General features: G+C 43.8%; 84 protein-coding genes (2 of these 84 cut by a window edge). 40 read left to right on the plus strand and 44 right to left on the minus strand.

Annotated features, from left to right (window positions below):
• A protein-coding gene (locus DXC10_RS06875) for an SUMF1/EgtB/PvdO family nonheme iron enzyme (protein WP_117737565.1) crosses the window boundary here: on the plus strand, window positions 1-3,021 show its 3' portion. It extends 408 nt beyond the left edge of the window; the window shows 3,021 of its 3,429 coding nt (coding positions 409-3,429); the start codon falls outside the window, past its left edge; the stop codon is at window positions 3,019-3,021.
• 111 nt (window positions 3,022-3,132) lie between these two features.
• Here DXC10_RS06875 and DXC10_RS06880 read toward each other — a convergent pair whose 3' ends face one another.
• Window positions 3,133-3,480 carry a translation initiation factor gene (locus tag DXC10_RS06880; protein ID WP_117737671.1) on the minus strand — a complete coding sequence of 116 codons (348 nt, stop codon included), beginning with the start codon at window positions 3,478-3,480 and terminating at the stop codon, window positions 3,133-3,135.
• 141 nt (window positions 3,481-3,621) lie between these two features.
• Between DXC10_RS06880 and DXC10_RS06885 the strand changes: the two genes are divergently transcribed.
• Genes DXC10_RS06885 through DXC10_RS06900 form a run of 4 tightly spaced genes read left to right on the plus strand, consistent with a single transcriptional unit; the run spans window position 3,622 to window position 6,473 of the window.
• Window positions 3,622-4,284, plus strand: coding sequence for a redox-sensing transcriptional repressor Rex (locus tag DXC10_RS06885; protein WP_180949206.1), 663 nt, complete (start codon window positions 3,622-3,624; stop codon window positions 4,282-4,284).
• Window positions 4,284-4,901 (plus strand): fumarylacetoacetate hydrolase family protein, encoded by a 618-nt coding sequence (locus DXC10_RS06890; protein ID WP_101543573.1) that lies wholly within the window; start codon window positions 4,284-4,286, stop codon window positions 4,899-4,901. Before DXC10_RS06885 ends, DXC10_RS06890 begins: the two co-directional genes overlap by 1 nt.
• A 42-nt stretch (window positions 4,902-4,943) precedes the next feature.
• Window positions 4,944-5,423, plus strand: a complete 480-nt coding sequence (gene ispF, locus DXC10_RS06895) for a 2-C-methyl-D-erythritol 2,4-cyclodiphosphate synthase (protein WP_101543575.1) — start codon at window positions 4,944-4,946, stop codon at window positions 5,421-5,423.
• 33 nt (window positions 5,424-5,456) lie between these two features.
• Window positions 5,457-6,473 (plus strand): metallophosphoesterase family protein, encoded by a 1,017-nt coding sequence (locus tag DXC10_RS06900; RefSeq protein ID WP_101543577.1) that lies wholly within the window; start codon window positions 5,457-5,459, stop codon window positions 6,471-6,473.
• Window positions 6,474-6,576: 103 nt separating this feature from the next.
• Here the strand turns inward: DXC10_RS06900 and DXC10_RS06905 are convergent, their stop codons facing one another.
• Both DXC10_RS06905 and DXC10_RS06910 read right to left on the minus strand, forming a co-directional pair.
• Complete coding sequence (locus tag DXC10_RS06905) at window positions 6,577-7,431, minus strand: hypothetical protein (protein ID WP_117737566.1); 855 nt, start codon at window positions 7,429-7,431, stop codon at window positions 6,577-6,579.
• Between the two features lie 149 nt (window positions 7,432-7,580).
• Window positions 7,581-8,636, minus strand: a complete 1,056-nt coding sequence (locus DXC10_RS06910; RefSeq protein WP_117737567.1) for a porin — start codon at window positions 8,634-8,636, stop codon at window positions 7,581-7,583.
• 324 nt (window positions 8,637-8,960) lie between these two features.
• Between DXC10_RS06910 and DXC10_RS06915 the strand changes: the two genes are divergently transcribed.
• The 5 genes from DXC10_RS06915 to DXC10_RS06935 all read left to right on the plus strand — a co-directional run bounded on the left by DXC10_RS06915 (window position 8,961) and on the right by DXC10_RS06935 (window position 21,721).
• Window positions 8,961-9,863, plus strand: coding sequence for a metallophosphoesterase (locus tag DXC10_RS06915; RefSeq protein WP_101543583.1), 903 nt, complete (start codon window positions 8,961-8,963; stop codon window positions 9,861-9,863).
• Between the two features lie 11 nt (window positions 9,864-9,874).
• Window positions 9,875-13,222 (plus strand): glycoside hydrolase family 2 TIM barrel-domain containing protein, encoded by a 3,348-nt coding sequence (locus DXC10_RS06920; protein ID WP_187120672.1) that lies wholly within the window; start codon window positions 9,875-9,877, stop codon window positions 13,220-13,222.
• Between the two features lie 500 nt (window positions 13,223-13,722).
• Window positions 13,723-18,276 carry a translocation/assembly module TamB domain-containing protein gene (locus tag DXC10_RS06925; protein WP_101543587.1) on the plus strand — a complete coding sequence of 1,518 codons (4,554 nt, stop codon included), beginning with the start codon at window positions 13,723-13,725 and terminating at the stop codon, window positions 18,274-18,276.
• A gap of 33 nt (window positions 18,277-18,309) precedes the next feature.
• Window positions 18,310-20,664 carry a BamA/TamA family outer membrane protein gene (locus DXC10_RS06930; protein WP_101543589.1) on the plus strand — a complete coding sequence of 785 codons (2,355 nt, stop codon included), beginning with the start codon at window positions 18,310-18,312 and terminating at the stop codon, window positions 20,662-20,664.
• A gap of 145 nt (window positions 20,665-20,809) precedes the next feature.
• Window positions 20,810-21,721, plus strand: coding sequence for a nucleotidyltransferase (locus DXC10_RS06935; protein WP_101543591.1), 912 nt, complete (start codon window positions 20,810-20,812; stop codon window positions 21,719-21,721).
• A 287-nt stretch (window positions 21,722-22,008) separates the two neighbouring features.
• Here the strand turns inward: DXC10_RS06935 and DXC10_RS06940 are convergent, their stop codons facing one another.
• Complete coding sequence (locus DXC10_RS06940; RefSeq protein ID WP_101543594.1) at window positions 22,009-22,905, minus strand: AraC family transcriptional regulator; 897 nt, start codon at window positions 22,903-22,905, stop codon at window positions 22,009-22,011.
• Between the two features lie 172 nt (window positions 22,906-23,077).
• Between DXC10_RS06940 and DXC10_RS06945 the strand changes: the two genes are divergently transcribed.
• The 3 genes from DXC10_RS06945 to DXC10_RS06955 all read left to right on the plus strand — a co-directional run bounded on the left by DXC10_RS06945 (window position 23,078) and on the right by DXC10_RS06955 (window position 27,112).
• Window positions 23,078-24,397 carry a TolC family protein gene (locus tag DXC10_RS06945; protein ID WP_117737569.1) on the plus strand — a complete coding sequence of 440 codons (1,320 nt, stop codon included), beginning with the start codon at window positions 23,078-23,080 and terminating at the stop codon, window positions 24,395-24,397.
• A 104-nt stretch (window positions 24,398-24,501) separates the two neighbouring features.
• Window positions 24,502-25,536 carry an HlyD family secretion protein gene (locus DXC10_RS06950; RefSeq protein WP_101543600.1) on the plus strand — a complete coding sequence of 345 codons (1,035 nt, stop codon included), beginning with the start codon at window positions 24,502-24,504 and terminating at the stop codon, window positions 25,534-25,536.
• A 4-nt stretch (window positions 25,537-25,540) separates the two neighbouring features.
• Window positions 25,541-27,112, plus strand: a complete 1,572-nt coding sequence (locus tag DXC10_RS06955) for a hypothetical protein (RefSeq protein WP_117737570.1) — start codon at window positions 25,541-25,543, stop codon at window positions 27,110-27,112.
• On the opposite strand, the gene DXC10_RS06960 is transcribed toward DXC10_RS06955, so the two are convergent.
• Both DXC10_RS06960 and DXC10_RS06965 read right to left on the minus strand, forming a co-directional pair.
• Window positions 27,102-27,641, minus strand: coding sequence for a glutathione peroxidase (locus DXC10_RS06960; RefSeq protein WP_117737571.1), 540 nt, complete (start codon window positions 27,639-27,641; stop codon window positions 27,102-27,104). The two genes, DXC10_RS06955 and DXC10_RS06960, sit on opposite strands and share 11 nt — an antisense overlap.
• A 71-nt stretch (window positions 27,642-27,712) precedes the next feature.
• On the minus strand, window positions 27,713-28,270 hold the full coding sequence (locus DXC10_RS06965; protein ID WP_117737572.1) for an AraC family transcriptional regulator: 558 nt from the start codon (window positions 28,268-28,270) through the stop codon (window positions 27,713-27,715).
• A gap of 80 nt (window positions 28,271-28,350) precedes the next feature.
• Between DXC10_RS06965 and DXC10_RS06970 the strand changes: the two genes are divergently transcribed.
• Window positions 28,351-28,803 carry a HAMP domain-containing sensor histidine kinase gene (locus DXC10_RS06970; RefSeq protein WP_117737573.1) on the plus strand — a complete coding sequence of 151 codons (453 nt, stop codon included), beginning with the start codon at window positions 28,351-28,353 and terminating at the stop codon, window positions 28,801-28,803.
• Between the two features lie 53 nt (window positions 28,804-28,856).
• Here the strand turns inward: DXC10_RS06970 and DXC10_RS06975 are convergent, their stop codons facing one another.
• Together DXC10_RS06975 and DXC10_RS06980 are read right to left on the minus strand one after the other, a co-directional pair.
• Window positions 28,857-30,893: a M13 family metallopeptidase gene (locus DXC10_RS06975; RefSeq protein ID WP_117737574.1), complete on the minus strand. Its 2,037-nt coding sequence runs from the start codon at window positions 30,891-30,893 to the stop codon at window positions 28,857-28,859.
• A gap of 84 nt (window positions 30,894-30,977) precedes the next feature.
• Window positions 30,978-32,954 (minus strand): ABC-F family ATP-binding cassette domain-containing protein, encoded by a 1,977-nt coding sequence (locus DXC10_RS06980; RefSeq protein ID WP_117737575.1) that lies wholly within the window; start codon window positions 32,952-32,954, stop codon window positions 30,978-30,980.
• Between the two features lie 454 nt (window positions 32,955-33,408).
• Between DXC10_RS06980 and mnmA the strand changes: the two genes are divergently transcribed.
• From mnmA to DXC10_RS07015, 7 genes are all read left to right on the plus strand, one after another.
• Entirely contained in the window at window positions 33,409-34,491 is a 1,083-nt protein-coding gene (gene mnmA / locus DXC10_RS06985) for a tRNA 2-thiouridine(34) synthase MnmA (RefSeq protein WP_117737576.1), read from the plus strand.
• A 35-nt stretch (window positions 34,492-34,526) separates the two neighbouring features.
• The gene (locus DXC10_RS06990) at window positions 34,527-35,885 is read left to right on the plus strand and encodes a S8 family serine peptidase (RefSeq protein ID WP_117737672.1); all 1,359 of its coding nucleotides are present in this window, start codon (window positions 34,527-34,529) and stop codon (window positions 35,883-35,885) included.
• Window positions 35,882-37,123 (plus strand): exodeoxyribonuclease VII large subunit, encoded by a 1,242-nt coding sequence (xseA, locus tag DXC10_RS06995; RefSeq protein ID WP_117737577.1) that lies wholly within the window; start codon window positions 35,882-35,884, stop codon window positions 37,121-37,123. The genes DXC10_RS06990 and xseA overlap by 4 nt, the downstream gene beginning before the upstream one ends.
• 8 nt (window positions 37,124-37,131) lie before the next feature.
• Entirely contained in the window at window positions 37,132-37,347 is a 216-nt protein-coding gene (gene xseB / locus DXC10_RS07000; protein WP_101543619.1) for an exodeoxyribonuclease VII small subunit, read from the plus strand.
• 52 nt (window positions 37,348-37,399) lie between these two features.
• Complete coding sequence (locus DXC10_RS07005; RefSeq protein WP_101543621.1) at window positions 37,400-38,419, plus strand: branched-chain amino acid aminotransferase; 1,020 nt, start codon at window positions 37,400-37,402, stop codon at window positions 38,417-38,419.
• Between the two features lie 117 nt (window positions 38,420-38,536).
• Window positions 38,537-39,295, plus strand: a complete 759-nt coding sequence (gene trmB, locus DXC10_RS07010; RefSeq protein ID WP_101543623.1) for a tRNA (guanosine(46)-N7)-methyltransferase TrmB — start codon at window positions 38,537-38,539, stop codon at window positions 39,293-39,295.
• Window positions 39,296-39,337: 42 nt separating this feature from the next.
• The gene (locus DXC10_RS07015; RefSeq protein WP_101543625.1) at window positions 39,338-40,438 is read left to right on the plus strand and encodes an Mrp/NBP35 family ATP-binding protein; all 1,101 of its coding nucleotides are present in this window, start codon (window positions 39,338-39,340) and stop codon (window positions 40,436-40,438) included.
• A gap of 100 nt (window positions 40,439-40,538) precedes the next feature.
• Here DXC10_RS07015 and DXC10_RS07020 read toward each other — a convergent pair whose 3' ends face one another.
• Both DXC10_RS07020 and DXC10_RS07025 read right to left on the minus strand, forming a co-directional pair.
• Window positions 40,539-42,308, minus strand: coding sequence for a M56 family metallopeptidase (locus tag DXC10_RS07020; protein ID WP_117737578.1), 1,770 nt, complete (start codon window positions 42,306-42,308; stop codon window positions 40,539-40,541).
• A gap of 13 nt (window positions 42,309-42,321) precedes the next feature.
• The gene (locus DXC10_RS07025; protein WP_101543631.1) at window positions 42,322-42,684 is read right to left on the minus strand and encodes a BlaI/MecI/CopY family transcriptional regulator; all 363 of its coding nucleotides are present in this window, start codon (window positions 42,682-42,684) and stop codon (window positions 42,322-42,324) included.
• 341 nt (window positions 42,685-43,025) lie between these two features.
• On the opposite strand from DXC10_RS07025, the gene DXC10_RS07030 reads away from it, so the two are divergent.
• The 4 genes from DXC10_RS07030 to DXC10_RS07045 all read left to right on the plus strand — a co-directional run bounded on the left by DXC10_RS07030 (window position 43,026) and on the right by DXC10_RS07045 (window position 49,423).
• On the plus strand, window positions 43,026-44,471 hold the full coding sequence (locus DXC10_RS07030) for an alpha-L-fucosidase (protein WP_101543634.1): 1,446 nt from the start codon (window positions 43,026-43,028) through the stop codon (window positions 44,469-44,471).
• 109 nt (window positions 44,472-44,580) lie between these two features.
• The gene (locus DXC10_RS07035; protein ID WP_117737579.1) at window positions 44,581-45,690 is read left to right on the plus strand and encodes a glycoside hydrolase family 105 protein; all 1,110 of its coding nucleotides are present in this window, start codon (window positions 44,581-44,583) and stop codon (window positions 45,688-45,690) included.
• Window positions 45,691-45,697: 7 nt separating this feature from the next.
• Window positions 45,698-47,809: a glycoside hydrolase family 2 protein gene (locus tag DXC10_RS07040; protein ID WP_117737580.1), complete on the plus strand. Its 2,112-nt coding sequence runs from the start codon at window positions 45,698-45,700 to the stop codon at window positions 47,807-47,809.
• Window positions 47,810-47,872: 63 nt separating this feature from the next.
• The gene (locus tag DXC10_RS07045; RefSeq protein WP_101543642.1) at window positions 47,873-49,423 is read left to right on the plus strand and encodes a Gfo/Idh/MocA family protein; all 1,551 of its coding nucleotides are present in this window, start codon (window positions 47,873-47,875) and stop codon (window positions 49,421-49,423) included.
• A gap of 102 nt (window positions 49,424-49,525) precedes the next feature.
• On the opposite strand, the gene DXC10_RS07050 is transcribed toward DXC10_RS07045, so the two are convergent.
• The 7 genes from DXC10_RS07050 to DXC10_RS07080 form a co-directional block, all read right to left on the minus strand.
• Window positions 49,526-50,746 carry a TlpA family protein disulfide reductase gene (locus DXC10_RS07050; protein WP_370448206.1) on the minus strand — a complete coding sequence of 407 codons (1,221 nt, stop codon included), beginning with the start codon at window positions 50,744-50,746 and terminating at the stop codon, window positions 49,526-49,528.
• A gap of 5 nt (window positions 50,747-50,751) precedes the next feature.
• Entirely contained in the window at window positions 50,752-52,650 is a 1,899-nt protein-coding gene (locus tag DXC10_RS07055) for a TlpA disulfide reductase family protein (RefSeq protein WP_101544210.1), read from the minus strand.
• Between the two features lie 86 nt (window positions 52,651-52,736).
• On the minus strand, window positions 52,737-53,987 hold the full coding sequence (locus DXC10_RS07060; protein ID WP_101543645.1) for an ABC transporter permease: 1,251 nt from the start codon (window positions 53,985-53,987) through the stop codon (window positions 52,737-52,739).
• Window positions 53,987-55,165, minus strand: coding sequence for an ABC transporter permease (locus DXC10_RS07065; protein WP_101543647.1), 1,179 nt, complete (start codon window positions 55,163-55,165; stop codon window positions 53,987-53,989). The genes DXC10_RS07060 and DXC10_RS07065 overlap by 1 nt, the downstream gene beginning before the upstream one ends.
• A gap of 26 nt (window positions 55,166-55,191) precedes the next feature.
• Complete coding sequence (locus DXC10_RS07070) at window positions 55,192-56,181, minus strand: HlyD family secretion protein (protein WP_180949208.1); 990 nt, start codon at window positions 56,179-56,181, stop codon at window positions 55,192-55,194.
• Between the two features lie 133 nt (window positions 56,182-56,314).
• Window positions 56,315-57,817: a TolC family protein gene (locus DXC10_RS07075; protein WP_101543650.1), complete on the minus strand. Its 1,503-nt coding sequence runs from the start codon at window positions 57,815-57,817 to the stop codon at window positions 56,315-56,317.
• A gap of 119 nt (window positions 57,818-57,936) precedes the next feature.
• Window positions 57,937-58,815, minus strand: coding sequence for a hypothetical protein (locus tag DXC10_RS07080; protein ID WP_117737582.1), 879 nt, complete (start codon window positions 58,813-58,815; stop codon window positions 57,937-57,939).
• 225 nt (window positions 58,816-59,040) lie between these two features.
• Between DXC10_RS07080 and mdh the strand changes: the two genes are divergently transcribed.
• The gene (gene mdh / locus DXC10_RS07085) at window positions 59,041-59,982 is read left to right on the plus strand and encodes a malate dehydrogenase (protein ID WP_101543655.1); all 942 of its coding nucleotides are present in this window, start codon (window positions 59,041-59,043) and stop codon (window positions 59,980-59,982) included.
• Between the two features lie 107 nt (window positions 59,983-60,089).
• Entirely contained in the window at window positions 60,090-63,362 is a 3,273-nt protein-coding gene (locus tag DXC10_RS07090) for a S41 family peptidase (protein ID WP_101543658.1), read from the plus strand.
• Between the two features lie 201 nt (window positions 63,363-63,563).
• On the opposite strand, the gene DXC10_RS07095 is transcribed toward DXC10_RS07090, so the two are convergent.
• Window positions 63,564-63,764, minus strand: coding sequence for a glycoside hydrolase family 20 zincin-like fold domain-containing protein (locus DXC10_RS07095; protein WP_101543662.1), 201 nt, complete (start codon window positions 63,762-63,764; stop codon window positions 63,564-63,566).
• A 141-nt stretch (window positions 63,765-63,905) separates the two neighbouring features.
• Window positions 63,906-64,775, minus strand: coding sequence for an NAD kinase (locus DXC10_RS07100; RefSeq protein WP_101543664.1), 870 nt, complete (start codon window positions 64,773-64,775; stop codon window positions 63,906-63,908).
• A gap of 104 nt (window positions 64,776-64,879) precedes the next feature.
• Between DXC10_RS07100 and DXC10_RS07105 the strand changes: the two genes are divergently transcribed.
• From DXC10_RS07105 to folE, 13 genes are all read left to right on the plus strand, one after another.
• On the plus strand, window positions 64,880-65,593 hold the full coding sequence (locus DXC10_RS07105) for a pyridoxine 5'-phosphate synthase (RefSeq protein WP_101543667.1): 714 nt from the start codon (window positions 64,880-64,882) through the stop codon (window positions 65,591-65,593).
• Complete coding sequence (locus DXC10_RS07110) at window positions 65,593-66,306, plus strand: MotA/TolQ/ExbB proton channel family protein (protein WP_101543670.1); 714 nt, start codon at window positions 65,593-65,595, stop codon at window positions 66,304-66,306. Before DXC10_RS07105 ends, DXC10_RS07110 begins: the two co-directional genes overlap by 1 nt.
• Window positions 66,300-66,713 carry a biopolymer transporter ExbD gene (locus DXC10_RS07115; RefSeq protein WP_101543672.1) on the plus strand — a complete coding sequence of 138 codons (414 nt, stop codon included), beginning with the start codon at window positions 66,300-66,302 and terminating at the stop codon, window positions 66,711-66,713. Before DXC10_RS07110 ends, DXC10_RS07115 begins: the two co-directional genes overlap by 7 nt.
• The gene (locus DXC10_RS07120; protein WP_101543674.1) at window positions 66,713-67,525 is read left to right on the plus strand and encodes a cell envelope integrity protein TolA; all 813 of its coding nucleotides are present in this window, start codon (window positions 66,713-66,715) and stop codon (window positions 67,523-67,525) included. The genes DXC10_RS07115 and DXC10_RS07120 overlap by 1 nt, the downstream gene beginning before the upstream one ends.
• A 14-nt stretch (window positions 67,526-67,539) precedes the next feature.
• Entirely contained in the window at window positions 67,540-68,085 is a 546-nt protein-coding gene (locus DXC10_RS07125) for a DJ-1 family glyoxalase III (RefSeq protein WP_117737583.1), read from the plus strand.
• A gap of 1 nt (window position 68,086) precedes the next feature.
• Window positions 68,087-68,758 carry a 2-C-methyl-D-erythritol 4-phosphate cytidylyltransferase gene (locus DXC10_RS07130; RefSeq protein WP_101543679.1) on the plus strand — a complete coding sequence of 224 codons (672 nt, stop codon included), beginning with the start codon at window positions 68,087-68,089 and terminating at the stop codon, window positions 68,756-68,758.
• Window positions 68,746-70,842 carry an ATP-dependent DNA helicase RecG gene (gene recG / locus DXC10_RS07135; protein ID WP_117737584.1) on the plus strand — a complete coding sequence of 699 codons (2,097 nt, stop codon included), beginning with the start codon at window positions 68,746-68,748 and terminating at the stop codon, window positions 70,840-70,842. The genes DXC10_RS07130 and recG overlap by 13 nt, the downstream gene beginning before the upstream one ends.
• 233 nt (window positions 70,843-71,075) lie before the next feature.
• A complete protein-coding gene (locus tag DXC10_RS07140) occupies window positions 71,076-71,945 on the plus strand; it encodes a M23 family metallopeptidase (RefSeq protein WP_101544214.1) in 870 nt (289 codons plus the stop codon).
• A 118-nt stretch (window positions 71,946-72,063) separates the two neighbouring features.
• A complete protein-coding gene (locus DXC10_RS07145) occupies window positions 72,064-72,606 on the plus strand; it encodes a DUF1599 domain-containing protein (protein ID WP_101543683.1) in 543 nt (180 codons plus the stop codon).
• Entirely contained in the window at window positions 72,596-73,903 is a 1,308-nt protein-coding gene (locus DXC10_RS07150) for a BT_3928 family protein (protein ID WP_101544216.1), read from the plus strand. The genes DXC10_RS07145 and DXC10_RS07150 overlap by 11 nt, the downstream gene beginning before the upstream one ends.
• 30 nt (window positions 73,904-73,933) lie before the next feature.
• Window positions 73,934-74,689 (plus strand): triose-phosphate isomerase, encoded by a 756-nt coding sequence (gene tpiA, locus DXC10_RS07155; protein ID WP_101543685.1) that lies wholly within the window; start codon window positions 73,934-73,936, stop codon window positions 74,687-74,689.
• A gap of 103 nt (window positions 74,690-74,792) precedes the next feature.
• Window positions 74,793-75,251 (plus strand): SPOR domain-containing protein, encoded by a 459-nt coding sequence (locus DXC10_RS07160; protein ID WP_101543688.1) that lies wholly within the window; start codon window positions 74,793-74,795, stop codon window positions 75,249-75,251.
• 40 nt (window positions 75,252-75,291) lie between these two features.
• Complete coding sequence (gene folE, locus DXC10_RS07165) at window positions 75,292-75,879, plus strand: GTP cyclohydrolase I FolE (protein WP_101543691.1); 588 nt, start codon at window positions 75,292-75,294, stop codon at window positions 75,877-75,879.
• Between the two features lie 30 nt (window positions 75,880-75,909).
• Here folE and DXC10_RS07170 read toward each other — a convergent pair whose 3' ends face one another.
• The 25 genes from DXC10_RS07170 to recJ form a co-directional block, all read right to left on the minus strand.
• A complete protein-coding gene (locus tag DXC10_RS07170) occupies window positions 75,910-76,989 on the minus strand; it encodes a linear amide C-N hydrolase (RefSeq protein WP_101543693.1) in 1,080 nt (359 codons plus the stop codon).
• A gap of 188 nt (window positions 76,990-77,177) precedes the next feature.
• The gene (gene hepB / locus DXC10_RS07175) at window positions 77,178-79,496 is read right to left on the minus strand and encodes a heparin/heparin-sulfate lyase HepB (protein WP_101544218.1); all 2,319 of its coding nucleotides are present in this window, start codon (window positions 79,494-79,496) and stop codon (window positions 77,178-77,180) included.
• 43 nt (window positions 79,497-79,539) lie between these two features.
• Window positions 79,540-82,458 carry a chondroitinase family polysaccharide lyase gene (locus tag DXC10_RS07180; protein WP_117737585.1) on the minus strand — a complete coding sequence of 973 codons (2,919 nt, stop codon included), beginning with the start codon at window positions 82,456-82,458 and terminating at the stop codon, window positions 79,540-79,542.
• Window positions 82,459-82,616: 158 nt separating this feature from the next.
• On the minus strand, window positions 82,617-84,710 hold the full coding sequence (gene dnaG / locus DXC10_RS07185) for a DNA primase (protein ID WP_117737586.1): 2,094 nt from the start codon (window positions 84,708-84,710) through the stop codon (window positions 82,617-82,619).
• 82 nt (window positions 84,711-84,792) lie between these two features.
• Window positions 84,793-86,376 carry a hypothetical protein gene (locus DXC10_RS07190; RefSeq protein WP_147331297.1) on the minus strand — a complete coding sequence of 528 codons (1,584 nt, stop codon included), beginning with the start codon at window positions 86,374-86,376 and terminating at the stop codon, window positions 84,793-84,795.
• Window positions 86,361-87,329, minus strand: a complete 969-nt coding sequence (locus tag DXC10_RS07195; RefSeq protein ID WP_117737588.1) for a hypothetical protein — start codon at window positions 87,327-87,329, stop codon at window positions 86,361-86,363. The genes DXC10_RS07190 and DXC10_RS07195 overlap by 16 nt, the downstream gene beginning before the upstream one ends.
• 49 nt (window positions 87,330-87,378) lie before the next feature.
• On the minus strand, window positions 87,379-89,523 hold the full coding sequence (locus DXC10_RS07200) for a DUF4906 domain-containing protein (protein ID WP_117737589.1): 2,145 nt from the start codon (window positions 89,521-89,523) through the stop codon (window positions 87,379-87,381).
• Between the two features lie 54 nt (window positions 89,524-89,577).
• On the minus strand, window positions 89,578-91,704 hold the full coding sequence (locus DXC10_RS07205; protein WP_117737590.1) for a FimB/Mfa2 family fimbrial subunit: 2,127 nt from the start codon (window positions 91,702-91,704) through the stop codon (window positions 89,578-89,580).
• A 103-nt stretch (window positions 91,705-91,807) separates the two neighbouring features.
• Window positions 91,808-92,962: a FimB/Mfa2 family fimbrial subunit gene (locus DXC10_RS07210; RefSeq protein ID WP_117737591.1), complete on the minus strand. Its 1,155-nt coding sequence runs from the start codon at window positions 92,960-92,962 to the stop codon at window positions 91,808-91,810.
• A 15-nt stretch (window positions 92,963-92,977) separates the two neighbouring features.
• Window positions 92,978-97,282, minus strand: coding sequence for a hypothetical protein (locus tag DXC10_RS07215; protein ID WP_147331298.1), 4,305 nt, complete (start codon window positions 97,280-97,282; stop codon window positions 92,978-92,980).
• Between the two features lie 130 nt (window positions 97,283-97,412).
• On the minus strand, window positions 97,413-98,699 hold the full coding sequence (locus DXC10_RS07220; RefSeq protein ID WP_117737593.1) for a hypothetical protein: 1,287 nt from the start codon (window positions 98,697-98,699) through the stop codon (window positions 97,413-97,415).
• A 35-nt stretch (window positions 98,700-98,734) separates the two neighbouring features.
• Window positions 98,735-99,628 (minus strand): FimB/Mfa2 family fimbrial subunit, encoded by an 894-nt coding sequence (locus tag DXC10_RS07225; RefSeq protein WP_233519888.1) that lies wholly within the window; start codon window positions 99,626-99,628, stop codon window positions 98,735-98,737.
• Window positions 99,629-99,633: 5 nt separating this feature from the next.
• A complete protein-coding gene (locus tag DXC10_RS07230) occupies window positions 99,634-101,415 on the minus strand; it encodes a tetratricopeptide repeat protein (RefSeq protein WP_117737594.1) in 1,782 nt (593 codons plus the stop codon).
• A gap of 12 nt (window positions 101,416-101,427) precedes the next feature.
• Complete coding sequence (locus DXC10_RS07235; RefSeq protein ID WP_187120673.1) at window positions 101,428-101,967, minus strand: DUF3575 domain-containing protein; 540 nt, start codon at window positions 101,965-101,967, stop codon at window positions 101,428-101,430.
• Between the two features lie 275 nt (window positions 101,968-102,242).
• A complete protein-coding gene (locus DXC10_RS07240) occupies window positions 102,243-103,091 on the minus strand; it encodes a helix-turn-helix transcriptional regulator (RefSeq protein WP_117737596.1) in 849 nt (282 codons plus the stop codon).
• 265 nt (window positions 103,092-103,356) lie between these two features.
• On the minus strand, window positions 103,357-104,130 hold the full coding sequence (locus DXC10_RS07245; protein WP_117737597.1) for a prephenate dehydrogenase/arogenate dehydrogenase family protein: 774 nt from the start codon (window positions 104,128-104,130) through the stop codon (window positions 103,357-103,359).
• 79 nt (window positions 104,131-104,209) lie between these two features.
• Window positions 104,210-105,277, minus strand: coding sequence for a bifunctional 3-deoxy-7-phosphoheptulonate synthase/chorismate mutase type II (locus DXC10_RS07250; protein WP_101543702.1), 1,068 nt, complete (start codon window positions 105,275-105,277; stop codon window positions 104,210-104,212).
• A gap of 206 nt (window positions 105,278-105,483) precedes the next feature.
• Window positions 105,484-106,659 (minus strand): pyridoxal phosphate-dependent aminotransferase, encoded by a 1,176-nt coding sequence (locus DXC10_RS07255; protein WP_117737598.1) that lies wholly within the window; start codon window positions 106,657-106,659, stop codon window positions 105,484-105,486.
• Entirely contained in the window at window positions 106,640-107,488 is an 849-nt protein-coding gene (locus tag DXC10_RS07260) for a prephenate dehydratase (protein ID WP_101543707.1), read from the minus strand. Before DXC10_RS07260 ends, DXC10_RS07255 begins: the two co-directional genes overlap by 20 nt.
• A gap of 316 nt (window positions 107,489-107,804) precedes the next feature.
• The gene (locus DXC10_RS07265) at window positions 107,805-109,388 is read right to left on the minus strand and encodes an arylsulfatase (protein ID WP_117737599.1); all 1,584 of its coding nucleotides are present in this window, start codon (window positions 109,386-109,388) and stop codon (window positions 107,805-107,807) included.
• A 68-nt stretch (window positions 109,389-109,456) separates the two neighbouring features.
• Window positions 109,457-110,932 carry a sulfatase-like hydrolase/transferase gene (locus tag DXC10_RS07270; protein ID WP_117737600.1) on the minus strand — a complete coding sequence of 492 codons (1,476 nt, stop codon included), beginning with the start codon at window positions 110,930-110,932 and terminating at the stop codon, window positions 109,457-109,459.
• Between the two features lie 107 nt (window positions 110,933-111,039).
• Window positions 111,040-111,786, minus strand: coding sequence for an endonuclease/exonuclease/phosphatase family protein (locus DXC10_RS07275; protein ID WP_117737601.1), 747 nt, complete (start codon window positions 111,784-111,786; stop codon window positions 111,040-111,042).
• Between the two features lie 20 nt (window positions 111,787-111,806).
• Window positions 111,807-112,766 (minus strand): tetratricopeptide repeat protein, encoded by a 960-nt coding sequence (locus DXC10_RS07280; protein WP_117737602.1) that lies wholly within the window; start codon window positions 112,764-112,766, stop codon window positions 111,807-111,809.
• Between the two features lie 75 nt (window positions 112,767-112,841).
• The gene (locus DXC10_RS07285) at window positions 112,842-114,746 is read right to left on the minus strand and encodes an ATP-dependent DNA helicase RecQ (protein WP_117737603.1); all 1,905 of its coding nucleotides are present in this window, start codon (window positions 114,744-114,746) and stop codon (window positions 112,842-112,844) included.
• Window positions 114,747-114,831: 85 nt separating this feature from the next.
• A protein-coding gene (gene recJ / locus DXC10_RS07290) for a single-stranded-DNA-specific exonuclease RecJ (protein ID WP_117737604.1) crosses the window boundary here: on the minus strand, window positions 114,832-115,343 show its 3' end. 1,204 nt of this gene lie beyond the right edge of the window; only the last 512 of its 1,716 coding nucleotides appear in the window; its start codon lies beyond the right edge, outside the window — the gene reads right to left on this strand; the stop codon is at window positions 114,832-114,834.

Below are 115,343 nucleotides of genomic sequence, written 5' to 3' on the forward strand. Positions count from 1 at the left end.
CAGGGTGAAGCACAAGCTTTGGCAGATGCGGTTAAGGCATTGGAATTGAAACGTCAAATTTTGTTGGGTAATCCGTTGTTGGATGCAGATAAGATTGTGGCTGCTCGTTATATTTTAGGGAAGAGTGCACGTAATGCGATGGCTCCTAAGTTGGGTACCCAGAACAATAACTGGTCTAATCAGGGGTCGGCGGGGCGTAGTGGTTTCAATGCTTCGATTGTAGAACTGTCGAATTTGCGGGGAGAGGTGAATGTGCGTGAGGTTTATAAGCCAAAGCTCGATTCGCCTATTTCTGACCTGCGTCTGCATTGGGATGGTAACCGGATGATGTTTACGCAGCTCTGTAACGATCGACGTTGGAATATCTTTGAAGTTCAATTGGATGGAACAGGTTTTCATCCATTGATTGAGAATGAAGAGCCGGACTTGGAATTTTATGATGGGACTTATTTGCCTGATGGACGAATTATCGCTACCTCCAATATAGGTTATCAACGTGTACCTTGTCTGAGCGGAAGCAATCCGGTAGGAAACATGGTGATTTACGATCCTAAAGATCATAATTTACGTCGTCTGACCTTTGACCAGGATGGAAATTGGAATCCGGTGATCATGAACAATGGACGGGTAATGTATACACGGTGGGAATATACGGACTTGACACATTATTATTCTCGAATTGTGATGCACATGAATCCTGATGGAACAGAAAATAAGGCTCTTTACGGTAGTGGTTCTATGTTTCCTAATAGTACGTTCGATGTACAGCCTATACCGGGTACCGGTTCGGCTTTCGTCGGTATCATTTCGGGGCATCATGGGATAGCTCGTTCGGGTAGAATGATTGTTTTTGATCCGACTAAAGGGCGTAAGAACGTGGCGGGGATGGTGCAGGAGATACCTTATCGTAATCGTCCTATCAAGGAGGAAATCAAAGACCGTTTGGTAGATGGTGTATGGCCGCAGTTTATCAAGCCTACTGTGTTGAGTGATAAATATTTCTTGGTGGCTGCTAAATTGTCGCCGGAAGCGCTGTGGGGTATTTATTTGGTAGATATATTTGATAATGTGACTTGTGTTTTTGAAGCAGAAGGAGAAGGTTTCATTAGTCCGGCATTAGTACATAAAGTAACGGTGCCGCCTATTATTCCCGACCGAGTGAAGATGGATCAGAAAGAAGCAACCTTTTTCATTCAAGATATCTACGAAGGTGAGGGTTTGAAAGATATTCCTCGCGGTACAGTAAAGGAACTTCGTTTGCATGCTTATGAATATGCGTATGTATCGGCTAAGTCGGATCATAATTGGCATGGTATCCAGTCTGGATGGGATATCAAACGTTTATTGGGTACTGTCCCTGTTGAGAAGGATGGTTCGGCCATTTTTAAGGTACCGGCAAATACACCGTTGTCTATACAGCCTATAGATAAGGACGGTGTAGCTATTCAATGGATGCGTAGCTGGGTAACTGCTCAGCCGGGAGAGGTGGTTTCTTGTATTGGTTGTCATGAAGACCAGAACCAGATTGCTATTCCCAAGCGAGTGATTGCTTCTCAGAAAGACCCCGATGTTATTACTCCCCCTGAAGGAGGAGTTCGTTCGTTCACTTTCGATCTGGAAATTCAACCTATTCTTGATCGGGCTTGTATTGCTTGTCATAATGGTGAAAAAGCCTTTGACTTACGAGGGGGAAAGAAAGATAAATTCGGATATGGTACATCCTATTTGAATTTCCATCCTTATATTCACCGTCAGGGTGGAGAAGGAGATATGGTTGTATTGCAACCTTATGAATATCACCCGAATACCAGTGAATTGGTTCGTATGTTGAAACGAGGACACCATAATGTGGAATTGACAGACAAGGAATGGCGCACTTTGTATAATTGGATTGACTATAATGCTCCTGATAAAGGGTACTTTGACGTGAAGTCTTTGAATAAAACTCCTTACAAAGGTTTTGATGAGTATAAGCGCCGGATAGAACTTGCAGATAAATATGCGAATGGAAGTAGTGTAGACTGGAAGAAAGAATTGGCGGATTATGCATCTTACTTGAAGAGTAAGGGAGAAGTTCAGCCTGTCGTGCCTATTGAAGAACAAGAAAGAAAAGTAAAAGAACTGAAAGTTAAAGGATGGCCTTTCGACGCGGTTACTGCACAAGGTAAGCAGATTGCTGAGGGAGAACAACGTAAGGTTGTGGAAATTGCTCCTGGAATCAGTATGACGTTTGTACGCATTCCAGCCGGACAATTTGTAATGGGAAGTTATGACGGACCATCAGATACATATCCGACAGCAAAAGTGAATATTGAGAAGTCTTTCTGGATGGCTGAATTAGAAACAACCAATGAGCAATACAAGGTTTTTTATCCTGAACATGATAGCCGTTTCATTGATCAGCAATGGAAAGACCATGTAGTACAGGGATATCCGGCTAATAAACCGGAACAACCGGTTATTCGGGTCAGCTATCAGGATGCTATGAATTTTTGTAAGAAATTGAGTGAAAAGATAGGACTGCATGTGACACTTCCTACTGAAGCTCAATGGGAATGGGCATGTAGGGCTGGAAGCAATACGGATTTTTGGTATGGAGATATGCATACGGATTTTGGTAAGAAAGAGAATTTGGCAGATAAGACTACGTTATTGTTTGCTGTAGCGGGTGTGGATCCCAAGCCGATGTCGCCTACCCATGCGATGTACAAACATTATACTTTCCTTCCGAAGGAAGAAGGTGTAGATGATGGAAATCTGGTACAGGTTGGGGGTAAGCAGTATGAAGCTAATCCGTTTGGGTTGTATAATATGCATGGTAATGTAGGAGAATGGACGCGTTCTAATTATGTGCCCTATCCTTATAATGTGAAGAATGAGGAGAAAAATGCAGAATATAAAGTTGTGAGAGGAGGTTCGTTTATAGAAAGACCCAAATTCTCGACTTCTTATTCGCGTAAAGGTTTCTTGCCTTATCAGCGTATATTTAATGTAGGTTTCCGCGTGATTATTGAAGATTAGGACTACTTATTGAGAAGATAAATATGTGTTGGAACTATGACAGGAGATTATAGTTCCAACACATATTTGTTGTTATTTTAGCCGAAACAAGAAATGTATTTGTAGATATATCTATCCCACCGGTTTGGTTTGTGTAAAACCTTCTTTTTTCAGTAGTTCCAGTACTTTCTGTTTGAAGTCTCCCTGTACAATGATTTCTCCATTTTTGGCGCTTCCGCCTACACCGCATTTGTTTTTCAACAATTTGCCCAACTCTTTTAAATCATCTTCTGTCCCTACAAATCCTGTTACGAGAGTTACGACTTTACCTCCACGGTTCTTACGATCTAATTGTACTCGCAGACGTTGTTGTGAAGGTTGGAGGGTTGTCTGTTCATCGTCATCGTCCATCTCATAATTATAGTTCGGGTTGGTAGAATAAACTACATTTAACCGTTCTTTCCAATCGTTATTTTTCATATTCATTTAATTTATCGAAATCAAAAGTAACATTTTAGACTAACACTTTTGTGGAAATTATGTTAACTTTCTTATGTCTCATCCTTTTTTATAAGAAAAAAACGTATTTTTGTCAGTCCGTAACCTAAATAGATGAAGAAAATGACAGCGAACCAAGCAATTCAACATAAGGAAAGCATGAAAGTGCCGGAGCCTACTTTGCGCAGGTTGCCATGGTATTTGTCTAATGTTAAGTTGCTGAAACAAAAGGGTGAACGTTTCGTTTCCTCTACCCAGATTTCTAAAGAGATCAATATAGATGCTTCTCAGATAGCCAAAGATTTGTCGTATGTCAATATCTCAGGCCGTACACGTGTGGGGTATGAAGTGGATACATTGATTGCTGTATTGGAGGATTTTCTCGGGTTTACCAACATACACAAAGCTTTTCTCTTCGGAGTAGGAAGCTTGGGAGGGGCATTGTTGCGTGACTCCGGGTTGAGCCATTTCGGTTTGGAGATTGTGGCGGCGTTCGATGTAAATCCCGATTTAGTAGGTACTACATTGAACGGTATACCTATCTTCCATTCCAATGAATTTGAGAAGAAGATGCGTGAATACGACGTCAATATCGGTGTTTTGACAGTACCTATCGAGATTGCACAGAAAATTACGGACACAATGGTGGCCGGTGGTATTAAAGCTGTCTGGAACTTTACTCCATTCCGTATCCGTGTGCCGGAAAATATTGTAGTACAGAATACTTCTCTATACGCTCATTTGGCGGTAATGTTTAATCGTTTGAACTTTAACGAAATCAAGTAATGAAGATTATTGCTGTAGGGATGAATTATGCCCAACATAATAAAGAATTGGGGCATACTCAAGTAAATAAAGAGCCTGTTATTTTTATGAAGCCCGATTCGGCTATCCTAAAAGATGGTAAGCCTTTTTTTATTCCCGATTTTTCCAATGAGGTTCATTATGAGACAGAGGTAGTAGTACGCATCTGTCGTTTGGGTAAGAATATCGCTCCTCGTTTTGCGTATCGATACTATGATGCCGTTACGGTAGGTATTGATTTTACGGCAAGGGATTTACAGCGTCAGTTCCGAGAATCTGGGAACCCATGGGAACTTTGTAAAAGTTTTGATAATTCAGCGGCTCTTGGTAAGTTTATTCCATTGGAACAAGTTGGTGGAGACTTGCAGCGGTTGGATTTTCATTTGGATATTGATGGGAAAAAGGTTCAATATGGAAATACTGCAGACATGCTTTTCAAGGTGGATGATATCATCGCTTACGTCAGCCGTTTTATGACATTGAAAATAGGGGATTTATTATTTACCGGAACTCCAGTAGGAGTAGGGCCTGTCAGTGTAGGCCAACATTTGCAGGGATATATCGGAGAAGAAAAATTGCTCGATTTTTATATCCGCTGAGATTTTATGGGGTGATTAACTATTTACATCTATTTAGAAGATATGAAAATACGTGTAGGCTTTGGTTTTGATGTGCATCGGCTGGTGGAAGACCGGGAATTGTGGTTGGGTGGTATTCATCTGGAACATGATAAGGGATTGTTGGGACATTCAGATGCCGATGTATTGATACATGCTATTTGTGATGCTCTGCTTGGTGCGGCTAATATGCGTGATATAGGTTATCATTTTCCCGATACTGCAGGTGAGTTTAAGAATATCGACAGCAAAATTCTACTGAAAAAGACCGTGAAGTTAATTCAAACAAAAGGTTATTCTGTCGGTAATGTTGACGCTACCATCTGTGTCGAACGTCCTAAGTTAAAAGCCCATATTCCCGATATGCAGCATACATTGTCTGTTGTTATGGGAATTGATGCGGATGATATCTCTATTAAAGCGACTACTACGGAAAAGTTGGGCTTTACGGGAAGGGAAGAAGGTATTTCTGCGTATGCCACTGTACTGATTCAAAAAGAATAATAAATCGATCAATAATCAATCTTTAAAACCGAAATGAAAAAAATCTCTTTAACCCTTTGTCTGATATTCCTTTCTGTCTTGTTCTGTCGGGCACAAGTTCTCCCTTTAAAGTTTAATAAGAACGGGGAATTTAAAATCGTTCAGTTTACGGATGTACACTTCAAATATGGTAATCCGGCCTCGGATATTGCCTTGAAACGTATCAATGAAGTACTTGATGCCGAACATCCCGATTTGGTCGTTTTTACCGGCGATGTGATTTATGCCGCACCTGCCGATAAGGGAATGCGTTCGGTGCTTACCTGTGTTTCCGATCGTAAGATACCTTTTGTGGTAACTTTTGGTAATCATGATGACGAGCAGGGTATGACGCGTGCCGAACTTTATGATATCATTCGTTCCATACCGTTTAATATTCAGCCTGATCGTGGAACAACAATATCTCCTGACTATCTGTTTGCCGTGAGGTCATCCGACGGTACAAAAGACGCTGCTTTGCTTTATTGTCTGGACTCTCACTCTTATTCCAAACAACCTGATGTGAAGGGATATGATTGGCTGACCTTCGACCAGATAAACTGGTATCGTAATCATAGTGCTGCTTATACGGCAAAGAACGGTGGAAAACCTCTGCCTGCTTTGGCATTTTTCCATATCCCCTTACCCGAATATAATCGGGCCGCTTCCGACGAAAACGCTACTCTGATAGGTACACGTATGGAGAAAGCCTGTGCTCCGGCATTGAACACCGGTATGTTTACTGCCATGAAAGAATCCGGTGATGTTATGGCTACTTTTGTCGGGCATGATCATGATAATGATTATTCTGTCATGTGGCATGGTATACTTCTTGCATACGGACGTTATACAGGTGGTAATACAGTGTATAATCATCTGTCCAATGGTGCCCGTGTTATCCTGATGAAAGAAGGTGCCCGCACCTTTCAGACATGGATTCGTTTGAAAGGTGGCGAGATTAAAGATAAAACTGTATATCCGGATACTTACATAAAAGACGATTGGCGTAAACGTCCTTTGGTTACCGAATAAAACTTTTTACTTCTGTCTCAAGAAAGAAGGCTACATCAATGTACAAATATGGTTTCTTGTCATAAAGCCTTATTTGTACATTGATACTGTTGGTCTCTTAATGTTACTGCGGTTGGAACTTAACATAATTCAAGCGAGTGTACTTGATGTTTCCTACTACATACGTGCGTGCAATTCGCGCAGAAGTTATATGTATCGTATCTCCCGCTTGATAGGCATGCTCGACGGCAGGTAGCTGGCACGACTTTTGACTGGCTGTATGTGCATTTATCCGTAAAGTGACGATATTCCCGGAAACATCTTTCAATTTCAATATTTGTCGTACGTAAAAATAGGGAATTGTTCCCTTGACTTGTGTTTTATATGGATCGTCCTCTAGCCGTACGCTAAGAACAGTCAGGGTCAAATTTTCCACTTTTTCTCCCTCCTTGCCCAGGAAACGACTGGAAACAGGTTTTTGGGTTTGCCGTTGTAGAATGTCGAGATACACTGAATAATATATTTTAGCGATTTCTGCAAAACGTTCCTGTTTGGGAATTCGTGGAGTAAACTTGAAGGCTATCCATGATAGGTAGGACGGGTCAATCTGCATAATCTCATGGAGGTAGTGTCCATGATATTTCCCAAAAGAGATTATATCATCTCCTTTGTTTTGCATTCGTTTGGCATTATACTCTACTAACAATAGTGGACGTGAAGAATAGTAACACAGACTGCTTGCCATTCGCAATGTTTCGTGTATATCTACACTGAGGTCGAAGATATAGAATATGGATTGCCGTCCGTGTAAAGGAAAATAAATCCAAAGTGAGTATTTGGACCGTTCAGGTCGGGGTAATACCACAAGATAGGCACCCGCCTCTTTGAAAGAGGCCTTTTTAAGGTTGTATTCATTTAACTTTTGATACAACAACTCTTGCTCGACAATGGATATACCTGGAAGAATCGGATTTGCCATACCTCGGTTTATATATACCAAATATAGGAAATCTGTTCCAATCCACCAAGTTTACGTGGCACTTTCTGCTGCCTGTTTTTATTTGGGGGTATTTTCCCTGTATGTACAAATGCCAATATGATTTTGACAGATTGAATATATTTAAAAAATCAAAATCTCATCATCAACTCTACCACCACTTTGTCTCTTTCAGACTCCTTGGCAATGCTGTTTTTAGCATAAAAATATTTCTCATAATTCAATCGTAAGTCAGTACGGAATGCTTTACTGAGACTGAATGTAATTCCGCCTGTCAACCGTTGACGTTTATAATCTGTGACGATTAATGCGCCGGTTTCTTTATCGGTGGTTTTTGCATCACTTTGATCTGTCATCATATCATAACGAAGCAAGAAAGACATTTTATTGAACACCTTCTTCAACGGCAAATCGTAATTGATAAAAGTATTTACTGCCTGTACATCTCTGAATGCATTATCGGAATATTGTTTATAAAGATACTCGCTTTCAACGTGGAAATGACCGAACTCATAGTAAGCTCCGATGTCGTAGGATTGTACACGTACCTCTTGCGGTTGAATACTCTGTACACTCATGGTAAGGTTCAACCCTTTAACGGGAAAAAATTGCGCTTTGGCGGAATAGTTCACTTCCTTATGCCATTCCTTTTGATTGGTTAGTCCCGAACCGTTATAAAGTCCACCTTCTACGGTGATAGGTATATCGGTAGGAAAAGTATATCCTAAAGTAACTCCCACATCGCGTACATTACCCACTTGCTTGGCAATAAACGAACGGTTGGCAAAATATTGTTGATGCGGGGAGCGATGAGCATCGATAGTAAAAGGTACGCGCATCTGTCCAGCGGTAACTGTCATACCTTTGACAGGGAATAATCTTGTGTATGCATCCAGCATTTTGATATTCCCTTCGTCCGAAAGGTCAATCTCGGCTTTGTAGGCTACAATCGGCAGTACATTTCCTGTTACGCTGATACGGGCGTTGCGCACTTCGAAGCGTCCGGCCTTCATGGTAGTTTGGTATTCGTACTTGGAACGGATTGTTCCGTGTATTTCCGGCCAGTAATCTTTATTTTCCAATTTCCCTTTTTCGATTTTCTTTCCATCCTCGTTGTTGTAGGAACTTTGGGCTTCCGCAGCGAGTGGCAGCAGAGCGATGAGCAGTATCCATGTGCTTTTTCTCATAATTTGTTGTTGTCGGTAAATTTAGGACGCAAAGGTCGGAAGCAGGTATTAGAATTTTATGTCATATATGTTTCATTTTTGTTACACATGTTGTAGAATTCCTTTCAAGACTTATAATAAACATTTCTTTTATATTAAAACGATATTCTTTTTTCGTATTTTTGCATCTGTATAAAAAAGAATGCTGATGAAACATAAAATACTCTTTTTATTTCTTCTCCTGTTCTCTATGTTTCTGGCAAATGCCGGAAATTTCCGTAATTTGAGTCTGTAACACGGGGTTATTGTAACTTTTCTTGAATATATATTAAGTAATAAAGTATCATGAGGAATATTTTTGGATTGTTTATATGTATAAGTTTACTGTGGAGTTGTACATCGGTACGAGATGACACGCCGATCTTAAAATTCGGCATATTTGCCGATACGCAATATGCGGATTGTCCTTCAGAGAATATGCGGTTTTATAGAGAGGCGTTACAGAAGCTTGATACTTGTATAAATTGTTTCAATAAAGAAAATGTACAGTTCACTATCAATTTGGGCGATATAATTGATAGAAAGAATAATGATTTGAATATAATAAAATCTTATCTTTGTCGCTTGAATAATGAGGTTTATCACATTACGGGGAATCACGACTATAAAGAAGTAACTGATAATTCCGTGCTTTATCGGCAATTGGACATGCCTTCTGAATATTATTGGTTTAAGAAAGGAAACTGGGTTTTCATTATGCTGAATACCAATGAAGTTGCTGCTTACGCTAATGTGAATGGAACAGAGAAAGAACAAGAGTTGACCGAAATGCTGGATAAGATAAAACAGACAGGAGGAAAACAAGGTTATAGGTGGAACGGAGGTGCCAGCCGTAAACAGATGGAATGGCTGGATCACCTGCTGGCAGAGTGTGAAGGGAATAAGAATAACGTGCTGCTGTTTTCACATCATCCTTTTTATCCGTTCAGTGAATTTACGGCTTTGAACAATGTGGAAATACTGGAAACCATATCCCGTTATTCATGCGTAAAGGCCGTTATCTCGGGACATCATCATGCCGGAGCATTTGGTTACTATAAGGGTATTCCTATGATTACGCAGGAAGGAATGGTTGAAACGGAGAATCAGAATGCCTATTCCATTGTAGAGATAACCCGGGATTCTATTCTGGTGAGAGGTTACGGAAGAGTTCCATCCCGTTCGTTTAAATATTCTAATAACCAATAGTATAGATTTTTATGAGAAACAGATTTTTGGACATTCCCGCAAGCTTAGTGAGTTGCCTGCTCTGTGTGGCAACTACGATGGGTATCTCTCAGAAGGTATCGGCGGAAAACAGTGAATTGCCCTACTGGAAGGACATTCAGACCACTTCAGTAAATACTGAATATCCTCGTACTTCTTTTATGACCTATGCAGACCGTTCTCAGGCAATGACTGGGCGGTTTGAGAACAGCCCGTACTACCAATTATTGAACGGAACCTGGAAATTCTATTTTGTAGATGGTTACAAAGACCTTCCTGCGAACATTACCGATCCTTCGGTAAGTACTTCTGGCTGGCACGACATTAAAGTACCGGGAAACTGGGAAGTACAAGGGTTTGGAACTGCCATTTATACCAACCATGGCTATGAGTTTATGCCTTATAAGCCACAACCTCCTTTATTGCCGGAACAAACTCCGGTAGGTGTTTACCGCAGAAACTTTACTGTGCCTGCTGATTGGGACGGACGTGATGTTTATTTGCATATTGCCGGAGCTAAATCCGGTTGCTACGTATATGTCAATGGGAAAGAGGTAGGCTATAACGAGGATTCCAAAAATCCGGCAGAGTACTTAATCAACCCATATCTGCAACCGGGTGAGAACGTGCTTACTCTGAAGATTTTCCGCTGGAGTACCGGTTCCTATCTGGAGTGCCAGGACTTCTGGCGCATGAGTGGTATTGAGCGTGATGTATTCCTTTATTCTCAACCCAAAGCATCTATAAACGACTTTCGGGTAACTTCTACTTTGGATGACAGCTACAAGAATGGTATTTTCCGTTTGGCTATTGACCTGAAGAACCACAAGAATAGTAATGCGGAGCTGACTGTTGGCTATGAGCTGATTGACCGTTCGGGTAAAGTTGTTGCTACGGCAGAAAAGAATGTTGCCGTTCAATCGGGTAAAAAGGAAACGGTGAACTTTGACCAGCAGTTGCCGGATGTACAGACCTGGACTTCAGAAGCTCCCAATCTCTACAAACTGGTGATGACTGTCAGAGAAGATGGAAAAGTCAATGAAGTAGTGCCTTATAATGTAGGTTTCCGTCGGATAGAGATTAAGGAAATAGACCAAAAATCGGCAAATGGAAAGAACTATGTTGTCCTTTTGATTAACGGGCAACCGTTGAAGCTGAAAGGGGTTAATATCCATGAGCACAATCCGGAAACGGGACATTATATGACCGAAGACTTGATGCGTAAAGACTTTGAATTGATGAAACGTGCCAATATCAATACGGTCCGTTTGTGTCACTATCCGCAAGACCGTCGTTTTTACGAGCTTTGCGATGAGTACGGTTTGTATGTTTATGATGAGGCTAATATTGAAAGTCATGGTATGTACTATGATTTGCGTAAGGGTGGTTCGTTGGGCAACAATCCCGAATGGCTGAAACCCCATATATATCGCACCACTAATATGTTTGAACGTAATAAGAACTATCCTTCCGTTACTTTTTGGTCGTTGGGCAATGAAGCCGGAAACGGTTATAACTTCTACCAGACTTATTTATGGGTGAAAAATGCGGATAAGGACATTATGAACCGTCCGGTAAATTACGAGCGTGCGCAATGGGAGTGGAACTCCGATATGTATGTTCCGCAATATCCGTCGGCCGGCTGGTTGGAAAGCATTGGTAAGAAGGGTAGCGACCGTCCGGTGGTTCCGTCTGAATATGCACATGCTATGGGTAATTCCACCGGTAGCCTTTGGGATCAGTGGAAAGCAATTTACAAATATCCCAACCTGCAAGGCGGATATATCTGGGATTGGGTAGATCAGGGTATTGCAGTGAAAGATGAAAACGGTCGTCCTTATTGGGCTTATGGAGGGGACTTCGGAAAAAATATGCCGAGCGACGGTAACTTCCTTTGCAATGGGGTTGTTGGTCCCGACCGTACCCCGCATCCAGGTTACAACGAAGTGAAATATGCGCATCAGAACATTGCTTTTGAAGCTGACGATCTGATGAATGGTAAGTTTACCGTTAAGAACCGTTTCTATTTTACGAACCTGAAGAAATATCAGATACATTACGAGGTGAAAGAGAATGCCAAAACTATCCGTGGCGGTAAAATCTCTTTGGATATCGAGCCACAGGGAAGTAAAACACTGAATGTAAATGTCAGTGGATTGAAGCCCAAAGTTGGGACCGAGTATTTTGTTGAATTCAGGGTGACGACTACCGAGCCGGAAGCGCTTATACCTGTAGGCTATGAGATTGCGAAAGAGCAGTTCCGTCTGCCCATAGAACCTTTGGCACGTACCTACAAAGTTGAGGGTGCCGCTTTGAATTGCAGCGATAAAGATAATCTTTTGGAAGTTAACTCCTCCAAAGTACAATTTGTGTTTAATAAGGCTACCGGGATGGTTACTTCTTATAAAGTGAACGGCACGGAGTACTTCAAGGATGGTTTTGGTCTTCAGCCTAATTTTTGGCGTGCACCGACTGATAACGATTATGGTAATCAGGCACCCAAGCGCTTGCAAATCTGGAAAGAGTCGAGTAAAGACTTCAAGGTGGCGGAAGCTGATGTCAGAAAGGATGATAAAGATGCCGTGCTGACAGTTAAGTACGCTTTGCCTGCCGGCAATCACTACATCGTGACTTATCGCATCCATCCTTCCGGAGTAGTGAAAGCTGATTATACGTTTACTCCTACCGGTCTTGAAGCTGCTAAAACAGAAGCTTCGGAAGCAGCGGTAACCGCTACTTACACTCCGGGCAATGAAGACATGCATAAGACATCTTCTGACTTGGTTGTCCCCCGTATCGGTATCCGTTTCCGCCTGCCGGCAGAAATGAACCAGGTTACTTACTTCGGACGTGGTCCTGAGGAGAATTATATTGACCGCAATTCCGGTGTCACTGTAGATCTTTACAAGAATACGGCAGATCAGATGTATTTCCCGTATGTACGTCCGCAGGAAAACGGCCATCATACCGATACCCGCTGGTTGTCTGTAGGTAAGAAGAGCGGTAAGGGGCTTACTATTTATGCCGATAACACGGTAGGGTTCAATGCCTTGCGCAATTCTGTTGAAGACTTCGACAGTGAGAATGCCGTAAACAGAGATTACCAGTGGAACAACCGCAATGCGGAAGAACTGAAACATGATATCTCGACCGCTAAAAACATCAAGCCACGCCAAACGCATATCAATGATATCACTCCCAGGGATTTCGTCGAAGTCTGTGTTGATATGAAGCAGATGGGGCTCGGTGGATATGACAGTTGGGGGGCAAAACCCGATCCTCAATATTTGATTCCTGCCAACCGGGAATATAAATGGGGATTTACGATAGTGCCGATGTAATCAGCCGGCTGGTTTAGATACGCAGAAGGCGTGTCGAAATAGAATAATAAAAGTATTTCTATTTCGGCACGCTTTCTTTTTTATCCGATGTCTAATGGCGGTAGTCCCTTGCATTTCTTTTGTTGACCCTGTTGATTTCTTTGGTTAACTCTTTAGGTTCGTTGTGTTAATGTCCTATATTTATGATCGATCCACAATAGTGGACCGATCTGTTCACTATTGTGGATCGATCTGTCTACAGATGTGAACATATCGATTCACGGTCGTGGTCCCTTTATAAATATAGAACATTAACACAACAAACATAAGGGAATAAACAGAGAGAACTGCGAGGTTAATGTGAAGAAACAATGGTGTTGTATTTAAGAAATACGTATGTTCCGCCGCCGGATGTAGTATCGTCCATCCGATATCACAGTATTTTTATTCTTTAGGAACTTTATGTCGAAATAAATTGTTTACTTTGTACAACTTTTAATAGATGACAGTTTAACGTTCCAATGAGAAGAAAATGGTTAAAGGGAGCACTTTGGGTGTTGCTCACTCCTATTATCCTGTTTGTAATATTGATGATATTGCTTTACGTGCCTCCCGTACAGAATTTTATACGGAAACAGGCCACGGCAATAGCATCCGATGCTACGGGTATGAATATTTCCGTAGAGCGTATAGATCTTCGTTTCCCTTTGAACTTGCTTGTAAGAGGCGTACAGGTGGTACAGCGGGCAGACAGTGCGGTGGATGTGCAACATCCCGATACGTTACTGAGTCTGGAAAGACTGAATGTACGTGTACAAGCATGGCCTTTATTGAAAGGAAGGGTAGAGATCGATGACGTTACTCTGCAACAAGTTGCCGTTAATTCTTCCACCCTGTTGGAAGGTATGCATATTAAAGGTACACTTGGACGTTTCTTCCTTGAGAGCCATGGTGTCGATTTGAAAAACGAAGATGCTGTATTGAATAGTGTGGAACTAAGTGATACCCACATGCAAGTGATGCTTGCCGATACTACCGAAACTCCGAAGGATACCACTGAAACCGCCATGAACTGGCGGATAGCCCTGCATAACTTAAAGTTGAAGAATGTTTCAGTAGATTTACAGATGCCGCTTGACTCCATGGCTTTGGCGGCTCATATTGGAAATGCGAATATTGAAGATGCGAATGCCGACCTCAAACGTCAATTCTATGGGTGGAGAAAGTTTACGCTTTCAGGTTCTACTGTCAATTACGATTCGGGCACGGCTGTTCCTGCCGAAGGCTTTGATGCCTCGCACATTGCATTGCGGGATATCCGTATCGGTATAGACTCTGTGATGACTTACGGACGTAACATGAATGCTGTCATTCGGGAATTTTCCATGTACGACCGTTCCGGGTTGACCGTAACCTCATTGACCGGACGTCTATTTGCCGATTCAACCATTATACGTGTTCCTTATCTGCAACTCAAAACTCCTCACAGTGACATGGACTTGACTGCGCAGACCTATTGGAAATTGGTGGATATACCCACAACCGGACGTTTGACTGCACGTTTCAATGCCAATATTGGCAAACAGGACGTAATGCTCTTTGCCGGTGGACTACCCGAAACTTTTAAAGATGCCTATCCTTTCCGTCCGTTGGTAATTCGTGCCGGTACGGAAGGAAACCTGAAGCAGATGCAGATATCCCGTATTTCGGCCGATCTACCCGGCGCTTTCTCATTGAAAGGTGGTGGCGAGTTTTGGAACCTGACGGATAGTCTGACACGTAGTGGCTCACTGGACTTGGAAATGCAGACGCAAGATCTGAATTTCCTTACCGGACTGACGGGGCTGACTCCTGACGGTTCTATCGTGGTGCCGGACAGTATGAGGCTGGTGGCACGTTTGGGAGTGGAAGGCTCGCAATGCAAAGCTCTTTTGAAGATAAAGGAGGGTGAAGGCTCTCTGGATTTGGATGCCGCCTACCATTTGTCTACCGAAGCTTATCATGCCAATCTCAATATCAATTCCTTGCAACTTCATAATTTCCTGCCCAAAGATTCTATTTATACACTTTCGGCAAATATCGCTGCCAAAGGGCAGGGGGTAGATATAACTTCCCGCCGGACGTTTGCAGACCTGAAAGCCAAGCTTGATGAACTGCAATATGCCCGTTGGAACGTATCGGGCGTAGATTTGACTGCCGGATTAAAGGCTTCTGTGGCAACGATACATTTAACGAGTGATAATGTCCTGTTGAAAATGCAGACGGATGCAGATATGCGTCTTGACAGAAAGTACATGGATGGTAAGCTGGACATGAATGTAGAAAACCTGAATTTGCATAAACTGGGCATAGCACCGAAACCTTTGGAACATCCGTTCGGTTTTCGTCTGGGGGCGGAGGCACGTCATGATTCCATTAAGTTGAAGATGGATGCAGGTGATATGGATTTTCAATTCCGTGCTCGTAGTACTCTGAAGAAGTTACTGGAACAATCGGATGAGTTTGTAACCATACTGATGAAACAGTGGGACGAGAAACGGCTTGATCATGCCGCCTTGCGTCGTGTGCTTCCATCGGCAGGTATGCAGTTGACGGCAAAGCAGCAAAATCCGGTGAGTTATTTTTTGAAGACTAAAGACATTTCATTCAATGATTTCACGCTCCGCTTTGGATCTACCCCGACGAGAGGTATCAATGGACGGACTGCTATTCACGGTTTGCGTATGGACTCGCTGCAACTTGATACTGTTTTCTTGGCTATCAAGCAAGACACCACTCGTATGGCTTTGCAAGGGGGGGTGATTAATGGACCGAAAAATCCGCAATTTGTATTTCGCAGTACGCTCACAGGAGAAATCCGCAGTGAAGATGCCGAGTTGACCGTGAATTATGTAGACGGACAGGGGGAGACCGGTGTACTTTTCGGAGTCAATGCCCGCCCATTGACCGAAGGGAATGGACAGGGCAACGGTGTGTTGCTCAGCTTGACGCCTGCCGAACCTATTATCGCTTTCCGTAAGTTCCATTTTGTAGACAACAGCAACTGGATATATCTACATAAGAATATGCGGGTTTATGCCAATGTGGATATGGATAGCGACAACGGATTGTGTTTCCGGATGCAGTCCGATAAGAACGATAGCATCTCTTTGCAGAATATGAATGTGGAGCTGAGCCGCTTGCAACTGGGAGAGTTGAGTGATGTATTGCCCTATATGCCTCGCTTGACAGGATTGTTTACGGTGGAAGCCCAATATATACAGACGGCTACTTCCTTGCAGGTATCTACCGAAGCCAATGTAGAGAAACTGACGTATGAGCGCCAGCCTATCGGGGACATCGGATTGGGTGCTACCTGGTTGCCCGGTGATAAGGGAGCGCATTATCTGAATACTTATTTTAGCTTTGATAACCAGGAAGTGATGACCGCCGATGGTATACTGACACAAACCAATGGTAAGGATACACTGGAAGTTACCACTAACTTTGAACACTTCCCGATGCGAATAGCCAATGCCTTTATTCCCGACCAGATGGTTTCGCTTTCGGGAGATATCGATGGCGGGATGTACATCTACGGACCGTTGGAAAAACCGGTGGTGAACGGTGATATAACATTCGATAGCGTATCTGTGTATGCCCGTCAGGCAGGAGCCCGCTATTTATTCGACAACCGTCCGGTTCGTGTCAAGGATAATCAACTGGTATTTGATAAGTTTGCTATTTATACTACCAGTAAAAATCCGTTCACGATTGACGGTAAGATCGATTTCCGTAATATGGAACGCCCCACGGCGAACTTGAAACTACTGGCGGAAAACTATACTTTGCTTGATGCACCGCGTACGCGTGAAAGTCTGATTTACGGTAAGGTCTTTGTAGACTTGAACGCTGCGATACGTGGTCCGCTGGATGCCCTGAATATGCGTGGAAACATGAACTTACTGGGTAATACGGATGTGACATATGTCTTGACGGACTCTCCGTTGACAGTGGAAGACCGTTTAAGCGGACTGGTAACTTTTACTTCTTTCACGGATACTACATCGGTACATGCTGATGATACTCCTGCCATGTCCTTGGGAGGTATGGATATGATTATGTCCGTACATATAGACAATGCCGTACGTTTGCGTGCCGACCTTAGTCCCGACCGGAGCAAGTTTGTGGAACTGGAGGGTGGCGGTGACCTGAATATGCAATATACTCCACAGGGAGACTTGAGCCTTACCGGGCGCTATACGCTTTCGGGAGGTGTCATGAAGTATTCATTGCCTATCATCCCTTTGAAGGAGTTCCAGATTAATAGTGGCAGTTATGTAGATTGGCGGGGTAATCCGATGAATCCTACGATTAACCTGAAAGCGACGGAACGCATGCGTTCTTCTGTGTCTGATGGAGACGGAGGATCGCGCATGGTGAACTTTGATGTGTCCATTGCCATCAAAAATCGTCTGGAAGCGCCTGAACTGGTATTCGATATCGCTGCTCCGGACGATGCTACCATTGAAAATGAGTTGCAGGCGATGGGAGCCGAAGAGCGTAGTAAGCAGGCTATTGCTATGCTGGCTACGGGAATTTATCTGAACAGTGGCGTGAAAGGTGGTGGCCTGAGTATGGGTAGTGCGCTGAATAGTGTACTGCAAAGCCAGATTAACTCTTTGGCAGGGTCTGCTCTGGAGAGTGTGAATGCCAACTTCACGATGGGGGTGGAAGACCGTACTTCTGCCGAAACGGGCGACAAACAGACCGATTATAGTTTCCGCTATTCGCAACGCCTGTTCAATGATCGTGTACAAATAGTTATCGGTGGTAAAGTGTCTACGGGTGCCAATGCCACGAACGATGCCGAATCGTTCATTGATAATATTTCATTGGAATACAGGCTGGATGCTTCAGGTACTCGCTATGTACGTGTGTTCCACAACAAGAATTACGAAAGTGTGCTCGACGGGGAAATTACCGAGACGGGTGTGGGTATTGTGCTACGCCGTAAGACGGATCGTTTGGGAGAACTTTTCATCTTCAGGAAAAAGAAGAGTAATAAGGTGACGGTGGCGGAAGATGAAAAGTGATAAGGTGACAGAGTGATAAAGCGAAAAAACGATATGAAACGACTGATACTATATATTATAGGATTGATATTTCTGGCAGGTTGTTCCACTACCAAGCATCTGCCGGAAGGAGAAATACTTTATATCGGGCAGAAACCGATGATAGTGGAAAACCGCAGTGAGACGCCGGTAGGTGAAACGGCTATGGAGGAAGTGGAAGCTGCGTTGGCTACAGCACCGAACAACGCTTTACTGGGTAGTTCGACCATACGTTATCCATTCCCTCTCGGATTGTGGGTGTATAACGGTTTTGTGAAATACAAGAAAGGTTTCGGTAAATGGATATTCAACCGTTTTGCTGCCAAGCCGGTACTCATGTCGACAGTGAACCCCGATATCCGTGAGAAGGCGGCTACAAACTTGTTGCGTGATTACGGTTACTTTAATGGAACCGTGAGTTATAAGACCTTTATCGATCCAAAGGATTCATTGAAAGCGAAGCTGCAATATACGGTAGATATGCGAAACCCTTATTTTATTGATACCGTCTATTATCGCGGTTTTACAGAGCGTACCCTGCGTATCATGGAGATGAGCCGGCGCCGTTCGCTTATCAGTCCGGGGGAACAGTTTAACGTGACGGATTTGGATGGTGAACGTACTCGTATCAGTACATTGTTGCGTAACGTAGGTTGTTATTATTTCCGTCCCGATTACCTGACTTATCAGGCTGATACCACTATGGTGCCGGGCGGTCATGTCACTATGCGGATGGTACCCGTTGCTGGTATGCCTGCTGTGGCGGAAAAACCGTTTTATGTAGGTAACAGGGCTTTTTATCTTTATGGAAAGCAGGGACAAGAACCTAATGACAGTTTGGATTATAAGGGACTGCGCATTTACTATCATGATAAGTTGCGTGTCCGTCCCAATATGCTCTACCGTTGGCTGGATTATCAGGCTTATCGGTCGAAACGCCAGGTACAGGATAGTACAGGTATGTCTCGCCGCCGTTCCATGGAACATTTATATAGTCTGTATCGCCAGACCCGTGTACAGGAACGTTTAGCCAATGTAGGTATCTTCCGTTATCTTGAAATGCAATATACACCGCGCGACACGACTTTCGCTTCCGATACGCTCGATTTGAATATCCGTGCTGCACTGGATAAGCCATACGATGCCGAACTGGACTTCAACGTGACGATGAAAAGTAATAATCAGACTGGACCGGGAGCTTCGTTTACTGTAACCAAGAACAATGTCTTTGGAGGTGGTGAGTCGTGGAATGTAAAACTGGACGGTTCGTATGAGTGGCAGACGGGTAAAGACCGTTCTTCTTTGATGAACAGCTATGAGTTGGGACTTTCTACCTCATTGATGTTCCCTCGTGTCGTCTTTCCCCGTTTTGGAGATAAGGAGTATGACTTCCCGGCTACTACGACCTTCAAGTTGTATGTCGACCAGTTGAACCGTGCAAAGTATTATAAATTACTGGCGTTCGGTGGAAATGCTACATACGATTTTCAGCCGAAGCCTACGAGTAAACATAGCTTTACACCCTTTAAGCTGACTTTCAATGTACTACGTAATCCAACCGAGGCTTTTAAGGAGTTACAGGATGATAATCCTGCGCTCTATGTAAGTTTGCGTAATCAGTTTATTCCTGCCATGGAGTATACTTATACATATGACAATGCCTCTTTGCGTAAAGTGCGTAATCCTATCTGGTGGCAGACTACGCTTGCTTCGGCAGGTAATCTGACTTCATGTATTTATCGTATATTCGGTAAACCTTTCAGCGAGAGAGATAAAAAATTGATGGGGGTACCTTTTGCGCAATTCCTGAAGTTGAACAGTGAGTTCCGTTATCATTATAAGATTGACAAGAACCAAATGATAGCTTCCCGTATTGCGGGTGGGGTGATATGGTCGTATGGAAATGCGTTGGCTGCCCCTTATACCGAGCAGTTCTATATCGGAGGTGCCAATAGTATTCGTGCGTTCTCGGCGCGTAGTGTAGGTCCCGGTGGATATGTGCCGGATAAAGAGAGTAAGTATTCCTTTATTAACCATGTGGGTGATATCCGCATGGAGGCCAATATAGAATATCGTTTCCGTATTCTCGGTGACCTGCATGGAGCGGTATTCCTGGATGCGGGCAATGTCTGGCTGATGCGTAAGGATGAAGCGCGGCCCGGTGGTGAACTGACTCTAAAGAATTTCCCGAAACAGATAGCTCTGGGCACGGGTACGGGATTACGATATGATTTGGATTTTCTCGTTTTCCGTCTGGATTTAGGTATCGGTCTGCATGATCCGTATGATACCGGTAAGTCGGGATATTACAATATTCCAAAGTTCAAGGATAGCTTGGCGCTACACTTCGCTATCGGTTATCCGTTCTGATGGGTTAAAAGTGGAAGTGATAATATCTATTTTTGTACGATTGTAGCAAAGAATGAACTAAAATTCCCTTCTTCTGATTTTAATTTTTGTACATTTGCCAACGTAATCAACTATGATGAACTAACCTTTTTAAATAATAACTAATATGAAACCAACTTTATTCTTATTGGCTGCCGGTATGGGTAGCCGTTATGGTGGCTTGAAACAGTTGGACGGTCTGGGTCCTAACGGTGAAACTATTATGGATTATTCCATTTACGATGCGATCAATGCCGGATTCGGTAAGCTCGTTTTTGTGATCCGTAAAGATTTTGAACAAGATTTCCGTGATAAGATTATTTCTAAATACGAAGGTCATATTCCGTGTGAAATGGTGTTCCAAGGGTTGGATGCTCTCCCTGAAGGTTTTACTTGTCCGGCAGACCGTACCAAACCTTGGGGAACCAACCATGCTGTAATGATGGGGGCTGATGTAATTAAAGAACCGTTTGCCGTTATCAACTGCGATGATTTCTATGGCCGTGATTCTTTTCAGGTAATGGGTAAATTCCTTTCCGCACTTCCCGAAGGTTCAAAGAATGTATATTCTATGGTAGGTTTCCGTATTGGAAATACATTGAGTGAGAGCGGTACTGTATCTCGTGGCCTTTGTGGAACAGATGCCAATAATCTCTTGACCTCTGTTGTAGAACGTACCAAAATTCAACGTATGGATGGAGAGGTGAAGTATATTGATGATAACGGTGAGTGGACATCTACTCCTGACACTACTCCGGTCAGCATGAACTTCTGGGGCTTTACTCCCGACTATTTCGCTTACAGTCAGGAATTTTTTAAGACATTCCTCAGTGACCCGAAGAATATGGAAAATCTCAAGAGTGAATTCTTTATTCCATTGATGGTTGATAAGTTGATTAACGATGGTACTGCCACAGTGGAAGTTCTTGATACGAACAGTAAGTGGTTCGGTGTAACTTATCCTGAAGATCGTCAAAGTGTGGTCGATAAAATCCAGGCGTTGGTGGATGCCGGAGAATATCCTGCTAAACTTTTCTAAAGCTGTATAATCGTTTCACATGCTCCTGCTACGGTGGTGTGTGGTGAAGATAAATATTTTGCCTGCGCAGTTTCTGCGCAGGTTTTTTATTAACAGTCGTTCTGCATCAAGATTAAAGGGGGGGGAAGTTGCGTCCAGTAGTAATATATGAACAGTTTATTATGCCAGATTATAATCAATAGCATGTAGTTCCGCTACTCCTTTCGGTGCTGGAACCGAATTCCCATTGCAACTGAAGTTAACTTACATGACGATGGTGAGCTACGGACTGTTTGTCATGTCATGGTTTATGCCGGTCCGGCGTTCCGGTAATCTATCGGTGACATTCCCGCCCGGCGTTTGAAGAACTTACCAAAAGAGGACTGGTCGGCAAAGTTCAGGGCACTGGCTATTTCCTGCACGGACAGTTTGGAGCAGGTAAGCAGGTTGCGCGCTTCGCTGAAGAGCATTTCAAAGATAAAGTCACTGGCACTCTGTCCTGTGACGCGTTTCACTATTAACGTAAGGTAGTGGGGTGAGAGGTTGAGGCGTGACGCGTAGAAATCTACTTTATGTTCCCTGTGATAGTGCTGTACCAATAGTTCGATAAAAGAGCGGATAATTCCCTCTTGGCGGGTCAGGTTGACGTCGTCGTTTTGGATAACCTGCCGATCAATGATGTCGCTCAAGTCGAGATAGAAGGCGAATAGCGTATTTAGTATCACCTCCTTGTAGTGTCGGTGAGTGGTGTTGCCGATTGCCCGGTTGATGGTGGATAATCGTGTAGACAGAAGAGAGAAATCCGGATTGCTCATCATGAGTATGGGGTCGTTGTATAGCTTTACGCCATATCTGATTCGTTTGTAAATCATATCGGTAGAGTCCATTTCCTCCATAAAATCCTTGCTGACCATGAGGCAAAGACAGCTGAAATCGGGACTCCAGTTCTCGAAGTTGAACAGGTGCGAGGCTGAAAGGACAAGTATTGTATGGGTGGCAACCGGATGAGGCTTGTGGTTGATATTTGCACGGGATGTTCCAGATAAAACCAATATGCAGACGGATGCTTTGAAGAATACCGGAGAAGACAGATGTTGCCGGATACCGTTGGCGTCCAATTCAAAGCAGTTGATTTTCCTGCGCATGATTTCTGTATATCCCTGCACAAAGTCGTTAATACTTTTGATATGAACGGTACGCTTCATGATTCAATCCTTCCTTTTTATTCTTGTTTATTTCCGTGCAAAGGTACTCAAAAACTGCGAATTGGTACAAATAAAACCAATTTTGTGTAATTTGGAATTTCAAGGAATAAGGCCTTTTGTCGAACTTTGTCGCCGGTTTTCGTTACAATAAGAACATTATATAGGTATTGGTATGACTAAAACATTCAAAGTCCTATTCCTTTTTTTAGGAATGGGCAGTGACATTTGTATTTCGGCTCAAACCCCTTCGAACTGTGTTTTGAGTATAGAGAGGATGTTCGAACTGGCTGATAGGAACAGCCGTAGTATCCGGACTTTTGATTTGGCAGAACAGGAAGCCGCCCAAGCGATAAAGGTGGCGAAGAATGCCCTGCTCCCTTCGATTGACGTGTCACTTTCCGCCAGTTATCTGGGCGATGCCTGCATCATCGACCGTGACTTTTCCGGCGGCGTAAATGCCCCTATGCCGCACTTCGGGAATAACTTCGCTATCGAAGCCTCGCAAGTGCTGTATGCCGGCGGAGCTATCACGAGCAACATCACATTGGCAAAACTCCGCCAACAAGTAGCGCAGTTGGATAAGGACAAGAACCGGCAGGACATCCGCTTCCTCCTGGTGGGTAACTATCTGGAGCTGTACAAGCTGCGCAACCAGGCGGAAGTCTATCAGCAGAATATCGAACAGACCAGGCGCCTGCTGGCCGATATCACGGCAAAGGAACGGGAAGGTCTTGCCTTGAAGAACGATATCACCCGCTATGAATTGCAACTGAAGTCCCTGGAACTGGCGCTGACGCAGATTGAGAACAGCCGGATTATCATCAACAACCAGCTTGTCACCATTGTGGGGCTGCCGCAGGAGACGGTCATCGGCATTGACACCTGCCTCCTTGATAAACTTCCTCCCGTCTTCCCCGAAACGGAATGGCAGAATATGGCTGCCGACTGGCTCCCTGCCTTGAAGCAAGCGGAACTGGGCATCCGACAATCCCGGCAGGGCGAGAAACTGGCGAAGTCCGAACGTCTGCCGTCCGTCGCCTTGTTTGCCGCAAACCTGCTTGATGGTCCGATTACCATTGAAGTACCGCCCATCAACAAGAACTTGAATTATTGGTACCTCGGGGTAGGGGTGAAGTTCAATATCGCCTCCATCTATCAGTCCGGCAAGAACATCCGTAAGACGAAGATTGCCACACAGCGTGCCGTGGAGAGCAAAAATCTGCTGCAAGAGAACGTGCAGACCGATATCAAGGCTGCATATATCCGCTTCGGTGAAGCCTTCACCATTTACGACACACAGATAAAGAGCCTCGAACTGGCCAACCAGAATTATGATATCATCCGCAATCGCTATCTGCACGAACTGGCGCTGATTACGGATATGCTCGATGCCAGCAACTCCAAACTGAGCGCGGAGTTGCAGGTGGCGAACGCACGGATTAATATTCTGTTTAATTACTTCAAGTTGAAGAAGGCGGTGGGAAGTTTATGACCCCTCGGATCCCCTGAAGGGGGATACTCCAATAACAAAATATATTAAGTAACACTATCCCCCTTCCCCTTTAGGGGGTCTGGGGGGATGAAAAATAAATAGCAATGAAGCACAAGACTAAAAAGTTAATCTACAACATCGTAGTAATCCTCCTTATCCTGGCAGGTATCTGTTGGGTAAGTTCCCGTTTCATCCACCTGGGCAATGTGGAGTTCACCGACAACGCACAAGTGAAGCAACTCATCGTCCCCGTGAACTCCCGCGTACAGGGCTTTATCAAGGAAATCCGCTTTGCAGAGAACCAGACGGTGCGCAAGGGCGATACCCTGGCTCTGATAGAAGATACCGAATACCGCTTCCGTCTGGCGCAGGCAGAGGCGGACTATCAGAACGCCTTGTCCGGCAAGTCGGCGATGACGACCACGATAAACACTACGCAGAACAATATCTCCGTATCGGATGCCACCATCCAGGAAGCCCGTATCCGCATGGAGAATGCCGAGCGCGAGTACAACCGCTACAAGAACCTTTTTGAGCAGGAAGCCGTCACCCGACAGCAATACGACGGGGTGAAGACGAACTATGATGCGCTGAAAGCACGCTATGAAGTGCTGCTGCGCCAGAAGCAATCCACCACGCTCGTGAAGCAGGAGCAGACGCAGCGCCTCGACCAGACCGTAGCCGGCATACAACTTGCCGAGGCAGCCCTTGCCTTGGCGAAGCTGAACCTGTCCTATACCGTCATCCTCGCCCCTTGCGACGGAACCACCGGACGCAAGAACATCCAGGAAGGGCAGTTGATACAGCCCGGACAAACCATTGTCGATGTGGTCGATGCCAACGACCGTTGGATTATCGCCAACTACAAGGAGACGCAGACCGCGAATATCAAGGAAGGGAATCCGGTCGAGATAGAAGTCGATGCCATTCCCGGCGTAACCTTCCGTGGAGTGGTGAAGTCACTGTCGCGTGCCACGGGTGCCAGTTTCTCCCTGCTTCCGCAGGACAACTCCGCCGGAAACTTCGTGAAGATAGAACAGCGCATCCCCGTCCGCATCGAGTTTGCGCCGGACAATCGCCCCGAAGACATGAGCCGCCTCTGCGCCGGTATGAACGTAGAATGTGAAGTAAACTATTAATCCCATGCACGAAACAGGACCTTTTTCCATCCCCGCTATCCGCAGCTTCGTGCCGGAACGGTGGAAGCCGTGGATCATCATCTTCATGGTCATCATCTTCCAACTGTCCGGCGGCGTCTATATGGCGGCGGCGGGCGAGATGGTGGGCTCGCTGGCATTGATGCAGGAGGATATCATGATGGCGGGCTACGCCTCAATGGCTGGTATGGCGCTGACGTTTGCCGTCATGTTCCGGCTCAAGTTCCAGTTCACCTCGAAGGTAGCGTTTCTCACCTGCTGTACGGCGCTCATTGTCTGTAACCTGGTTTGCGTCCATACGGACTGCGTGCCCCTGCTCGTGGGAGTCAGCTTCATTTCGGGCTTCTTCCGCATGTGGGCCACCTTTGAATGCAACTCCACGATACAGCTCTGGCTCACCCCGAAGCGCGACCTTTCCATCTTCTTCTGCTTCATCTACCTGCTGGTGAACAGTTGCATACAGCTTTCGGGGCTTGCCACGATTTACGTCTCCTACTTCTCGAAGTGGGAGTATATGCATTGGTTCATCATCGGGCTGCTGGGCTTCGTGATGCTGCTTGTCATGCTGCTTTTCCGTAATATCCGCGTGCTGCGCCGCTTGCCGCTCTACGGTATCGACTGGCTGGGCGCGTTGCTGTGGGGACTGACGTTGCTATGTATCGTCTTTGTCTGTCTTTACGGCAACCATTACGACTGGTTCGAGTCCGACTGCATCCGCATGGCCACGCTTGCGGGACTGGCGATGCTGCTGCTCAACATCTGGCGGGCATCCTTCATCCGCCATCCGTTCATTGCGCTCCGGACATTCGGCTACCGCATGGTGTGGCTGCCCTTCCTTCTTTATATACTGATAGATTTCCTGCTGTCCCCCTCGCACCTGTTGGAACACATCTATCTGGAGGGTGTCTTGGGGTACGATTCGCTGAACACGGTTTCACTGAATTGGGCGGTACTGCTCGGTATCGTGACGGGGGCGCTGTTCACCTGGCGGACGTTCGCCTTGCGCAAGTGGAGCTATAAAGTGATGACGGTCATTGCTTTTTCCGCTATCGTGGGCTATCTGGCGATATTCTATTTCACTATCGACTACAATCTGCCCAAGTCGGCACTGGTGCTGCCCATCTTCCTGCGCGGCTTCGGCTATGTCATTATTGCGATTTGTTTCCTTACCGCCCTGTCCCGTGTGCCGTTCGAGCACTTCTTCCAGGCAGTAGGCGTGCAGGCGTTTGTCAGCGCAACCTTCGGTGGGGTACTGGGTGCGGCTGTGCTGACCGAACTGCTGAAGTTCACGCTGAAACGCAATGCCATGCTCCTCGGTGCAAACCTCGACCACGTCAATCCCCTTGCCTCGCGTCTTCCCTTCGGTCAACTGTACGGTACCGTGCAGCAACAGGCTCTCATGGTGTCGATGAAAGAGATATTCGGGTGGCTCACGCTGTTAGGATTATTCTGCCTGCTCCTGTTCCTGGTGAACGAAAGCAAGGTGCGTCCGCAGAATGCCATCCACCCCACCTATAAGGCGATACGCCGGCTGATGAAGCGCGAGGCTATTTCGTAATCCAACCGACGATTTCCTCGGACATCGGGTCGGTGGTAGAGCCGTAGGAAGCCACCCATTTCCCGTTTTCGTCAATCAGGAACTTATGGAAGTTCCATCCCACTTTGGCGTCCTCTACTCCATTCTCACTTTTCTGCGTGAGCCATTGGTACAAGGGCGCCACGTCTTTTCCCTTTACTGAAATCTTTGCCATCATGGGGAAGGTGACGCCATAGTTCGTGGTGCAGAATGCCTTGATTTCTTCATTGCTGCCCGGTTCCTGGTGCAGGAAGTTGTTGGCGGGGAAGCCGATGACTACGAAATTGTCTTTTCCGTAGGTTTTGTAAAGTTCTTCGAGCTTGGCATACTGTGGGGTGAAACCGCATTTGGAGGCAACGTTCACCACCAGAACCTTCTTTCCCTTGAACGTGGAGAGCGGCAGGTCTTTGCCGTCGATGGTTTTCACTGTGAAGTCATAGAAACTCTTTTGCTGGGCTTGGGCTGTTGTTACCATAATTGTAAGGATTAGGGTTATAAAAAAAGTTTTCATACCGATATTTGTTAGGTTTAGGATAGTAACAACGGGAGAGGGGGGAAAGTTGATGCGGGATGCGTTTCTTCTTATTCCTTCCACTTTCGGAACATCTGCGGCGTCATCCCCACATGCTTCTTGAAGAACTTGTTGAAGAACGCCGCATTATTGAACCCCAGGCTTAGCGCGATGTCCTTTACCGGAGCGTCGCAGGTGTACAGTTGCGTCTTGGCATCCATGATGAGGGCATTGTTGATAATCTCCATCGCCGTCTGTTCTGACTCTTTCTTCACCAGCCGGCACAGGGCGGCGGACTTGATATTCATCTCCCCGGCATAGAACGCCACTTGGTGCTGCTGCGGATAGAAGGCGTGCACCAACCGGATGAAGCGCCGGTATTGCTGGAAATGCCTGCTGCCGGGAACCTCCTTGATGGCGGCTTGTTCCGGACAGAGCTCGCAGGTTCCCTGTACAATCAGAGTGAGCAATGTCTGCAAGATGGGTTGGCTCAACAGATGCCCGGCTTGCCGGTAGAGATGTGCCAGAAGTGCGAACATTTCCTCATAGAGCGGAAAGGTAATCTTGGACAGCGGGAGCACATAGTACTTGCCGAGGAGGTGGAACTTGTCAATCATCTCCTTGCCCATCCTGGTTTCCTGGATGAGCTTCTGGGAGAAAACCACAATCTGTAGTTGCAGGTCTTCCGAGGCGGATAGGTACTGGATGAATGTTTAGGGAGGATTCGCTTTGTGCCGTCCTGTCCGAGATAGCCAAGGCGCAGGAAATGAATATGCGGGAAGGAGTGAAGATGCTTCTGGAACTGCCGGAGCGGGACATCTCGATATATACGGACCCGGCACGCCTGGGGCAAGTGGTTAATAACTTGATAAACACTGCTGTGAAGTTCACCCAGAAAGGCTCTATCTCCTTGGGATGCAACCTGCTGGATGATGGAAAGGTGGAAATCTACGTGAGGGACACAGGAACGGGCATGTCCGGAGAAGTACTCTCCCATATTTTTGAACGCTTCTTTAAAGGAGATGCTTTTGTACAGGGCACAGGCTTGGGGCTTGCCATTTGCCGCACCATCGTCGAACGTTTCCACAGAAAGATAAACGCGGTTTCCAAGGAAGGCGAGGGGAGTTGCTTCACCATAACTTTGCCGTTACAGACTGTTTGAGATGAGAATAGGTTATATCCGGAAAGGGATTTTCCGGATATAACCTCATTCGTTTACCAGATAGAAACACGTTTTTCTACCGGTACAAACATCGGATCACTCTCTGTAATATTGAAAGCTTCGTACCATGCACCGATTTGTGGCAAAGCACCATCTACGCGCCACTTACCCAATGAATGCACATCACTCTTGGTACGGTTCAATACTTCTTCAGGGCGGATATTGTTGCCCCATACACCTGCATAAGCCAGGAAGAAGCGTTGCTCAGGAGTGAAACCGTCCATTACGGGAAGCGGATTGGCTGCTGTAGCTTTCTTGAATGCCTGGAAAGAAACCTGCAAGCCACCATGGTCGGCGATATTCTCACCCAAAGTCATGCGTCCATTACCATATACATCCGGAGCTACTTCAATGCTGTCGAATACATTCACCATGACCTGTGCACGTTCGTCGAAACGTTTGGAGTCTTCGGCAGTCCACCAATCTTTCAGGTTACCGTCCTTGTCGTATTGGCGACCTTGATCGTCGAAACCGTGAGTCATCTCATGGCCGATTACCACGCCGATAGCACCATAGTTGAAAGCATCATCCGCATTCATATCGAAGAACGGATATTGCAGGATGCCGGCAGGGAAACAGATTTCATTAGTGGTCGGGTTGTAATAAGCGTTTACGGTTTGCGGAGTCATCAACCATTCGTCTTTATCCACCGGTTTACCGGCTTTAGCTATCATTTCGGCATGATTCCACTCGTTGGCACGTTCCATGTTTGCCCAGTAAGAATCATCCTTGATTTCCAAAGTAGAATAATCTTTCCACTTGTCGGGATACCCGATTTTTACATGGAAAGTGGCCAACTTTTCTAAAGCTTTTACCTTTGTAGAGTCACCCATCCATTCAAGGTTTTGGATACGTTCTCCCAAACTTTCCTGCAAGTTCTTTACTAAAGTCACCATACGCTCTTTGGCAGCAGCGGGGAAGTATTTTTCTACATACATCTGACCTACCGCTTCACCCAGGGCAGAGCTTACGGTACTTACCGCTCTCTTCCAACGAGGTTGCATTTCCTGTGTACCACTCATGGTACGGCTGTAAAAGTCAAAGTTTTGCTCAGCCATGGCGTCGTTCAATGCACTTGCGGCAGAATCAATCAACTTCCATTGCAGATAGAGACTTTGTTGCTCGATGGGCAGGGTATCCAGAATTTCGGCAGCGGCTTTCAGGGAGGCAGGCTGGCCTATGATGATTTCTTCCACATCCTTCAAGCCCAAAGCAGACAGATAAGCGTCCCAATCGAAAGTCGGATAATTCTTCTTCAATTCTTCGAAGGTCATCTTATTGTAGTTGGCATGCGGGTTACGCAATTCCGTTCGAGAACGGAAAGCTTTGGCAAGACGGGTTTCCACATCCATCACTATCTCCATACCTTTCTTGGCGGTCGCTTCATCAAAGCCTGCCAGTTGGTACATCTTTTGTACATGGTTACGGAAAGCATCACGGATTTTAGCGGTCGTTTCATCGTTTTCCAGGTAATATTCACGCTCGCCCATGCTCAAGCCTGTCTGATAGGACTGTACAGCATTCATGCTACTATTCATCTCATCGGCACCTACATATATCACATTGTAGGCAACGATACCCTTTTTCTGCATTTCGCCCAGCAATGCATAAAGTTCTTTTTTGTCTTTCAAGGCAGCCAACTGGTCGAGTTCCGGTTGGATAGGAGTCACACCGTCCTTGTTCAGTTTCACGCTATCCATCACAATTTTGTACAGGTCACCTATTTTCTGTGCCACACTACCGCTTTCGTGCTGAGTGGCAGCTAATTCTTCGATAAGTCCCTGAATTTGCTTACGGTTATTTTCCGCAAGGATGGTGAATGAACCATACTGTGAGTACTCGGCAGGTATCGGATTATTCTTCATCCAACCGCCACAAGCGTACTGGTAGAAGTCTGTTCCCGGCAGAGCCGTTGTGTCAAGATTGGCAAGTTGGATACCGGCTGTAAGTTCGGCTTGCTTCTTGCCTGTGTTGCAAGCTCCTGCCATCAGGCAGAATGCTGCGATAGGTAAAAAATGAAATGCTCTCATACTTATAAAATTTACCCCTTCGTTCCTCTAAGGGCACGAAGAATAGTTAGTAATTCGTTTTATGGGAATACTCCTCTTGCTTCTCTAAGAGAGTCGAGGGGTATTCTCTAATTCACTGGAAGCTGCGTCCCATTCCTCCATTACACGGTCCAGTTGGTCTTTCAGCTTCTGGTGTTGTTCATAAAGCGTTCTATCCGAAGCACCTTCCGGTGTAGCCATTTTCGTTTCAAGGATGGCGATGGCCGCTTCGGTCTGTTCTATCTCCGCTTCACAGTCCGCCACACGGCGTTCCAGTTTCTTAAGTTTTTTGTTGAGTTCCTTTTGTTCCTCATAAGAGAGTTTTGCAGCAGATGGTTGCGTTGTTTCCGTTTCGGAACTATTGCCCGATGCCGCTTTCCCACCGGAAGGTGAAGTGGACAGTGAAGGAGATTTCTGTAACTCATTCAAGTTCTCTATCTGCTTCTTTTGCAGGAAATCATAGATACCACCGAGATGCTCTTTTACTAATCCTCCACCAAATTCATACACTTTAGTCGCAAGACCGTCCAGAAAATCACGGTCGTGGCTGACAATTATCACCGTACCGTCAAAATCACGGATGGCTTCCTTCAACACATCTTTGGAACGCATATCCAAATGATTGGTCGGTTCGTCGAGAATAAGGAAGTTCACCGGTTCCAGCAACAACTTTATCATGGCAAGACGGGTACGCTCTCCACCGGAGAGCACTTTTACCTTCTTGTCCGAAACTTCACCGCCAAACATGAAAGCACCGAGGATATCACGGATTTTGAGGCGGATATCCCCTACCGCCACACGGTCAATCGTATCGAATACGGTCAGATTTTCATCCAGTAGTTGCGCCTGATTTTGGGCGAAATATCCGATCTGTACATTATGTCCCAATGTGAGTTTTCCGGTATAGTCCGTAACTTCGTCCATGATACACTTCACGAGTGTGGACTTTCCCTCACCGTTCTTTCCGACAAAGGCAATCTTTTCGCCCCGGTTAATTGTGAGGTTGACATCGTGGAAGATGACATGTTCCCCGTATGCCTTGCCCACATCCTCGCAGATAACGGGATAATTGCCACTGCGGCTACTGCAAACAAATTTCAATCGTAAAGAAGAGTTATCTTCCTCGTCCACTTCGATACGTTCTATTTTTTCGAGTTGTTTGATGCGGCTCTGTACCTGTACCGCCTTGGTGGCTTTGTAACGGAAACGTTCAATGAAATCTTCGGTATCCTGTATCTGTTTCTGCTGATTTTCGTAAGCGCGGAGCTGCTGTTCGCGGCGTTCTTTACGGAGCTTTACAAACTCGTCGTACTTTACCTTATAATCATAGATACGTCCACAGGTAATCTCAATGGTACGAGTGGTGACGTTGTTCAGGAAAGCACGGTCATGGCTGACGAGTACCACTGCGTTGGCACGGGTAGAAAGGAAATTCTCCAACCACTGGATGCTTTCTATGTCGAGGTGGTTTGTAGGCTCATCGAGTAATAATACATCCGGGCGACGGAGCAACAATTTGGCAAGCTCGATACGCATGCGCCATCCACCGGAAAATTCGCTTGTGGCACGGTTAAAGTCTTCCCGACTGAAACCCAGTCCTTGGAGAGTACGTTCTATCTCTGCATGATAGTTTGTACCGCCCATCATCAAGAAACGTTCATTCTCGTGGGTGAAGCGGTCGATCAGTTTCTGATAATCTTCGCTGTCATAGTCGGTACGTTCGGCGAGTTGTTGATTCATACGCTCTATGTCGGCTTGCATCTCAAAAATATGCTCAAAGGCAAGTTCTGCCTCCTGCATCACAGTACGCTCGTCGCTGAGTATCATCACCTGGGGTAAATATCCGATGGTACATTCGCGGGGAACGGCAACAACGCCGGAAGTGGGCTGTTGGATGCCTGCCAATATCTTGAGCATGGTAGACTTGCCGGCACCATTCTTGCCGACGAGAGCTATACGGTCTTTCTTATTTATAACGTATGAAACGTCTTCGAATAGAGGGGTGGCATTAAATTCTACTTTCAGTCCTTCTACAGATATCATGGTGTCAATGAATTTAGCGTTCAGGATTGCAAAGGTAGTGATTTTCGGCGTTATACAACACTTGATGTTTACATAATTACATCAAATATAAGATACAATCGCTTGTTACCTTGTTTCTCCAGTGAGTTATTTCCGTTCCCTTTAAAGGAAACCGTCGTTCCCATATAGAGAAACTGTCGTTCCCATATAGAGAAACGGCAATTTCTATTAAGGGAAACTACCGTTTCTATAGGAGGAAACGATCGTTCCCTACCTATGGAAACTTTACGACGTTGATAATTAAATGGTTGCCACTCTATATCGATACTTGTATTTACTGTTTTGAATAGTGTTGTGATACTACATTCAATCCCAGTATTTATGTTCTACGTTGCGAAGGCATATAAAAAAGGTAACCTTTTTTGTTTCTTCTCCTTGAAATCGTGTACTTTTGCAGTTGAGTAATGAACATTTAATGAATATCCGAGGAATGAACAGACCCGAAAAGCGAGTATTGGTTGGCATGAGTGGCGGTATAGACAGTACTGCTACTTGCTTGATGCTGAAAGAACAAGGCTATGAGATAGTAGGACTCACCATGTGGGTATGGGGAGACGAGCCGGTGGAGGCGCGTCAACTTGCCGGAAATATGGGGATTGAACACTACGTGGCTGATGAAAGGGAAGAATTCCGGAAAGTGATTGTTCAGAATTTTATTGATGAATATAGGCAGGGGAGAACACCGAACCCTTGTGTGATGTGCAATCCTTTGTTTAAATTCCGTATCCTGACGGAATGGGCGGATAAGCTGGACTGCAGATATATCGCTACCGGACATTATACCCGTCTGGAAATACGGAATGGCAAGATTTATATTCTTGCCGGAGACGATGATAAAAAGGATCAGTCTTATTTCCTGTGGAGATTGGAACAGGATGTATTGAAACGTTGTATATTTCCGCTGGGGGCTTACACAAAATTGCAGGTACGTGAGTATCTCCGCGAGAAGGGTTATGTACTGAAAGCGGAAGAAGGCGAGAGTATGGAAGTTTGCTTTATTAAAGGAGATTATCGTGATTTTCTGAAGATGTATTCTCCTGAAATGGATAAGGAAGTGGGTCCGGGATGGTTTGTTAATGCCGAAGGGGTGAAATTGGGCGAACATAAGGGCTTCCCTTATTATACTGTCGGACAACGGAAGGGGCTGGAGATTGCGCTTGGTAAACCGGCATACGTATTGAAGATTAATCCGCAGAAGAATACCGTTATGTTAGGGGATGCAGAGCAGTTGAAGACGGAGTATATGTTGGCGGAACAGGAAAAGCTGACAGATGAAGCGGAAGTATTTGAGAGCCGGGATTTGACGGTGAGAATACGTTATCGCAGCAAACCTATTCCGTGCACAGTGAAACGCCTGGAAGATGGACGGTTGTTGGTGCATTTTCTAGAGGAAGCGTCTGCTATTGCTCCGGGGCAGTCTGCTGTGTTTTATATAGGCAGAAGGGTAGTGGGAGGTTCGTTTATTGCTTCCCAAAGGGGTATTGGAATGTATCTTTAAAATATAATTTAAACATAAAGATAACGAAACAGATGATGAAGAATTTAATTGCTGTTGCGATCTTTGCTTTACTTGCGACAGGCGCATCGGCACAACAAGACTCTTTGAAATATCGTATCAGCTTGAAAGATAAAGCTGTCACTACCTATTCGCTGGAACATCCGGAGGCATTTCTTTCGGAAAAGGCGATAACCCGTCGTCAGAAACAACATTTGGCGATAGATTCTACCGATCTTCCGGTGTGTCGCCAATATATTGATGAAATACGTCGGCAGGGAGTGAATATTGTGGTTACGGGAAAATGGGAGAACTTTGTAACGGTATCCTGCAATGACTCTACATTGATAGACCGTATTGCCGCATTACCTTTTGTCCTCACTACTGAAAAGGTATGGACAGCTCCGAAAGCCGGTCTTCCGACCATGGCAACTATGCGTGACTCGGTAATAAATATACCGAAAATACATCCCGATAGTATATATGGTCCGGCTATCGAACAGATAAAATTGAGTAATGGTGACAAGTTACATGCAGCCGGATTTAAGGGCCAAGGCATGACGATTGCTGTTATTGATGCCGGTTTTCACAATACGGATAAGATAACGGCTATGCAGAATATCTGTATATTGGGTGTGAAAGACTTTGTTAATCCTCAAGCAGATATTTTTGCGGAAAGTAGTCACGGCATGATGGTGCTTTCCTGTATCGGAATGAACCAACCGGATGTGATGACAGGTACGGCTCCGGAAGCATCTTTCTGGTTGCTTCGTAGTGAAGACGAATATACGGAACATCTGGTGGAGCAGGATTATTGGGCGGCGGCTGTGGAATTTGCAGACAGTGTGGGAGCTGATGTACTGAATACTTCTTTGGGATATTATACTTTTGATGACAAGTCGAAAGATTATAAATACCGCGATTTGGATGGGCGCCATGCATTGATGTCTCGTCAGGCTTCCCGTATTGCAGATAAAGGGATGATACTGGTGTGCAGTGCGGGTAATTCGGGCATGGGGTCTTGGAAGAAGATTACCCCTCCGGGGGATGCCGATAATGTGTTGACGGTAGGTGCTGTTAATAAGAATGCGCTTCTTGCTCCCTTCTCATCTATCGGTAATACAGCGGATAACCGGATAAAACCCGATGTGGTGGCCGTTGGTGAAGGTTCCGACGTGATGCGTACGGATGGAACTCAAGGAAAGGCGAACGGGACTTCATTTTCTTCACCTATTATGTGCGGAATGGTGACTTGTCTGTGGCAAGCACGTCCTGAACTTACGGCCAAAGAGGTGATTGAACTGGTACGCCGGTCGGGCGACCGGGCTGATTTTCCGGATAATATTTATGGATACGGGATACCGGATATGTGGAAGGCATATAATAGTAATAAATGACAGAAGCAATCTCTTTATATGATTTGAATGCCTTAGTGCGCCGCAGCATAGAGCAGTGCCTGCCCGACGAATTCTGGGTACAGGCAGAGTTAAGTGATGTGCGTACTAACAGTACGGGGCATTGTTATTTGGAATTCATTCAGAAAGATCCTCGTAGTAACAACCTGATAGCAAAAGCGCGCGGTACGATCTGGGCGAATGTGTATCGTCTGCTGAAGCCCTATTTTGAAGAGGCTACGGGACAAGCCTTTGTCTCGGGTATCAAAGTATTGGTACAAGTGACGGTTAGTTTCCATGAACTTTACGGATATAGTCTTACGGTACAGGATATTGACCCTACTTATACATTGGGTGATATGGCAAAGCGTCGCAGGGAGATATTGAAACAGTTGGAGGAAGAAGGGGTGCTGACGCTGAATAAGGAGTTGGATATGCCTCGTTTACCCCAACGTATCGCTATCATCTCTTCACCTACTGCAGCTGGGTATGGCGACTTTTGTCATCAATTGCAAAACAATTCACGGAGATTTTATTTCTATACAGAGTTGTTTCCTGCTTTGATGCAGGGTGACCGGGTAGAAGACTCCGTATTGGCAGCTCTCGACAAAGTGAATGTCCGTTTGCCGGAATTTGATGTAGTGGTTATCATCCGGGGAGGGGGAGCCACATCCGACCTTTCGGGTTTTGATACTTATCTGCTTGCTGCTGCCTGTGCACAATTTCCTCTACCTATCATTACCGGTATAGGGCATGAACGGGATGACACTGTACTTGATTCTGTGGCGCATACTCGTGTTAAAACTCCTACCGCTGCCGCCGAGTATTTGATCGACTGCATGAACGCCGCTGCCGACGGACTGGAGTTACTTGCAGGCCGTTTGCAGGAAAGTGTCCGGAACTTGCTGTCGCAGGAACATCGTAAACTTGTAAATTATAAGAACCGTATACCCTCTGTTGCCTATCGGCAGATATCCGGTGCGAAACTCACCTTGCTCACGACGAAGAAAGATATTTCACAAGCCGTGTTCTCCTCTTTATCCCGTCATCGTCATCGTTTGGAGTTGCTACATCAGCGGATTGCCGATGCTGCACCGGAGAAGCAGCTGGCTCGCGGTTACAGTATCACTTTGAAAGATGGGAAAATAGTGAAAGATGCTTCTTGGTTGAACGAAGGGGATGAGATAACCACCCGTCTTTATCAAGGTGAACTAACTTCAATCGTAAATCGTAAATTATAAATATTCCTATGCCGGTTACAAAGAAAAAAGAGACTTATTCCCAAGCCATGGAGCGTTTGGAGAAGATTGTCAATCAAATAGACAACAATGAGTTGGAGATTGACATACTTGCGGAAAAGATAAAAGAAGCGAATGAGATTATTGCGTTTTGCAGTGATAAATTGACTAAAGCCGACCGTGAAATTGAAAAATTACTGTCGGAGAAGCAAGAATGTGAAGAATAAAAGCTATTTTTGTTGCAAATTGTACGTAATGAAGTAACTAATACTTTGAGATATGAAAGAACTTGATTGGGCTAATCTGCCATTCGGATATATGAAGACAGATTACAATGTGAGAATTTATAATCGTAATGGACAGTGGGGGGAATTGGAAGTTTGCAGTGAGGAAACTATTCCGATGCACATGGCAGCCACTTGTTTGCATTATGGTCAAGAGGCATTTGAAGGTTTGAAGGCTTTCCGTGGAAAAGACGGTAAGGTGCGTATCTTCCGTCTGGAAGAGAATGCGGCACGTTTGCAGTCTACTTGTCGCGGTATCCTGATGGCTGAACTTCCTACCGAACGTTTCAGAGAGGCTATTTTGAAGGTGGTTAAGTTGAACGAACGTTTTATTCCGCCATACGAATCTGGTGCATCCTTATATATCCGTCCATTACTGGTGGGTACCGGTGCTCAAGTAGGTGTACATCCTGCCAGTGAGTATCTGTTTGTAGTATTTGTGACTCCGGTGGGTCCTTACTTTAAAGGTGGCTTTTCAACTAATCCGTATGTTATCATCCGCGAATATGATCGTGCGGCACCATTGGGTACAGGTATTTATAAGGTAGGTGGTAACTATGCTGCCAGTCTGCGTGCCAACAAGAAAGCACATGATTTGGGTTATGCTTGTGAGTTTTATCTGGATGCTAAGGAAAAGAAATATATTGATGAATGTGGTGCAGCCAATTTCTTCGGTATCAAGGATAATACCTATATTACTCCAAAATCTACTTCTATCTTACCGTCTATCACCAATAAGAGTTTGATGCAGTTGGCAGAAGATATGGGTATGAAAGTTGAACGTCGTCCGGTTCCAGAAGAGGAGTTGTTGACATTTGAAGAAGCCGGTGCTTGTGGTACGGCAGCTGTAATCAGCCCGATTGAACGTATTGATGATGTGGAAAATGGTAAGTCTTACGTTATTGCTAAGGATGGTAAGCCGGGACCTGTCTGCACGAAACTATATAACAAATTGCGTGCTATTCAGTACGGTGATGAGCCTGATACACACGGTTGGGTGACTATCGTAGAATAATAATCAGCAGTTTATACTTTAGTTAGGCACGGATTGTGCGGAAAACACGGATTATATTCTGTGAAATCCGTGTAATCCGTGCCTAAATGTAGTTGCTTTATATTTCAACGTATATAGATGGGAAAAAATAAATTAGAGAAGTTTGCCGATATGGCAGGTTATCCGCACGTTTTTGAATATCCGTATTCTGTAGTGGATGATGTGCCGTTTGAGATGAAGGGAAACTGGAATAAGCAGTTCTTCAAAAATGACAATCCGATTGTATTGGAGCTTGGTTGCGGTCGTGGAGAATATACTGTAGGTTTGGGGCGTATGTTCCCGGATAAGAATTTTATCGGTGTAGATATTAAAGGTGCCCGTATGTGGACAGGAGCCACGGAGTCTTTGGAAGCGGGTATGAAGAATGTCGCTTTCTTGCGTACGAATATTGAAATCATTGATCGCTTTTTTGCATCCGGTGAGGTCAGCGAAATATGGCTTACTTTTTCTGATCCGCAAATGAAGAAGGCTACCAAGCGGCTCACTTCGACTTATTTTATGGAGCGATACCGTAGATTTCTGAAAGATAACGGTTTGGTTCATCTGAAAACAGATAGTAATTTTATGTTTACTTATACCAGGCACATGATTGAAAAAAATCAGTTACCGTTGGAGTTCATTACCGATGATCTTTATCATTCTGATTTGGTGGACGATATTCTTGGTATCCGCACTTATTACGAACAACAATGGTTGGATCGTGGTTTGAATATTAAGTATATCAAGTTCATGCTGCCACAATCAGGAAATTTGCAGGAACCTGATGTGGAAATAGAATTAGATGAGTATCGCAGTTATAACCGTAGTAAACGTAGCGGGTTGAAAACCAGCAAATAGAACTAATTTAAATCGTAAATTATTAAATTGTAAATAAATATCATGACATTATATCCGAAATTAATTCTTGATGCACTGGCAACGGTGCGTTATCCCGGTAACGGAAGAAATCTCGTTGAAGCGGAGATGGTTGCTGATAATATGCGTATTGATGGAATGAAAGTCAGTTTCTCACTGACATTCGAGAAGCCGACTGATCCGTTTATGAAGTCTATGATAAAGGCTGCTGAGACGGCTATACATACTTATGTCTCTCCAGAAGTAGAAGTAGAAATTACTACGGAAAGCCGTCAGGCTGCACGCCCTGAGGTGGGTAAGTTATTGCCGCAGGTGAAGAATGTAATTGCTGTGTCTTCTGGTAAAGGTGGAGTGGGAAAATCTACTGTGGCTGCCAACCTGGCTGTGTCGTTGGCAAAGTTGGGTTATAAAGTGGGATTGCTTGATGCCGATATTTTTGGCCCTTCCGTACCGAAAATGTTTCAGGTGGAAGATGCCAAACCATATGCTGAAAATGTTGGCGGTCGTGATCTTATTGTCCCAATTGAGAAATATGGTATTAAATTGCTGTCCATCGGCTTTTTTGTAAATCCGGAACAAGCTACCCTGTGGCGTGGCGGCATGGCGAGTAATGCTCTGAAGCAGTTGGTTGGTGATGCGGATTGGGGAGAACTGGATTACTTTATTTTGGATACGCCTCCGGGTACCAGTGATATTCATCTTACTTTATTGCAAACTCTTGCCATAACCGGGGCTGTCATTGTGAGTACTCCACAACAAGTTGCTTTGGCAGATGCACGTAAGGGTGTGGATATGTATACCAATGATAAAGTGAATGTTCCTATACTTGGTTTAGTAGAAAATATGGCTTGGTTTACACCGGCTGAATTGCCTGAAAATAAATATTATCTTTTTGGAAAGGAAGGATGTAAACAATTGGCGGAAAATTTGAATGTGCCTTTATTAGGACAGATACCTATTGTTCAAAGTATTTGTGAAGGAGGAGATAAAGGTACTCCTGTTGCACTTGATGAGAATACTGTGACAGGACGTGCTTTCTTGCAATTGGCTGCTGCAGTGGTTCGTCAAGTAGATCGCCGTAATATAGAAATGGCTCCTACACGGATTGTAGAAGTGCATAAATAATAGGATGATATGGATAAAGTGATAGGATGGTAGTATCCTCTTTGGTATGATTAAATAGATATCATACGGTTGGCTACCATCCTGTCACTTTATTTTTCTTCTATTGTAACTTGAACACCAATGGGATTGTATATTGTACATTCACTTTTTCCCCTTTGTCGGTTCCGGGTTTCCATTGAGGCATGTCACTGATTATTCTGATAGCTTCGGCATCCAATAACGGAGTTATTCCTTTTATAATCTTAGGATCAGTGATATTCCCTTCTTTGTCTACAATCATTGATACTATGACTTTCCCTTGTATTCCGGCTTTCTGAGCGGCTGCCGGATATTTCAAGTTACTGGAAATATATTGCATTAATCCTTGTACGCCACCTGGAAACTCTGGCATATTTTCTACCTTTTCATATACCTTTCCTTCAGTTCTGGAGATAGGGGTAGTAGCTTTAGCTACGGCAACTACTTCTTCCAGATTTCCGTCTTTAGCTGTTCCGACTACTGCTTGATATGGTTCTGCGTTCTTTGGTCCCTGCAGTCTGAACATAACGGGTACCGTATATTTTACTCGTACAGCCTTGCCACGTTGCATGCCCGGTTTCCATTTAGGCATGGAACTGATTACGCGAATAGCTTCTTTGTCCAGAAGAGGGTCTACACTGCGGGTCAAGCCGACATTACTAATACTTCCGTCTTTATTGACAATAAAGTGAACGACTACTCTACCTTCTATATTGTTGGCATGGGCCTCTATCGGATACTTGACGTTTTTACCCAAGTACTTCATAAGTCCCGGCATGCCTCCGTTGGGAAATTCCGGCATCACCTCCACTACTTCAAAGACTACATCTTCGGGGGTTGGGATAATAGTATCTTTAGGATTGGTAATCGTGAGGGAAAGTTCCGCTGACTGAATGTCCAGTGTTTCTGTTGCTACAGTGGACTTTGCGATTGGGGTATCTACTGCTTCTATGACTTCCAGGGCGATTTCTTTAGTGGTACGTGCCACAGCTTCGATGTTACTGATAATCATAAGTAAAGCTGCTAAAGGAAGAAACATTAGATACTTGGTTCTTCCTATTTCTCTGGTTCTTTTCTTATTCATCATTTTAATGCGCTTTTTTAATGGTAAAACATTGAAATTATTATAGATAGTTGCTGCAGCCTTATGATGTGAGAGGCCTAACAGATGATACTGGTAGGCTTTGGAATCGTAACCGTTTGCCAATACACTGGCATCTGCCATATATTCCAGATTAGTACGGATTTCCCGTTTCATGAGCCAGGCAAACGGGTTGAACCAACATAAAATACAAGCTATTTCGCTGACAATGATATCCAAGGAATGCCATTGCGAAGCATGTGTAAATTCATGGGTTAATATCTCGTCCAATTCTTGTTCGTTATGTATACTGGGATTAATAAAAATCCATTGGAAGAAAGAGAATGGTCCTTGTGCGTTGGGTAACAAATGTACATTTATATTTCCTATTTTCAAAGTACGGCATTGACATGACAGACGGATAATACCTATCAACTGCGAGAGAAAATGTATAAACAGAATTCCTACCCCTCCCCAATAGAGAATACTGATACTGTTCAGCATTGTACTTGTCCAGTTGATACCTATTTCGGGAGCGATTGTAAATTCCGGTAAGACTGTATTGGCGTAAAGATCAGCTATGGCTACCATAGGCTCCTGAGCAACAATCCATGTTTGTATATTCAGTAAAGGTACAGCAGCTGAGAGTACAAAGAAACATAGTAATGCCATTCTACGCCATCCAAAGAATGTATCTTTATAGAAGAACAGCCGATAAAACGCATAGAATAACGCTATCGCTACATTGACTTTTAGAAAATAGGCTAACATAGTATATCAATCTTTATTCTTTTCCTTTTTCAATCATATCTATAATATCTTTCAGGTCGTTGGTTGAAACCTTTTGCTCTTTGGCGAAAAAAGAAACCATCTCTTTATAAGAGTTTTCAAAGTAGTTACGCACGAATCCACTCATGAAAGTTCGTTTATATTCACTTTCACGAATAGCAGGTGTATATTGATATGTATTTCCTACACGTGTGGAACTGACATATTGTTTTCGTTCCAAGTTTTTCACAATAGATGCTACGGTGGTGTAGGGCGGGGTCGGCTTGGGATATTTGGCAACAATGTCTTTAACGAAGCAACTGCCCAGTTCCCAAATGTAAATCATTGCCTCTTCTTCTTGTAATGTTAACTTTTCCATGGAATAAAGTATTTAATTAAATCCAATACAAAGTTACGAAATGTTCGTAATTAAACATTGTGCAGTGAGTTAATTAATATAAAATGGTTTAAATAAGAATATCCTTCTTTATATATTTCAAATCTTTAGTGATTTGTACCTCTACAGATTTGTATTTTATAGTTATTTTAAGTGTGAATTCTATGCAAATTTCTTGATTTTACTATTAGAAAATGATTTATGAGTAAAGTTCGGATGATTTGTGTAGGTAATAACGGATAAAAGTACCCACTAAATATTTTTATAGGTAACTATCTTTGCATCATCAAAAAAGTAGCTATGGATTAATTTTTATATTGAACATGAAAAACAAATTCTTGAGTATTTTCTTTTTTTTGACTCTTTGTGCAACAGGGGTTGTTGCTCAGAAACAGTCTCAGGTATTACCTGCTGATCTGGAAATTCCTTTGAGGTATGGAGCTGAACGTCTTGGGAAACGTCAGGATGCAGCTATGCGGAAATTCCGTGATAACCGTTTCGGAGCATTTATCCATTGGGGGCTCTATGCCATTCCCGGTGGAGAGTGGAATGGAAAGATATATTCCGGAGCTGCCGAATGGTTGAAGGCATGGGCGAAAGTTCCGGCAGATGAATGGTTGAAACTGATGGATCAGTGGAACCCGACAAAATTTAATGCCAAAGAGTGGGCTAAGATGGCAAAGAAAATGGGAGTGAAGTATGTGAAAATTACAACGAAACATCACGAAGGATTTTGCCTATGGCCAAGTAAATATAGTCAATACACAGTGGCACAGACTCCATATAAGAAAGATATATTAGGTGAACTGGTAAAGGCTTATAATGATGAAGGGATAGATGTACATTTCTATTTCTCGGTAATGGACTGGAGTAATCCTGATTATCGTTATGATATAAGGTCTGAGGAGGACAGTGTAGCTTTCAATCGTTTCCTCACATTTACCGATAACCAGTTGAAAGAACTTGCTATCCGTTATCCGACAGTAAAGGACTTTTGGTTCGATGGTACTTGGGATACCAGTATCAAGAAAAATGGTTGGTGGACGGCCCATGTGGAACGAATGTTGAAGGAAATGCTTCCTGGTGTTACTATTAATAGCCGTTTGCGTGCCGATGATTATGGTCAACGTCACTTTGATAGTAATGGACACCTGATGGGAGATTACGAGTCGGCCTACGAACGTCGTTTACCTGATCCGGTGAAAGATTTGAAAGTGACTCGCTGGGACTGGGAAGCTTGTATGACGATTCCCGAAAATCAGTGGGGATATCATAAAGATTGGTCCATAAGTTATGTCAAGACTCCTTTGGAAGTACTGGAACGTATTGTGCATGCAGTATCTATGGGAGGAAACATGGTTGTGAACTTCGGGCCACAAGCTGATGGTGATTTCCGCCCGGAAGAGAAAGAATTGGCAGAAACTGTCGGTAGCTGGATGAAGAAATATGGTGAAAGTATCTATGGTTGCGGTTATTCCGGTCTACCCAAACAAGATTGGGGGTACTATACCCGTAAAGGTGATGAAATCTATATGATTGTATTCAATGTTCCTTATTCAGGCAAACTGGTTGTGCGAACTACGAAGGGACTACAGCTTCTGAATGCTATCATGATGGATGGTGGCAGGGAGTTGGAAGTCGCAGAGACTACCAATAACGAGTACAATGTTTCCCTGCCCTCACAGAAACCCGGAGAGCCGTTTGTTGTCAAACTCAAAGTAACGGAAAAGGCAGATAAGGGGAATAAATACAAAGATGCCCTGACTTAATTCTAAAAAAATATATAAAAAAGATTGATTAGATGAGGGTAATTCCTTAATTTGGGGTTCTTTATTCAGAGATGAAACTATTACTAACCTTAAAGTAATTATAATAATAATGAAGAAAAATTTTTTACTGATTCTTTTCCTTTTGGTTACAGCTTGGACTTTTGCACAACAAAACTTTAGCAAACCTGAGGTAAAAGCAATAATGAAACGCGTTGCCGACTGGCAAATCGCAAATCCTAACAAAGGTGCAGAACACGACGATTTGGATTGGACACATGCCGCTCTGTATATGGGCATGGTAGATTGGGCTGAGCTCACCGAGAAGGAAGATAATGATAATTCGTATTACAAGTGGTTGCTCAAGATAGGGCAACGTAACCATTTTCAAGTAGGAAAGTGGATGTATCATGCTGATTTTATTGCCGTTGGACAGCCTTTTATAGACCTTTATATTAAATATGGCAATAAGAAGATGGTAGCCCCTGTGATGGCTCGCGCCAACTGGGTAGTAGAAAATCCCGCTGAAACAACTTTGGAACTGGACTATAGTAAATTGGAAACTTTGGATCGCTGGTCTTGGTGTGATGCATTGTTTATGGCTCCCCCTGTGTATGCTAAACTGTATGCGTTGACCAAAAATAAAAAGTATCTGGATTTCTTGAACAAAGAATATAAAGCTACTTACGAGTATTTATACGATAAAGAAGAACAATTGTTCTATCGCGACCGCCGCTATTTTGGTAAGAAGGAAGCAAATGGTAAGAAGGTATTCTGGGGACGTGGTAACGGCTGGGTACTTGGTGGATTGTCGGAGATTTTGCAAGTACTTCCTGAAAATGAACCTTCCCGTGAGTTTTATAAAAATCTGTTTGTCTCTTTGGCTACCCGTGTTGCAGGTTTGCAAAGTCCGGATGGATATTGGCATGCCAGTTTGCTTGATCCTGTATCTTATCCTTCTCCGGAAACCAGTGCGACAGGTTTTATTGTCTATGCACTTGCGTACGGAGTGAATGAGGGATTATTGGATAAAGCAACATTCCTTCCCGTCATTCAGAAAGGATGGAATGCATTGGTCGATGCGGTAGAACCGGATGGCAAACTGGGATATGTACAGCCTATTGGCGCAGATCCACGTAAAGTGACGCGTGATATGACGGAAGTTTATGGAGTGGGTGCATTCTTGCTGGCAGGCTGCCAGATTTATAAAATGGTAAACTGACAATACTATGAGAGTTATTTATTGGATTTGTCTGATTGTTTGTTTGTTATCAGGTAGTACAAACATTTCTGCACGTGAAGTGACAACTTTTAATAACGGTTGGGAGTTCAAGAAAGGACCGTTTAGTAAAGAAACTATGCAAGCTGCCCGTCAATGGGAAAGTAAATGGGAGAAGGTACAAATTCCCCATACCTGGAATGCTAAAGATATGCAGATACGAACAAATGCCTTCTATGCAGGTGAAGCCTACTATCGTAAAAAGTATCTGTTTCCCGAGGACATGAAGGGGAAACGTGTTTTCTTGCGTTTTGAAGGTGTAGGCTCTTGTTCAGAAGTTTATGTCAATGGTTATCTGGTAGGTACACATAAGGGTGGCTATTCGGCTTTTGTATGCGAAATTGGGGGGCAGGTGAAGTTTGGCCAAGAGAATGAAATCATTGTAAAAGCCGATAACACTGCACGTCCCGATGTGATCCCGGTCAATCATAGTCTGTTCGGTGTTTATGGTGGTATTTATCGTCCTGTGTGGCTGATAGTGACTGAACCTTGTAATATTGCGGTTACTGATTATGCTTCCAGCGGTGTATATATAACCCAGAAGAATGTTTCAAGGAAATCTGCTGAGGTGACGGTGAAGGTTAAGTTGGACAATGCTGCATTGGTTCCTGTTCCGTTAATATTGGAAAATACTATTTATGATGCCAAAGGAAAGCTGGTGAAAACACATAAACAAGCTTTTGAATTGACTCCGCAAGGTATGCAGGCCTATTTCTCTACATTTAAAATGAGTAATCCGCATTTGTGGCAGGGGCGTGAAGATCCTTATCTGTATAAGGTGGTATCGCGTTTGTTGCAGAATGACCGGGTGATCGATGAAGTGGTACAGCCGTTGGGGTTACGTAACTATGAGATAGTAGCTGGAAAAGGTTTCTTCCTAAATGGTAAAAAATATCCGATGTATGGCGTCACTCGCCATCAGGATTGGTGGGGGCTTGGTAGCGCTTTGAAGAATGAGAACCACGATTTTGATTTGGCAACTATTATGGATGTAGGTGCCACTACTGTACGTTTTGCTCATTATCAACAGTCAGAGTATCTTTACTCACGTTGTGATACGTTGGGCTTGATTATTTGGGCGGAAATTCCTTTTGTAAATCGTGTGTCGGGACAAGAATGGGAGAATGCCCATCAGCAAATGCGTGAATTGGTGAGACAAAGTTTTAACCATCCTTCTATTTATATTTGGGGTACTCATAACGAGGTATATCATCCTCATGGCTATACTGCCGCTTTGACGCAGTCTCTCCATGACCTTTGCAAAACGGAAGATCCTGACCGTTATACGGTATCGGTTAATGGATATGGACATGCTGACCATCCGGTTAATCAAAATACCGATGTACAGGGGATGAATCGATATTTTGGTTGGTATGAGAAGAAAATTCAGGACATCAAGCCTTGGGTGGAAAAAATGGAGAAAGACTATCCGTGGCAAAAACTGATGCTGACGGAATATGGTGCAGATGCAAACATTGAGCATCAAACAGAATATCTGGGTGATGCGCTGAACTGGGGAAAACCGTTCTATCCGGAAACTTTCCAGACTAAAACGCACGAATATCAATGGAGTATTATAGCCCAACATCCCTATATTATTGCCTCATATTTGTGGAATACGTTCGATTTTGCAGTTCCAATGTGGGAAAGAGGGGGAGTTCCTGCACGAAATTTAAAAGGATTAGTTACCTTTGACCGCAAAATAAAGAAAGACTCTTATTTTTGGTACAAAGCGAACTGGAGTAAAGACCCTGTACTTTATCTAACACAGCGTCGTAATGTAAATCGTGAGAAGAAGGAAACCTCTGTAACAGTGTATTCCAATATTGGTACACCTACGGTTTATCTCAATGGAAAAGAATTGACTGGCGTGCGTAAAGGTTATACGGATGTGCATTATATATTTGATAAAGTAATTTTGAACCAGGGGAAGAATATTCTGAAAACAACCGTTTCTTATCAAGGTAAGGAGTATACGGATGAAATAGAGTGGGTATACAATGAGGAACACAAACGGGAGACGGATTCCTTTGAAAACAAAAAGGAACACGCCGGTTGGTAATACTCTTTTGAATATGAATAGTTTTATTATTAATTTTATTTCTAACTTTAAATTTAAAAAAGCATGAAAAGTATTAAGTCATTGCTGTTAGGTATGTGCGTCATTACTCTGTGCGCATGTTCTGCTCAGACCTCTACTGTACAAACAAACGACAAGGGTACTCAGTGGACTTGGGACAAAGGAACAATTGTAGTCCAGACTCCTGAACGTCCTGCTGATCAAAAAAGTGTAATCGGAATGGCTCTTCCGAAAATGGAAGTTGTCCGTGTGGGATTTGTTGGTCTTGGTATGCGTGGCCCTGGAGCAGTGGAACGTTTCACTCATATCCCCGGAACTCAGATTGTTGCTCTTTGTGACTATGAACAAGCTCGTGCTGAAAGATGCCAGAAATTTTTGGAAAAGGCATCTCTTCCTAAGGCTGCTGTTTATTCAGGCGAAAAAGGATATGAAGAGTTGTGTAAGCGTGACGATATAGATTTAGTTTATATTGCTACAGATTGGTTACATCACTTCCCGGTAGCTATGTGTGCTATGGAAAATGGTAAGAATGTGGCTATTGAAGTTCCTTCTGCCATGAACCTCAAAGAGTGTTGGGATTTGGTTAACATGAGCGAAAAGACCCGTAAACACTGTATGATCCTTGAAAACTGTTGTTATGACTGGTTCGAAATGAATACTTTGAACATGGCACAACAAGGTGTATTCGGTGAAGTTATCCGTGCGCAAGGAGCTTATATTCATAATCTGAGTCCGTTTTGGGATCATTATTGGAAGAATGGTGAGAATGATAAATTAGGCTGGCGTCTGGACTTCAATATGAGACATCGTGGAGATGTATATGCTACTCACGGTCTTGGTCCTGTGGCACAAGCTTTGGATATTCACCGTGGCGACCGTATGCAGACTTTGGTAGCAATGGATACTAAATCTGTAGTAGGTAAGGCTTTGGTAGAAGAAAGAGCAGATACTGCTTGTAATAATTTCCGTAATGGTGATCATACTACTACTTTGATCCGTACTGCTAATGGTAAGGTTATTGAAATTCAACATAATGTAATGACTCCTCAACCTTATAATCGTTTGTATCAGTTGACTGGTAGCAAGGGGTTTGCTAACAAGTATCCTATTCAAGGATATGCTTTGGACGCTGATCAGATGTCAGCTTCGGGAGTAGAACCTAAGGTGGATGATTTGAATTCACATAGCTTTATGTCTAAGGCTGATATGGAAGCTTTGGTAGCGAAATATCAACATCCTATTTTAAAGAAATATGGTGAAATGGCTAAAGAAGTAGGAGGTCATGGTGGTATGGACTTCATCATGGATAGCCGTTTGGTGTATTGTTTGCAAAACGGTTTGCCTTTGGATATGGATGTATACGATTTGGCTGAATGGTGTTGCTTGGCCGAACTTGGTGAACTTTCTATGGATAATAATTGTGCTGCTGTTGCATTCCCTGATTTTACTCGTGGTGAATGGAATGTAGTGAAAGGCTATAAGCATGCATATGCAAGTCCTGAAGATGAAGCAGCTTCCATGGAGAAGGCAAAAGCATTTACTGCTAAATTGAAGGAACAAGGTGCTAAGGAATGGGCACAGGAAGCAAAGAAGTAATAAACGGATGCTTGAGAAGTAACAAGCAGTCGAGACTTAAATAAATAGAAAAAGGCTGAACCCAAAAGACTTTTTGGAGCTCAGCCTTTTTTTTCTTGTTTTTTATTTTGTCTCAAGCAATGTAGCGATAGTGCTTATGATTTCTTTATTAGTCCGGTCTCCTCCATAGCCTTTGATTGTTTTCCGGATGATCCGTTGTTTATCCAGTATAAAAAATTGGGGAGCGCTACCACCGGTTTGATAATCTTGAATAATTTGATCAGTGGCAGTCAGTATGGTATAATTTAATTGCTTTCTTTCAGCATAAGCCTTGACGGCACTTTCTCGACGGCTCCAGCTCTCAATAGCCACAATATCTACTTTCTCATCATAATAATGAGTCTTTATTTCTTTCAAGAAAGGAACTGCCGCTTGACAAGGTCCACAACCTATGCCTGTAAAACAAATGATAAGAACTTCACTTTTAAAATCGTCCAGTGATACGGGTTGGCAGTCCGGATTGTTCAATGTCCATGTCGGTGCAGGTTTTCCCGTTAAATCACCTTGCTTTATTTTTTCCTTACTTTGATTCTTATTCTCTTCAACTGTTCTTATTTCGTAATCTTTGGGTATATACTTCATTACGTCAAAATCTTTCAAAGAAAATGTGTTGAATTCTGCTTCTATACATTCTTTGACTGAAATGTCATGCGACATGTATCGCCGGAGTTTATAGGGTAGGTTATTACTTTTACTTATCCAAAGTTCATAAATAGAAAGCGGGTCAACATAGAAAGGGGGGGTAGGAATATGATAAGCCTTTCCAAAAAACTCTACTTGTTCTTCTTCATCAATCGTCAACTTGAAATAGTAGTAATCTTTTTTTTCTTTCAGTTCATATCGGATATGATCTGTAGTATTAAATGTATATATTAGTATATTTTTACAGAAATTGAAAAAGGGAGGGTTCACAAGCCGGAAGGGTAGAGGTCTGAATGTAAAATCGTCTACGATTACCCCTTTATTCTCGTGGAAGAAATCAAACTTTTGATTACCGTCGTATGCAAACTCTATCTGTCCAGATTGTACCGGATTGCCATATGTATATACACAACCTACTGTTGTGTCTTCTGGGTTGTCGATCTCCTGACAAAGTATTTGATAGACAGAGAGTGGAAGTGTATCTCCCGGTTGCCAATTTTCGGATTGGCAGAGATAAATTGCCGATTTTATCTTATTTAAATTGGCAAGTACTTCTTTCAGATATTCTTTGGAACCTTCTTGTGCATTCCCCGTTAATGGAAGAATGCATAAGAAAGCGTAGAATATGAGTTGTTTATTAATTCCAATCATTTGACTATTTTCAGTAATTCTTTTTTCATTGTTTCAACTCCTGGAAAACCTGTTTGCTTGTATTTGATGTTTCCTTCACGGTCAACAATCAGGTAAGTGGGCACACCTCTTACCTCAAAACTCTTGCTCAGATAGTCCCATTGGGTTTGTGTCAGGCGGTAGTGTTCGCCGTGGATGTCAGTAATCATATTGTTCCATGTTCCTAATGGGGAAGTTTCGCCGGTGATATACAGGTAAACAATATCCTTGTCTTTCAATTCCTCTTTCATGGGAATCATCGCTTTATTTGCCATACGGCATGGACCGCACCAGGTGGCCCAGAAATCTACCAGAAGAACTTTACCTCTGAACTTGCTGATGATAGAAGCAAACAAATCTTCATTACTCACTTCACCTGCTTCGTTTATGGTAAATCCGGTCTTTTTCTTGTTGGCTTCGATTTTGGCGAGCAGTTTGTCATTGGCTACAGTCAACATTTCCTGATAAGTTTGTGGCAAAGCGGAAATACTTATTTTATCTTCTTCTGTGAGAGGGTTATACTCTTTGATTTTACGGTAGAGGGGAGTTACTTGGGCTACATCGAAGAAAATGCCTTTGTCTGTTCCGCATTCTTTGGCGATTTTTTCAATATCGCGAGAATAGATTATAACCAGATAGTAATACATATCCGCCAAAATAGATTGCGGTTCATTCAAATAGTTTATGTCGATGTTTGCAAGATAGTCTGCCGGATATTTCTTCATAAGTTCCTGAAAAAAAATTTCTGCTTCTTCGCGTTTAATGTTTCCGGAGGCTATGGCAGCAGAAGTCATTGTACTTGCAGCACCTCGTAGTGCAGCTACTATAGACATTTTATTGTTGATACTCAGTAACTCGTGAGTGGCTTTACTTACAGGTAAATTGTCTGTTTTCCGCTGAATGCTATCCACTTGTTGTAGAGTGTATGCTTTAAAATCGGTGAAACTCATACCGTTTATAGCCTTTAAATTACGGAAATTCAGTTCCCGTAGGTCAGGAGTATATACCTTTTCACTCATTTCTTGTGCTGTGGCAGCCAATGGACCGTTAATATAAAATAGCTTATCACGGTTTTTCTCCAGTTTGTGGAATTTGGACTGTTGGCGCGAAAGTTCACGTAGGTTGATGTATACTTCGGTTTCCTTGCCGGGTTCCATAAAGAATACGAGCTTATTATTACTACCGGGCAGATACATATTACATTGAGTGGTTGCTGCTAAAATAATCTCCTGATTAAAGTTGCCTTCAGCATCTATAGTCAATGGTACTTGGGATACATCTCCTTTGACGCTTTCAAACAACATTATGTTTATAGGACGTGAGAACATTCCGGTATGATACTCCAGCAACTTACCTTTTAAAGTTCCTTTCCCATATTGGATGACAGGTTCGGGTAGTCCGAGATTTTTGTCGATTTTGTGTACTACCGCATTCTTGGGTAATACCAATGTTGGTAACTTCTTACCTTTAAGTTGTATACCCCAAATACTGTATCCGTTGTCTACCTTTTCGCCTTCCGTGAAATCAATGCTGGTAATTGTATCAGGTAAGGGAGGAAATACCAACTGAAATTCAGCTTCGCCCGATTCTGGCATCCAGAATTCTTTGTCCGGTGTGATACCTATCCCTGAACGCAAGAGATAAGTTTCTCCATTATTGTCTTTCAAATAACTGCTCGAAGCTATTTTTATCCAGTATTTAGGCCGATAATTGGCATAAATATGAAGAATAGTAGCGGTGTCGCTCAATACAATCTTACTAACTTCGATAGAAGTGTTGTTTCTTACGCAGAACGGGGGTTGCTCTATAACCCTGTTTTTGGCTTGGAGAGTACAGCATAACAACAAGCCGATGATAATTGAAAGTGTTTGTCTCATACTATTTTGATTTTTTCTCAAAAGTACGAAAGTTTCGTATGAACATGCTTCTTTCAACGTTAATTGATGCAAAATCAAAAAGGAACTTACAGTGAAACGGCTTTTTCTTCGCTTTTGTATTTTTTATACTCTTCAATCACGTGTTTTCTGCTTCGGAGTATCTGCCATCGATAAACCAGACAGGTTGTAATGAAATAGAAACCTGTTTGTAGCCACAAGGCTTGATATTCGAAAGCTACTTCATTGAGTGTAGTCCCCATACTGTTAATGCGTACATATCCGTTGATTCCGAATGTCGAAGGGAAGATATATGAAAAATATCTCCAGAATGCGGGCATGGCTGTCTCTGGCCATGAAATACCGGAAAGGAAAAGCAAAGGTACGGATGTAAATACAAATAACAACATACACGTTTCCCGGTTACGGATGGCGATGGAGGCCGTCATTGCAAAGAAGATACAAGCACCCAAATAGGGTAAGGTAAATAAAGTCAGCACTCCGGGGATAGGTATTTGGTTGAGGCTGAATAGGCGAGGTACTACACATAAGATGTATACTGCCACAAGTGAATATACCATGAAGTAGCTCAGGCCTTTTCCCATTACAATTCGTAGAGTACCGTTGTAATGTCGGTTGATAGGTACTAAATCTTTGAAACGGTTATGTTCACGGGCGGTTCCTACAGACAATCCGATACCCAACAGTAAAGTTTGCTGGATAATCAATACCAGTACGGCAGGTATCAGGAAAGCGGCAAAGCCATTGGTAGGATTGAATAGCGTGACATCCTCATATTCTATCGGATAGGCAGTTATCTCATCCTGGCGGTCGGTAGTGTTTCCGGCACGTTCAATCTTGATATCCGCATTCATCTCTAAAGATACGTTTGTATTAGTGTTCAGTAAAGCTTTATAGTAAAGCAATCCGCTCATATCACAGAAAAGACTGACCTGAGTCTGCTTACCACGCGCTATATCGTCACTAAAATGAGTCGGAATATAGATGATGCCATACGCCTTCCGATCTTTCAGCATCAGTCTGGCTTCCTCCATGTCGGCGCAATAAGTCACGATATTCACTTCGGGACTGGCATCCACTTTTCGCAGGTATTCGCGGCTTAATGCACTACGTGAGTTGTCCACTACCACAGCAGGTACTTCACGGATGGTTTCGTTGGTATAGATAAATGCGTATATCAACGGATACACTATAGGGACAAGTACAAAGAAGATAAGCACACCCTGGTCACGAAAGGTCGTACGAAATTCCTGTTTCCAGATATAGAACATATCATAGATACCTTGAACAACTTTCTGTTTGAACGTCAGATGCTTCATTACGGTACGTATTTATAGTAAATTAATGCTTCTTTCAGCCGATGAGCTATAAGGAATGGAAGCATCATGAATATAAGTAAAGCTACATAGTTCACCCATGAGTAAATCATCGGGTAACCATTGAGTGCTTGGTCTACATAGATGAGGAAATAATGACGCAACGGGAACAGATTTGCCAATCCTTGCAGTACGGGGTGCATCGCCATGGCAGGGAATGACAGTCCGCACATCGAAAAAGAAAGTACTCCCCAGAGTGAGGCAAAACTAAGTCCCAATCTCAAGGTAGGCAAAGTACCAATCATCAATACGCCCATGCCTTGCGATGCCAATACCAGGCAAAGCGTAGCAAGTAACATCGGAAGGATGCCACTGTTGCAGGGGAAATGCAGATATCCATATAAATATACATTATATAATATACCCATTAAAAAGAATATCGCTGTATGCGGTAACAACTTTCCGGCAAGGGAAATCCAGATGGAATTGTTACCCATGCGCAGCCACTCGCGGGCGCTACGATGCTTAATCTCTACACCGATGGAGTAAACTGTAATCATAAAAATAAGTAACATTAACACACCGGGGGCAAAGGTGTTGCACAGATATACAGAATAATTCAACCACGGGTTGTTGAGTGGGTGTGTATCTATGACGATGGGTTGGAGAAATGCCATAGCTTGATCTTCGGTGGCGCCTTTGGCGTACAAAGCGGTGCGTGCAGCTGCTCCTGATGCCAACTCGCTCATCATCTTCATATCCTTAAACAAGAGTGAACCGGCAATAAGCAAGGTGTTGTTGGTATAAAAAGAAACCTTAGGTTGGCGTTGTGCCTGTACTTGGGCGGTAGTACCTTGGGGGATATAGAAAAAACCGTAGATTTCTCCTCGTTGCATGGCGGTACGTGCATCGTTGACATTAGGATAATGAGCTATGACGGCTGTCTGCTCAAAAGCGTCCAGGTTGCGCACCAGTTGGCGGGTGGTAGATGTCATATCCTGATCTACCACACCTACAGGCATATCGGTAGGTAGACCGGAGTCCATAAGTGTAGTGAAGAATATATAACAGAACAATGGTGCAATAACCATACAGAACAGGTAGAGTGGGCGGGAGACGAGACGGCGGCATTCACGTTTCGCCACGTTCCATAAGGCTATATGTTTTTTATCTCTTTCCATTACCACTTTACCACTTTGCTACTTTATCACTTTTTCAAAATCACACTCATTCCCGGTCTTAATCCCTCTATTTTTTCCAGCGGGGAAGCTTTTACCTCAAATGTTTTTAGGTCGAACTGCCCGGTCGTTTTAGTTGCTTTCCAGGCAGCGTATGTGCCGAGGTCTTTCATATAATATACCTTCAAGCGTATGCTCTTGTCGAGGGCGGGGATGAATGCTTCAAATTCAGTATCCATGCCTAGTCCTTGCAACAAATCTTCGCGTACATTGAAAGTTACCCATATATCATCCAATGTAGCAATATTCATGATGGGGGCGCCTGTCCCAACCAATTCACCTACTTTGGGGAATATCTCGGATACCTCTCCGGCGGTTTGTGCTATCAAGTAAGTTTCCTTGATATACGATGCTACTTCAGCAACAACTCCTTTAGCACGTTCCACCAATGCGGCAGCGGCGGCTTTGTCTTCACGTTCGGCACCGTTCTTGGCCATGTTATATTGTGCTTTAGCTGCTTTTTCGGTAGCTATGGCTGCATCACGTTGGGCAGTAACTTCATCCAGTTTTTGTGCAGACATCACTCCTTGATCGTGCAAATTTCTTATCCGTTTATAAGATTTTTCTGCAATGACAAGTCCTGCCTGTGCTTTCTGCCACATTTCGTAGGCAGCCTGTATCTGTTCCCGACGGACACCTTTCAGAGCTTTTTCATTCTGTGCCTGTGCGGCAGCTTCGGCGGCACGTGCCTGTTCAAGCTTGGCTTGCACATCGGGTGCCTCCAGAATGGCAAGGGTATCTCCAGCTTGCACATTCTGCCCTTCTTTCACTCGAAATTCCAGAATACGTCCCGGTACTTTGCTTGATACGCGATACTCCGTTACTTCTGCTTGTCCCTGTACAATCTCCGGCCCTTTGCGGAGCATGAAGAAGCCCACAAGAGCAACTATGGCAATCACTCCCGTCAGTGTGAGAAATGCCAGTAGCATGTTACTGTTTTGTGATTTTGTATCCAACATTTTATTTACGATTTTACAATTTACAATTTCGCTTCGTTCAAAAATCACTTCATTCTTTATGAATATATAGCTCCGATTGAAACTACGTTGATTTACTATTTACAATTTCCAACTCACGATTAACTGACGTTTATTAATCGCCTGATCGTAAATTGTCGAATTGTAAATTCCCTGTAGCCTTCTTCAGATAGATTTCCGTCAACTTCACATCAATCTGTGCATCTATCTTTTCCGATTGAGCAGAAAGCCAGGCAGTATGCGCTTCAAGCACATTGCTTGCCGGTATTACCCCCTCTTCAAATCCAAGGGTAGCATAGCGTAGGTTCTCATTGGCTTTCTCCAGATTTTTTTCGGCCATGATGAGCGTTTTGGCAGCTTCGTTCACTTTGAAAGCAGATTGGTTAACTTGTAATTCTATCTTTTCTTTGGCATTGTCCAATTGGTATTGCGTGATACGCGCTTCCGATTTAGCGGCTTTTACTTTATAAATACCTTCACCCCAATGCCAGATAGGAAGGGAAACCATGACGCCTACATTCCACATTCCTTTGAATTTCTTTTCAAAGCTGTTGAAGACGGAGGGATTGGTTACCATATAGTTGCCTATCAAAGCAACGGACGGAAGAAATTCCGCACGGGTAACGTTGACTTTCTGCTTGTAAATTTGAGTAGCAAGTTTCAGACTGCGTACTTCCGGGCGGGTAGCATAAACATTATTGATATCAATATTTTTTTCTACTACCGGAACAATGCCCAAGTCGTTTTTCTTTTCATCAGCCAGCGTAATGGAAGAACTAAGATCAAGTCCGCACAGTTGGCAAAGCAACATTTTGGCAAGGCTCAAACCATCGTTAACTTTAGTCAAAGTCATTTCAGCCTCATTCACCTTTACCTTGACAGATAAGCCGTCGGCTTTGGTGGCTACTCCCTCAACAATCATCTTGTCGATATCACTTTCCAACTTTTGTAATAATTCGAGGTAACCTTCCGCCAACTTTTTTTTGCTGGCGAGGGATACCACTTGCCAGTATGCCTGGTCTGTACTCAAAATGACTTCCTGTATACCGGTGTTATGCTGTTGCTGTGCCAGTTCCTCTGCATATTTGGTGATTTTGTTGTAAGCCCGTATTTTACCACCCATATACAAAGGTTGTGTCAGGGTCAATGCTCCAGTATATATATTGCGCGTGTCTGTACGAAAAGCATCAACGAGAGATTGCCCCAAACCATTGAGCGGCGTAGCGATATCTGTACTTCCTAATGACTGGAGGATTGCCATGAGTTGAGGATTTTGTATCAATTCAGGATGTTGGGTCAACATTTCTTGGATACCATTTTGTAAAGCACCACCGACCTGTGTCCCCACAGAACCGAGTGCACTTTTTTGTGCATCGCTCAGTAAAGAAAATTCTTTCTGATTACGCATATATCCGCCCGATGCAGAAATATTGGGCAGATAATTGGTGAATGCCGCTTTTTTCTGATAGTGTGCCGCATTGATTTTTTCCTGGCTAATCAACAATTCTTTGTTGTTGGCAATTGCCAATGCACGGCAACTATCCAAACTCAAAACCTCCTGTGCGACCATGGGAAGCGTCAGGCAAGTCAACCAGATGAAACAGAAGAACTTTTTCATTGGGTCTATACATTATAATAAGGTGATAAAATTGTTATTGGTATAGCAACAATAATTGCATAAACAACGATGCAAATGTATAGGCTTTCAATGATATTGCAAAATAATTTAGACCTTTTTTAATCTAAATTGAATGATTGTGATCCGATAAGCGTTCCATCGGCAAAAATATCTGCACGGTAGACACCTGCATATAGATATTCTTCTACATCCCAATAGACTGTAACATCTTGTTCTTCACCGTTATATTCAATGTATTTCTTAATGGAATATACCAAATGCCGGTTTTCGTATTGGAAAGTGTTGGAAGCGCTTTTGGTCAATACATCGTTATCGGGCTTCGTGATACGGATATAAAGCGTGCGTTCACCGGTTTCTGCAGTAATATTCTTTACGATGGTAAAGTTGATTTTGAATTTCACGATATCTTTCACCTTCTTGGCAATCTTGCCCCGCTTGTTGGTAGCTTGAATATTGATATTCGTTGCATCTAATTGGGCGGCAAGAGTTACCTTCTTATTTAAGGTGTTTTTCTCTTCGGAAAGATTGTTGATTTGCCGGGAAGCGTCATTATACTTCCGCGTAACGTCTGCGATAACTTCTTTTTGGTGAGTGGTCAGGCGGCTCAGAGAGTCTATCTGGTTGATATAACCAATCATAACCTTACGTAACGTTGCCAATTCTTTTTTTAGGCGGCGTATTTCGGTTGCATTACTGCTTTTTACTGTACGCAACTCTTCCAGCAAGCGTTGTGTCTTCAACTGTTCTTGTTCCAGTAGTGCGGAAAGAGAGTCATTGGAAACGGTTAGTTTCAATTCATCATATTGTTTTGCAAAGTCTGTATATTGATTTTCCAAGTCTTCCTTTTCTAACTCGAATTCCTGAACGAGTTCATTCTTGGACTGTTTCTCGAAAACAAATAGTACAGTTACTACTATCAATAATAGTATCAAAAGACTCCCGACAACAATTTGGAGCGTATTTTTATTAGTCGCCATCTTTTTTAATGATTAATGTTTAATAATTAATGATGGGAGATAATTGGTCACCATCCTAATCGTTGGCAAAATTAATCATTAATCATTAATCATTAATCACTAATCAGTAACTAAATGTGCATTTAACTAAAATTATTACGGAAAAATTTCTTTAATTAGGAATGTCGTTGTACTTTTGTAGCATCTTTAAAAGAACACTTATTAAACAAAAAAACTTTAGAAATTATGTCAAAAGTAACCGTAGTAGGTGCAGGTAACGTAGGTGCTACATGCGCTAATGTGTTGGCCTTTAATGAAGTGGCTGACGAAGTGGTAATGCTGGATGTGAAAGAAGGCGTTTCGGAAGGTAAAGCAATGGATATGATGCAGACTGCTCAACTGTTGGGCTTCGACACCACTATTGTAGGTTGTACCAACGATTATGAAAAGACTGCTAACTCCGATGTTGTTGTTATTACTTCAGGTATTCCCCGTAAGCCGGGTATGACTCGTGAAGAATTAATTGGTGTAAATGCAGGTATCGTTAAATCGGTTGCGCAGAACATTTTGAAATATTCTCCCAATGCTATTCTTGTAGTTATTTCTAACCCGATGGATACTATGACTTATTTGTCACTGAAATCTTTGGGTGTTCCTAAGAATCGCATCATCGGTATGGGTGGTGCTTTGGATAGCTCCCGTTTCAAATATTTCTTGTCTCAGGCTTTGGGCTGCAACGCCAACGAAGTGGAAGGTATAGTTATTGGTGGTCATGGTGATACTACTATGATTCCGTTGGCTCGTTTAGCTACTTACAAAGGTCAACCAGTAAGCACATTGTTAGGTGAAGAGAAACTGAACGAAGTAGTAGCTTCTACTATGGTGGGAGGGGCTACTCTGACTAAGTTGTTGGGTACATCTGCTTGGTATGCTCCGGGTGCTGCTGGTGCATATGTAGTAGAATCTATCATTCACAACCAAAGGAAGATGATTCCTTGCTCTGTATATTTGGAAGGGGAATACGGTGAATCAGATATCTGTATCGGTGTACCTGTAATTCTTGGTAAGAATGGTATCGAGAAAATTGTTGAATTGGAACTGACCGCTGATGAAAAAGCTAAATTTGCTGCCAGCGCCGCTGCCGTTCATAAGACAAATGCTGCATTGAAAGAAGTAGGTGCTCTCTAATTGAGGGTAACTTGGAAAAATAAGTAGACCTCACGAACCTTTCTTTATAGAAAGTCGTGAGGTTTTTTCATTATCTTGTTATAAAAGAAAACCGAAATCAAATTAATATGAGGAAAATACAATTATCTATTGCTGCTCTTTTTTTTACTGTTACTACTTATGCGCAAGAATCTCCACTTTGGCTGCGTAATTGTGCCATTGCTCCTGATGGAACTACTATTGCTTTCACTTATAAAGGTGATATTTATACCGTCCCTACCACAGGCGGACGAGCGCTGCAAATTACTACCAATCCGGCATACGATACAGCACCGGTATGGAGTCCTGATAGTAAGCAGATTGCTTTTGCATCCGATCGTATGGGAAGTCTGGATGTTTTTCTTGTTTCCAAGGACGGGGGAGAACCCTGTCGGTTGACGACCCATTCCGGAAGTGAAACACCTGTTGCTTTCAGCGATACCGGTCACGTTTTGTTTTCTGCAGACATCATGCCTGCTGCCGAGAGCATTACTTTCCCTTCCAACGGACAGTTCAAACAAATATATCAGGTCTCGACGAAAGGAGGGCGTCCTGTCCTGTTTTCGTCCATACCGATGGAGCACATTTCTGTCAACAAAGATGGTGTGATACTCTATCAGGATAAAAAAGGTTATGAAGATTATTGGCGTAAACACCAAAAATCACCTATTGCGCGTGACGTATGGATGTACACTCCGGGTAAGAAGCCGCTCTATCAGCGGCAAACCACTTTTGAGGGCGAAGACCGCGAGCCCGTATGGGCTGCCGACGGCAAGTCATTTTATTATTTGAGTGAAGAGAACGGAACGTTCAATGTTTATCAACGTGTTTCCGGTACTTCGTCAGCTATACAAGTCACTTATCACACCAAGCAACCGGTTCGTTTCCTCAGTATGGCAAACGACGGTAGGCTTTGCTATGGTTATGATGGAGAAATCTATACGATGACAGTTGGTAGAAAACCGCAGAAAGTGAATGTGAATATTGTTTCCGATAAAACCGATAAAGATCTTATCCGCCAGATTAGAAATTATGGAGCTACGGAAATGGCGGTTTCTCCAGGTGGAAAAGAAGTTGCTTTCATTTTGCGTGGTGATGTCTATGTAACTTCTGTAGATTATAAAACTACTAAGCAGATTACAAATACTCCTTGCCAAGAACGGGATATCGACTTTGCTCCCGATGGTCGTTCTCTGGTTTATGCTTCTGAACGAAACGGGCTTTGGCAACTCTATACCTCTACCATTGTGCGTAAAGAGGAGAAACTTTTTGCATATGCCACGGATTTGAAGGAAGAAAGATTGACTAATTCAAAACTGACTTCTTTCCAACCACAATATAGTCCGGATGGAAAGGAAGTCGCTTTTTTGGAAAACCGTACCGCTATCCGTATTATTAATCTGAAGAGTAAAGCGGTGCGTACCGTGATGGATGCCAAATATCAGTATTCCTATTCTGACGGTGACCAATGGTATCAATGGAGTCCGGACGGCAAATGGATTCTTGCGGACTTCATCGGTGTTGGGGGATGGAACAATAAGGATGTCGTTCTTCTGCATGCCGATGGAAAAGGCGAAATGGTAAACCTCACCGAGAGCGGATATACCGACGGTCGTGCCAAGTGGGTATTGGGTGGAAAGGCCATGATATGGAGAAGTGACCGTGCCGGATACCGTAGCCATGGTAGTTGGGGAGCGGAGTTCGATACTTACATCATGTTCTTCGATGCTGATGCCTACGACCGTTTCCTTATGAATAAGGAAGATTTGGCATTGTTGGAAGAAGCCGAGAAAGTTAAGAAGGAAGAAAAGGATAAAAAAGACAAAAAGGAAACCAAGAAAAAAGGAGATAAACAAGAGTCCGGAAAAAAAGATGATACCGAAAAGGACAAGAAAGCAGAACCGTTGAAACTCGATTTGGAGAACCGTTTTGACCGTATAGTACGTCTCACTGTCAATTCTTCACATATGGGTGATGCCCTGCTTACTCCAAAAGGTGACGCCCTTTACTATCTGGCTGCTTTCGAAGGAGGTTTTGACCTTTGGAAACATGACTTGAAAGAAAATACTACGAGTATATTCCTGAAGGGTGTAGGCGGTGGCGCCTTACAGCCTGACAAAGAAGGAAAAAACATCTATCTTTGCAGTGGTGGGGGAATGAAAAAAATAGAAATCGGTGGTGGAAAAACTACCCAGATAGGATTTGAGGCATTCTTTGAGTATCGTCCGTATGATGAACGTGAGTATATTTTTGATCATGTATGGCGGCAGGTGGATGACAAGTTCTATGTGGAAAGCCTGCATGGTACCGATTGGAACGGATTTAAAGAAAGCTATAAGCGTTTTTTGCCATATATCAATAATAACTATGACTTTGCTGAGATGTTGAGTGAAATGTTGGGTGAGCTGAACGCTTCCCATACGGGGGCACGCTATTCCGCTTGGGGAGACGCATTGCCCACAGCCGCTTTGGGAGTATTCTATGATGACGCTTATAGCGGTGAGGGATTGAAAATTAAAGAGATTATAGCCCAAAGTCCTTTGACGAGGAAAAAAACAGATGTTGTTCCAGGTTGTATCATTGAGAAAATAGATGGTGTTGCTATAAAAGCAGGTGCTGATTATTTCCCGTTATTGGAAGGAAAGGTCAATCGTAAAGTCATTCTTTCTGTTTATAATCCCGATACAAAGAAACGCTTTGAAGAAACTATCAAACCTATTTCCTATGGTGCACAGAATGAACTCCTTTATAAACGTTGGGTAGAAACTTGCCGTAAGAAGGTGGAAGAACTTTCCGGTGGACGCGTCGGTTATGTTCATATCAAAGGTATGGACAGTCCGAGCTTCAGGAAAATCTATTCCGAACTTTTGGGACGTTACCGCAATAAAGAAGCGGTTGTGGTAGACGTACGTCATAATGGTGGCGGATGGCTCCATGACGATGTCGTTACTTTACTTAGCGGAAAAGAGTATCAGCGTTTTGTACCGCGCGGGCAGTATATCGGCAGTGATCCGTTCAATAAATGGTTAAAACCTTCCTGTATGCTGGTTTGTGAAGATAATTATAGTAATGCACACGGCACTCCTTTTGTGTACAAGGCATTGGAAATCGGCAAGTTGGTAGGTACTCCTGTTGCTGGAACCATGACTGCCGTTTGGTGGGAGCGCCAGATTGACTCTAGCATCGTATTCGGTATTCCTCAAGTAGGTTGTATGGATATGCAAGGAAATTATCTGGAAAATCACACTTTGCAACCTGATATACTGGTATATAATACACCAGAAGATGCCATAACGGGAAATGATACCCAACTGAAAACAGCGGTAGATTGTTTACTGCAACAGTTGCCGAAGAAAAAATAAAAGGGATTTTCAGGTGATCCGTATATATAGATGACTGAAAAACTGTTTATGGGGCTGTCCGATAAAGGACAGCCCCATTGTTGTTATAGAATTAAGTGTTGCCAATAAGGTGGCACAACCGTGCCAATGTTGTGGCAAAGTTGTGCCACCTTATTGGCACGGTTGTGCCACTTTATCGGCAAAGTGTTCTTTCCCGTCAAATTATTCATTGAGTATCAGCCTGATTTTTCCGCTCTCCCCGGTTGGTAGTTCGATACTGAACCATTGGTTGCAGATATATTGCAATTCGTTGGCTGCAAATATCAGTTCGTCGGAATTGATAACAATCTGTTCGTTTGCCGATATGGAGAAAGTGCCTTCCCGTTGTTCGATGTGGTTGGGGTAAGGTAATAATGCAGACAAATTGTCTTATGCAAAAATATTCAGCGCAAGTGTCAAACTCCAAAAGTAGAGTATACTTCGGAGATTTCCAGTGAAGAAGTTCTTTTTCATAAAGTAGTATTTAAAGGTTAACGAATCTTGGAGCGATAGTCCGGGCTGGGGTTATCTCACATCTGCACCCCACATCATTTTATTACGAAGCGTATCGAAGAATATATGGTTGAAACGTTTAATAACCTTTATACTGTAATCTGCCCGTGAAATATTCAGACGGGTGGTTTCCTTACATGTTTCACTACGACCGTCGATGGCTACCAGGAAGTTATGGCTGCGGCTCTCCACGTCAAGAGTGATTTCCCAATCATCACAGATGACGATGGGACGCACATTCAGACTATGAGGCGCAACGGGAGTGATGGCAATGGTCTTACTGTGTGGTACAATAACAGGACCGCCTACGCTAAGCGAATAAGCGGTGGAACCAGTAGGAGTGGCAATTACCAGACCGTCGGCCTGGTAGGTTGTGAGATGTGCGCCGTTGATGGCGGTATGGATACTAATCATGGATGAACTGTCACGTTTCAAAACGGCAATTTCATTGAGTGCGTATGGCGACTTCATCAGGTTTTCATCATCGCATTTCAGTTGCAGCACGCTGCGTTCTTCTACCTTATAGTGGTTGTTATAAATTTCGTCAAAAGTCTCTTCCATTTCTTCGGGAGAGATATCAGCCAGAAACCCCAGACGACCTGTATTGATACCGAGAATGGGAATGTTTTTCTTACCTACACGACTGGCTGCTTTCAAAAAAGTACCGTCTCCGCCTATACTGATAACCATGTCGGCACAGAAGTCATCACCATCAAACAATTCGGCAGGGGGAATGTTGAGGTGTAAATCCGAAGTCAGGAATTGATAGAATTCACGGCACACGCAGAGCTGTGCCTTGTGTTGTTCCAACAAGCGGAACAAGTTTTCGGCATGGGATGATTTTTTGGCTTGATAAGTATTTCCAAATATGGCAAATTTCATAGTGAATTCTGTTATTGTGATGCGCAAAGATGCTATTTTTTTCTCAGAATGCTGCCAACATATCGCTATTATTTGTACTTTTGCCCCAAACTATAGACCGAATTATGACTAGATTAAGTGTAAATATTAATAAGGTAGCAACGTTGAGGAATGCACGTGGGGGCGATGTCCCGAATGTGGTTAAGGTAGCGTTGGATTGTGAAAGTTTTGGTGCTGATGGTATAACGGTACATCCGCGCCCTGATGAACGGCACATTCGTAAAAGCGATGTTTATGATTTGCGTCCGTTGCTACGTACGGAGTTTAACATAGAGGGGTATCCCGCACCGGAATTTATCGACTTGGTTCTGAAAGTAAAACCGCATCAAGTTACGTTGGTTCCGGATACTCCTGCACAATTGACTTCAAATGCCGGATGGGATACAAAAACCAATCAAAGTTTCTTGGCAGAGGTTCTGGATGAATTTAATAATGCGGGTATCCGTACTTCTGTTTTCGTATCAACCGATGCGGAAATGATAGAGTATGCCGCGAAGGCTGGTGCCGATCGTGTGGAACTCTATACCGAACCATACGCTACTGCTTACCTCCAAGGCAAAGAAGCTGCGGTAGCTCCTTTTGTGGAAGCTGCGAAGGTTGCCCGTAGTTTAGGCTTGGGTTTGAATGCAGGTCATGACCTGAGTTTGGTAAATTTGAACTATTTCTATCAGAACATTCCATGGTTGGATGAAGTTTCTATCGGTCATGCGTTGATCAGTGATGCTCTGTATTTGGGATTGGAACGTACTATTCAAGAATATAAAAATTGTCTTCGCTGATGATGAATATGGTGTTATTGTTTCAAGCGGCTTCGGCTTTGACCGATTCGATTGCCGGTGGCAATCCGGTGCTTACTCCTGTTGGGACTCCCGACGAAATGAATTTGTGGAGTATGGCCATTAAAGGTGGATGGATTATGATTGTTCTCGGGCTGTTGTCCGTTGTCTGTTTCTACATCCTGTTTGAACGAAATTATGTAATTCGTAAGGCAGGTAAGGAAGATCCGATGTTTATGGATAAAATTAAGGATTATATCTTGGGTGGAGAAATAAAGGCGGCTATTGCTTATTGCCGTAGTGTTAATACACCTTCGGCCCGTATGATTGAAAAAGGTATCAGTCGTTTGGGGCGTCCGGTAAATGATGTGCAGGCTGCCATTGAAAATGTAGGTAACATTGAGGTGGCAAAACTGGAGAAGGGGCTGACGATTATGGCTACCATTTCGGGAGGTGCTCCGATGATTGGATTTCTCGGAACTGTGACGGGTATGGTGCGCGCTTTCTACGAAATGGCGAATGCCGGTAATAATATTGATATCACTTTGCTTTCCGGTGGTATTTATGAAGCCATGATTACTACGGTAGGTGGTTTGATAGTGGGGATCATCGCTATGTTTGCCTACAATTACTTGGTAACTTTGGTGGATGGCGTAGTGAATAAAATGGAAGCTAAGACAATGGTATTCATGGATTTATTGAACGAACCATGTTAAAACGGAGAGCTAAAATATCGCCTAATTTCAGTATGGCATCCATGACGGATGTTATTTTCCTGCTATTGATTTTCTTTATGATTACGTCTACGGTTGTATCACCCAATGCTATAAAGGTATTGCTTCCGCAGGGTAAACAGCAAACCTCTGCCAAGCCGCTGACTAGAGTTATTATTGATAAAGATCTGAATTTCTATGCTGCATTCGGTAATGACAAGGAACAGTCGTTGACGCTGGATGAATTGACTCCTTTCTTGCAGTCGTGTGCGGAGAAAGAACCGGAAATGTATGTGGCGCTGTATGCTGATGAGGCGGTGCCTTATAGAGAAATCGTTAAAGTATTGAATATAGCCAATGAAAATCATTTCAAAATGGTGTTGGCTACCCGTCCGCCGGAGGGAAAATAATGGATCAGAAGAAGAAAGGAAAATATATAGGAATGGTGGGTGCGCTATTGGTGCATGTCGCTTTTATTGCCCTTTTGATTTTGGTTGGATTTACGTTGCCCGAACAATCTGAAGAGGGTGGCGTTCCTGTGATGTTGGGAGAGGTGCCTGATGCGTTGGGCAGTGCTGACCCTTCTTTAGTAAAAGTTGATGTGATGCCTGAAGAAGTTGCCCCTGAGGTGCAGGAGACGATGGAACAAAATATGATTACGCAGGAAGATGAAGAAACCGTTGCCATAAAACCGAAAGCTGAGGAGAAGAAAAAAGAGGTGAAGAAACCAGAAAAAACGGCTGCTGAGGAAGCCAAGGAGACTCGGAGACTTGCCGAAGAAAAGGCCGAACAAGAACGGAAAGCGGCTGAAGAGGCTACCCGTAAACGTGTTGCAGGCGCTTTTGGAAAAGGTGCGCAGATGGGTAGTAAAGGTAATACGGAAGGAACCGGTATACAGGGTAGCCCTACAGGTAACTCAGATAGTGGTTCTACTTCAGGAGTCGGAGGTTATGGAACATTTAATCTGGGTGGACGTTCTATAGGTGAAGGCGGTTTACCACGACCGGTGTATAATGTGCAGGATGAAGGCAGGGTTGTGGTTACTATCACCGTAAATCCTGCGGGACAGGTAATTGCAACAAGTATAAACCGGCAAACCAATACTGTAAATCCCGCTTTGAGGAAAGCTGCGGAAGATGCTGCAAAAAAAGCGCGTTTTAATGTAGTGAGTGGTTTGAACAATCAGACGGGAACGATAACATATTATTTTAATTTAAAATAAGAGGAGGAATAATTATGGGTACAGTCTATGTATTTTTTGCAGATGGATTTGAGGAAATTGAAGCTTTCACTTCTGTTGATGTCATGAGACGTGCAGGCTTGAATGTGGAAATGGTGACAGTAACCCCTGATGAAATAGTGACAGGAGCTCATGATGTACCGGTGCTTTGTGATAGGAACGTGGTGAATTGCGATTTCTTTGATGCGGAGCTGGTATTGCTTCCGGGTGGTATGCCGGGGGCTGCTACTTTAGAAAAATGTGATGAACTGCGTAGACTTGTTTTGCGTTTTGCCGAAGAAAAGAAACCGATTGCTGCGATTTGTGCCGCCCCCATGGTACTTGGCAAGTTGGGATTGTTGAAGGGTAAGAAGGCAACTTGTTATCCGGGATTTGAACAATATCTGGAAGGTGCGGAATGTACCGGAGCACTTGTGGAAAGAGATGGTAATATCATTACCGGTAAAGGGCCGGGGGCTGCTATGGAACTTGCTCTAGCCGTGGTGGAGTTGTTGCAAGGTAAAGAAAAAGTGCAGGAGTTGAAAGAAGCAATGTGTGTATAAAATGGAGTATGCTCTGATAGTTGCCGGTGGAAAAGGTTTGCGCATGGGAGGAGAGCTCCCCAAACAGTTCCTCCCGATAGGAGGAAAACCTGTATTAATGCGTACGATAGAAGCTTTTTATACCTGTAATCCGGAGATACAAATTATACTGGTGCTTCCGTGCAGTCAGCAGGCGTATTGGTCTGAATTGTGCCGGAAGCATCATTTTTTATTGCCCCATAGCATTGCAGATGGGGGGAGGACACGCTTCCATTCGGTAAAAAGCGGGTTGAAACTGGTAAAGACACCCGGTTTGGTTGGTGTGCATGATGGGGTACGACCGTTCGTTGCCCGGGAGGTGATTACCCGTTGTTATGCATTGGCAATAGAAAAGCAAGCGGTGATTCCTGTGACAGATATAGTAGAAACTGTACGTCATCTGGATGCCGATAAAAGTCGAACCGTCAGTCGTGATGAGTATAAATTAGTGCAGACACCCCAGGTTTTTGATGCAGAGCTGTTGAAGCGTGCATACGAACAACCCTATTCTCCTCGCTTCACGGATGATGCCTCGGTCGTGGAAGCTTTGGGAGTTCCTGTTTTCCTGACTGCCGGTAATCGTGAGAATATTAAAATAACCACTCCTTTCGATTTAAAAATAGCTGCTGCTCTCTTGGATTCATGTTTGATTTAGCTACGCGTGACATAAAATATTTGTCGGGTGTCGGACCGCAGCGTGCTTCGGTACTCAATAAGGAATTGAATATCTGTTCTTTCCATGATTTATTGTATTATTTTCCTTATAAATATGTAGACCGCAGCCGTATTTATTATATTCTGGAGATTGACGGTACAATGCCCTATATACAACTGAAAGGGGAAATTCTAGGTTTTGAAACGGCAGGCGAAGGACGCCAGCGGCGTTTGATTGCCCATTTCTCGGATGGAACTGGAGTGGTAGACTTGATATGGTTTCAGGGAATAAAATATCTGATAGGAAAATATAAGGTACATCAGGAGTATATAGTATTTGGCAAGCCTTCTGTCTTTAACGGGAGAATTAATATTGCGCATCCTGATATTGATCCCGCTTCGGAACTGAAACTGTCGTCTATGGGGTTGCAACCTTATTATAATACAACGGAGAAAATGAAACGGAGTTCTCTCAATTCCCATGCGATTGAGAAGATGATGAAGAATATTGTGCAGCAGTTGCAAGAACCGTTGCCTGAAACCCTTTCTCCTGCTATTCTGACAGAACATCATTTAATTTCACTCACAGATGCTCTGATAAATATTCATTTTCCTACTAATCCTGATATGTTGCGTAAAGCGCAATATAGATTGAAGTTTGAAGAACTTTTTTATGTTCAATTGAATATTCTCCGTTATGCTAAAGACCGGCAACGAAAATATAGTGGTTTTATCTTTGAAAAAGTGGGAGAGGTTTTCAATACATTTTATTCTCGCAATCTTCCTTTTGAGCTGACTAGTGCCCAAAAACGTGTTTTGAAAGAAATACGTTGGGATTTGGGGTCGGGTAAACAGATGAACCGTTTGTTGCAGGGAGACGTAGGTAGTGGAAAAACATTAGTTGCATTGATGAGTATGCTGATTGCTCTTGATAACGGATATCAGGCATGTATGATGGCTCCTACTGAGATATTGGCGAATCAACATTACGAAACCATTCGCGAACTACTTTATGGAATGGATATTCGAGTAGAGTTGTTGACTGGTTCTATTAAAGGAAAACATAGGGAGGCGATTCTTTCCGGATTGTTGACTGGAGACGTTCGAATTCTGATAGGTACACATGCCGTAATAGAAGATACCGTAAATTTTGCTTCATTGGGTTTAGTGGTGATTGATGAACAGCACCGTTTTGGTGTGGCTCAACGTGCTCGCCTGTGGACTAAGAATGTGCAACCGCCTCATGTATTGGTAATGACGGCTACTCCCATTCCTCGGACATTGGCTATGACGCTGTACGGCGATTTGGATGTATCAGTCATTGATGAATTGCCGCCGGGCAGAAAACCGATTGCTACGATACATCAGTTTGATAATCGGCGGGAGAGTCTGTATAACTCTGTGCGCAAACAAATAGCGGAGGGCAGACAGGTTTATATTGTTTATCCGTTGATAAAGGAAAGTGAGAAGATTGACTTGAAAAATTTGGAAGAAGGCTATCTGCATATTTGTGAAGAATTTCCGGATTGTAAGGTTTGCAAGGTTCATGGAAAGATGAAACCTGCTGAGAAAGATGCCCAAATGCAATTGTTTGTTTCAGGAGAAGCACAGATTATGGTGGCAACTACGGTCATCGAAGTAGGAGTAAATGTTCCCAATGCCTCGGTGATGATTATAGAGAATGCGGAGCGTTTCGGCCTATCTCAGCTCCATCAGCTTCGTGGCCGGGTAGGACGTGGTGCGGAGCAGTCTTATTGTATTTTGGTGACAGGGTATAAGCTGGCGGAAGATACCCGAAAACGTTTGGAAATAATGGTGCGTACCAATGATGGTTTCGAAATAGCCGAGGCTGATTTGAAATTACGTGGTCCAGGTGATTTGGAAGGAACACAGCAGAGTGGTATTGCGTTTGATTTGAAGATAGCCGATATTGCTCGTGACGGACAATTATTACAATATGTTCGCGGCATAGCGCAGGCAGTTGTCGATGAGGATCCTAATGGAACGCTCCCGGAAAATGAAATCTTGTGGCGACAGTTGAAAGCATTGCGAAAAACAAACGTTAATTGGGCGGCTATCAGCTAAAAAACGGTTAAACATACGCTTTATTTACATTTTATGTTGTAAAACATATTAGTGTGCATTCTCCCTATTTATAAGGGATTAAGGTAATATTTGTGCTCTAATTCTTTACTTGCTCGTTAAAAAATCGTTAATGATAGACACTGTTTTTGGGAGAGAAATGTTACCTTTGGGAGAATTTTTGAAAAATAAATTTGGATATCTCGATGCGGATATCAAAATGAATGGCGAAACAGATGAATTTTAATTGGATTAAAACAGTTTTATTAGCAACAATGGCAATGGTCAGCTTGAACTCTTTCTCGCAAGACTTGATTGCCCGTCAAGCTCCCATCGACAGAAAACTTAAAAGTGTAGACTCATTGGCTTTACAGAAACAGATACGTGTAGAGCAGTCTTTGTATCCGGGATTGGATTTGTATCCGAGCTGGAACAACGAACTTGTACAGGCTTACGGTAATGCTATTGTCCCCGAAAGTTATACGTTTGATTTGACCGGTTTCCACATGCCCACTGAACATAATCGTATTACTGATGTATTCGGCTATCGTCCTCGCAGAAGAAGAGCGCACTATGGTCTGGATGTAAAGGTTTATGTCGGAGATACAATTCGTGCGGCTTTTGACGGTAAGGTTCGTATCGTTAAAAATCAAGGTCGTCGTGGATACGGTAAATATGTTGTTATTCGCCATGATAATGGATTGGAAACTGTTTATGGTCACTTGTCGAAGCAATTGGTTGAAATCAATCAGTTGGTTAAGGCCGGGGAACCGATAGCATTAGGAGGTAATACCGGACGTTCTACCGGTTCGCATCTTCACTTTGAAACCCGTTTTCTGGGAATTCCTATCAATCCTGCATTAATGTTCGATTTTGAAAAGCAAGATATAGTTGCCGATAGTTATACTTTCCATAAAACCAAAGGTAGTTCTAGTACGGCGCGTAGCATGGCTTCGGGTGAAGGGTTGTTCTACAAGGTAAAGAAAGGTGATACTTTGGGGCGTATTGCTATCCGTCAGGGAACAAGTATTGACAAACTTTGCAAATTGAACCGTATAACGCGTAAAACAATTTTGCGTCCGGGACAAGTATTGCGTTGTTCATAAAACAGATTTCTTAAAACGTAAACAATCTCTATAAGTAGGGGGACTTTAATATAATTTAGAGTGCCCCCTTTTCTTTTTTCTTTAATTATTCATACCTTTGCAGTCTATTTGTAAGGATATGAAAGATACCAAGCAACAATTTGAACATGTCATCGCTGTATGTCGTGACTTGTTCTCTAAGAAACTTCATGATTACGGTCCTGCATGGCGCATTCTTCGCCCGGCATCCGTAACCGATCAGATATTCATTAAAGCCAACCGAATCAGAAGTATTGAAACCAAGGGTGTGACGTTGGTGGACGAAGGTATTCGTTCGGAGTTCATTGCTATTGTTAATTATGGGATTATTGGTTTGATACAATTAGAACTTGGTTATGCTGAATCTGCTGATATTACAAATGAAGAAGCCAAGTTATTATATGACAAATATGCCAAGACCTCTTTGGACTTGATGCTTGCAAAAAATCATGATTATGATGAGGCTTGGCGTAGTATGCGTGTCAGCTCTTATACAGATCTGATATTGATGAAAATCTATCGTACAAAGCAGATTGAAAGTTTGTCGGGACAGACTTTAGTCTCAGAAGGTGTAGATGCCAACTACATGGATATGATTAATTATTCCGTATTCGGTTTGATAAAGATTGAGTTTGGAGACTGATAAGAAACATATTATTTGGAAGGTCTGGGTGAATATATGCCGCTTTATCTTGGGAGTGTTGTTTATTTTCTCCGGATTTGTGAAAGCAGTTGACCCGTTAGGTTCTTTTTATAAGATACAAGACTATCTGACGGCTTTTGGTGTTATTTCTTGGTTTCCGAAATATTTGCCGTTACTTATTGCTATCATTCTATCGGCGATAGAATTTTGTGTCGGTATTTTTTTGTTCTTTGGTATACGCAGAAAGATAGCTTCTACTCTGGCTCTTCTCTTGATGTGTGTAATGACTCCATTGACGCTATATTTGGCGTTAGCAAATCCAGTATCCGATTGTGGATGTTTTGGTGATGTTTGGGTATTGACAAATTGGCAGACTTTCGGCAAAAATATTATATTGTTGATTGCTGCCATATCTATTTTCAGAGGACGAGAACAAATTGTTCGTTTTATAACAATGAAGATGGAGTGGATGGTTTCTATGTATACTTTTCTTTTTGTCTTTACACTCTCTTTTTATTGTTTGCAATATTTGCCGATATTGGATTTTCGTCCCTATAAGATAGGAACTGATATTCAATCATCCATGGAGATACCAAAAGGGGCTAAGCCTAGTGTTTTTGAAAGTTATTTTATCTTGGAGAAAGAGGGGAAGAAGCAGAAGTTTACATTGGAAAACTATCCGGACAGTACATGGACTTTTGTAGAAACGCGTACTATCTTGAAAGAGAAAGGTTATGAACCGCCTATCCACGATTTTTCCATGATGAGTCTGGAAACGGGAGAAGATATAACGGATAGTGTGTTGCTGGATAAAGGATACACTTTCTTGTTGGTTGCCCATCGTATTGAAGAAGCGGATGACAGTAATATCGATCTTATTAATGAAATCTATGATTATAGTGTAGAGCATGGATATGGTTTTTATGCTTTGACATCTTCACCTGAAGATGAAATTGATTCTTGGCGTGAGAAGACCGGTGCTGAATATCCTTTCTGCCAAATGGATGATATTACGTTAAAAACAATTATCCGTTCCAACCCTGGATTATTATTGATAAAAGATGGTGTCATATTAAATAAATGGAGTGATACCCGTTTGCCTGATGAGTATGTATTGACTGATAGCCTTGATAAGATAGAATTAGGACAACAGAAACTGGAAAATGATTGGCATACCATCGGATATGTATTGTTGTGGTTTATTGTTCCTTTAACGATGGTTATCTGTGTGGATATACTGGTAATAAAACGCCGTGAATGGAAAAGAAATATAAAAAGTGATAAGGTGATAAAGTAATATTAACCCTTTTAATAAATAAAAAACAAAATGAGAAAGAACATTGTTGCAGGAAACTGGAAAATGAACAAAACCCTCCAGGAGGGTATTGCTCTTGCAAAAGAACTAAATGAAACATTGGCGAATGAAAAACCGAACTGTGATGTTATCATCTGTACTCCGTTTATCCACCTGGCATCTGTAACTCCGTTAGTAGATGCAGCTAAGATTGGTGTAGGTGCAGAAAACTGTGCAGACAAGGAGGTTGGAGCTTATACGGGTGAAGTTTCTGCCGCGATGGTTGCTTCTACAGGTGCTAAGTATGTAATTCTCGGTCACTCGGAACGCCGTGCTTATTATCACGAGACAGTAGAAATCTTGGCAGAGAAAGTTAAATTGGCTTTGGCTAATGGTTTGACTCCGATCTTCTGTATCGGTGAGGTTTTGGAAGAACGTGAGGCTAACAAGCAAAACGAAGTCGTTGCTGCTCAGTTGGCATCTGTATTCTCTCTGTCTGTAGAAGATTTCTCTAAGATCATTTTGGCTTACGAACCTGTTTGGGCTATTGGTACAGGTAAAACTGCTTCAGCTGCTCAGGCGCAAGAAATTCATGCGTTCATTCGTTCACTTGTTGCTGAAAAGTATGGAAAAGAAGTTGCTGAAAATTGTTCTATCCTTTATGGTGGTAGTTGTAAGGCTTCCAATGCAAAAGAACTGTTTGCTAATCCGGATGTTGACGGTGGCTTGATTGGTGGTGCTGCTTTGAAAGTTGCTGATTTCAAGGGTATCATTGATGCATTCAATTAATTAATGGATAATGAGGAGTTGATAATTGATAATTGAGTAATCAGTTGTCAATTATCGCTCTATTCATTTTTAAATTCGATTATCCACTATCAATTATCAATTTATGAAGAAGCTTGGTTTATTTTTAATTGCCTGCTTTGTTTTTGCAAGTTTTTCTGTTGCACAGAATAACATTGTGAAAAGTCTGGAGCGTAATGTATCGGGACAAGGTAAAGTGACTATTCATCAAGATGCCCGTATTGAGGCATTGATTGGTTCAGAGTATATTCCCGGCGGTTCTGAGGATCGTAAAGTGATTAAGAGTTCGGGTTATCGTGTGCAAGTATATGCCGGTAATAATACACGTCAAGCTAAAAATGAAGCCTATTCTGTTGCTACCCGTATTAAGGAATACTTTCCTGATCTGACGGTCTATACATCTTTTGCTCCACCTCGTTGGCTGTGTCGTGCAGGTGATTTTCGCAGTATAGAAGAAGCTGATGCTATGATGCGTCAATTGCGTGCAACTGGCGTTTTCAAAGAAGTATCTATAGTGAAAGACCAAATTAATATTCCGCTTTAATATTCAAAGTCTAATTTGTAATAAGTAATCAACCTCCCTCATGTTAGGAAAAGAAGAAATTATATCTCCTTCATTGGATGAATTAAAAGAACATTATCATCGTATTCTTGCTTTATTAGGTGAAAATCCCGGGCGCGAGGGATTATTGAAAACGCCGGAACGGGTAGCAAAAGCCATGTTGTCACTGACCAGAGGATATACTATGGATCCACATGAGGTACTTCGCTCTGCTAAGTTCCAGGAAGAATATAGCCAGATGGTCATAGTGAAAGACATTGATTTCTTCTCACTTTGCGAACACCACATGCTTCCGTTTTATGGAAAAGCTCATGTCGCCTATATTCCTAATGGTTATATTACCGGTTTAAGTAAAATTGCTCGTGTAGTGGATATCTTTTCTCATCGTCTGCAGGTACAGGAACGTATGACGCTACAGATAAAAGAATGTATTCAGGAAACTCTAAATCCCTTGGGCGTAATGGTTGTTGTAGAGGCTAAACATATGTGTATGCAGATGCGTGGTGTTGAAAAACAAAATTCTATTACCACAACATCTGATTTTACTGGAGCATTTAATCAGGCAAAGACACGTGAGGAGTTTATGAACCTGATAAGGCATAATTCGTAATTATGGTGGAATTAAGGATATACCTGGATTTTACTTTACTTTTATTATTTCTATGTTTTGTTTCTTTGTTTTGTCCAGTGGTGCGGCTTGATAACTGATTCTTGAAAAATCAATTGTACGCAAGTCAATACTTCTGATCAAGTTATTATACATCGTACGGTAGTATATGATTTGATTTTTCATATCTGTGGCCGAAGTCCACTGCGTGGCACTTGGTATGTTTACAGGGATTTTTCCGGAGGTAAATTCTATACCAATTGGAATATCAAAGTTGTTCAATATCTGGAAACATTGAAATACGGTTTCTTGGGATGTCTCTTGTTGCGGAGCGGTAGATTGATAAAAAGCAGCACGTACAAAACGTGAAGGAGGAGTCACGTCACCAGGAATGCCTAAAAATCCACTTCCTGCACCGAATGAAGATAATTTGATATTATCCAGTTGTTGTACAGGTGCTGTCCCAGGATAGAGATTAACGTAGTTGTTTAGATTTGTAATCTGCCATTCGAACCCTGGTGAATTGGTAAGTACTCCTAATATGTTTTCATAAAAATGAGGTTTTCCATCAATAATTTCAAGTACAAGTTGTTTTCCGGAGGTATCTGTAAATCTCCAATGTACGGTTGAAGCCCGTGGATCGATATGGACTATATGTACTTTTAATACAGCTTCTTTTACTTCCTCTACTGTTTTGCATAGTCCCAATATCCATGCTACCAATTGTAGATCTGCTATACTTTTATCTTTTAAAGTCACATCATAATTTTCGTATTTGCCATAGTCTGGAAAATAGAATAAACCAGCTGAAAGCCCCACTTCATTCAATCCTTCTGCAACGAATTCTTTTTGTTCAACCGCCAGTCCGGCATATCCGTATCGAGCAGTGAAAAACATACCATCTGTTCCGTTAGGAACATAAGATTGTTCACTATATCCACGTGGGACAATGACATATTGACTGTTCAAGTTACTTCCTCCCCATTCTATGGTACGTGCTACGATGGTAGAACCGTCTTTACTTTTCAAAGTAATTCCTGTACAGGCATTTACCTGAGAAGAATAAACAAATAGAACAGCTATCGATAATACAATGAATAATTTTTGTTTCATACAAACTTGTTTTTCATTAATAACAAGTTTTATAAAGAATAAGTTTGGTATATAAGACTGTTTTCTGACTTCTCAGAGAATGTTTCAAAAAGAAGTGAACCCCAAAAATGTTTTATTAAACTTTCGGAGTTCACTTCTTTTTGAAAGTATTACTTTTATTATATCAATAACATAAACGGATATAATGATTATCTGAGAAACTCATAATGCCCTGCTGTACCTTCAAAGTTGAGGATACCGTCGTCTGAACGAACTTCCATAGCAGATATATATACTTTTCCGTCTTTTTTTATTTGCCAGGTTCCCGAAACGAGGTCAGTAAGAACAAACTGCATGGTTTGATTGCCATTTATAGTTATATCGAATTTTCCGGAAACAGGTTCGCCATTTTTACTAAAGGTAACTACACGGTTGGCAATTTGTACACCTATAATACGTTTCGCATCAATTCGTTTCACTTCGTTCATTTGCTGGCAGTTGTTGTCAGCTACTTGCATTACGTTCAAGAAGTAGTTTTCTGTAGCAGGTATAACAGGTGATACTTCTATGCGCCATGCACCACGTTCGTTGGCATCGTCGGGTCGCCCGGGTTGCGCATCATTGGGGTAATTGGTACCGAATACCCAGAATTCTTTTCCTGGTCCGCCTACCTTTTCAATATGTGTATTGTTCGCTTCGGGTAGTAATACCTGATTTTGTAACATACCAGTATCACCATTCTTGGTACGTTTCACGATGAAACGATTACCTTCGATGTTTGGTTCTTCAATACTATGTAACAACCAGAATTTTTTGAATTTGGGATTGGAAGATACTACTTTGTCAAATACAATGAGGGCAGCAGGTACTTGGGACGATTTAAGGTTTAGGAAAACGAAAGAACGTTTCGCTTCTTTGACTTTGTTTGTATATGCCTGTGTGATGTCGCCTTTCAGATAAGAATAGTCCGGAGCTTGAGTGTTCTTACCCATTCCGTGTGCTAATACTTGTCCTGTGGTATAATCTTTACTTAACAAATCTTTGAATGAACGACAAGTTTCCCATCGGTCGCCCGGCATACGTTGGCCACCATCATTGGTCGCGAATTCCGTCTTGTCTGCTCCACCGTAGTTCCAGCAGGCAAACTTTTCATCAGGATTGTAGACTAACAACGAGTTGTGTGCAATGGTACGTTTAAAGAAATTCTTGTTGTGCGGACTGTTATATCCTCCCGAACTTCCCTGATAAGCACCGGCATCAATGGCCAAAGGCCCTTTATAGTATAACTGGAAAGTTCCCCCATCCAGATGTTGGTGATTACCCACGAAATGCTCGTTGATTTTCATTTCTGCTATTACACTGTTTGTTCCCCATCCTGTACGGGCTATCATCCATCCGAAAGGAGTGCCGGAATAACGTGTCAATGGTAGGTCTTCAGGTGATTTAGACTCTACGGTGAGGTCTCTCCAAAGGATGTCAAAAATAAGGCAATGATTGTCTACTTTGGGCTTGCGCTCGTATTCGTAAGCCAGATAACCATCTTTATAGAAACTGTAGGCAAGCATAGCGGGCAGTCCATACGAAGGACTGTATCTTCGGTTTGGGTTGGTATCACCTGCAGGCATCACTTGTCCGTCTGGACGTCTTCTATACAAGAAGTCGTATAATACAAATTGTTGTGCGGGATTGAACACCTTATCTACTCCCATGCGTGACAATATCCATTGAGCTATAAGGTCATTACTGAAACGTACGTTTGCATAACTTGTTCCTTGATGATAATTATGTCCTGAATAAACATAATTGCGTACAGGAATATAATCTTTATAGAACATCTTGATGACATAGTTGTACATATCAGGATATTCGTCATAGATGGCAATCCCGGCAGAAAGCATGTCACGCATAATCATCCATTCAGAGGAATGACCTGCAATCGGTTCATTGTTGTGTGGAGGATAGCCACATTCCATGGTTTTGGCTATACGTATGAATGATTTTATATAGTCTTTCTTTTCTTTTTCTTTCATTTGGTCGTAACACCAGTCATATACCATAGCACCACACATCAACATAGAACCACTAGCTCGGGACAAATCTCCTTTCTTGCCATAGTTGGTATTCTGTAAAGTATCCAGCATTGCAGTAATGGCTTTTCGAGCCTGTTTCTTATCACCATATACTAGATAGTCGAGGGCCTGTAATTGTACACGTGTCGTTACTCCACGCATTTCTGCATAATAGCGGAAGCCATCTTTTGCCGGAGCCTTGGCTTCTTCTTCGGGTGTACGGTCTTTCCCCAGTTTTTTCATGGTTTCCAGGGTTTTCTTTATTTGCGAATTGTTCATCCTCTGTCTTAACTCCGGCAGGTCGGATGAGAGTAGATACAATCTAGGGTGTACCTTTGGAGGAACAGGGATGGTGACATCATCTATTTTCTCCCATATCACTTCATTCTTTTCCTGTGCCTGGATGGCAAAGGAAAGTATGAAGATAAAACTCGTCATAAACAGAATGCTTTTTTTCATGTTGCGTATTGTTTTTAATAAGTATGAGTGATTGTTTACACTTTTATTTCTTTTGTAATTGGATGTCATAATTCTCACCGCGAACGGTTGAAATGGTTATTTGGGTTTCATTGTTTTTAGTATCAGGTAACACCACTACATTTTTTCCGGGGCAGTAAGCCGTATAAACACCCTTCAGTATAAGAGTCGTATTGAAAGGTTTTTCTTGCTCTATCACATCTTTTTCGGTCAGTAGTCCCATGTGCTCGTGAGAAGTTCTACGCATATCAGGTTCGCAGATAGATAGAGTCAGGTTCTTTTCTGTGTTCTCTTCAAGAATATAGGCTAGTGGGATATTGACCTGTTTCACCAAGAGATTTTCGTACGTTTCTTGAGGATTGAACAAAGCTGCAAAAATTGTTCTTTTTTCCTGATGTATGACAATGTGTGCATCATTATTCTGTTTAATGATGCGGATGGGGCTTCTCTCAGAAAGAAGTTCTTGCGCCCGTCTTTTCTCTTTCAATGGCAGAATATAGTACAAGTAGCTGTCGGATACAGGATTTGTGGAATGATCCAGATAAGCGGTCGTAAACGGAGTGTTCTGCATAATCTTTATATTCCCTTTTTGTACAGCATACAGTAAGGTTGAGTCATTCAGTATTTTCTCTTGTTTCTTGAACTTCCGAACAGGCATGATTGCTTGGAACAAAGTGGTGGCTACCGGATGATTAAGGTCATTGCAAGCGATATCCGAACCGAGACATAATAATACATCATCGAATACAAAAACCGATTTATTTGCTCGTAGAGATTTATCATAAGTGATATCGTGCATACGGAAAGAGAATAAAGCATTATTCCGACCTCCTTTTATGCCTGCCAGGAATGTTTCGTCCGAAAAGTTTCGGTGTCCACTACTTGCACCTCCTTTATCCGTCAAGAGGGAATCGGGGAGTACCTTGACGGTTGTTCCCGGAATATGGTTCCAGTTGAAAGCTTTTTCTCGGGGATTGAATGAACGGTGCCCGTTCTTAAAGTCGAAATATTCAATTTGTCCGTAGGAGAGATATCGCCCTTTTAAATTTTCCGAGCTTGAAGATTCAAAATCCCATACATATTTGCTGAAACCTTTCATATTGAAATGAAAATCAGAATTTTTAATCACCATTAAGCCGGAATAAGGCATAAATAAGGCTCCTGTAGGAGTTTCTTCTGAAGCGATATTCATTGTGGAAAGTTTGGCCATAAGCTCTGCTTCTCCGATACTGCTTGTATAAGTCAGATTAGAATTAACGGTATTGATATAAGTGTCGATAGCTTGTTTGTTGGTGGCATCTTCTGTTATTTTCTTAAATGCGGCTATTAAGTTCCGGTCGGGAGTAGGATAAGATAGAGCAACGTATGCGAAAGCTGGCAGAAGGGTTTCAAGGATTTGTTGGTTATTCGGAAAACGTCCTACTGTTCCTGCTGGACAGTCTAAGTTTGCGCAGAAAAAACGGAAGGCTAGTAAAGCCTGCTTTAGATTGTTCATTGTCTTTTCAGAGAGTGCATATGGGGTATCATGCAATAGATATGTCACTAATGCCCCTGCATAGAGTGCATGCGGATAGTAGGCGCTGAAATACGGACCACGATGATGATAGCCGGAAAAATCCGCTTTGATGGTTCCAAAAAATCCGGGAGCTATACTCAAGGCGTTATTCATGTAATTGCGAAAAGCGGTCATAGCTATTTCTCTTTTTTTAGAATCGGTCAATGATAAAGCGTAAATTAGCTTAGGTAGAGCCAATGCACGTAAGTTGTCAGCAACTTCTCCCGTGTGTTCCGGTTCCTGATAACAGATACCGAAAAGGGTGAACCACTGTAAAGTGTTTAATTCCCGTTCCAATTGCTTCTTATTTAATTTATCTTTCAGTAAGTAAAAGGAATGGAAATAGCCGGAACTTCTAAGTTTCTCGAAGCAGAGAGTTCCCAAGCCACTACCATCTGCCCATCCTTGGTCGTAGAAATAATCGTAAATATAAAGTGCTTTCTTTAAGCTTTTTGTATCACCATTTATTTTGTAGTCTAAAGCCAATGGGAGCAGGATTTTCTCGTTGATATCTCTGAATTTTGTTATATCTTCTTTGTCTATATAAGTAGGAAAAGCCATCGGATACAGCGGTTTACCGATAGGTGTTTGTTGTGTGTCATAAGCGATACATATCTCTTTTCCGGCTGTTACACCTGTTTTTATAAATTCTTGTTCTTTCAGCCGTCGGTTTTCTATCCACGGATGTTGAAGTGTTTCGGAACTTCCCAAATACCAATCGGTCAGTCGCTGTTCGATGGTAGCAATATCTTCTTTGTTAGCTTTAATAGTTGTGGGTACGTATGGAGAAGTATTTCTATAATTTAGAAAATCCGGTATCAGGCTGAAATCGGTACGGTTCACACAGTATTGTGCGTCTGACATTTTCTGCCAAGGCACTTTTGGCGTGAATTCCAAATAATCCAAGTAAATGTTTCCGATTTGTTTATCTTCTGGGAACAGTATGTTGACTTTTGAAATAATCTCTCCTTTTTCTTTATCCATATCCTCTGTGAATTGTGCCCACAAACATCTCCAGCCTTTGAAATGAAGTGAGAAGGGCAGACGGCATATTTCCTTTCCTTCTTGGTCTGTGAAACTGAATATGAGATATTGTTTGATAGGATTGTCATTGTATATCCAGGTTGTAATACCACCTTGATTACTTCGGCTAGCTTTTGGGAGTCCTCGTGTCTGTTCGATAGTAATTATTGTACCCGGTTGTCCTTTTATGTGCAATGACTTCTTGCCGAGTTTCTGTTTGACTGAAGTTATGGATAGAGTACCTTTATTGATGTTCCAGTTTTGTAAATCATCATCGTTTTCAAAATTATAGTAACTTTGTGCTTGCAAGTGAAATCCACCAATGATGAGGATTACTATAAATAGTTTTTTTCTGATGTATTCCATAGGTTATAAACTAAAGTTTATCTTGTCACATTTATCTGATAACAAAATTAGTGTGGAATATGCATCGTATCCTTTTATTTTGTGTTTTTCTTCCTAATTAAAATACAAGACAATGATACTTTTGTATAAAACAATATTAGTAATGTCTAAATATCGGTTTAGGGCAGTACTACACGGTCTCCCAAACGCTTTGCCATGATACTTTGTACTTCCCGCATTTCACTGTAACGTTTCATGATATCATTGCATTTTTCTTCGTCATTGGCAATGGATGGGTCTTGTAGGGCAAACATCATGTGTCTCAATTCCTCACTGACAATGGCGTACTTAAAGTTAATCATCAATATCGGAACTAACTCATACAAACGTTCTTCATCAGTTACAACTTTCTGGCTCTTGGAATGATACTTACTGAGTTGATAACGGTTACTGATAAGTTCCACGCTCAGTTTACTGATAGAGTTATCCGGATGTGCCAGAAAGTACCGTTCAGCAGTAAAACCTTCGTCATGTATGTGTGAAGCGGCTTCTGTCAATATTTGTCTGTGCAACGGATTGTGAAAGGCCAAATCGTCTTCCTTTAAATCATTAATGACATATTCTATCACACTGACGGGTATTTCTTGTCCTTTTTCATTGGTTACATTGCACATTATTTTTTCCCCGTAACGTACAATCATTTGGAGTATCAGTCGTTCATATTTATAAAATTCCTGTCCTTCCTTACCCTCTTGTGGGATAAAGGAAACGTATACGTCTTCCGGTGGGAGAGAAGAACCATCTTCATATCTGGTTAAATCCCCAGGAGGTAACTGAGTGTTGTCGGTGGTAACAGGTGGAACATTACCATCAGCGTCTGGCATTTGTATCGTTTTTGTATTAGGTCTTGTGGTATTGGTCGACCTACGTTCCCGTTCTGCCTGTTCTGCACGCCTTTCTGCCTGCGTCTCGCGGCGTTTGGCTACTTCCGAAACAAGAAGTCTGTCTTCAACATGTAGTAATTGGGCGCATTCCTTGATGTATACATCACGTACAATAGCTTCTGGAATAACTGAAATACTCTGTACCAGATTGCTGATTAATTCGGCACGCTTAATTGGATCTTTACCTGCATCTTCCAGTAACAAGTTAGTTTTGAAGCGGATAAAATCCGTTTCATGTTCCTGAATAAAATTTTGAAACTCCGTTGCGTTATGTTTACGTGCAAAAGAGTCTGGGTCGTCTCCGTCAGGTAGAAGGCAGACTTTAATATTCATCCCTTCCTCCAACAACATATCAATACCACGGATAGACGCTTTGATACCAGCGGCGTCACCGTCGTATAGTACAGTCATATTGTTGGTGAAACGATGAATTAGTCGGATTTGTCCCGGTGTCAGTGCTGTTCCCGAAGAAGCTACCACATTCTCTATGCCGGATTGGTGCATGGAGATAACGTCCGTATAGCCTTCCACCAGGAAGCAACGGTCTTGCTTCACAATGGCTTGCTTGGCAAAATAGATGCCGTACAGCTCATTGCTCTTATGGTAAATCTCCGATTCGGGAGAGTTGACGTATTTTACTTTGACACCTTTGGTAGCACTGGCAAGCACACGACCTCCGAATGCCACTACCTTGCCCGACAGGGTATGTACAGGGAAGATGACACGTCCCCAAAAGCGGTCTCGCAGGCGATGGTCGTCCGTTTCGTAACAAAGTCCGGTCTTGATGAGAAATTCTTTTTTATATCCTTTCTTTAAAGCCTCCTGTGCCATGGCATCATGGCTTTCGGTACAATATCCCAGCTGAAATTTCTCGATAATATCATCCCGGAAACCACGGCTACGGAAATAGGCCATACCAATACTGCGACCATCCACATGATTACGCAAGATATTCTGGAAGTAATCGCGGGCAAACTGATTGACGATAAAGAGGCTCTCGCGTTCGCTTTGAATGATTTTCTCCTCGTTGGAGAGTTCCCGTTCTTTGATTTCGATGCCGTACTTCTTTGCAAGGAACTTCAGTGCCTCGGGATAGGACATCTGCTCGTGTTCCATGATGAAGTGCACCGGATTACCTCCCTTGCCGCAGGAGAAGCATTTGCAGAGTCCTTTGGCGGGCGATACATAGAAAGAAGGGGTTTTGTCATCATGGAACGGACACAAACCTACATAGTTCACTCCACGTTTCCGCAGGGTAACGAAGTCTGATACCACATCAACGATTTGGGCGGCGTCAAGTATCCGGTCTATGGTGGCTTGGTCTATCATAATTCCTTTGTTATGCTTGCGCAAAAGTACATGATATTTCTTGAATTATCAAGAAAGCTGCCAAGTCTGTTCAAGGATTGGATTACCAACTCCATTCGGCGCTTATCGATACTCCTCCCTGGGTTTCATCCAGCGTGGGCAGAAAAAGGGAGAAGGAGAAATCGGTAAAGCCTGTACCAAACTGGTTGTCTGAGATGAAAATGACCTTCTTCATGGTCTGCTTGAAATCATCCGTAAAAAGTGAGGTATCCCATTTATCCCGGAGTACGGTTTCCAGATTAACTGTATAGTCTGTCTTTTCGGTCAGATTGCCTTGCTCGCGGATGTATCTGATGGGGTTGCAGGTAACGGTACGCAGGGTGTTCATATCTTGGCGGGTGTTCCATGTACCTCCTATCTCTATTCGGGGAGTACCGGGAGCGGAGGCGAAGTCTTCATCGTAGAGAGAAACTTTCTCTATTTGGTTCAAATCTGCATCTGCTGCATTGTTGGCGGCAAATGCATAGATGGAAAATGTGCCGTTGTTGGCAGGGCAGGTATAAGTGGGGATGTCCGTACCTTCATTCCCGGCAAAAGAACGGTTCAGCCGGAAGCTGTTCACCCGCTTACCGGTGCTGTAGTGCACTTCTGCTTTCTTATTGGCACCCAAATTCCAGCTTTGCAGGTACTTGTTCAGTAAAGTCCCGCTCTTCAGCTTGGGAAGCAGATTGTTGTGAATTATTGGGTCGCGGAGTGAGGCGATGATTAAGTCTATATTGTCTTCTTCGTTCAATACCAAATTCATGCTTGCTACGTGGGCTGCAAAGATAGTAAGCACTCCGCCTGCTACAGCTAAATTCGTCAAATTCTGAAAATCCTGTATCTTCTTTTTTATTTCCTTTCTGATTCTTCCTTCTTCCTTGGAAGCATTTTTCCTGCATGTCAGGTCTTCAAACAGAGATTCTTCAATCATCCGGCAAATAAAATCGTCTCTTTCGGGTTCGGTAGCCGGAATATCCATGCGCTGCACGTCCGTTCTTGTGACGATGCGTTGCAGCAAGACGTTGCACAGGTAGAAGTTATCGTGGCTGCTGTTGCCGGTGTTGATTCTATGCGACCACAGATAGTACAGGTTATCCTCTGTGAAAGGAGTGGCGGGCAGGGTGAGGGACGCTGTGGAGTACTTGTCTGTGCGTTGCAATAACTCCGCTTGGGTGTCACTGAAAAGTTCGGGGTCGGCATTTGCTACGAACACAATCTGATAGTTTGCCTTGAGCGGTAAAGTGTCTTGCAGGGCCAGCCGTTGTTCCCAGGTCATGTTCTGTCGAGACAGAGGCCACGAAGTAACTTGGGCTATGCCGGGAATCTTGCGTTGCTTCACCAGCACATCCTTATCTACGTCATAAACCAAGTAGTGCAGGGAGTTGATGCGGTTGTCCTCACCGGCACGTGTGATGCCTGCTCCTGAAGGTATGGCGTTTTCTCCGGTGCCCAGGGAATAGTCTATCAGCAGCATGCCGTCTGTGGAACTGTGAAAAGATTCCTCGCCGGGAAGTTCGTGGTTGCAGGCAGTGCCGCTCATCAGCAGGGCTGCCAGTAATGCTATTTGGGGATAGAGTTTCATATCTGTTACGTATTTGTTCTTTTTAGAGAGATTGTTCTTTGGGGAGGTCATTGTTCTTGCCATCCGTCCCACTCGTCATTATCCACACCGATCTGTGAGTTTTCGAAGCCGGCATACTTCACTGTGAAACAGTCTTTGTGTAGCCCGTTGAATTCGAGGGTGGTCCGGGTGTTTTGTTTGATGAGAACCGTTCCGCCGCCATACACGCCTTGTAGGGAGTAGGTTTTGAGATTGCCGCCGGTAGTCACGATGATTTTGCCTTTCAGTTCGGAGGGTAGCAGGTTGAGGGTAACCCGGTGGTGCTTGCGTACTCCCCATTCGGGAACGCTTGTATAGATGAACGCTTCGTTGGTAGGGGCGGACATTATCAGTTCGTCTTTGTCGTTGTCGGCAATACGGATTAGGGTGGGAGTTTGTTCGATAATGACTTTTACTTCGGTCACTTCGTACTCGAACTGATCTTCGGGAATGCCCATGTCGATGATGAGTTGCCCGTTCAGGCGGTTCAAGGTGACATCCTCGGTAAGTGTTTCTCCGCTTTTCAACCATCGGTTGATAACTTTCCGGTAGAGATGTCCGCTGGTGGCATAGTCGGGGTCTTGCTGGGCATTCAGCACAGTGCCGTAGTCTATCAGTTGCTGGTTGAAGTCGCATGAGTTCTCTCCGGGCTTTTCTTCGGAGAAGATTCCCGGAAGATTGGCGGGTACGCATATAAAGGCAAGTTTATAGCGGCGTGGAGGCAGGTTGTCAAGGCGGAAGGAAGCGCCTGTTTCCAAATCGTAGGCTTGGCGCAGGTGGAGATGGTTTTTGTCATCCAGATGTTCCGGTTTATGCTCTCCTACATATAGCCGTACTTGCTGGGTGGTTGCGTCGGGCTGTACGGTAGTGTTGTTTCCACGAGTGGATATGCCGAATACTGCTGTGGCGGGTTCTGCCGACAGGTCGGTAACTTCTTCTTGCGAACAAGCTGTCAGTACGGAAAGGCATATGCCGAATATGAATGTTTTTGGGTTCATTGTATGTTTTTTTAGTGGGGATTACGGATTATAGCTTACAAATCACAAATCATTTGACAGGCATTATCTCCTCTTCTTCTTCCCAAGGATCTTCCAAGCCGATGTTTCCGTTGCCGCTGCTGTCATCATTGCCTGTCCAGGCATTTTGGCGGCGGCAGCAGATGACGTTGTAGTAGCGGTTGCGCATGGCAAAGGCTTTCTCGCCGTTTCTCATTTTGGTGTAGAAGGCGCGTCCGGGTATTTCGTCGGTATATCCTGCCAGATAGGGGGTGGAGGACCAAAACTTATCCTGGTCATTCTCGAACAAGAGGTGGTTTTCGTCCATTGCCCGGCGCAGTTCCGCCAGTTCGTCCAGGGCGGGCATGTACCACACTATCTCTTCGGGGTCGATGCGTCCGTTGCCGTTGCGGTCGCGGTTCTTGCGGATGGCATAGCCCAGGGCGATGTCTTGGGGAATGTCGATGGTGGCGGGGTCGGCGTTGCCGGGGTTATACATGCCGCCTTCTTTGGTGGCTTCGCTGTACAGCTTGCGGGTGTTGGACAGTCCGTCCCAGCGGTCGTTTATCATGCTGGTCATAATGGGGTTGGCGGGATATTTCAGGAAGCCCCATTGTAGGTTTTTCTCTTCGAGGGTATGCTCCACGTAATATTTGTGGTATTCGATGATGTTTCCTAATAAATCCTTACGGGGCAGCACCACCGGTTGCGCCGGGCGTTGGGTGATGGTGAGTTTGGTCTCTTTTCCGTTCTTCTTGTCGTGCAGCACAATCACTCCGCTCCGATAATCGGCTTCCGTTGGTGGGAGTCCGCTTTCGGCGAAGGCTTCGGGCACGTATTCGTCGGTATGTATGTAGAAGTAGCGCAGCAGGGCTTGTTCGCCTTGCAGGCGGGTGGTGGCATGCTCTTCGGTGTAGGGCTGTCCTGCCGGATGGGGCACGTAGCGGGGGGCGAACGAAATCTCCAGCCAGGGTGTCCGGTCGGGATTTTCCACGAATATCTCCCAACTGCCTGCTGCGTAGGCAAGGCAGCGGGCGGCGTTGCAGTGTGCGTCCAGTGGAGAGGCAAAGGAGGGAACCAGTATTGCCTGGTTCAGGGCTACGGCATCCACGCGGGTATCCAGTTTGTCGCAACTGCGGATGGTGACGGTGTAGGCATACCGGCTGTTGCGCTGTATGTTGAAGTCGCTGTGGTTGTCGCTACCCAGATACACTTTGTAGCTGCTGTCGTAGGTGACTTTGCCGTCGTCCGCCACATACGTGCCTTTGATGAGTACGTATGAGCCTAAAGGAAACTTTTCTTCGGCGTACTTGCCTTTATATACTTGTTTCAGATTCTCTTTCTGCGGATTGGCATCGGAAATCATGTCGAACCAGTCCTTGCTGTTATCCAGTCCGCCGCGGCGGTTTTCAAACTGATAGAAGGAGGTCTGGTAACTGCCCGTAGGGGTTTCCTTGAGGGGGAGACGCTGGTTTTGCAGGTAATGGGTTTTCATGATGTCCGGTTGGGCATCGTAGGTGGCATCCCCGTCGTTGGAGTCGAATTTGTAGCGTTCGTTTCCTTCCAGACTGCCCGGACGACCGATTACCCAACTGCGGTCGGGCAGGTTGCATGCTAGCACCTCGGTCAGATAGAACTTGTCGGTCGGCACGTAGGGAGCAAAACAGATGTCCATGCTGATGTGCGAGCCTAAACGACGGACGGGTAAGGGCTGCTTCGTGTTTTTATCCGCTACTTGGGCTGCACCGAGTTCCAAGACGCCGTACATCACTAAGCTACCTCGGAACACATCGTCGGCTTTGTCGATGACAATCATTTTCTCGCGAAGCTCTTGGGCGGTTTTTATGTTGCTTACCCATTCGTCACTGACGTTGCATACGGCATGCAATGCTATGTTTTTGCCTTTGGGCAGCAGTATGCGTATTTCGTTGTCCGGATAGTCCAGTTCTTGTTCTTTGTAAGTAAGCAGTGCGCCGCTTCCTCCATCGAATACAAAGAGTGCCACCCGTTCCACTTTACCGTCGGGCAATGCCATCTTGGGAGTGGCGGTGCGGGTTTCGACTACCGTTATATCTTCCGGCAACAGGCTGATAACGGTTTCTTGGGAATCCGGAGATGGAGCGTCTGTTACGGGAATGTCCTCTTCGCAGGAGGCGAAGAGGAGGAGAAGAATATATAAGTAATGAATCTTTTTCATCTTAGTGGGTTGTTATGGTATTCGAAATATATCTTTGAAGTAAACAAGTCTGTTTTATGGAGTGATAAAGCGACGGGCTTGCCGAACATTTAAAGTTGTTTTCCGGTCAACTTTATGTAAAACTTCATACTCCGCTCTGGAACCGTATGCAGGGACGGCGTAGCTGTCTCGTGGGGTACCGCTTGGTCCATAGCATCCGGAGGAGGTCCAATACCACCCCGTTTCCAGGTTAGTCAGTTCAGGAATATCGATTGCTGGAAATTTGTCTTTTAATTTTTGAGTTGTAAATTGAATGTTCCATTGTTCTTGATATGCTGGTACGAACCATATTTTTTCGGCTGCATTGTTATTACCATTGTGGTCTGTCTCAATACCTTCTTTTATAGTTTTTTCTATAAGGCTTCCTATATAGCCATCTCTTTCTCTATCAACATCTTTAAAGTTATATTCACCGTCTGCGACGTATGTTTCATACTCCCAGGAGCCATTTAGAAAAATATATTGGATGTCTGTCTTAAAGAATCCCCACTGTATTTTGCATCCCTCAGGTCTGACTGCTTTTCCCGTCTGGCGGTCAAAATAACATCCATAGTCCAACCTGCTGAGCCCAAACGGTTTGTCTTGATATCCTGCACAGGTGATAGCATTGTATTGACGTATCGGCATAGTGTTGCCTAATCCCAGAGTACTTGTGTGAAGTTGCAAGTTGGCGGTACGAATATCATTCTTAATGGTATTAATGGCATCGGGGTCGGTTACCTCGGTAGTGCTTACTGTGGGTCTATACACCACATGGTCATTAATCAGCAACTCCACATCCATTTTTTCCGTTCCCGATATGCTGTGCAGATATTTCACTGTTCCATCTGTTGCGTTTCTATCCACAATATGAATCCAATCCACTCCTTCGGGTATGGTCAGTTTCCATGGGTGAACCGGATAAGACGGGTCTATGTGTATCACTTCTGTGGCACTGATGCAATTGAAGATATACTTTTCGGGATTGAAGTCCGTACGGATATAGGCAGGCTGCGATACGGGCGGAAACTCTACGTCTCCCTTATAATCCTCGTCATAATCCTGCACGATTATTTCGATGATGTTTCCGCTTAAATCCATGGGCTTGTCCCCGTCGGTGGAGCTGCCCGTCACTTTCTTTCCGATGGAGTAGAGGCAGTTCTCTTTGATGGGATAGGCGGTGGTGGGAGCGCCGCCCGCTTGTTTGTATCTCACCTCGTAGGTTTTCAACACTTTCTCCGTATGGTTTACGGCATCATCGCCAATCAGGGTGATGCTCAACGTAGGGGTACCCGTAGCAGAGGCTTCGAGCGGCAGCATGAAAGCGCCGAAGAAGAGTGTGTTCTCTATTACTTTTATATCGTCTGTCCGGGGTTTCAGGCGGTCGAAGATGTCACTGCCTTCCGTACGTTCCGACTCCTCGAAGGCGTAGCTGAAGAGCAGACGGCTGTCGTTCAGCACACCGCTTCCGTAAGGGTTTGCCTCATTCCTGATGAGGGGCAGGGCGGTGTGCTGGTTGGTGTGCAGGTTCACTTCGAGCCGCTTCACGAACACGCCTTCCGGCTGGCAGGGGATGTTTTGCAGGTACACGATGACTCCCGCCACTTTACGTTTCAGCTCCACTTCCACCCGGTTGTAATTGGCAGCCTGTATCTGTGTCGTGGTGACGCCTACGTAGAGATCGGCATTGGGCATGAAAGTGCGTTGCGCTTCGTCCAGCTTCGCTTGGCAGTCGGCAAGTTTGGTTCCCACCTTGATAGCGTCGGGAAATTGGTAAACGCTTCCTGACCGGTCGTCCACGCCGACGGCAAGAAAGGTATATTGACCTTCGCCGGACAATTGCCCCAATACATATTCTTTGGAGAGATCGCCGTTCCAACCCAAATCTTTCACCAGCACGCAAGTGTTGGTGGCGTCGAACACATACAGGTAGACAGCGGCTACATTCCGGTAATCCACCTCGGCGCCCGACAGTTGGGAACGGGTTATGCCTTTTTGTCCGGCAGCGGCCTGCCCGGAGTCGTGCTGCCGGGGAACGAATGAAATCACCACTTCCCCTGTACGCTCCTGTCCTGCTTGGGGCATTTCCGCTTTGTTGCAAGCTGCCAGCAGGCAGATTGACAATAAAAGAAATATCCGGTATGCTGTTTTTATATTCTTCATATTCTGACTCTTTTCTTTTTTTGTGAAGCAACCTTTAACTTCTGTGTGTTAAACCTTAACTCTGGCTCGCTAAAGTTGAACTTTAGAATTCTAAAGTTCAACTTCAGCCCGCCGAACCTCTACTCTTTTCCACTACGTCCATGTCATCGTTTATTTCGTCCCAGTCGGGGTTGATGGAAACGATGATGATGTTGTTGCCCCCCACATCTATGGGAGCGTCTTTGCTGCCCACGCTGTAAAAGTGGTTGGCCATGATAGGGAAGCGTGACAACCCTTCGGGGTCGATGATGCCCGTACCGCCGCCGGTGGTGCCGTCCGAAGGGTCACCGGAAGGCAGAAGAATGCGGCGTGTTTGCAGGAGGTTGCCGTTGGCGTCCGTCAGTTCCATCCGCAAGGTGTAGGCATCGCCGTCCGATGGCGGCGGCATGTCGGCGGGCAAGACGAAAGAACCTCCGCTGGCGATGTCTGCCCGATTGTCCGGAACGCGGATGCGGACCAAAGCCTGTCCGTCTGCTTCTGTGGAGGGGCTCAACAGGAAATCCTGAAATACGGGCGACTGCTGACGTTGGAGAAGCGGCATCCTTGTGTTCTGGGACGTATAGAGCGCAATGCGCAGCTCCCCCACCGGTATCCCGTTGATGGTGGCGGGCACGTTGCTGAACCAGCCCATTACGCCTGCCACGCGACGCCTCATTTCCACCATTCCTTGTGAGACTGTCCGGCGCGGGATAATTACCGATTTGCCTGCAAACAACTCGGACTGTGCCATGTCTGTGCTTGTTGTCCCCGCAGCCCAAGCTGCTTCAAGGCTGCCCAGTGTGGCGCCATGCGCAATGAAGGCGGGAACGTCGAAAGTCTGTCTGCCCGCTGTGTTTACGCCTACTGCCAGGAAGGTGTAGGCCTTGCCCAACTGCAAGCCTTGATATTTCACCCGGTAAATCATTTCGGCAGTGTGTATGGGCAGGTTGTTCTGAAAGTAGGCAGCCCATTCCGCGTTTTCGGAGGCGATGCAAGGGGCATTGTCATCCGTACCGTCGAAGATGTAGAGCTGCACATAATCCACGTGGTGCACATTGTCCGACCCTTGGGGCAGTGCTCGCGTTTCTGTACCGTCCGACAGACCGAGGGTGAAGTAGATGGCTCCGACGGCTTCCTCTTCCGGAAAGGCTGCCGGAGAATCGGGACTACACCCGGGCAGTAACCAAACAATGCACGCTGCCATGAATATATACCTTATGTCTTTTCGCTTTATTGCCATGAGCCAATGCTTTTTTTAATCTTGTTTAATCAGGAAGAATCTTCCTACATGTGTCCCGGTTTGTCCCAGTTCTATTTCGATGGCGCTTTCTTGCAGGGAGTAGCGTTTATCGGTCCGGCTGTCCCATAACGCCCAGCCGCTCCAGCCGTCGCCGGGCAGGTGGTGCAGGCTGAGGCGGACGTTGCTTGTGGCTTTCAGACGGAAGCCTAATGGAATGTGCATGCCGGAGGTGCTGCCCCGCAGTTGCTGTATGTCCAGTGCTTTGCCGTCGGCCTCGGTGAAGAGGTGTAAAGGCGTTTCCGCTTCGTTGTCGAACAGTAGTCGACTGTCTTCTTCCGGACGATAGCCGTCTGTGGCGTGTGCCGAGAGGCGGAGCAGTGTGTTTGCGCTGTGTCCACGGTTGTCGGTGGCGGTGATTTGCAGGCGGCCTGCCCGTTGTCGCGGCATGATGCTGCGGCTGAGGGAGCGGGTGACGTTGCCCGGTACTTGCAGCAGCATATCTTCGGTGAAGGTCACTGTCAGCGAAGTGCCCGGTGTGGCAACGGTGGCAAAGACCGACTGCATGGGAGCCATGTAGTGATAGGTATCGCCGTTGCTCAACAGTTCGCCGTCTGCCAGAATCTGGGAGTTGTTCCGGTTGCCGTCATACACTTTGAGGGAAGTGACATGCGTGTTCTCCGCCAGAAACTTCGGCAGGTTGATATGGGTCATGAACGGATTGCCTATCAGGAAGGTGGTGCCTTCTTTATGATTGTTCACTGTGAGCCGGAGGGGGAATTTAGCGCCCAGTTGCTCGTAGATGAATCTGCCCGCATAGGCGGCGTCCCTGCCGATGGCTTCGGTCTTTCCGGTAGAGGCGCCATTGGGGCGGAAATAGGTATAGCTGTCGTGCAACTTGGGGAAGCGGAACGTCAGCTTGCCTGCCGGCAGCGTTTCCTTTTCGGCTCTTACGGAGAATCCCATGCCGGGATTGTAGGCTTCGTTGAGGGCGTTGAAGGGGGCGGTCCAGTTGGTTTCATCGGGCGTTACGGCTACATCGTTTAGATTGCCGTTCGTTATCTTCTTGCCGGTGGTGTTGGCGCTCCAGAAACGCTGGAAGATGCGCGGGGCGAAACGGTTTTCGGGAGAGGTGGCTTTGTCGAGGTCGTTGAATTTCGCTGCGGTGCTGTGATTGCCGTTCAGGGAACGGGGGATGAACATGTCGCCCGTCACCATGCTGCACAGAGGGGCGGTGAGCATGTAGTAGCGCCCCGGCTGCAACGAGAGTTCCACCCAGGCTTTCAGGTAGTTCAGACGATGGGTGTTCACCACTTCACCGCCATGTTCGAAGTGGATGTAGCGGCAATAGTTGTCTGCTGCCGCCTGCAAGTCGGGGTAGGAGGTGCATCCTGCGGGAATAATGACATCGGTACAGTCCCATGGGCTGCCGTTGGTCCAGTTGCTCCAGTCGTTCCAGTCGGTGGAGTGGTTATGGGATTTCCAGGTGGTTTCCTGCGGATGAACCACGACGTGCACGCCGTTCCAGAAAGTTTGGTTGTCGGCATCGCTGGTTACATTGATGTAATAGTCTCCGGCAGGCAGATTGTTTACGGTCAGCGTGTTGTCGGCAGCAAGAGGAATGCTTTGGGGGGGAATGTTGTTTTTCCCTGTGATGTCGGTGAACTTGAGGGTATAATTGCCTGCGGGCAAGTCGGCGCCTACGGTGGCGGTGAGGCGAATGGTTACGGGAGAACCCTCGCAGACGTGTTCGGGTTCGGCTGTTGCCGATGCGAGTTTGTTACCTCCTTGTTCCTGTTCTTCCGAACAGTCGGGGAATCCGTCTCCGTCGGTGTCCGGACGGGTAAACAGGCCTGCTATCTGGATGTTCTTCAATGCGGAGAGCACTGAACCGAAAGTGATGCGGATTTCATCTACCTGGTCGTGTTTGGTGATGGTGGACACGTATTGGTAGTCTCCGCTGCCTATCACGTCGAGTCCCAAGACTCCTCCGGCGGCGGTACTTGCTACTTCGGCTCCTTTGCTGTATAGCTTGAGGGTGCTTATCGCTATCAAGTCGGTATCAGCCAGTCCGGTTACTTTTTTCAGGATGAAACCCACCTGCTGTCCGATAGAAACGGGAGTGAATTTTACGGCTACGGTCATGGCTCCTCCCACTTGAGTTTGCGTCAGGAGTGCAGTGGTTGCCATGTTTCCGTCCAGCATGTTGCCCAGATTATTGAAGGAAGAGCCCACGCTTGCCACGCCCACTGTCTCGGTCTTTTCATAGTTGATTTCGGCTCCGTAGTTGACAGGAGTCATCAGTTCCAGACAGGCGTCCAGTGCGCTCGATGTACAATTTTCTGTTTCGGGTTCCCAAAAAGCGTTGTATATCCTGAACGAGTTGGTGTTGATGTTCAGGAGTCCCGAAGTCCAAAGTTCTATGGCATCAAATTCATGTCCGGTAGTGATGCTGAGACGTGTTTTCACTCCGCTGTTTCCTATCAGGCCGGCGGAAACGGCATCGTTGTTTTCCGTTACGGAATTTCCATTAAGGTAAGCTCCGTCTTTTTTCAATCGCACGCGCATGAATTTCAACACATCGGCTCCCAGCACATTGGTATTGGTCTGGATGGTGAAGCCTACGCGGTTCTTGCCGCTTGTGGCGGGTTTGATGCTCTTGCCGTCTCCCAGTTTTACACTGACGATGGCTACGTTGGCAGCTATGCTGACTCCTGAAGTATAGGTTACGTAATCTTCGGTGGAGGGACTGACTACATGTTGAAGAGATTCGGGCTTGCCGTCTATGGTCAGCAAACTGCCTCCTCCTTGGGGAAGGTAAGCCTCGGCGGCGTATTCGGCCTCGTTGGTGATTATTTTGTTACATTCGCTTCCGCCGGTGTTCACCTCTTTGGTGATGGTGAAAGTCTCCTGCATGACGGTTCCGTCCGGCGCGGTGTAAACGGCGAGAATGCGGTAGTCGCCATTGACGTTCATGTCGGTGATGCGGTATTTTCCCGATGCGTCTTTGTCTACCTGCGGATTGCTGCCTTGGGGAGCGCTTGTCACCGCATACCTGATGCTGCCCGTCTTGGGAGGGGCAAGGTAGTAGGAACCGGTATGTATGGTGACATCCGGTAATGACAGATAGGCGGACTGGTCTACTTTGGTCTCGTCGCGCACAAAGGCATAATTGATGATGGTGGCTCCGAGGTTGACGGCTATCTTGAAGAGGTATATCTTTATCTGCGAGCAGGGTTTGGTTGTCACGAGGCTTACCGCGCTTTTCCCGCCTCCTATGGCGGAAACGCCCAGTACGGAACCTACGGCAAACTCTTCCTGCTGATTGTCGTTCTCGTCGAAAGTGGTCAGTGTCATGGTGTTGCCTATGTCGAGGCTCAGCAGGTTGCCTTGGGTCAGGATGAAGCCCACTTCCGAGCCTGCGGGTATGGTTTTTCCGAAATCAACGGTTGCCCAGAAGCCTCCGAAAAGACCTCCCAATAAGCTTCCCAAAGTTTCGATGGTTACTCCGTTCGTTGTATCTTCATCTACCAGTTGTTTGGAAGTAAGGAGGAATTTAACGCTTGTCCAGCTTCCGTTACCACCGTCGTGTATTTTCACAGCGGGGAAGTCGGGATTACCCTGAATACATTTCTGTTCTTCGTTTTCGCCTACGTAGGCGTAGAACAGTTCCAGCGATTTTAAAACGTCTGCATTGACACCGCTCATGCCGATGCGTACCTCATCGAAAGGCTTGTCCAAAGAGGCGGAGATGGAGAGCGCCTGCTTTCCGTTGTTGTTGCCGGCGCTTATGAGGTTCAGTTGCAGTGTCTCGACATTTGGGTCTCCGCCTTTCATTTCTTGTTCTACTCCGTGCAGAAAGGTCTTTATCCAAAATTGCTTCAGTACAGATAGTTCGAGCACGCCGTTGGTGGAGGTACGGTATACAAATCCGGCTTCCTGCCCTCCGGCATATACGCGGTTGAGATCTCTGACAGAGGCTATCTGGTTGGCAAGCAGGTCGGCATTAGTAACCCCACTGAATGAAGTGGAATTGCTGATGTCGGTATCTACCAGATTGGCAATGTTTTCTTTCCAACCGGCTACGCTCACTAAGGCGTCCGAATAATTGTCTACGATACGTCCTATGCCTACCAGAGGTACTCGGCGGCTTGCTTTCCAATGTCCGTTGGCGTCTTGGGTCAAGGCGGATGTTATTTCTGTGGCGCGGGTGGTTGGAGGAGTGTTATTTCCCGGAGTGTCCACAAAAGGGTAGTCTTCGTCTTGGCAGGAAGCAACGGAGAGAAATAGGGTAAAGAGGAATATGTAGTATCTTATTTTCATTGACTGATGGGGTTTCCTGTTAGGTTAATGAGGATGTGCCAAAATAGAAATCACAATTGCTTGTTCATATTTTGGCACATCCTCGTTATGGATGATTCTTTGTTTCGTTCGGAAACGTCAGAGACTTGGATTATTCAAGTTCCATATTGTGGATGACTTCCCAGTTGTCATTGACCTTCAACACCAGTTCTTGTTTGTTGACGAGTGATTCGGGTTTGTCATCAGGATCTGTACCCGGTTGGGTCGGTGCGTCTAATGTTCTTGTACCGATGCTGTACAGGTGGTTGCGGACTACGTTGAATTTGTCAGCAGCATCTTGGACAGTAACATTTTCTGTAAATGTATTATTGTTCCAGATGTAGGAAGTATGTGTTGATAGCTGTTTGTCACCGGTGGGTAATTTCACTTTCCAGCTCTTTAAAATGGTGCTGGCATTATCTACTAATTGGAGTGTGAAAGTGTTTTCGGATGTTTTTGCAAAAGGAATCACAAAGTTTCCGGCAAATACGGAACCTTTGGCATATTTAGTTGATTCCCCTTTCCAGTTATTGTTATCTACATCAATCAGTCCGTTTTTGTCAGCATCCAAAGCTGGGTTGTTGAACCAATCGTCTAAAGCTATTTCATAAATTACTTTGTCGGTAGCAGTTGCAGTACCGTTTACCACATAGTTCACGTTAGCGTCGGTAGCTGTGCCGTTACCGTCCAAATCATGATTGGCAAAATGTCCTAACACCAAGTTTGTGTTTCTGTCGGAAGCTACCAGTTGCAGCTTGGTTCCACCGGCTACGCAAGGGATGTCGGTGAGGTAAGCCATAGTACCTGCTACCTGGCGGTTCAGTATCACCGGAGTGTAAAAACCTTTGCCGTCTTCTACTTTAAGCTCGCAAGAACCTGCGAAGATTTCTTCACCGATTTTGTTTAAAGTGAGCGTTACGTTTTCGTTGAAATCTCCGCCTTGGGTGATGCCTGTAATCTTTGCTGCAAGGTCAGTATAATCACTGTTGTCGCTATAACCGAAAGCATACACCGTATACTCTCCGGCTGCTAATTTATCGCCATCTGCCAGTTTTATGATAGCTTCACGACCATGTCCTCCGGTAGCGCCACCATAAGGTTTAGAACTTGCGTTTGCCTCAGCAGACCACTGATCAATGGTTTGAACGTATTTCACATTACCGTTTCCTGTTCCCTGGCAGATAATCACCTTTACATTGTCAATTGTCTGTTTGGCTTCCGAACTAAGCAGGGGGCGTCCGGCACGAGTGGTCAGGTTGTCTCCGGTGCTTGCCACTTGCAGCACTAAAGTCTGCTCCGCATTGTTATCACTGCCATCCATAATGGCTTCATCATTGCTACATGCGCTGAACAACATCACTCCGGATGCCATTGCAGCTAATAAATAATTCTTTTTCATTCTTTTGAAATAAAAAGTTAGTAATATGTTGTTGTTTAATCGATTGTCATTCCATGTATCTTTTCCCAGTTGTCGTTTACCAGCAGGTAGATTGCGAAGTCGTCTTCCTGTTCCTGATAGATATACTTCAGGACGGTCAGCTCGTTTCTGTTCATCGTGATGTACACCGGCTTGGCTTTTATCACCGGCTCTGCCGCTTTCGGTTGGGTGTAGAACCGGATGCCCAACTTTGATTTGTCTTTCTCGGCGGACGGGCTGAGCATCGTTTTGGTTATCACTGCGGTGGGGTTTTCCCACTTTGTTTGTGTAGTAACCGAAGTTGTTTCCTCATAGCCCGTTCCATGCATGATTTTCCCAAACAGATTGTCCACCTCTTTATAAGAGTGGCTTATCTTCTTCGGCAGGTTCTCCATGCGGATGATGAGTTTCCCTTTGACGCGTTGCAGTTCCAGCGTGTGGTTGTACTGATAGGCGTCGTACACCAGTGTACCTTGCGCGACATACACATCTATTCCTTCCGAACCGTCGGGATGCAGGGTGACGGATTTTCCGTCGGGGTGCAAGGGGGTATTGTCCTTAAGTCCTCCCCATACAGTGAGCACATACTTGCCATGCGGCAGGCAGTCGCAGAAGGTAATGGGAAAACTCTGTTCATCACCTTGTACTTCGAATACTCCCTGCGCTTCCATCACCTCGCCTGTAACGGCATCGCACAGCTGGTAGTAGAGCGTGGGCACGTACTCCTTGAAAGCGAGGTTCTCGCTTCTGCGCCCTTCCTCTTCCACCTTGTCCACGTTGAAGTAGTTTTTGTCCTTCACTGTGAGGTTGACCTGCAAAGGGGGGCAAGGGGGAACTTCGCTGCGTATGCACGAACTCAGCAAAAGGCTTGTCAGCAAGAGTAATATGTGGTCTGTTTTCTTCATCTTCATTTCTTTTATTGTCTGTTCACCAAAACCTGAAAAGCTTCTTCCCTGCTATACGGAAGGAACTCCGCTTCGTTGGCTGCACGTTGGCGCAGGGCTGTGTCCCGGCAGGCGTTGCCCAGATGCCGGTAGAATTTATCGTGCTTTTTCTGCCGCGCCGCCGTCAGCGCACGTGCATATTCGGCTATGGGCGAACGGTCTTTCAAGGCTGCAAGCAGGGTGTCAGTCTCTTCGGTACGGTTCAGGCTCAGGGCTACAAGGGCGGTGTTTACATCGGCAAAGGGGCGAAGCAGCCTGTATGCCTCATGGAAGTTACGTCTCCGGGCTTGCAGCAATCCCAAGTTGTAGCGCGCTTCCGGTGAATCGGATGCTTGCAACAACTCGATGGACTTTTCGTAATTGCCGGCATGTGTATGGCTTACAGCAAGCGCATTCTGTATTTTCGGGCTGCGGGTGGGCAACTGTTCCAGCATCTTGCACGCTTCGTCGGCTTTGCCGGCATCGAGGTAGAGTACGGCAAGATTGTTGGCGGCAGTTTCGGAGTGGGGGAAGCGCCGGATGATGGTTTGGTAAACCTCCGCTTGCTCCTCACTCTCTTTCTTCAGGCTTGCCACTCGCAGTAACTCTTCTTCGTTGAATGCATCCGGTCGTTTGTGATACATATCCAGTAATTCGTCATCGGTGGTGAAGCCTTTTATGTTATAGCTATACTCATATTTTACTTTACGGTCTTTCTGCAGATAATTCTTCTTGATGCTGTTCCAGCAGGACAGGCTGCGGATGTGGTGCTCTTGCACGTCATCGTTGGCGAAGGCATATTCCCTGAGAATGTTTTTCACGCTTGCAGAATCGGGATTGCCGTCGGCTGTCATGGCGGCAAGTACCGGTTCCCAACCTATCGGCTGCGAACTGGCTGTGATGTTCTGTCGCTTTTTCCAGGGAATATCCAATTGCATGATGAGCCACCATCGGGCAGCGGCGGCACGCTTTTGAGCCAGTACGGTGTTGAAAGCCAAAGGACCGTCGGCAGAAGCCATACCGGTGATGCGGATAAAATTGAGGGTGGCGAGCGTATCCTTGAGAATAGGTGATAGTTTGTCCAGCATGTCATTCAGTTCGCGTTCATTGTTGCCCAACGATAGGTTGATGTCCGAACAGTTGATGACAAATTGCAGATTGGCTATTCCGCTTCCTTTCAAAAGTTTGGGACGTGCAACAAACTCCGGTTCTATATAGGGTAGTTGCATCGACTTCCTGAGCACATCTCCTTTGAGCAGGCTTGCCGGATTGCTGATGGCTGCCACCTCTATCGTATCCACACTGCTACATTCGCCGCAACCGTCCGTCGAAACGAAAGCCACGAGACGCGCCTGGTCTGCCTTGTCGGGCAGTTGCAAAGTAGCTTTATAAGGGAGGTCGAAGCTGCTCGAAGTCTTTTTCAGCTTCAAGGCTCTTGCCTCTTGCGGGTCGGTATGGTTTTCAAGTACTTTCAGCCGTTTCAGCTTCTTGTCGTAGATGGGAGCATCCACAATGAGGGGCATATATTCTTCCTGCACTGTATCTTTCTGCATGAGCCGGGGCGTGATGACCAAACGGCTTCTCCGCGAGAAGTAATGTGAGGGAATGTGAAAGGTGAGATCCATTTCTATACGATTGCTGCTGTCCGGTATGACTGTGCAGAAGTCAGGGGTACGGCTGATTGTACGGGATGCCTGTCTGTGCGGGGCGCATCCTGCCAAGCTGAAGGAGAGCAAGGCGATAAACGGGGCGATATGACATTTGTTTAGTTTCATCAGGTGTGTCTTTTAGAAAATGTAGATTAATGATACGGCTGCTTTGGTGGGACCGAAGTAGTTCTTGTGTCTTTGCCTGTAACACTTCAGACAGGGGATGCGCTCACTTTCCTTATACCAAAGGTGTGCGTAGCCTATGCCGACGGCGGCTTCCAGATTCCAGTGAGGCGAAAGAATCCATTGATAACCGTAGGTAAGTCCGGCACCTGCCAAATAGCCGTCGTAGCGCTTGCTGCCGAGCTCTCCGAAGAATTGCGCTCCATGCAGGTGAACGCCCGCAAAGTGGCCTTCGAACTTCTCGCAGAACCAGTATCTTACTTCGGGTTGGAGTAACCAAAAACGAAGTTTGTCACCATCTTTAAATGTCCATGGGTTGTAGGCAGCGGTTAAGTCAATCGTACTTTTCCGGCTTAGTGCTATTTCCATACCTATATTGGGAGTGGTGGATAGCCAGTAAAGTGTGTTGGTTTTTAGTGAAATGTCTTGAGCCTGTATTTCTGAGCCAAATCCCCACCCTAATATACCTATTATATATAGTAGTGCTCTCTTCATTCTGATCGGATGTAATGTTTAGTTTACGAGAATATCGTTTGTCTGTTGTTCTGATTTTGCAAAATTAACTTACAAATAATAGTCCCTTGTTTTGAAAAAGAGTCAAGTTCTTTAGATTTCGTATCAAAATAGATTACTGTATCAGTCTTGTATTGTTAATATTTTTCTTTTTAATGAAAAGAAAGCTCCCTTTGAAAGTTTTTTTGTCCTGTTTTTCTTTTTCTGCTTATGCGGGGATCGGTCAGGAAAAATGCAATCGGTTGGAAAAGAATTGCTTATTCTTGGAGGTCGCGTATCTTTTGCGGAGAAAGGCCGAAATTCTTTTTGCAGAAGGCCGAGAAGTAGGCGGGAGACAGGAAGTGATATTTTTCTCCGATTTCAGCGAACGGCATGTTTGTCAGCAGTATGTCTTTGTAGATCCATTCGGCTTTTCTTTCTGTGATCCATTTATGGGCAGGTTGTCCGAAAGTTTCCCGGAAATGGCGTTTGAAGGTGGGCAGGCTCATGTTGGCTTGGGAAGCAAATTCGCTCAGGTCTTTTATCAGGAGGTAATTGCTCATTACAAAATCCTTGAAGTCCAAATCCTTTCCCAGCAACGGATAAAAGAAGGAAGCCAGTTCTTCTTTGGAGTAATAGGTGCGGAAAAAGATGAATAGCTCTTTATTCATCAGTTCATGAAAGTGCATGCACTCTATTCCATCCTCAAGACAGTGGGCGAGAAGGTTCAGAAACTCGGAAACCCTCTTGCGAATGGGCAATATGGTGAAATCGTAAACAAAGTTGTCCGGTATGAAATTGGAAAGATTGCGGAACGAGAAGTGATTGCAGAAATCAATGTTCAGCAGGAAAGAACAACTGACGACTGTTGTATCTTCGATGATACGCACATAGCAGCAATGGTTTCGGGGTATCAGGGCGACTTCTCCCTGTTGATGTTCCCTGTTTTTATATTGGTTACAGGTTACCGATACTTTACCTGATAGTATGAAGAATAGGACGGAACGGTCTATGTTGATTACTTGAGGGGCGTCGTTTTTCTTGAAGCGGGTCATTGCAAAATTGGCAGATGCCGATAGCTTGTAGTTATAGCAGGTTAGGTGTTCTTCTTTATAAAACAAGCTCATAATTTACAGACTTTCCTTCAGTTAATAATTTAAAACAATTTGCTATATGAAATAACATAAACTAATTTTAAATCAGAAACTTAGTAGTCTTATTAAATTATATAGTCGCATGCCTTTGCGACAAAGGTAGGAATAATATATCGGATGAGGAAAAGAAATGACGTTTTTTTAGAATGGCAGGGGGATGTGGTGGTGAATTTGCCGGGGCTTTCCTCAAAAGTTCCTTTATGGGAATTCTTATAACGGAAAACCCCGGCAAGAGTGCTTATTTAATCTTTTCCCTGATCTTCGTCAGATACTTTTTCATTCCTTCCGCATCTTTGTTTTCAATAATTTCAAGAAGGTTCTTTAACTCGGTACGTATATTTGCTACTTGTGAGGGTGTACGTGGATTGAATAATATCTCTTGAAGCAGGTAATCATCTTCACTAAGTAATCCTTTGGCAATTGCCATGTGTTTTTTGAAGGTGGTACCTGGTGCTTCCTGATGTTTCATCACTGCCGCGAAAACGAAGGTGGAAACAAAAGGAATGGACAGAGAATAGGCTACAGTTTCGTCATGTTCATCAAAGGTGTATTCAAAAATATTGAGTTTCATCGTTTGGTAAAGATCTTTGAAAAAGATCTTACCCAAATGATCGCCTTCACTGATGATAATGGCATTTTCTGTATTCAGATTGCTGAGACTGGCAAAGGTTGGTCCGAACATAGGGTGTGTTGACACATAACGGAAGCCGCTTTTTTCGTAGAAACTCTTCAGCCCTGTCTTCACCGAAGCGATATCGCTGATGATACAATCTTTAGGTAATATAGGCAGGACTTGGCGAAATGCATCCAGCGTATACTTTACCGTCACGGCATTGATAACTAGTTCCGGTTCGAACTCTTTGATTTCATCCAAAGTAGTGAGGCGGTAAGTGTTATAAACAAATCGTAACTGATGCGGGTTTACGTCAAACACAGCCGTTTCGTGTTGAAAACTCAGAATGTCTGTAAAGAAAGAGCCCATTTTTCCGGCTCCAAGTATTAATATTCGCATATATTTGATTTTATGAAGTGATAGTGTGATTGTATGGTAATGTGATAGAGTAATATCACTCTATCATTTTATCACCTTATCACTTATTGATTATTTCCATTTGTTGCCTCACGCTTTCTTCGTGTATAGCTTCAAATACTTTTTTGATAAATTCCGCATCCATACCACAGAGTGAACCTTGTGAACCGCGTTTTTCGAGAATTTCATTGTAACGTCCTGTTTGCAGGATAGTCATGTCATGCTCTTTCTTGTAAGTGCCGATTTCACGGGCAATTCGCATACGTTTTGCCAATTCCTGGATGAGATTGTTATCGCATTCATCAATCTGCTTACGTAATTCACTGAGGTTTTCAGTACTCTGCGTCTCCTTACGGATAACGAGTAGGTTAAGAATGTAATCCAGTACATCCGGTGTCACTTGTTGTGCCGCATCACTCCATGCACAATCTGGATTACAGTGACTTTCGATGATTAAACCGTTGAAGCCCAAATCCATTGCCTGCTGGCAAAGTGGGGCGACTAATTCACGTTTTCCACCGATGTGGCTCGGATCACAGATAATAGGAAGGTTCGGAATTCGACGACGTAGTTCGATAGGAATATGCCATTGTGGCAAGTTACGGTATAGCTTCTTGTCGTAGCTGCTGAAACCACGGTGTATAGCGCCAAGACGTTTCAGACCGGCATTATTGATACGTTCCAAGGCACCGATCCACAATTCAAGGTCAGGATTTACTGGGTTCTTTACCAAAACTGGGATATCTACTCCTTTCAATGCATCAGCTATTTCCTGTACGGCAAAAGGATTAGCAGTGGTACGGGCACCTACCCATAGAATATCTATTCCGGCTTTCAGGCACTCATACACGTGTTTTGCGGTAGCTACTTCCGTAGAAACATACATGCCAGTTTCTTTCTTTACTTCTTTCAACCAGGCAAGTCCTTCTACGCCAATACCTTCGAAGCCACCTGGTTTGGTACGTGGTTTCCAAATACCTGCACGAAATATTTTCATACCTTTCTCAGACAGCTGTTTAGCTGTACTCATAACTTGTTCTTCTGTCTCTGCACTACACGGACCTGCAATAACCATAGGACGCTTGTCCTCAATGCCCGGTAATAAAATTGATTCTAATTCGAGTTCCATATTCTTTATCTTTGTTTAATTTGTCTATTATTGTATATATACTTCTTATCCTTCTTAATACTCTCCGAAATACTCTTCTGAAGCCGGTTTTAGGATTTACTAGTCTTGCTGAATTTTGTACTAAATTTTTCTCTGGCTTTTAGTAACTTTTCGGTAATATTTTAGTAAAATAATTTCTGTTTCCTAGAAAAACTTTTATAAAAATATTACCTCATCTCTTTAATACGTTTCAATGCTTCTGTTAGTTTGTGGTCCTTACAGCAAAGTGAAATACGGATAAACCGTTTTCCGTTACTTCCGAAGATAAATCCCGGAGTAATGAACACACGCGCTTCATGTAAAACCTTTTCGGTGAGTTCTTCTACGTCTTCACAACTATCGGGTATTTTTCCCCAAAGGAACATGCCGACTTGATTTTCATCGTATGTACATCCCAGTTCGTGCATAATCTTTCCGGCAAGCCGACGACGGTTACGATAGTTCTTATTATTGTCATCGTACCAATCTTGTCCGGCTTCGAGGGCAATAGCGGCAGCCAGTTGCATGGCACGGAACATTCCGCTGTCGATATTACTTTTCACTTTTAATATCCATTGTACGAAATTTGCGTTCGAGGCAAGCATGCCGATACGCCATCCTGGCATATTGTGACTTTTACTCATGGAATTGAATTCGATGCAACAGTCTTTAGCTCCCGGTACATTGAGGATACTGATGGGATGTTCGTTCAGGATAAAACTGTACGGATTATCATTGACGATGACGATGTTTTTGCGGTGGGCAAAGTCTACCAGTTTTTCATAAAGCTCCGGTGTGGCATTTGCTCCTGTCGGCATATTAGGATAGTTGGTCCACATCAGTTTTACACGACTCATATCCATCTTTTCCAGTTCTTCAAAGTCGGGTATCCAGCCGTTTTCCTCTTTTAGATTATAGTTCACCACTTCTGCACCGAGTATCTTACTGAGGGAAGTGTAGGTTGGATAACCGGGATTGGGAACTAATACTTGCTCTCCCGGATTGACAAAGGCCAGTGTGACATGCAGGATACCTTCCTTGGAACCGATAAGTGGCTGGATTTCTGTGTTGGGGTTCAGGTCTACATCATACCACTTCTTGTACCATCTGGCAAAGCTGCGACGCAGTTCTGGGATACCTATATAAGGCATGTAACCATGACCATCGGGATTTCGGGCTTCTTTGCATAGTGTTTCTATGGTTTTTTCAGAAGGAGGCATATCGGGACTACCGATACCCAGGCTGATAATATCCTTTCCTTCGGCATTCATCTGCGCAACTTCTTTCAGTTTCTTTGAAAAATAGTATTCACTTACGTTTACCAGCCGGTCGGCAGGTTTTATTTTAGATATTTGATTTTCCATCTTCGTATTCTCCTAATATTTTAAGTTCTTTGGTGAGCGGAGTGATAGCCGCAATAGATTGTTTATATCTTAGTACATTGTCGAAAACTATATCTACATAAAACTGATATTCCCATTCTCGTCCAATGATGGGTAGTGATTGTATCTTCGTCAGGTTAATACGATAGAATGACAGGATGGACAATACTTGCGACAAACTACCTTCTGTATGTGGCAGAGTGAATACTATACTAGCCTTGTTGACATCCTTAGTGCGGTGACGATTCAGTTCGTCCACTTGCCAAGGATCCGCTACCACTAGAAAACGGGTGAAATTATGTTTATTGGTTTCAATACCTTCTTGCAGCACTTTCATTCCATAACGTTCGGCAGCAACTTTGGAACAGATAGCGGCATGTCCTTTCAAGTTCTCTTTCTTGATAATCTCGGCACTGAGGGCTGTGTCTTCTCCTTCAACCACTTTGATACGTGGATGTTGTCCCAGAAACTCGCGGCACTGCATTAAGGCTATGGGATGGGAGTTTACTTCTGTGATGTCGTCCCAGTCTTCTTCGGGCAAGCAAACGAAACTATGTGAAATGCGTAATTTATATTCACCTACAATCTGTGTGCCGCTTTGGCGTAGCAGCTCATTGTTGTGTAGCAAACTACCTGCGATCGTATTTTCTATCGCCAGCATACCAATGGTCTGACTGTCCTTTTTGACAGTGGTAAATACATCTTCAAAGTTAGCACAACAGATTAATTCTATTTCTTCTCCTTCGAAGTACTTGTGTGCGGCGATGTCGTGATACGAACCTAATATTCCTTGAATGGCTACTTTTTTCATCCTTTCACTATTTGTTTTCTTTGTTTATGCTATAAAAAAATCCCGCTTCCATACAATGGAGCGGGACTTTATATATTACTTAGTTCTCTATTCTGTTCTTAAGCATCACTGTCACTTGATACATACAAACTCCCGCTCTACTTTCTGGCTAAAGTAAAAGTAAAAAAAGAAGTAATATGCATAAGTAAATGATTTCATTCTTATTATTCTTTTGTTTTTAAATTACGCGACAAAAGTAATACTTTTCTTTTATATGCAAATAAAAAATGAACTTTTTTTATGAATACATTTTTAAAACTGAATTTATGGCAATAGTTTAATCGTCTTGCATGATGCCTTTTATTTGTTCCCACTTATTTACGGCATCGTTTGTTTGATTGCTTCCTGGAGTACTTCTTCCTTCCCGAATATATTTCTGTAGCAATTGTTTCAGCTCTTTTACGATTTCGGGATGTTCACGATATACGTTCTTGCTTTCGATCGGATCGTCTTTCATATTGAAGAGTTGTATAGGGGGAAGGTTGGCTATTACGTCTTTGTCAACTCCCGGTTTGGGAAAACTCCACCCGCCGGAACTGGGAGAGCATAATAATTTCCAATCGCCCTTACGGATGGCAAATTGTCCACGGATGGAATGATGTACGGTGGCTTCACGAATTATTTGAGGGTAACAGGGATTTTGAATGAGTGGAAGGATATTGTAACTGTCTTCTGCTTCGTTATCTTTCAGCTTGTATCCGTTCAAGGCGGCAAAAGTGGCGTAAAAGTCATTCAAACATATGGTTTGAGTACATTTTCCTTTACTTGCCACATTATTCCACTCTACGATAGTAGGAACGCGATGCCCACCATCGAAAAGATCAGCTTTCATACCTCGCCAGATGTAGTTGGCATGATGGCCTTTGGCGGCCATCTCAGGAATACCTCCGGCTGGAGAACAACCGTTATCTGTAGTAAAAACTAACAAAGTATTCGAATCGATACCATTACGGCGAAGTGCCTCGCGAACCTGTCCGACTACATCATCCACCATCAATACAAAATCGCCATAATCTCCCAGTCCGGTTTTCCCTTTGAATTTTTTATCAGGAAGGATAGGAGTATGGGGTGCAGGGAGTGGTAAGTAGAGAAAGAAAGGCTGTTTATCGTATGCATGTTCGTCAATGTATTTTATGGCTCTGTTGGTGAGATTTGGTAAGCAATCCTGGTGTGTGAAATCATTACCGATTGCTCCGCCCCGCCAGAAACCGGGTTTCTTTCCTGCGGGAACTGTACCTATCTGGGTGGCGGTAGGTTGGTTGTTTTCAACGTAAACGTATGGTGCCATATCCAGTGAACCACAAAAACCATAGAAATAATCAAATCCCAAATCGACAGGTCCGTTGCTGATAGGTTTTGTATAATCTACATCCTCATCTGTCAGCGCATCTGCATCCGGTTTTTCATGTCCGGCTTTTGTTCCCCAGTTCCAACCCAGATGCCATTTACCTATGCATGCAGTGGTATATCCGTTGGATTTCAGCATTGTTGCAATGGTACTACGTGTGGTAGGGATAATGGGACGGGAGTAACCGTACAATACACCGCTTTTTAGTTTGGAACGCCAGTTATAACGTCCTGTTATGATACCATAGCGGGTAGGAGTACTGACTGAAGAACAAGAGTGTGCATCGGTAAAGATTACCCCATTGGCTGCCATTTGGTCAATGTTGTTTGTCTGGATATGGGAATTCTCATTGAAGGCGGAAACATCCCCATAACCCATATCGTCTGCAAGAATAAAGACAATATTAGGCCTTTGCTGGAGAGTAACTTTTATTTGTCCAGTAGTTTGTGCCTGTAAATACTGCCCTATACACATAGGAATAGACAGTAAACTGAAATAAGATGACTTTTTCATTGTAAATAATAGTTTTGTGCTTCCGTGAAGAAGGTTTGTGTAACAGATAAATAAGTATTTTATTACGTTTATAGGAATAATTCAGGGTATGTGGCTGCTATATTAAATGTATCTCCGCTCTCTTCCGATAATTTCAGATATTCGGCACATAATTTTTTAACTATCTTTTTGTATTGAGGTAAACCAAAAAGGTCTTGTGTTTCTTGCGGATCTTTCTCCAAATCAAAGAGATAAACCTTTTTGGCTGCCGGAATAAAGAATAGTTTATAATGTCCGTCTGTCACCATACGTTGAGCTTCTTGCAAATAGGCAGAATAAACGGCTTTACGCTGAGAAGAAGCTTTAGTGTTTTTTAACGCACTGACCTGAGAAATAAAATCCAGATGATCAGGCTTTGGGATGCCTACCAAATCATAAACGGTAGGTACGAGGTCTTGCAGATAGACTAACTGATTGCGTACCTCTCCTTTAGGCAATCCCAAACCGCAAAACGCTAAAGGTACTTTTACGCTGTGATCATACATACTTTGTTTCCCAATTAAGCCATGATGTCCCACGGACAAACCGTTATCTGCTGCAAAAACAATCAGAGTATTTTTGTCCATGCCGTTCTTTTTCAGAGCCTCTAAAATTCTTCCTACCTGAGCGTCCATGTGTGTAATCAATGCATAATATTCCTGACGATGTTTTTGTACGGAGTAATGGGTACGGGGAAACGGAGCAAGACGTTCGTCTCGTAAGGTTCTTCCGGATTTCATCGCTTCTCCGAAAGGATGTTCTGGCAGAAAATTTTGCGGGACAGAAACTTTGTCCACGTCATACATATCTACATATTCTTTGGGAGCTTGCCGAGGATCATGCGGAGCATTAAAAGCGCAAAACATGAATAAAGGTTCTTTGGAGTTTTTATTTTCATTCATATATGCTATTGTTTCATCGGCCAATATTTCACTCCAATGCTTTCCTTCACTCCAATATCCACCTTTTGATTTGTCCCAGGGAAGCCAGGCATTATCTTCTTTGTTTGTCGGACGATTGTAGGCATCTTTCGTATCTTTAGGCATTCCCCCTCGTACTTTTACACTCTTATCAAACAACTGATGTGCAGTAATGAATTTCATGTGCCATTTTCCAGTTTGAAAAGTTTTATAACCTGCTTGTTTCATGACTTGAGGCCACATTTCCCCATTGGCAAATTCAGTTTCATATTTCTTACTTTCGGCCTTATAGGTGTTCCAAATGTAACGGCCGGTTATTAACTGTGAACGGCTGGCAATACTGATAGCACCATTCCATCCACCCATTATATATGCATTGGAGAAACGGACTCCATTTGATATCAACTTGTCCAGATTGGGAGAGATAATTTCATCGTTACCGAGAATATCCAATCCGTCGTAGGTCATGTCATCTACGAACAAAAAAAGTACATTTGGTTTATCTTGGGGGGTATGATGGTTTTGTCCGGTGTTCGCGGAAAATAAAATTTGAGGAATTGTTAATGCAGAGGTAGCTATTAATTCAGATAAAAGTGTATGTGTCATGGCAAATCATTTAATTTTGAATACTCAAAATTATGCCTTTTACCTCAAGAATATTGTTAGTTTTGTATCAAATATTGTTTTCACAGTCTCAAACTTCCTTTTTGCAATCAATAGGGTGCTACAATAATCTGTACAGGACGATGATCAGATGCTACGGGCTCATTGATAACTTCTCGTTTGATTACTTTAAAACGGTTCTCGTTTTTGCGGTCAAGATAAATGTAATCAAGGGTTGAATCGGGTAAATTAGCCGGATATGTCTGAATATTGATATCATTCAGAGTAATAAAATGTTTACCTAACTCTTGTTGAGGCTTGTCTGTAGGCAATGAATTCATGTCACCTGCAAGAAAAACAGGCTTACTGATGTCTTCCAGTACTTTTAGAATGATCGGAATAGAGATCAGTTGATCTTCTGGTGTTAACGATTGATGAGTGGCGCAGAATATATAATCTTTAAATTCGGCAACAATCATGGTACGTTCTTCTTCACGTCCGGGCATAGGAATAACTTTATGATTTAAAGGAACTTCTTTGGAAAGGATACCGATACCGTAACTTCCACCTTGAAAAGGAATAGCAGACGCATAAATACCGTGCATCTTAGTATATTCTTTGAGTTTTTCCAGTGCAAATACTCTGTTGTTTCGCTGGGTTACACTATCTAATTCCAGAAGTGCTACTACATCGGGAGATACTTTGAGAATAACATCAGCAATACGCTGATAGTCGCGTTTATTATCCATTCCGATGCAATTGTGCACATTATAAGAAAGAATATTTATTTTTTTCTGTTGTGCTTTACCTGCTGCAAATACCAGTAAGAGGACGAATAATAGTAGATAACGTTTCATGATAACAGATTATATGTTGATTATAAGCCAAGTATATTTGTTGTATTTTCACTCGGTTGATTACCGTATTGTCCGTTAAATTCCTGTATTTCTTTGGGATTTAGTTCCAATCCTTTTTTCATATCTTCAACGGAACCGTCTTTGTCACCGTTCAGTAGTTTGGCACGTCCACGTTCATGATAAGCTTGAGCGAAGTTAGGATTTAGTTCAATGGCTTCATCGAACAGTTCGATGGCTTCATTTAGTTTCTTTTGTACAATGTAGAGTTGTCCTAAATAGAGGAAAGCCTGTTCGTTGAAAGGATTCAGTTCAGTTACATATCGGTAATCAGTTTCGGCATCTTTTTCTGTACCGATAGCCTCTTTTATTTTTCCGCGAAGTAACAAGGCACTTTCGTCATCAGCATCCTGAGCTAGGATGGCTTCAATATCTTCCATAGCTTCTTTGTATTGATGCATTTTTATTAAAGCTTCTGCGCGTAACAAGCGGGCTTCGATGAAGTCATCTTTCAGCACAATGGCTTTTGTCAGATGGGCGATACACATGATATCGTCATTTTGACCATTATCTGCTTTTCCCAGCAGATAGTGTGCCATGGCATTACCTTCTTCAATGGCAATAACTTTTTTAGCTGTTTCGGCCATTGCCGGATAGTCTTCTTGCATATAGTAAACATTGGCAAGGGTTAGAAAAGTTGAGGTATGTTCCGGTTCTATTTCGGTCATACGCTCCAGTAGTTTGTGTGCCTCGTCGAGTGCACCAGTTTGTATATAAACTTGTGCCAGGTAACCCATCGTTTCAAAATCTTCCTGCAAAGCAAGTGCTTCCGTAAAGCATTGGATCGCATAATCCGTACGTCCCATGCGTTGTGCACGCATACCATCGTATTTGAATATTTCAAAGTGCTTCTGAATGTTTTTCTGTTTTTCCTCTTCCGGAGTAATTGGTTTACTGGAGAAAAAAGATTTAAAAAATCCCATATTTCGTTATTTAAGAATTAAAGATTAAAAAGTGAAAAAAAAGTAACTTCATATTTCAGCAACAAAAGTAATGAATTATTTTTTGATTTGCAGCATTCCATTGACTGCAATAATTTTTCCTTCATTCAGTAGTTGATGAATTGTTTTAGTCAAAAGTTCCTTATCTATTAGTAAATTTTCTAAAAGGGTAGCAGGCGTCATGGGTTGTTCACTCAGTATCAGGTAGATACTTTTGGAAATTTCTTTCTCAGAAAGTTTGTCTGAAATACTTTTTTTCTTGTTACGGAATTTAATACAAGTATCGCACAGTCCACATTGATGTTCATTTTTCTCGCCAAAGTAGCGTAATAACATGCGGCTGCGACATACGGTATCGTTGGTCACATAGTCTAACATAGCTCCGATACGCATTTCGTAGCGTTCTTTACGTTTTTCATATACGGAGGGCGGAATATTAATATATTTTGTTTCCACTCGTTCGCGTGTATATATTATATAAGGTGTCTTTTTATGTGGAATGTAACTGACGATGTGTAACTTGGCAAGGCGTATCAACTGTTCGTATATTTGGCGGCGGGTAAGTCCCGTACGCACGGCAATCGAATCTTCATTGATAAAAGTATAATCGGTAAACACACCTGTGTAAGAACGTAGTATGGTTTGGATAAGCATATCCATGTCGTCACCCAGTTCCCGTAGTTTGTAAAGTTCTTCCCTACGGATGGTGAAAAGGAGCCGTGAGGCATTATCTTGCTCGTCGGTATATTCCAGATAACCAGCCTGGGTTAGTATTTTCAGTGCACTATCCACTGGTACAGGGAAATATTTGAATTTCCGGCAGAAATCCTCGATGTTGAATTCGCGTATACACCCCTGTCCATCACCCATCGCCATCTGATAATAATATTGTAGATGTTCGTATACTTCTCTGATGTATTCTTTTTCAGGGAAGGTATCGGGAATTCGTTTGTGTAGGGTCGTTTTATCCGATTTAGTAAAAAGTACCACGGCGTAAGCTTTTTGTCCGTCACGTCCTGCGCGCCCCGCTTCCTGGAAGTATGCCTCTATGGAATCCGGTAAATCCATGTGGATGACGATACGTACATCCGGTTTGTCTATTCCCATACCAAAGGCATTAGTGGCTACCATGACACGACTTTCGCCCGATTGCCACCGATGTTGTCGGATGTCTTTCGTTGTATCATCCAGACCGGCATGATAAAAGTCGGCGGTGATACTCTCGTTGTTCAGTAATTCGGTGATTTCCTTGGTACGGCGGCGGTTACGTACATATACAATAGCACTACCGGGTATTTTGTGTAGGATATGTAATAATTCTCCAGTCTTGTTTTCCGTGTTGCGTACGATATAGGCAAGGTTTTGCCGCTCAAAACTCATACGGAATACATTCTCCTCTCGGAAATTGAGACGTGTTTGGATATCTTTAACCACTTCTGGTGTTGCGGTAGCAGTTAGCGCAAGTATGGGTACATTTGGCAAAAGTTCACGAATTTCGGCTATTTTCAGGTAAGCGGGACGGAAGTCGTATCCCCACTGTGAGATACAATGACTTTCGTCCACTGTAATCATATTGATATTCATCTTCTGCAATTTGGTGCGGAAGATTTCGGTATCCAGCCGTTCAGGAGAGATGTAAAGGAATTTGTAATTGCCGAAAATACAGTTTTCAAGGGTAACGATAATTTCTTGGCGGCTCATGCCCGAATAGATGGCAAGCGCCTTGATGCCCCGTTTTTTTAGGTTCTGCACCTGATCTTTCATTAGTGCAATCAGAGGGGTGATGACAAGACACAACCCTTTCTTGTCAAGTGCAGGAACTTGGAATGTAATAGACTTCCCACCTCCTGTAGGCATCAGCCCTAAAGTGTCTTTACCCTCACCAATACTATTTATGATGTCTTCCTGAATGCCGCGGAAGGTATTATAACCCCAATATTGCTTTAATATCTCCTGATACATAATATGAAGTGATAGGGGTAGAGTGATAAAATGATAAGCTGATAAAGTAATATCATCCTATCACTTTATCACTCCTACTACCTTTTTAGTTTGGCTTTATGTCCTCGATTTGTAACTGTACTTCGCCTCGCTTATGAGTATTTTCTTCAATTGTATAACAGATGTCGAATGAACGTTTCGTTTTGATGAAACGTACATGCGAACTTTGTCCGAAGGCGATACCGTTCATAACATTGTTCGATTTGTTGTCTACAAGTTCTAGTTTAATATGCTCCTGATCGCGTCCCACAACCTTACTTGTACCGTAATCATATACGTTATGCGTACAAAATACCGGCTTCGTATTGTCGGGACCGAACGGATTAAATTTCTTCAAGTCGTTACAGAACTTAGGAGTGATATCTCTAAAGTCGATTTCGGCATTAATATCAATAACTGCACTGGTTTGTTCGGGTAGGATATGTTGTGAGACGAATTCTTCAAAGCGCTCGGTAAAAGCGGTTACATTCTCCACTTTCATGGAAAGACCTGCTGCATAGGTATGTCCTCCGAAGTTTTCCAGAAGATCACGGCAATATTCGATAGCTTTGTATACAT

This window comes from Bacteroides sp. OM08-11 (genome assembly GCF_003438665.1).
Lineage (GTDB): Bacteria > Bacteroidota > Bacteroidia > Bacteroidales > Bacteroidaceae > Bacteroides > Bacteroides cutis.

What these genes read in the sequence shown, in the direction of transcription:
- DXC10_RS06880 (WP_117737671.1), bottom strand. Translation starts at nt 3,480, where the DNA reads ATGAAAAATAACGATTGGAAAGAACGGTTAAATGTAGTTTATTCTACC.
- DXC10_RS06885 (WP_180949206.1), top strand. Translation starts at nt 3,622, where the DNA reads ATGACAGCGAACCAAGCAATTCAACATAAGGAAAGCATGAAAGTGCCG.
- DXC10_RS06890 (WP_101543573.1), top strand. Translation starts at nt 4,284, where the DNA reads ATGAAGATTATTGCTGTAGGGATGAATTATGCCCAACATAATAAAGAA.
- ispF (WP_101543575.1), top strand. Translation starts at nt 4,944, where the DNA reads ATGAAAATACGTGTAGGCTTTGGTTTTGATGTGCATCGGCTGGTGGAA.
- DXC10_RS06900 (WP_101543577.1), top strand. Translation starts at nt 5,457, where the DNA reads ATGAAAAAAATCTCTTTAACCCTTTGTCTGATATTCCTTTCTGTCTTG.
- DXC10_RS06905 (WP_117737566.1), bottom strand. Translation starts at nt 7,431, where the DNA reads ATGGCAAATCCGATTCTTCCAGGTATATCCATTGTCGAGCAAGAGTTG.
- DXC10_RS06910 (WP_117737567.1), bottom strand. Translation starts at nt 8,636, where the DNA reads ATGAGAAAAAGCACATGGATACTGCTCATCGCTCTGCTGCCACTCGCT.
- DXC10_RS06915 (WP_101543583.1), top strand. Translation starts at nt 8,961, where the DNA reads ATGAGGAATATTTTTGGATTGTTTATATGTATAAGTTTACTGTGGAGT.
- DXC10_RS06920 (WP_187120672.1), top strand. Translation starts at nt 9,875, where the DNA reads ATGAGAAACAGATTTTTGGACATTCCCGCAAGCTTAGTGAGTTGCCTG.
- DXC10_RS06925 (WP_101543587.1), top strand. Translation starts at nt 13,723, where the DNA reads ATGAGAAGAAAATGGTTAAAGGGAGCACTTTGGGTGTTGCTCACTCCT.
- DXC10_RS06930 (WP_101543589.1), top strand. Translation starts at nt 18,310, where the DNA reads ATGAAACGACTGATACTATATATTATAGGATTGATATTTCTGGCAGGT.
- DXC10_RS06935 (WP_101543591.1), top strand. Translation starts at nt 20,810, where the DNA reads ATGAAACCAACTTTATTCTTATTGGCTGCCGGTATGGGTAGCCGTTAT.
- DXC10_RS06940 (WP_101543594.1), bottom strand. Translation starts at nt 22,905, where the DNA reads ATGAAGCGTACCGTTCATATCAAAAGTATTAACGACTTTGTGCAGGGA.
- DXC10_RS06945 (WP_117737569.1), top strand. Translation starts at nt 23,078, where the DNA reads ATGACTAAAACATTCAAAGTCCTATTCCTTTTTTTAGGAATGGGCAGT.
- DXC10_RS06950 (WP_101543600.1), top strand. Translation starts at nt 24,502, where the DNA reads ATGAAGCACAAGACTAAAAAGTTAATCTACAACATCGTAGTAATCCTC.
- DXC10_RS06955 (WP_117737570.1), top strand. Translation starts at nt 25,541, where the DNA reads ATGCACGAAACAGGACCTTTTTCCATCCCCGCTATCCGCAGCTTCGTG.
- DXC10_RS06960 (WP_117737571.1), bottom strand. Translation starts at nt 27,641, where the DNA reads ATGAAAACTTTTTTTATAACCCTAATCCTTACAATTATGGTAACAACA.
- DXC10_RS06965 (WP_117737572.1), bottom strand. Translation starts at nt 28,270, where the DNA reads ATGGGCAAGGAGATGATTGACAAGTTCCACCTCCTCGGCAAGTACTAT.
- DXC10_RS06970 (WP_117737573.1), top strand. Translation starts at nt 28,351, where the DNA reads ATGTTTAGGGAGGATTCGCTTTGTGCCGTCCTGTCCGAGATAGCCAAG.
- DXC10_RS06975 (WP_117737574.1), bottom strand. Translation starts at nt 30,893, where the DNA reads ATGAGAGCATTTCATTTTTTACCTATCGCAGCATTCTGCCTGATGGCA.
- DXC10_RS06980 (WP_117737575.1), bottom strand. Translation starts at nt 32,954, where the DNA reads ATGATATCTGTAGAAGGACTGAAAGTAGAATTTAATGCCACCCCTCTA.
- mnmA (WP_117737576.1), top strand. Translation starts at nt 33,409, where the DNA reads ATGAATATCCGAGGAATGAACAGACCCGAAAAGCGAGTATTGGTTGGC.
- DXC10_RS06990 (WP_117737672.1), top strand. Translation starts at nt 34,527, where the DNA reads ATGAAGAATTTAATTGCTGTTGCGATCTTTGCTTTACTTGCGACAGGC.
- xseA (WP_117737577.1), top strand. Translation starts at nt 35,882, where the DNA reads ATGACAGAAGCAATCTCTTTATATGATTTGAATGCCTTAGTGCGCCGC.
- xseB (WP_101543619.1), top strand. Translation starts at nt 37,132, where the DNA reads ATGCCGGTTACAAAGAAAAAAGAGACTTATTCCCAAGCCATGGAGCGT.
- DXC10_RS07005 (WP_101543621.1), top strand. Translation starts at nt 37,400, where the DNA reads ATGAAAGAACTTGATTGGGCTAATCTGCCATTCGGATATATGAAGACA.
- trmB (WP_101543623.1), top strand. Translation starts at nt 38,537, where the DNA reads ATGGGAAAAAATAAATTAGAGAAGTTTGCCGATATGGCAGGTTATCCG.
- DXC10_RS07015 (WP_101543625.1), top strand. Translation starts at nt 39,338, where the DNA reads ATGACATTATATCCGAAATTAATTCTTGATGCACTGGCAACGGTGCGT.
- DXC10_RS07020 (WP_117737578.1), bottom strand. Translation starts at nt 42,308, where the DNA reads ATGTTAGCCTATTTTCTAAAAGTCAATGTAGCGATAGCGTTATTCTAT.
- DXC10_RS07025 (WP_101543631.1), bottom strand. Translation starts at nt 42,684, where the DNA reads ATGGAAAAGTTAACATTACAAGAAGAAGAGGCAATGATTTACATTTGG.
- DXC10_RS07030 (WP_101543634.1), top strand. Translation starts at nt 43,026, where the DNA reads ATGAAAAACAAATTCTTGAGTATTTTCTTTTTTTTGACTCTTTGTGCA.
- DXC10_RS07035 (WP_117737579.1), top strand. Translation starts at nt 44,581, where the DNA reads ATGAAGAAAAATTTTTTACTGATTCTTTTCCTTTTGGTTACAGCTTGG.
- DXC10_RS07040 (WP_117737580.1), top strand. Translation starts at nt 45,698, where the DNA reads ATGAGAGTTATTTATTGGATTTGTCTGATTGTTTGTTTGTTATCAGGT.
- DXC10_RS07045 (WP_101543642.1), top strand. Translation starts at nt 47,873, where the DNA reads ATGAAAAGTATTAAGTCATTGCTGTTAGGTATGTGCGTCATTACTCTG.
- DXC10_RS07055 (WP_101544210.1), bottom strand. Translation starts at nt 52,650, where the DNA reads ATGAGACAAACACTTTCAATTATCATCGGCTTGTTGTTATGCTGTACT.
- DXC10_RS07060 (WP_101543645.1), bottom strand. Translation starts at nt 53,987, where the DNA reads ATGAAGCATCTGACGTTCAAACAGAAAGTTGTTCAAGGTATCTATGAT.
- DXC10_RS07065 (WP_101543647.1), bottom strand. Translation starts at nt 55,165, where the DNA reads ATGGAAAGAGATAAAAAACATATAGCCTTATGGAACGTGGCGAAACGT.
- DXC10_RS07070 (WP_180949208.1), bottom strand. Translation starts at nt 56,181, where the DNA reads ATGTTGGATACAAAATCACAAAACAGTAACATGCTACTGGCATTTCTC.
- DXC10_RS07075 (WP_101543650.1), bottom strand. Translation starts at nt 57,817, where the DNA reads ATGAAAAAGTTCTTCTGTTTCATCTGGTTGACTTGCCTGACGCTTCCC.
- DXC10_RS07080 (WP_117737582.1), bottom strand. Translation starts at nt 58,815, where the DNA reads ATGGCGACTAATAAAAATACGCTCCAAATTGTTGTCGGGAGTCTTTTG.
- mdh (WP_101543655.1), top strand. Translation starts at nt 59,041, where the DNA reads ATGTCAAAAGTAACCGTAGTAGGTGCAGGTAACGTAGGTGCTACATGC.
- DXC10_RS07090 (WP_101543658.1), top strand. Translation starts at nt 60,090, where the DNA reads ATGAGGAAAATACAATTATCTATTGCTGCTCTTTTTTTTACTGTTACT.
- DXC10_RS07100 (WP_101543664.1), bottom strand. Translation starts at nt 64,775, where the DNA reads ATGAAATTTGCCATATTTGGAAATACTTATCAAGCCAAAAAATCATCC.
- DXC10_RS07105 (WP_101543667.1), top strand. Translation starts at nt 64,880, where the DNA reads ATGACTAGATTAAGTGTAAATATTAATAAGGTAGCAACGTTGAGGAAT.
- DXC10_RS07110 (WP_101543670.1), top strand. Translation starts at nt 65,593, where the DNA reads ATGATGAATATGGTGTTATTGTTTCAAGCGGCTTCGGCTTTGACCGAT.
- DXC10_RS07115 (WP_101543672.1), top strand. Translation starts at nt 66,300, where the DNA reads ATGTTAAAACGGAGAGCTAAAATATCGCCTAATTTCAGTATGGCATCC.
- DXC10_RS07120 (WP_101543674.1), top strand. Translation starts at nt 66,713, where the DNA reads ATGGATCAGAAGAAGAAAGGAAAATATATAGGAATGGTGGGTGCGCTA.
- DXC10_RS07125 (WP_117737583.1), top strand. Translation starts at nt 67,540, where the DNA reads ATGGGTACAGTCTATGTATTTTTTGCAGATGGATTTGAGGAAATTGAA.
- DXC10_RS07130 (WP_101543679.1), top strand. Translation starts at nt 68,087, where the DNA reads ATGGAGTATGCTCTGATAGTTGCCGGTGGAAAAGGTTTGCGCATGGGA.
- recG (WP_117737584.1), top strand. Translation starts at nt 68,746, where the DNA reads ATGTTTGATTTAGCTACGCGTGACATAAAATATTTGTCGGGTGTCGGA.
- DXC10_RS07140 (WP_101544214.1), top strand. Translation starts at nt 71,076, where the DNA reads ATGAATTTTAATTGGATTAAAACAGTTTTATTAGCAACAATGGCAATG.
- DXC10_RS07145 (WP_101543683.1), top strand. Translation starts at nt 72,064, where the DNA reads ATGAAAGATACCAAGCAACAATTTGAACATGTCATCGCTGTATGTCGT.
- tpiA (WP_101543685.1), top strand. Translation starts at nt 73,934, where the DNA reads ATGAGAAAGAACATTGTTGCAGGAAACTGGAAAATGAACAAAACCCTC.
- DXC10_RS07160 (WP_101543688.1), top strand. Translation starts at nt 74,793, where the DNA reads ATGAAGAAGCTTGGTTTATTTTTAATTGCCTGCTTTGTTTTTGCAAGT.
- folE (WP_101543691.1), top strand. Translation starts at nt 75,292, where the DNA reads ATGTTAGGAAAAGAAGAAATTATATCTCCTTCATTGGATGAATTAAAA.
- DXC10_RS07170 (WP_101543693.1), bottom strand. Translation starts at nt 76,989, where the DNA reads ATGAAACAAAAATTATTCATTGTATTATCGATAGCTGTTCTATTTGTT.
- hepB (WP_101544218.1), bottom strand. Translation starts at nt 79,496, where the DNA reads ATGAAAAAAAGCATTCTGTTTATGACGAGTTTTATCTTCATACTTTCC.
- DXC10_RS07180 (WP_117737585.1), bottom strand. Translation starts at nt 82,458, where the DNA reads ATGGAATACATCAGAAAAAAACTATTTATAGTAATCCTCATCATTGGT.
- dnaG (WP_117737586.1), bottom strand. Translation starts at nt 84,710, where the DNA reads ATGATAGACCAAGCCACCATAGACCGGATACTTGACGCCGCCCAAATC.
- DXC10_RS07190 (WP_147331297.1), bottom strand. Translation starts at nt 86,376, where the DNA reads ATGGCAAGAACAATGACCTCCCCAAAGAACAATCTCTCTAAAAAGAAC.
- DXC10_RS07195 (WP_117737588.1), bottom strand. Translation starts at nt 87,329, where the DNA reads ATGAACCCAAAAACATTCATATTCGGCATATGCCTTTCCGTACTGACA.
- DXC10_RS07200 (WP_117737589.1), bottom strand. Translation starts at nt 89,523, where the DNA reads ATGAAAAAGATTCATTACTTATATATTCTTCTCCTCCTCTTCGCCTCC.
- DXC10_RS07205 (WP_117737590.1), bottom strand. Translation starts at nt 91,704, where the DNA reads ATGAAGAATATAAAAACAGCATACCGGATATTTCTTTTATTGTCAATC.
- DXC10_RS07210 (WP_117737591.1), bottom strand. Translation starts at nt 92,962, where the DNA reads ATGGCAATAAAGCGAAAAGACATAAGGTATATATTCATGGCAGCGTGC.
- DXC10_RS07215 (WP_147331298.1), bottom strand. Translation starts at nt 97,282, where the DNA reads ATGAAAATAAGATACTACATATTCCTCTTTACCCTATTTCTCTCCGTT.
- DXC10_RS07220 (WP_117737593.1), bottom strand. Translation starts at nt 98,699, where the DNA reads ATGAAAAAGAATTATTTATTAGCTGCAATGGCATCCGGAGTGATGTTG.
- DXC10_RS07225 (WP_233519888.1), bottom strand. Translation starts at nt 99,628, where the DNA reads ATGAAGATGAAGAAAACAGACCACATATTACTCTTGCTGACAAGCCTT.
- DXC10_RS07230 (WP_117737594.1), bottom strand. Translation starts at nt 101,415, where the DNA reads ATGAAACTAAACAAATGTCATATCGCCCCGTTTATCGCCTTGCTCTCC.
- DXC10_RS07235 (WP_187120673.1), bottom strand. Translation starts at nt 101,967, where the DNA reads ATGAAGAGAGCACTACTATATATAATAGGTATATTAGGGTGGGGATTT.
- DXC10_RS07240 (WP_117737596.1), bottom strand. Translation starts at nt 103,091, where the DNA reads ATGAGCTTGTTTTATAAAGAAGAACACCTAACCTGCTATAACTACAAG.
- DXC10_RS07245 (WP_117737597.1), bottom strand. Translation starts at nt 104,130, where the DNA reads ATGCGAATATTAATACTTGGAGCCGGAAAAATGGGCTCTTTCTTTACA.
- DXC10_RS07250 (WP_101543702.1), bottom strand. Translation starts at nt 105,277, where the DNA reads ATGGAACTCGAATTAGAATCAATTTTATTACCGGGCATTGAGGACAAG.
- DXC10_RS07255 (WP_117737598.1), bottom strand. Translation starts at nt 106,659, where the DNA reads ATGGAAAATCAAATATCTAAAATAAAACCTGCCGACCGGCTGGTAAAC.
- DXC10_RS07260 (WP_101543707.1), bottom strand. Translation starts at nt 107,488, where the DNA reads ATGAAAAAAGTAGCCATTCAAGGAATATTAGGTTCGTATCACGACATC.
- DXC10_RS07265 (WP_117737599.1), bottom strand. Translation starts at nt 109,388, where the DNA reads ATGAAAAAGTCATCTTATTTCAGTTTACTGTCTATTCCTATGTGTATA.
- DXC10_RS07270 (WP_117737600.1), bottom strand. Translation starts at nt 110,932, where the DNA reads ATGACACATACACTTTTATCTGAATTAATAGCTACCTCTGCATTAACA.
- DXC10_RS07275 (WP_117737601.1), bottom strand. Translation starts at nt 111,786, where the DNA reads ATGAAACGTTATCTACTATTATTCGTCCTCTTACTGGTATTTGCAGCA.
- DXC10_RS07280 (WP_117737602.1), bottom strand. Translation starts at nt 112,766, where the DNA reads ATGGGATTTTTTAAATCTTTTTTCTCCAGTAAACCAATTACTCCGGAA.
- DXC10_RS07285 (WP_117737603.1), bottom strand. Translation starts at nt 114,746, where the DNA reads ATGTATCAGGAGATATTAAAGCAATATTGGGGTTATAATACCTTCCGC.